At 54.3% G+C, this 114,663-nt stretch carries 117 protein-coding genes, 2 tRNA genes and 1 other RNA gene (2 of these 120 running past the window's edge); 72 read left to right on the forward strand and 48 right to left on the reverse strand.

The window, feature by feature from the left end; translation table 11 throughout:
- The 5 genes from V6940_RS15970 to V6940_RS15990 all read right to left on the reverse strand — a co-directional run.
- On the reverse strand, positions 1-66 hold the beginning of the coding sequence (locus tag V6940_RS15970; RefSeq protein WP_040232075.1) for a hypothetical protein. It extends 1,419 nt beyond the left edge of the window; 66 of the gene's 1,485 nt are visible here — the first part of the coding sequence; it begins with the start codon at positions 64-66; its stop codon lies beyond the left edge, outside the window.
- Positions 38-1,099: a nucleoid-associated protein gene (locus tag V6940_RS15975; protein ID WP_040232076.1), complete on the reverse strand. Its 1,062-nt coding sequence runs from the start codon at positions 1,097-1,099 to the stop codon at positions 38-40. The genes V6940_RS15970 and V6940_RS15975 overlap by 29 nt, the downstream gene beginning before the upstream one ends.
- A gap of 206 nt (positions 1,100-1,305) precedes the next feature.
- A complete protein-coding gene (locus V6940_RS15980; RefSeq protein ID WP_040232077.1) occupies positions 1,306-2,559 on the reverse strand; it encodes a tyrosine-type recombinase/integrase in 1,254 nt (417 codons plus the stop codon).
- Between the two features lie 195 nt (positions 2,560-2,754).
- A tRNA-Phe gene (locus tag V6940_RS15985) sits at positions 2,755-2,830 on the reverse strand.
- A gap of 105 nt (positions 2,831-2,935) precedes the next feature.
- On the reverse strand, positions 2,936-3,643 hold the full coding sequence (locus V6940_RS15990) for a DUF554 domain-containing protein (protein ID WP_333496507.1): 708 nt from the start codon (positions 3,641-3,643) through the stop codon (positions 2,936-2,938).
- Between the two features lie 418 nt (positions 3,644-4,061).
- Here V6940_RS15990 and V6940_RS15995 point away from each other — a divergent pair, with 418 nt between their 5' ends.
- Positions 4,062-6,197, forward strand: a complete 2,136-nt coding sequence (locus V6940_RS15995) for an ornithine decarboxylase (protein ID WP_333496508.1) — start codon at positions 4,062-4,064, stop codon at positions 6,195-6,197.
- Positions 6,198-6,230: 33 nt separating this feature from the next.
- Here the strand turns inward: V6940_RS15995 and V6940_RS16000 are convergent, their stop codons facing one another.
- Together V6940_RS16000 and V6940_RS16005 are read right to left on the reverse strand one after the other, a co-directional pair.
- On the reverse strand, positions 6,231-6,923 hold the full coding sequence (locus tag V6940_RS16000) for a response regulator (RefSeq protein WP_333496509.1): 693 nt from the start codon (positions 6,921-6,923) through the stop codon (positions 6,231-6,233).
- Positions 6,913-8,550, reverse strand: coding sequence for a sensor histidine kinase (locus V6940_RS16005; protein ID WP_333496510.1), 1,638 nt, complete (start codon positions 8,548-8,550; stop codon positions 6,913-6,915). Before V6940_RS16005 ends, V6940_RS16000 begins: the two co-directional genes overlap by 11 nt.
- A 348-nt stretch (positions 8,551-8,898) precedes the next feature.
- Between V6940_RS16005 and V6940_RS16010 the strand changes: the two genes are divergently transcribed.
- Genes V6940_RS16010 through citG form a run of 8 tightly spaced genes read left to right on the forward strand, consistent with a single transcriptional unit; the run spans position 8,899 to position 16,202 of the window.
- Entirely contained in the window at positions 8,899-10,260 is a 1,362-nt protein-coding gene (locus V6940_RS16010) for a 2-hydroxycarboxylate transporter family protein (RefSeq protein ID WP_035892049.1), read from the forward strand.
- 13 nt (positions 10,261-10,273) lie between these two features.
- Positions 10,274-11,137 (forward strand): fumarylacetoacetate hydrolase family protein, encoded by an 864-nt coding sequence (locus tag V6940_RS16015; RefSeq protein WP_333496511.1) that lies wholly within the window; start codon positions 10,274-10,276, stop codon positions 11,135-11,137.
- Positions 11,138-11,150: 13 nt separating this feature from the next.
- Positions 11,151-12,170, forward strand: a complete 1,020-nt coding sequence (gene citC / locus V6940_RS16020) for a [citrate (pro-3S)-lyase] ligase (protein ID WP_333496512.1) — start codon at positions 11,151-11,153, stop codon at positions 12,168-12,170.
- A gap of 16 nt (positions 12,171-12,186) precedes the next feature.
- Complete coding sequence (gene citD / locus V6940_RS16025) at positions 12,187-12,477, forward strand: citrate lyase acyl carrier protein (RefSeq protein WP_333496513.1); 291 nt, start codon at positions 12,187-12,189, stop codon at positions 12,475-12,477.
- Positions 12,477-13,352, forward strand: coding sequence for a citrate (pro-3S)-lyase subunit beta (gene citE, locus V6940_RS16030; protein WP_035892044.1), 876 nt, complete (start codon positions 12,477-12,479; stop codon positions 13,350-13,352). Before citD ends, citE begins: the two co-directional genes overlap by 1 nt.
- A 10-nt stretch (positions 13,353-13,362) precedes the next feature.
- Entirely contained in the window at positions 13,363-14,880 is a 1,518-nt protein-coding gene (gene citF, locus V6940_RS16035; RefSeq protein ID WP_333496514.1) for a citrate lyase subunit alpha, read from the forward strand.
- A 4-nt stretch (positions 14,881-14,884) separates the two neighbouring features.
- Positions 14,885-15,424 (forward strand): citrate lyase holo-[acyl-carrier protein] synthase, encoded by a 540-nt coding sequence (gene citX, locus V6940_RS16040; RefSeq protein ID WP_333496515.1) that lies wholly within the window; start codon positions 14,885-14,887, stop codon positions 15,422-15,424.
- Entirely contained in the window at positions 15,402-16,202 is an 801-nt protein-coding gene (citG, locus tag V6940_RS16045) for a triphosphoribosyl-dephospho-CoA synthase CitG (protein WP_333496516.1), read from the forward strand. The genes citX and citG overlap by 23 nt, the downstream gene beginning before the upstream one ends.
- 172 nt (positions 16,203-16,374) lie before the next feature.
- On the opposite strand, the gene V6940_RS16050 is transcribed toward citG, so the two are convergent.
- From V6940_RS16050 to mutY, 4 genes are all read right to left on the reverse strand, one after another.
- Entirely contained in the window at positions 16,375-17,631 is a 1,257-nt protein-coding gene (locus V6940_RS16050; RefSeq protein ID WP_333496517.1) for a nucleoside permease, read from the reverse strand.
- 241 nt (positions 17,632-17,872) lie between these two features.
- The gene (gene mltC, locus V6940_RS16055; protein WP_333011298.1) at positions 17,873-18,952 is read right to left on the reverse strand and encodes a membrane-bound lytic murein transglycosylase MltC; all 1,080 of its coding nucleotides are present in this window, start codon (positions 18,950-18,952) and stop codon (positions 17,873-17,875) included.
- Positions 18,953-18,999: 47 nt separating this feature from the next.
- Positions 19,000-19,275 (reverse strand): oxidative damage protection protein, encoded by a 276-nt coding sequence (locus V6940_RS16060; RefSeq protein WP_185668334.1) that lies wholly within the window; start codon positions 19,273-19,275, stop codon positions 19,000-19,002.
- Between the two features lie 26 nt (positions 19,276-19,301).
- Positions 19,302-20,354, reverse strand: a complete 1,053-nt coding sequence (mutY, locus tag V6940_RS16065) for an A/G-specific adenine glycosylase (RefSeq protein ID WP_333496518.1) — start codon at positions 20,352-20,354, stop codon at positions 19,302-19,304.
- 156 nt (positions 20,355-20,510) lie between these two features.
- Here mutY and trmB point away from each other — a divergent pair, with 156 nt between their 5' ends.
- The 4 genes from trmB (at position 20,511) to V6940_RS16085 (ending at position 23,451) form a co-directional block, all read left to right on the forward strand.
- A complete protein-coding gene (trmB, locus tag V6940_RS16070) occupies positions 20,511-21,230 on the forward strand; it encodes a tRNA (guanosine(46)-N7)-methyltransferase TrmB (protein WP_185668332.1) in 720 nt (239 codons plus the stop codon).
- A gap of 1 nt (position 21,231) precedes the next feature.
- On the forward strand, positions 21,232-21,558 hold the full coding sequence (locus V6940_RS16075) for a YggL family protein (protein WP_333496519.1): 327 nt from the start codon (positions 21,232-21,234) through the stop codon (positions 21,556-21,558).
- 52 nt (positions 21,559-21,610) lie between these two features.
- On the forward strand, positions 21,611-22,330 hold the full coding sequence (locus tag V6940_RS16080) for a DUF2884 domain-containing protein (protein WP_333496520.1): 720 nt from the start codon (positions 21,611-21,613) through the stop codon (positions 22,328-22,330).
- A 116-nt stretch (positions 22,331-22,446) separates the two neighbouring features.
- Entirely contained in the window at positions 22,447-23,451 is a 1,005-nt protein-coding gene (locus V6940_RS16085) for a DUF1202 family protein (RefSeq protein WP_333496521.1), read from the forward strand.
- Between the two features lie 46 nt (positions 23,452-23,497).
- Here V6940_RS16085 and V6940_RS16090 read toward each other — a convergent pair whose 3' ends face one another.
- The 8 genes from V6940_RS16090 to V6940_RS16125 all read right to left on the reverse strand — a co-directional run bounded on the left by V6940_RS16090 (position 23,498) and on the right by V6940_RS16125 (position 29,947).
- Positions 23,498-24,799 carry a TRAP transporter large permease gene (locus V6940_RS16090; RefSeq protein ID WP_333496522.1) on the reverse strand — a complete coding sequence of 434 codons (1,302 nt, stop codon included), beginning with the start codon at positions 24,797-24,799 and terminating at the stop codon, positions 23,498-23,500.
- The gene (locus V6940_RS16095) at positions 24,799-25,302 is read right to left on the reverse strand and encodes a TRAP transporter small permease (protein WP_185668327.1); all 504 of its coding nucleotides are present in this window, start codon (positions 25,300-25,302) and stop codon (positions 24,799-24,801) included. Before V6940_RS16095 ends, V6940_RS16090 begins: the two co-directional genes overlap by 1 nt.
- A 48-nt stretch (positions 25,303-25,350) precedes the next feature.
- The gene (locus tag V6940_RS16100) at positions 25,351-26,337 is read right to left on the reverse strand and encodes a TRAP transporter substrate-binding protein (protein ID WP_333496523.1); all 987 of its coding nucleotides are present in this window, start codon (positions 26,335-26,337) and stop codon (positions 25,351-25,353) included.
- A 302-nt stretch (positions 26,338-26,639) separates the two neighbouring features.
- Entirely contained in the window at positions 26,640-27,776 is a 1,137-nt protein-coding gene (hemW, locus tag V6940_RS16105; protein ID WP_185668325.1) for a radical SAM family heme chaperone HemW, read from the reverse strand.
- Entirely contained in the window at positions 27,769-28,362 is a 594-nt protein-coding gene (locus tag V6940_RS16110; protein WP_185668324.1) for an XTP/dITP diphosphatase, read from the reverse strand. The genes hemW and V6940_RS16110 overlap by 8 nt, the downstream gene beginning before the upstream one ends.
- Before the next feature lie 8 nt (positions 28,363-28,370).
- Positions 28,371-28,661 (reverse strand): DUF167 family protein YggU, encoded by a 291-nt coding sequence (gene yggU, locus V6940_RS16115; protein ID WP_185668323.1) that lies wholly within the window; start codon positions 28,659-28,661, stop codon positions 28,371-28,373.
- A complete protein-coding gene (locus V6940_RS16120; protein WP_220439532.1) occupies positions 28,658-29,224 on the reverse strand; it encodes a YggT family protein in 567 nt (188 codons plus the stop codon). Before V6940_RS16120 ends, yggU begins: the two co-directional genes overlap by 4 nt.
- Before the next feature lie 18 nt (positions 29,225-29,242).
- Positions 29,243-29,947 (reverse strand): YggS family pyridoxal phosphate-dependent enzyme, encoded by a 705-nt coding sequence (locus V6940_RS16125; RefSeq protein ID WP_333496524.1) that lies wholly within the window; start codon positions 29,945-29,947, stop codon positions 29,243-29,245.
- 16 nt (positions 29,948-29,963) lie between these two features.
- Here V6940_RS16125 and V6940_RS16130 point away from each other — a divergent pair, with 16 nt between their 5' ends.
- Positions 29,964-30,944 carry a type IV pilus twitching motility protein PilT gene (locus V6940_RS16130; protein ID WP_333496525.1) on the forward strand — a complete coding sequence of 327 codons (981 nt, stop codon included), beginning with the start codon at positions 29,964-29,966 and terminating at the stop codon, positions 30,942-30,944.
- Between the two features lie 522 nt (positions 30,945-31,466).
- Entirely contained in the window at positions 31,467-32,120 is a 654-nt protein-coding gene (locus V6940_RS16135) for a LuxR C-terminal-related transcriptional regulator (protein ID WP_185668417.1), read from the forward strand.
- 99 nt (positions 32,121-32,219) lie between these two features.
- Here V6940_RS16135 and ruvX read toward each other — a convergent pair whose 3' ends face one another.
- The 8 genes from ruvX to metK all read right to left on the reverse strand — a co-directional run bounded on the left by ruvX (position 32,220) and on the right by metK (position 39,456).
- The gene (gene ruvX, locus V6940_RS16140; protein WP_035892025.1) at positions 32,220-32,639 is read right to left on the reverse strand and encodes a Holliday junction resolvase RuvX; all 420 of its coding nucleotides are present in this window, start codon (positions 32,637-32,639) and stop codon (positions 32,220-32,222) included.
- Positions 32,639-33,202, reverse strand: coding sequence for a YqgE/AlgH family protein (locus tag V6940_RS16145; RefSeq protein ID WP_333496526.1), 564 nt, complete (start codon positions 33,200-33,202; stop codon positions 32,639-32,641). The genes ruvX and V6940_RS16145 overlap by 1 nt, the downstream gene beginning before the upstream one ends.
- A gap of 146 nt (positions 33,203-33,348) precedes the next feature.
- Positions 33,349-34,296 (reverse strand): glutathione synthase, encoded by a 948-nt coding sequence (gshB, locus tag V6940_RS16150; RefSeq protein WP_035892023.1) that lies wholly within the window; start codon positions 34,294-34,296, stop codon positions 33,349-33,351.
- Between the two features lie 12 nt (positions 34,297-34,308).
- On the reverse strand, positions 34,309-35,040 hold the full coding sequence (gene rsmE, locus V6940_RS16155) for a 16S rRNA (uracil(1498)-N(3))-methyltransferase (RefSeq protein ID WP_185668318.1): 732 nt from the start codon (positions 35,038-35,040) through the stop codon (positions 34,309-34,311).
- Between the two features lie 78 nt (positions 35,041-35,118).
- A complete protein-coding gene (endA, locus tag V6940_RS16160) occupies positions 35,119-35,826 on the reverse strand; it encodes a deoxyribonuclease I (RefSeq protein WP_333496527.1) in 708 nt (235 codons plus the stop codon).
- Between the two features lie 94 nt (positions 35,827-35,920).
- On the reverse strand, positions 35,921-36,421 hold the full coding sequence (locus tag V6940_RS16165) for a SprT family zinc-dependent metalloprotease (RefSeq protein WP_333496528.1): 501 nt from the start codon (positions 36,419-36,421) through the stop codon (positions 35,921-35,923).
- 77 nt (positions 36,422-36,498) lie between these two features.
- A complete protein-coding gene (locus tag V6940_RS16170; RefSeq protein WP_185668316.1) occupies positions 36,499-37,893 on the reverse strand; it encodes a sugar porter family MFS transporter in 1,395 nt (464 codons plus the stop codon).
- Between the two features lie 408 nt (positions 37,894-38,301).
- Positions 38,302-39,456, reverse strand: a complete 1,155-nt coding sequence (metK, locus tag V6940_RS16175; RefSeq protein ID WP_333496529.1) for a methionine adenosyltransferase — start codon at positions 39,454-39,456, stop codon at positions 38,302-38,304.
- A 415-nt stretch (positions 39,457-39,871) separates the two neighbouring features.
- On the opposite strand from metK, the gene V6940_RS22780 reads away from it, so the two are divergent.
- From V6940_RS22780 to speB, 4 genes are all read left to right on the forward strand, one after another.
- Entirely contained in the window at positions 39,872-40,009 is a 138-nt protein-coding gene (locus V6940_RS22780) for a hypothetical protein (protein ID WP_438268713.1), read from the forward strand.
- 96 nt (positions 40,010-40,105) lie between these two features.
- Positions 40,106-40,237, forward strand: coding sequence for an acid stress response protein YqgB (gene yqgB / locus V6940_RS16180; RefSeq protein ID WP_333496530.1), 132 nt, complete (start codon positions 40,106-40,108; stop codon positions 40,235-40,237).
- A gap of 8 nt (positions 40,238-40,245) precedes the next feature.
- Complete coding sequence (gene speA / locus V6940_RS16185) at positions 40,246-42,222, forward strand: biosynthetic arginine decarboxylase (RefSeq protein WP_185668312.1); 1,977 nt, start codon at positions 40,246-40,248, stop codon at positions 42,220-42,222.
- A gap of 259 nt (positions 42,223-42,481) precedes the next feature.
- Positions 42,482-43,402 (forward strand): agmatinase, encoded by a 921-nt coding sequence (gene speB / locus V6940_RS16190; protein WP_123652553.1) that lies wholly within the window; start codon positions 42,482-42,484, stop codon positions 43,400-43,402.
- 3 nt (positions 43,403-43,405) lie between these two features.
- On the opposite strand, the gene V6940_RS16195 is transcribed toward speB, so the two are convergent.
- Positions 43,406-44,617: an MFS transporter gene (locus V6940_RS16195; protein WP_333496531.1), complete on the reverse strand. Its 1,212-nt coding sequence runs from the start codon at positions 44,615-44,617 to the stop codon at positions 43,406-43,408.
- A 417-nt stretch (positions 44,618-45,034) separates the two neighbouring features.
- Between V6940_RS16195 and V6940_RS16200 the strand changes: the two genes are divergently transcribed.
- The 14 genes from V6940_RS16200 to V6940_RS16265 all read left to right on the forward strand — a co-directional run bounded on the left by V6940_RS16200 (position 45,035) and on the right by V6940_RS16265 (position 57,742).
- On the forward strand, positions 45,035-45,358 hold the full coding sequence (locus tag V6940_RS16200) for a Rieske (2Fe-2S) protein (protein WP_035892012.1): 324 nt from the start codon (positions 45,035-45,037) through the stop codon (positions 45,356-45,358).
- On the forward strand, positions 45,355-45,663 hold the full coding sequence (locus tag V6940_RS16205) for a recombinase-like helix-turn-helix domain-containing protein (protein WP_270503472.1): 309 nt from the start codon (positions 45,355-45,357) through the stop codon (positions 45,661-45,663). The genes V6940_RS16200 and V6940_RS16205 overlap by 4 nt, the downstream gene beginning before the upstream one ends.
- Before the next feature lie 10 nt (positions 45,664-45,673).
- Positions 45,674-46,696 (forward strand): aromatic ring-hydroxylating oxygenase subunit alpha, encoded by a 1,023-nt coding sequence (locus tag V6940_RS16210; RefSeq protein ID WP_035892010.1) that lies wholly within the window; start codon positions 45,674-45,676, stop codon positions 46,694-46,696.
- Entirely contained in the window at positions 46,696-47,445 is a 750-nt protein-coding gene (locus V6940_RS16215) for an SDR family oxidoreductase (protein ID WP_333496532.1), read from the forward strand. The genes V6940_RS16210 and V6940_RS16215 overlap by 1 nt, the downstream gene beginning before the upstream one ends.
- 14 nt (positions 47,446-47,459) lie before the next feature.
- Entirely contained in the window at positions 47,460-48,248 is a 789-nt protein-coding gene (locus V6940_RS16220; protein ID WP_333496533.1) for an IclR family transcriptional regulator, read from the forward strand.
- A gap of 88 nt (positions 48,249-48,336) precedes the next feature.
- On the forward strand, positions 48,337-49,263 hold the full coding sequence (locus V6940_RS16225; protein WP_333496534.1) for a VOC family protein: 927 nt from the start codon (positions 48,337-48,339) through the stop codon (positions 49,261-49,263).
- On the forward strand, positions 49,260-50,447 hold the full coding sequence (locus V6940_RS16230) for an NAD(P)/FAD-dependent oxidoreductase (protein ID WP_333496535.1): 1,188 nt from the start codon (positions 49,260-49,262) through the stop codon (positions 50,445-50,447). Before V6940_RS16225 ends, V6940_RS16230 begins: the two co-directional genes overlap by 4 nt.
- Before the next feature lie 26 nt (positions 50,448-50,473).
- Positions 50,474-51,730 carry an MFS transporter gene (locus V6940_RS16235; RefSeq protein WP_333496536.1) on the forward strand — a complete coding sequence of 419 codons (1,257 nt, stop codon included), beginning with the start codon at positions 50,474-50,476 and terminating at the stop codon, positions 51,728-51,730.
- A gap of 10 nt (positions 51,731-51,740) precedes the next feature.
- Complete coding sequence (locus V6940_RS16240; RefSeq protein ID WP_333496537.1) at positions 51,741-52,271, forward strand: cupin domain-containing protein; 531 nt, start codon at positions 51,741-51,743, stop codon at positions 52,269-52,271.
- A 9-nt stretch (positions 52,272-52,280) separates the two neighbouring features.
- Entirely contained in the window at positions 52,281-53,051 is a 771-nt protein-coding gene (locus V6940_RS16245; RefSeq protein ID WP_333496538.1) for an alpha/beta fold hydrolase, read from the forward strand.
- Complete coding sequence (locus V6940_RS16250) at positions 53,035-53,829, forward strand: SDR family oxidoreductase (RefSeq protein ID WP_333496539.1); 795 nt, start codon at positions 53,035-53,037, stop codon at positions 53,827-53,829. The genes V6940_RS16245 and V6940_RS16250 overlap by 17 nt, the downstream gene beginning before the upstream one ends.
- 9 nt (positions 53,830-53,838) lie before the next feature.
- The gene (locus tag V6940_RS16255; RefSeq protein ID WP_333496540.1) at positions 53,839-54,609 is read left to right on the forward strand and encodes an aspartate dehydrogenase; all 771 of its coding nucleotides are present in this window, start codon (positions 53,839-53,841) and stop codon (positions 54,607-54,609) included.
- Between the two features lie 9 nt (positions 54,610-54,618).
- Positions 54,619-56,088 carry an aldehyde dehydrogenase gene (locus tag V6940_RS16260; RefSeq protein ID WP_333496541.1) on the forward strand — a complete coding sequence of 490 codons (1,470 nt, stop codon included), beginning with the start codon at positions 54,619-54,621 and terminating at the stop codon, positions 56,086-56,088.
- A gap of 13 nt (positions 56,089-56,101) precedes the next feature.
- Positions 56,102-57,742, forward strand: coding sequence for a thiamine pyrophosphate-binding protein (locus V6940_RS16265; protein WP_333496542.1), 1,641 nt, complete (start codon positions 56,102-56,104; stop codon positions 57,740-57,742).
- 103 nt (positions 57,743-57,845) lie between these two features.
- Here V6940_RS16265 and V6940_RS16270 read toward each other — a convergent pair whose 3' ends face one another.
- Positions 57,846-59,114, reverse strand: a complete 1,269-nt coding sequence (locus V6940_RS16270; RefSeq protein WP_333496543.1) for an OprD family porin — start codon at positions 59,112-59,114, stop codon at positions 57,846-57,848.
- A gap of 386 nt (positions 59,115-59,500) precedes the next feature.
- Entirely contained in the window at positions 59,501-60,259 is a 759-nt protein-coding gene (locus V6940_RS16275; protein WP_220439522.1) for a M48 family metallopeptidase, read from the reverse strand.
- Between the two features lie 267 nt (positions 60,260-60,526).
- Between V6940_RS16275 and tkt the strand changes: the two genes are divergently transcribed.
- A complete protein-coding gene (gene tkt / locus V6940_RS16280; protein ID WP_333496544.1) occupies positions 60,527-62,518 on the forward strand; it encodes a transketolase in 1,992 nt (663 codons plus the stop codon).
- Between the two features lie 73 nt (positions 62,519-62,591).
- Here the strand turns inward: tkt and V6940_RS16285 are convergent, their stop codons facing one another.
- Complete coding sequence (locus V6940_RS16285; protein ID WP_442910827.1) at positions 62,592-63,446, reverse strand: prohibitin family protein; 855 nt, start codon at positions 63,444-63,446, stop codon at positions 62,592-62,594.
- 401 nt (positions 63,447-63,847) lie between these two features.
- Between V6940_RS16285 and epd the strand changes: the two genes are divergently transcribed.
- The 6 genes from epd (at position 63,848) to V6940_RS16315 (ending at position 69,977) form a co-directional block, all read left to right on the forward strand.
- On the forward strand, positions 63,848-64,876 hold the full coding sequence (gene epd, locus V6940_RS16290; protein ID WP_333496546.1) for an erythrose-4-phosphate dehydrogenase: 1,029 nt from the start codon (positions 63,848-63,850) through the stop codon (positions 64,874-64,876).
- A gap of 39 nt (positions 64,877-64,915) precedes the next feature.
- A complete protein-coding gene (gene pgk, locus V6940_RS16295; RefSeq protein ID WP_333496547.1) occupies positions 64,916-66,079 on the forward strand; it encodes a phosphoglycerate kinase in 1,164 nt (387 codons plus the stop codon).
- A 92-nt stretch (positions 66,080-66,171) separates the two neighbouring features.
- A complete protein-coding gene (gene fbaA, locus V6940_RS16300; protein ID WP_185669879.1) occupies positions 66,172-67,251 on the forward strand; it encodes a class II fructose-bisphosphate aldolase in 1,080 nt (359 codons plus the stop codon).
- 189 nt (positions 67,252-67,440) lie between these two features.
- Entirely contained in the window at positions 67,441-68,298 is an 858-nt protein-coding gene (locus V6940_RS16305) for a small-conductance mechanosensitive channel MscS (protein WP_333496548.1), read from the forward strand.
- A gap of 199 nt (positions 68,299-68,497) precedes the next feature.
- Complete coding sequence (gene argO / locus V6940_RS16310) at positions 68,498-69,133, forward strand: arginine exporter ArgO (RefSeq protein ID WP_220439517.1); 636 nt, start codon at positions 68,498-68,500, stop codon at positions 69,131-69,133.
- 85 nt (positions 69,134-69,218) lie between these two features.
- Positions 69,219-69,977, forward strand: coding sequence for an oxidative stress defense protein (locus V6940_RS16315; RefSeq protein WP_333496549.1), 759 nt, complete (start codon positions 69,219-69,221; stop codon positions 69,975-69,977).
- Between the two features lie 62 nt (positions 69,978-70,039).
- Here V6940_RS16315 and argP read toward each other — a convergent pair whose 3' ends face one another.
- Entirely contained in the window at positions 70,040-70,933 is an 894-nt protein-coding gene (gene argP, locus V6940_RS16320; RefSeq protein WP_035896251.1) for a DNA-binding transcriptional regulator ArgP, read from the reverse strand.
- 213 nt (positions 70,934-71,146) lie between these two features.
- Between argP and rpiA the strand changes: the two genes are divergently transcribed.
- From rpiA to V6940_RS22785, 3 genes are all read left to right on the forward strand, one after another.
- Positions 71,147-71,806, forward strand: a complete 660-nt coding sequence (rpiA, locus tag V6940_RS16325; RefSeq protein ID WP_047347933.1) for a ribose-5-phosphate isomerase RpiA — start codon at positions 71,147-71,149, stop codon at positions 71,804-71,806.
- Positions 71,807-72,071: 265 nt separating this feature from the next.
- Positions 72,072-73,304, forward strand: a complete 1,233-nt coding sequence (serA, locus tag V6940_RS16330; RefSeq protein WP_185669875.1) for a phosphoglycerate dehydrogenase — start codon at positions 72,072-72,074, stop codon at positions 73,302-73,304.
- Between the two features lie 224 nt (positions 73,305-73,528).
- A complete protein-coding gene (locus tag V6940_RS22785; RefSeq protein ID WP_442910734.1) occupies positions 73,529-73,588 on the forward strand; it encodes a type I toxin-antitoxin system Ibs family toxin in 60 nt (19 codons plus the stop codon).
- Between the two features lie 91 nt (positions 73,589-73,679).
- Here the strand turns inward: V6940_RS22785 and V6940_RS16335 are convergent, their stop codons facing one another.
- The 3 genes from V6940_RS16335 to zapA form a co-directional block, all read right to left on the reverse strand.
- The gene (locus V6940_RS16335; RefSeq protein WP_333496550.1) at positions 73,680-74,276 is read right to left on the reverse strand and encodes a 5-formyltetrahydrofolate cyclo-ligase; all 597 of its coding nucleotides are present in this window, start codon (positions 74,274-74,276) and stop codon (positions 73,680-73,682) included.
- 19 nt (positions 74,277-74,295) lie between these two features.
- A non-coding RNA gene (ssrS, locus tag V6940_RS16340) (6S RNA) lies at positions 74,296-74,479 on the reverse strand.
- A 41-nt stretch (positions 74,480-74,520) separates the two neighbouring features.
- Entirely contained in the window at positions 74,521-74,850 is a 330-nt protein-coding gene (gene zapA, locus V6940_RS16345) for a cell division protein ZapA (RefSeq protein ID WP_185669873.1), read from the reverse strand.
- 158 nt (positions 74,851-75,008) lie between these two features.
- On the opposite strand from zapA, the gene V6940_RS16350 reads away from it, so the two are divergent.
- The 8 genes from V6940_RS16350 (at position 75,009) to V6940_RS16385 (ending at position 85,074) form a co-directional block, all read left to right on the forward strand.
- Positions 75,009-75,587, forward strand: a complete 579-nt coding sequence (locus V6940_RS16350; protein ID WP_185669872.1) for a YecA/YgfB family protein — start codon at positions 75,009-75,011, stop codon at positions 75,585-75,587.
- 69 nt (positions 75,588-75,656) lie between these two features.
- Positions 75,657-76,973 carry a Xaa-Pro aminopeptidase gene (pepP, locus tag V6940_RS16355; protein WP_333496551.1) on the forward strand — a complete coding sequence of 439 codons (1,317 nt, stop codon included), beginning with the start codon at positions 75,657-75,659 and terminating at the stop codon, positions 76,971-76,973.
- Positions 76,970-78,148, forward strand: a complete 1,179-nt coding sequence (gene ubiH / locus V6940_RS16360) for a 2-octaprenyl-6-methoxyphenyl hydroxylase (protein WP_333496552.1) — start codon at positions 76,970-76,972, stop codon at positions 78,146-78,148. Before pepP ends, ubiH begins: the two co-directional genes overlap by 4 nt.
- Before the next feature lie 21 nt (positions 78,149-78,169).
- Complete coding sequence (gene ubiI, locus V6940_RS16365) at positions 78,170-79,372, forward strand: FAD-dependent 2-octaprenylphenol hydroxylase (protein ID WP_333496553.1); 1,203 nt, start codon at positions 78,170-78,172, stop codon at positions 79,370-79,372.
- A gap of 392 nt (positions 79,373-79,764) precedes the next feature.
- Complete coding sequence (gene gcvT / locus V6940_RS16370; RefSeq protein ID WP_333496554.1) at positions 79,765-80,859, forward strand: glycine cleavage system aminomethyltransferase GcvT; 1,095 nt, start codon at positions 79,765-79,767, stop codon at positions 80,857-80,859.
- Positions 80,860-80,885: 26 nt separating this feature from the next.
- On the forward strand, positions 80,886-81,275 hold the full coding sequence (gene gcvH, locus V6940_RS16375) for a glycine cleavage system protein GcvH (RefSeq protein WP_052281990.1): 390 nt from the start codon (positions 80,886-80,888) through the stop codon (positions 81,273-81,275).
- 121 nt (positions 81,276-81,396) lie between these two features.
- Positions 81,397-84,270: an aminomethyl-transferring glycine dehydrogenase gene (gene gcvP, locus V6940_RS16380; RefSeq protein ID WP_333496555.1), complete on the forward strand. Its 2,874-nt coding sequence runs from the start codon at positions 81,397-81,399 to the stop codon at positions 84,268-84,270.
- A 60-nt stretch (positions 84,271-84,330) separates the two neighbouring features.
- A complete protein-coding gene (locus tag V6940_RS16385; RefSeq protein ID WP_333496556.1) occupies positions 84,331-85,074 on the forward strand; it encodes an SDR family oxidoreductase in 744 nt (247 codons plus the stop codon).
- A 107-nt stretch (positions 85,075-85,181) separates the two neighbouring features.
- Here V6940_RS16385 and bglA read toward each other — a convergent pair whose 3' ends face one another.
- Together bglA and V6940_RS16395 are read right to left on the reverse strand one after the other, a co-directional pair.
- A complete protein-coding gene (gene bglA, locus V6940_RS16390) occupies positions 85,182-86,615 on the reverse strand; it encodes a 6-phospho-beta-glucosidase BglA (RefSeq protein WP_333496557.1) in 1,434 nt (477 codons plus the stop codon).
- Positions 86,616-86,735: 120 nt separating this feature from the next.
- A complete protein-coding gene (locus V6940_RS16395; protein ID WP_185669882.1) occupies positions 86,736-87,464 on the reverse strand; it encodes a MurR/RpiR family transcriptional regulator in 729 nt (242 codons plus the stop codon).
- A 51-nt stretch (positions 87,465-87,515) separates the two neighbouring features.
- On the opposite strand from V6940_RS16395, the gene yqfB reads away from it, so the two are divergent.
- Together yqfB and trhA are read left to right on the forward strand one after the other, a co-directional pair.
- Complete coding sequence (yqfB, locus tag V6940_RS16400; protein WP_185669865.1) at positions 87,516-87,830, forward strand: N(4)-acetylcytidine aminohydrolase; 315 nt, start codon at positions 87,516-87,518, stop codon at positions 87,828-87,830.
- A 158-nt stretch (positions 87,831-87,988) separates the two neighbouring features.
- Entirely contained in the window at positions 87,989-88,651 is a 663-nt protein-coding gene (gene trhA, locus V6940_RS16405; RefSeq protein ID WP_333496558.1) for a PAQR family membrane homeostasis protein TrhA, read from the forward strand.
- 131 nt (positions 88,652-88,782) lie between these two features.
- Here trhA and ygfZ read toward each other — a convergent pair whose 3' ends face one another.
- On the reverse strand, positions 88,783-89,766 hold the full coding sequence (ygfZ, locus tag V6940_RS16410) for a tRNA-modifying protein YgfZ (RefSeq protein WP_333496559.1): 984 nt from the start codon (positions 89,764-89,766) through the stop codon (positions 88,783-88,785).
- A gap of 247 nt (positions 89,767-90,013) precedes the next feature.
- On the opposite strand from ygfZ, the gene sdhE reads away from it, so the two are divergent.
- Both sdhE and V6940_RS16420 read left to right on the forward strand, forming a co-directional pair.
- Positions 90,014-90,280, forward strand: coding sequence for an FAD assembly factor SdhE (sdhE, locus tag V6940_RS16415; RefSeq protein ID WP_185669862.1), 267 nt, complete (start codon positions 90,014-90,016; stop codon positions 90,278-90,280).
- A complete protein-coding gene (locus V6940_RS16420) occupies positions 90,261-90,677 on the forward strand; it encodes a protein YgfX (RefSeq protein WP_185669861.1) in 417 nt (138 codons plus the stop codon). Before sdhE ends, V6940_RS16420 begins: the two co-directional genes overlap by 20 nt.
- On the opposite strand, the gene fldB is transcribed toward V6940_RS16420, so the two are convergent.
- Positions 90,674-91,195, reverse strand: a complete 522-nt coding sequence (gene fldB / locus V6940_RS16425) for a flavodoxin FldB (protein ID WP_166515919.1) — start codon at positions 91,193-91,195, stop codon at positions 90,674-90,676. The genes V6940_RS16420 and fldB overlap by 4 nt on opposite strands.
- A gap of 102 nt (positions 91,196-91,297) precedes the next feature.
- On the opposite strand from fldB, the gene xerD reads away from it, so the two are divergent.
- From xerD to lysS, 5 genes are all read left to right on the forward strand, one after another.
- On the forward strand, positions 91,298-92,194 hold the full coding sequence (gene xerD, locus V6940_RS16430; RefSeq protein WP_185669859.1) for a site-specific tyrosine recombinase XerD: 897 nt from the start codon (positions 91,298-91,300) through the stop codon (positions 92,192-92,194).
- Between the two features lie 22 nt (positions 92,195-92,216).
- A complete protein-coding gene (gene dsbC, locus V6940_RS16435; protein ID WP_333496560.1) occupies positions 92,217-92,930 on the forward strand; it encodes a bifunctional protein-disulfide isomerase/oxidoreductase DsbC in 714 nt (237 codons plus the stop codon).
- A gap of 5 nt (positions 92,931-92,935) precedes the next feature.
- Positions 92,936-94,669 carry a single-stranded-DNA-specific exonuclease RecJ gene (gene recJ, locus V6940_RS16440; protein ID WP_333496561.1) on the forward strand — a complete coding sequence of 578 codons (1,734 nt, stop codon included), beginning with the start codon at positions 92,936-92,938 and terminating at the stop codon, positions 94,667-94,669.
- A gap of 89 nt (positions 94,670-94,758) precedes the next feature.
- A protein-coding gene (gene prfB / locus V6940_RS16445; RefSeq protein ID WP_333496562.1) for a peptide chain release factor 2 occupies positions 94,759-95,857 on the forward strand; the annotation gives its coding sequence in 2 pieces (ribosomal slippage) (positions 94,759-94,833 and positions 94,835-95,857; 1,098 coding nt in all).
- Positions 95,858-95,866: 9 nt separating this feature from the next.
- A complete protein-coding gene (gene lysS / locus V6940_RS16450; protein ID WP_333496563.1) occupies positions 95,867-97,384 on the forward strand; it encodes a lysine--tRNA ligase in 1,518 nt (505 codons plus the stop codon).
- Between the two features lie 93 nt (positions 97,385-97,477).
- Here the strand turns inward: lysS and idi are convergent, their stop codons facing one another.
- Genes idi through V6940_RS16470 form a run of 4 tightly spaced genes read right to left on the reverse strand, consistent with a single transcriptional unit; the run spans position 97,478 to position 100,888 of the window.
- The gene (gene idi, locus V6940_RS16455) at positions 97,478-98,023 is read right to left on the reverse strand and encodes an isopentenyl-diphosphate Delta-isomerase (RefSeq protein WP_333496564.1); all 546 of its coding nucleotides are present in this window, start codon (positions 98,021-98,023) and stop codon (positions 97,478-97,480) included.
- A 53-nt stretch (positions 98,024-98,076) separates the two neighbouring features.
- Positions 98,077-98,793: a DUF554 domain-containing protein gene (locus V6940_RS16460; protein ID WP_333496565.1), complete on the reverse strand. Its 717-nt coding sequence runs from the start codon at positions 98,791-98,793 to the stop codon at positions 98,077-98,079.
- A gap of 22 nt (positions 98,794-98,815) precedes the next feature.
- Complete coding sequence (locus V6940_RS16465) at positions 98,816-99,397, reverse strand: UbiX family flavin prenyltransferase (RefSeq protein ID WP_185670154.1); 582 nt, start codon at positions 99,395-99,397, stop codon at positions 98,816-98,818.
- Between the two features lie 12 nt (positions 99,398-99,409).
- Entirely contained in the window at positions 99,410-100,888 is a 1,479-nt protein-coding gene (locus V6940_RS16470) for a UbiD family decarboxylase (protein WP_333496566.1), read from the reverse strand.
- 167 nt (positions 100,889-101,055) lie between these two features.
- Here V6940_RS16470 and V6940_RS16475 point away from each other — a divergent pair, with 167 nt between their 5' ends.
- From V6940_RS16475 to V6940_RS16485, 3 genes are all read left to right on the forward strand, one after another.
- A complete protein-coding gene (locus V6940_RS16475) occupies positions 101,056-101,958 on the forward strand; it encodes a LysR family transcriptional regulator (protein ID WP_333496567.1) in 903 nt (300 codons plus the stop codon).
- A 67-nt stretch (positions 101,959-102,025) separates the two neighbouring features.
- On the forward strand, positions 102,026-102,772 hold the full coding sequence (gene actS, locus V6940_RS16480) for an amidase activator ActS (RefSeq protein WP_442910826.1): 747 nt from the start codon (positions 102,026-102,028) through the stop codon (positions 102,770-102,772).
- 80 nt (positions 102,773-102,852) lie between these two features.
- A tRNA-Gly gene (locus V6940_RS16485) sits at positions 102,853-102,926 on the forward strand.
- Between the two features lie 756 nt (positions 102,927-103,682).
- Here the strand turns inward: V6940_RS16485 and V6940_RS16490 are convergent.
- From V6940_RS16490 to V6940_RS16510, 5 genes are all read right to left on the reverse strand, one after another.
- Entirely contained in the window at positions 103,683-103,982 is a 300-nt protein-coding gene (locus tag V6940_RS16490; protein WP_062773082.1) for a hypothetical protein, read from the reverse strand.
- A gap of 95 nt (positions 103,983-104,077) precedes the next feature.
- On the reverse strand, positions 104,078-104,350 hold the full coding sequence (locus V6940_RS16495) for a hypothetical protein (protein ID WP_333496568.1): 273 nt from the start codon (positions 104,348-104,350) through the stop codon (positions 104,078-104,080).
- Positions 104,347-104,556, reverse strand: coding sequence for a hypothetical protein (locus tag V6940_RS16500; RefSeq protein ID WP_049085679.1), 210 nt, complete (start codon positions 104,554-104,556; stop codon positions 104,347-104,349). The genes V6940_RS16495 and V6940_RS16500 overlap by 4 nt, the downstream gene beginning before the upstream one ends.
- Positions 104,557-104,561: 5 nt before the next feature.
- On the reverse strand, positions 104,562-105,122 hold the full coding sequence (locus V6940_RS16505; protein ID WP_333496569.1) for a tyrosine-type recombinase/integrase: 561 nt from the start codon (positions 105,120-105,122) through the stop codon (positions 104,562-104,564).
- A gap of 1,604 nt (positions 105,123-106,726) precedes the next feature.
- Complete coding sequence (locus tag V6940_RS16510; RefSeq protein WP_069601752.1) at positions 106,727-107,188, reverse strand: hypothetical protein; 462 nt, start codon at positions 107,186-107,188, stop codon at positions 106,727-106,729.
- A 571-nt stretch (positions 107,189-107,759) separates the two neighbouring features.
- Here V6940_RS16510 and V6940_RS16515 point away from each other — a divergent pair.
- The 9 genes from V6940_RS16515 to V6940_RS16555 form a co-directional block, all read left to right on the forward strand.
- Positions 107,760-107,927 carry a hypothetical protein gene (locus V6940_RS16515; protein ID WP_164530024.1) on the forward strand — a complete coding sequence of 56 codons (168 nt, stop codon included), beginning with the start codon at positions 107,760-107,762 and terminating at the stop codon, positions 107,925-107,927.
- Positions 107,928-108,029: 102 nt separating this feature from the next.
- Positions 108,030-108,722, forward strand: coding sequence for a helix-turn-helix domain-containing protein (locus tag V6940_RS16520; RefSeq protein WP_333496570.1), 693 nt, complete (start codon positions 108,030-108,032; stop codon positions 108,720-108,722).
- A 403-nt stretch (positions 108,723-109,125) separates the two neighbouring features.
- The gene (locus V6940_RS16525) at positions 109,126-109,521 is read left to right on the forward strand and encodes a hypothetical protein (protein WP_072093812.1); all 396 of its coding nucleotides are present in this window, start codon (positions 109,126-109,128) and stop codon (positions 109,519-109,521) included.
- Positions 109,511-109,849, forward strand: coding sequence for a hypothetical protein (locus V6940_RS16530; RefSeq protein ID WP_050863221.1), 339 nt, complete (start codon positions 109,511-109,513; stop codon positions 109,847-109,849). The genes V6940_RS16525 and V6940_RS16530 overlap by 11 nt, the downstream gene beginning before the upstream one ends.
- Positions 109,850-110,539: 690 nt before the next feature.
- Complete coding sequence (locus V6940_RS16535) at positions 110,540-110,764, forward strand: hypothetical protein (protein ID WP_333496571.1); 225 nt, start codon at positions 110,540-110,542, stop codon at positions 110,762-110,764.
- Positions 110,761-111,123 (forward strand): hypothetical protein, encoded by a 363-nt coding sequence (locus V6940_RS16540; RefSeq protein ID WP_032255273.1) that lies wholly within the window; start codon positions 110,761-110,763, stop codon positions 111,121-111,123. The genes V6940_RS16535 and V6940_RS16540 overlap by 4 nt, the downstream gene beginning before the upstream one ends.
- 16 nt (positions 111,124-111,139) lie before the next feature.
- A complete protein-coding gene (locus V6940_RS16545; RefSeq protein WP_049085667.1) occupies positions 111,140-112,171 on the forward strand; it encodes a major capsid protein in 1,032 nt (343 codons plus the stop codon).
- 329 nt (positions 112,172-112,500) lie between these two features.
- Positions 112,501-114,381 (forward strand): hypothetical protein, encoded by a 1,881-nt coding sequence (locus V6940_RS16550; RefSeq protein WP_333496572.1) that lies wholly within the window; start codon positions 112,501-112,503, stop codon positions 114,379-114,381.
- 29 nt (positions 114,382-114,410) lie between these two features.
- Positions 114,411-114,663 carry the start of a phage baseplate protein gene (locus V6940_RS16555; protein ID WP_333496573.1) on the forward strand. Its footprint extends 422 nt past the window's final position, so the window shows 253 of its 675 coding nt (coding positions 1-253); the start codon lies at positions 114,411-114,413; its stop codon lies off the right edge, out of view.

Here is a 114,663-nt window from a genome sequence, read left to right on the forward strand (position 1 = left end):
CACCAGATCAGATGTGCGGCGTGAGCAGTCAATTGCCTTACCGATTTTTTCCAGTATCGATGTCATCTGTCACCAGCCCTGCAGTCACTATCACTATACGTTTTCGCCCGTCTTCCATCGTTTGGATATCCGGTGCATTATCCTCATCGTAGATAACAATAACATCTTCCAGAGTTACCAGTTTTCTTTTCCGTGGCTTAGGAATGTTCTCAGGGGTGATCCGGAAAGATTCACCTGAAATTCCCAGGTCTTTTATTTTACGGGTAAAGGATTTGACCAGCGGATGATCTTCTTCCATTGGTCCAAAAATCTGGTTAAGCAGGGAAAGGGGTTCATCGGTGTTAAAATCCTGCGCCCCGTGATGTAACGTTTCATAAATCTTGTTAACACCGCTGCGTCTGATGTCGTCCGGTAACAGGTCTCGATGCTTTTTGAAGACATCCTTGAGTGCGGCAACCAGTTTGTCGCTGAGATCGGTTGTACTGTTGACGCGCTGTACCTGTAAAAAACGCTCAAAATAAACGGAGATATTGGTTCGTTTGCTGCGATCCCGAACGACAACCCGCCCACCCTGAGCATCTGCCGTCAGGCGGACCAGAGCAATTTTCTGCATGGCTTCAGCTTTCTTGACGAAGCTTTCGCGGAAACGTTCGAGTCTGGGAACCTGAAACTCGTCTCCCTCCGCATCCAGCACGTAACGTACCACGTCCTCGTTATCATATTTAATGAGGGCAAACAGTTTTTCATCATTGAGGGTGTGAAGCTCAAAAAGAAAAAATACCCCCATGCTGGCATTTTTTGTGTGGTGATGAGACTGAAAATCGTTTGCCAGAAAGGTGGACTGTTCGGTGAAGCAACTAGCGTCGGTATCGGCATTGTTCCTTATGAGCCGCAGAATACGCTCGGTATTGGACAATTCCGTAAACCGGAACATGTTACCGCTTAATGCAGACTTAATCCGTTCCAGAAAAAAATCGACGTGTTCAGGTGGTGATATTTCGCTGAGCAGCACTGGGATCTCCAGTTCCCCACCAACGACATGAAAAATCATTCGTTTTATTGTCAGTGCATTAATTTCTTCATCCGTTAAAAAACTCATAGTGACACCCCGTTATTTCGTGTCTTATTTTATCGTTAATTGCTGTGACATGCTTTAAAGCGGGTAGTATAGGTAATCACCTGTACCTACGTAAAATAGTTCATCACAAGGACAGGCGGCAGCTTGCCATCAACCCCTCTGTGAATAAATGTATACAGGGAAAGAATAAGTAAACATTCTCCCGGCATTTCTGCCGGGAGAATAGATTATAATTGTTGTCTGGCGTAATCGAAAGGTGAGACCGGATTTTCACTATTCGCATCGAGAAAATCTGCCCACCATTGCAGCATCAATTTGCGTTCATCTAAGAACTCAGCTTTATGAATGTAGGCCGCACGTACGCCATTACGTTCCTGATGGCTCATCTGGCGCTCCACAGCATCTCTCGACCATAATCCTGACTCAATCAACGAACTACAGGCCATTGCCCGGAAGCCGTGACCACAGACATCGACCTTTGTATCGTAGCCCATAAGACGTAGTGCGTTATTCACTGTATTTTCACTCATGGGTTTCCATGGATTGTGATCGCCAGTGAAAATCAGTTCATATTCCCCGCTGATGGCTTGGATTTGTTTGAGAATATCCAGTGCCTGAGTTGATAGCGGGACCAGATGCTCTGTACGCATTTTAGAGCCTCGATGCGAGTACTTGACCCCTTCAATAGGTTTCCGCTCGGGAGGAATGGTCCACATGGCTTTCTTGAAGTCGATCTCAGACCACCTAGCAAAGCGTAGTTCACTGGAACGTATGAAAATAAGCAGGGTAAGTTTGGTTGCCAGCCGGGTGAGAGGTTGTCCTCTGTAGTTGTCCAGTCGTTCAAGCAGCTCTGAAATGCGATTTAAGGCGAGGGCAGGGCGATGCTGACGCTTCACCGTCGTTAAAGCACCAGCCATATCCACGGCAGGGTTATAGCTGATAATGCCGGACTGGGCAGCATAGCGCATGATGGCAGTGATACGCTGCTGAAGGCGGGCTGCAATCTCATATATCTCTTTGGATTCGGCTGTTTTAACGGGGACAAGTAAATCGGGAGTTCTGAGGGTGGTAATATCACGTGAGCCGATAAGAGGAAATACGTGACTCTCAAGACTTTTGAGCACCTTCTCGCTGTGAGCTTCGGACCATTTTTTGTTGCTCTTGTGCCACTGACGTGCAACAAGCTCGAACGTATTGCTGGCCTCCTGTACTGCTTTCTTTACTCGTTTCTGTTCGCACGGATCAATTCCCTCCGTTATCTGTTTCCTTGCCGCATCGCGCTTTTCCCTTGCTTCTGATAATGAGACTTCAGGATAGACGCCCAGAGCGAGCGTTTTCTCTTTGCCCAGAAACCGATAGCGGAGTCGCCAGTAACGCGAGCCGTTAGGGTGAACGAGCAAAAACATGTTGCCGCTGTCAGCAAGTTTATAAGGTTTTTCATCCGGTTTAGCTGCCCGGATTTTAGCGTCAGTGAGCGCCATTGGTGGGGTCTCCTGATAGTAAAAGGGGTATAAATTTTATCGAATCAGACTATACCCTCAGTTGTACCCTCGCAAGGGACTTGAAGCGGGTTGAATTTGATTGAGTTGGGTGGAGTTAACGTATTGTGGATGTGTTGATTTTCGCGGGTTCAGAATGCAAAAACGGACCTCCGTGGAGGTCCGTTGATATGAATTTGGTGCCCGGACTCGGAATCGAACCAAGGACACGGGGATTTTCAATCCCCTGCTCTACCGACTGAGCTATCCGGGCAACGGGGCGCATTAAACCGTAATCGCCTCGACTCGTCAACGAAATTTATAAAATTTGCGGCGAGTTGCACAATCTATCACCACTTTGCCCGTTTTGCACGTGGGGTCAGACAAAAAACGCCGTCCACGCCGCCGAAATCGGCATCGCCAGCAGCAGTGCGGGCAGCATATTCACCACCGCAAACATCTTAATCCCGCAGATGCGCAGCCCGGTTGCCAACAGCAGCAGGCCGCCGACGGCGGTGAAGTCGGCCATCATGGCGGGAGTGGTCAGCGGCAGGATAAGGAACGCGCAGAACGCCAGCGAGAGCTGGATGATAAGCATCGGCACGCTGATGGCGCAGACCGCAAAACCGAGCGAGCAGGCAAAGATCATCGCGGTGAAGAAATCGAGAAACGACTTGGCGATAAGAATGGTCGGGTCGCCGGTCATACCTTCATGCATCGACCCGAAAATTCCCGTCCCGCTGGCGCAGAACAGCACGATAATCGCCACGAAGCTTTGAATAAAGTTCTCGTGCTGGCTGCTTTTTCCCGGCTTGAGCATTCGCTTTTGTACGCTGGAAACGGCTTTATTGATGCCTTTTTCCAGAAAGCAAAACTCGCCAATCAGCGCGCCGACCAGCGTTGCCAGCACCATCACCGGCATATTGGCGCATTTAATCACCAGCAGCAGGCCAATCCCCAGCGAGGCAAGGCCAAAAATCGAGGTCATTGAAATGCGAATACGCTCGGGTAAGCGCTGGCTGAGCAGCGCACCGATCAAGCCTCCGACCAGCACCGCGCCGGCATTAATAAATGGGCCTATTACCACGTTAACTCCTGTTACTTATCGATAAGTCCTGCATTATTATGGACTGATTAATCGGTTCAGTGCTTGTTTCTCCGTGGTATTAGTGCATAAAAATTTCGTCTTGCACCCCCTGGTGAATGGTGCCATGATTGCGCGAATTTTCTCCTTTCCTGAATCGGGGCCGCCTGCAATGACATCTTTGCCATTACATCGCCAGTGCCACTTCGCCTGCATGCGAAGGTCTGCCCCTTTCTCATTGCTCACCATGCGGTGAAGCCAACGCACGCTCACTGCAGGACAACAGTAAGATTAGACCATGTCTGCTTTTACTGATGTCTGGCGGTCGGAGCTGTAACCCAGTTGCACCCAGACGCTTTATGGGACAAAGCCAGCGGCTTTGTCCGGGGCTTTTATTCTCCCTGAGTGGGTCGTTGCGCTTATGAAATCAATGCACATTGCTGCCAGTCGTGAACTGGTCTCCCGCCTCTCCACCCATCGTAGCGTGGTGGCGCTGGACGGCACCGACTTTACCGATGTCGCAGCAGTCGTCATTACGGTGGCGGACAGCCACAGCGGCATTCTGGCATTACTCAAACGTACCGGCTTTAACCTGCCGGTCTTCGTGCTGACGACGGACGCGATTAGCGCGCCGGAAGGCGTGAATGCGGTCATTAGCGGAAAAGAGCAGGAGTGGCTGGAGCTGGAAACGGCGGCCTGCCGCTACGAAGAAGACCTTCTGCCGCCGTTCTTCGACACCCTGACCCAGTACGTCGAGATGGGCAATAGCACCTTTGCCTGTCCAGGCCATCAGCACGGCGCGTTCTTTAAAAAGCACCCGGCGGGCCGTCAGTTCTATGACTTCTTTGGTGAGAACGTGTTTCGTGCCGACATGTGCAATGCCGACGTAAAGCTCGGCGATCTGCTTATCCACGAAGGTTCCGCCAAGCACGCGCAGAAGTTCGCGGCGAAGGTCTTTAACGCCGACAAAACCTACTTTGTGCTGAACGGCACTTCGGCGGCCAACAAGGTGGTGACCAACGCGCTGCTCACCCGTGGCGATCTGGTGCTGTTCGACCGTAACAACCACAAATCCAACCACCACGGCGCGCTGATTCAGGCCGGGGCAACGCCGGTATACCTGGAAGCGGCGCGCAACCCGTTCGGTTTTATCGGCGGCATTGACGACCACTGTTTTGACGACAGCTACCTGCGTGAGCAGATCCGCGAGGTGGCGCCAGAGAAAGCCGATGATGCGCGCCCGTTCCGCCTGGCGATCATTCAGCTTGGTACTTATGACGGCACTATCTACAACGCCCGTCAGGTGGTGGATAAAATCGGCCACCTCTGCGACTACATCCTGTTCGACTCTGCTTGGGTGGGCTACGAGCAGTTTATCGACATGATGGCGGATACCTCGCCGCTGCTGCTGGATCTTAACGAAAACGATCCCGGGATTTTTGTCACCCAGTCGGTGCACAAACAGCAGGCCGGGTTCTCGCAGACCTCGCAGATCCACAAGAAAGATAACCACATTCGCGGCCAGGCACGTTTCTGCCCGCATAAGCGGCTGAACAACGCCTTTATGCTGCACGCCTCAACCAGTCCGTTCTACCCGCTGTTTGCGGCGCTGGACGTGAACGCCAAAATCCATGAAGGGGAGAGCGGCCGCCGCCTGTGGGCGGAGTGCGTTGAGCTGGGCATTGAAGCGCGTAAAGCGATTGTGGCGAACTGCAAGATGATCCAGCCGTTTATCCCGCCGATCGTCGACGGCCGCCCGTGGCAGGATCACCCAACTAAAACCATCGCTAGCGAACGTCGTTTCTTCAGCTTTGCGCCGGGCGCGCGCTGGCACGGCTTTGCAGGCTATGCGCAGGATCAGTACTTCGTCGATCCGTGCAAGCTGCTGCTGACCACGCCGGGCATTGATGCACAAACTGGGGAATACACCGAGTTCGGCATCCCGGCGACGATCCTCGCGCACTACCTGCGTGAGAACGGTATTGTGCCGGAGAAGTGCGATCTCAATTCGATCCTCTTCCTGCTGACGCCAGCGGAATCCGCCGAGAAAATGGCGCAGCTGGTGGCGATGTTTGGTCAGTTTGAGCAGCACATCGAAGATGACACGCCGCTGGCGGACGTGCTGCCGACCATCTACAACAAATACCCGGTGCGCTATCGCGATTACACTCTGCGTGAACTGTGTCAGGAGATGCACGACCTGTACGTCAGCTTTGACGTCAAGGATCTGCAAAAAGCGATGTTCCGCAAAGCCAGCCTGCCTGCTGTGGTGATGAACCCGCAGGATGCCAACAGCGAGTTTATTCGCGGCAACGTGGAGCTGGTGCGTATCAGCGAAGCGGAAGGGCGCATTGCCGCCGAAGGGGCACTGCCGTACCCGCCGGGCGTGCTATGCGTGGTGCCAGGGGAAGTGTGGGGCGGCGCGGTGCAGCGCTACTTCCTGGCGCTGGAAGAGGGTGTGAACCTGCTGCCGGGCTTCTCGCCGGAGCTTCAGGGGGTTTATAGCGAGAAGGATGCCGACGGTATCAGCCGGCTGTTCGGGTATGTGCTGAAATAAAGCCAGGCCCCCTCATCCTGCGGGTGAGGGGGGTTACACGGCGCTGCGGCGGTACATGCGACGCGGATGACCAATCTTGCCATACAGCATTTCTACACTTAAAAAGCCCGCTTCTACACAGTGTTCCAGATAGCGGCGGGTGGTGGTTTTGCTCAACCCCGTTTCGCTTACCACCTCATCCACCGAGAAGCAGTGCGCGGCCTGGTCGTTAAACAGCTTTTGCACCAGCGCCAGCGTTTTTTCCTCAATGCCTTTACTGCCGCTGTCCTGGCGATAATTTTTGGCCTGTAGCTGATAAAGTGAATCAACGTTCTGCTGGTCGACGATTTTCCATACCCGCTGCTGCTCGGCGAACTGAACGAAACGTTCCAGAGACTGACTCAGACGTTTCCACGATACCGGTTTTAGGATGTAGTCGAACGCCCCGTTGCGAATCGCCAGGCTACAGGTGTCCATATCGCTGGCAGCGGTGATGAAAATCACCGAGCAGTTGGCCTGCACCAGCATGGGGTTGCTGATGAGCGTAATGCCTTTGCCATCGGGCAGGTAGTTATCCAGCAGCAATAGCTGCGGCTGCTTGCTCTTGAGCTGTGCCTGAGCGTCCGCCAGTGAAGAGGCGATGCCGACGAGCCGCAGGTGTGGGTGCTTGCTGATAAGCTCCGCGTGGAGTTGCGCCAGTTCATTTTCATCTTCAACGATGAGTACATCGATAAGTTCATGTTGCATAGTCGGTATCTTCCAGTTCCTGTGAGGTACACCGGGCCGTTCCCGTCGCCGGGATAAACAGTGAGAAAATCGTGCCGCGTGGCGTGTTATCGGCAACTTCGATTAAACCGCCAGCCTGGGTGACATAGCTTTCGATCAGATACAGCCCAATACCGTGATCGCCCCGCGTTTTGGTGGTGATCCCGCGTTCAAATATCCGCTCGCGGATCTCCGGTTTAATGCCGATTCCCTGATCGGCAACCTCGATGATTAACTCTCGATCGTTCAGCTTAATCATCACTTCTACGGGTTCATGAGGAAGCGGGGCGCGCTGCGTCGCTTCGATGGCGTTATCCAGTAGATTGCCAATAATAGAGATGACCTCGGACTCGGCCAGCGGCACAAACGGCCTGTCCATCAGGCAGCCCGGATCAAAACGCAGCGCGACACCTTTTTCACGGGCGCGAGCGGCTTTCCCCAGCAGCAGGCCGCACAGTGTCGGCGAGCTAAAGCGTGAGGAGATAAAGTCGAGCAGTTCCTGTGCGTGCTCCGACTGGGCCTGAATAAAGCGAATGGCTTCGTCGTAGCGCTCCATATGCAGTAGCCCGGAGAGAGTGGTCATCCGATTAAGCTGCTCGTGGCGCATAATGCGCAGGTTATCAACGTAGCGTTTTACCTGGCTCAGCTGGGCGCTGAGCGTATCGATCTCGTTGCGATCGCGGAAGGTTACCACCCAACCCTGAAGCGTGTTTTCCATCATGATCCGCACGCGACTGGCAATTACCGTCAGATCGTTAAAATGGCAGATCTCATCGTGGGTATCCTGCTTGAGCATGGTGTCGCGGTTGAAGAACGGCATAGGGGCAATGACGTCGCTAATCAGCTGTCCCCGCAGTCGGCGCGCCGGAAGGCTGAGGCCGAGCAGCTTTCTGGCCGCCTGGTTAATCACCTCGATGCGCAGGTTGTCGTCAATGGCGATAACGCCTTCGTAGATAGACTCCATCATGGCTTTCTGCTGACGCACCAGTAGCCCTATCTCTCGCGGTTCGAGGGAGAAAATCTGTTTTTTAATACTGCGGGTGAAAAACCAGGAGAAGATAAACAGCGCCAGCAGAAGCAGGATGGCGGCAATCAGGATATTCACCACCTTGTTGACGGTGATGCTGTCGAGATAGCTGGTGAGGTAGCCGACGGAGACAATCCCAACCACCTGGCCCTTGTCATCAAAAATTGGCGCTTTACTGCGCAATGAGATGCCTAGCCCGCCCTGGCGAATGGTAGTGGTGCTCTTACCCTGCAACACGGCCTCGTTATCGCCGCCGACAAGCGTAGTGCCTACGCGATCGTTAAATACGGAATGAAATAGATGCCGACCTTCATTATCACCAATAACAATAAAACTGGCGTCGCTTCGTGCGACTAACTTTTGCATAAAATCATGGATTGCCGGGATGTTTTTATCGGCAACCTGTTTGCGCAAGCTTGGGATGATAGCAATTTCCTCCGCCTGTATTTTGGCGCGGCCACTCATCTCCTGATAGAGCTGCTTGCCCATGTCGATATAATAATAGCTACCCAATAGCACAAACAGCACCGAGAAAAAGGCAACCAGCGAAATAAAAAGTTTAATCTGAAATGATACTTTCATTACTCTCACGCAGGGCAGCAAGGGAAGTTGCCAATATATCATCTTTTTTCATGATGCCAGCGTGTTTGCCGGAAACTTGTGATCCCTTGCACAGCCGCGCCATGACAGGGAATTTTCTGAAAAGTGGGTTTAATTAAGGTTAAATTAATAAATGTTATTTATTTGTTCAATTTAGAATAGAAACCATAAAAACCACGCTTATAAATAAGGCGTTAATCACATTAAATAAAAGAAACCATTAAAACCATAGGCGCCATTAAAACTTCGGTTTTAATATGCTTTCACTCACATAAAGTAAGCCTTTAAGCCCTTAGGCTAAAAATACAAAATAACCAAAAGGGCTTCATTATGAGCACAACTGATGATTCATTCTCTGTAACCCACGACCCGATAGAAATTCAGCGTCCGGCGCTTAAAGAACGCTGGTGGCATATTATGGATACCTGGAAAGTTGGCATTATTCCACTGCCGCTGTTTTTGCTGGCCGGGGTACTCATCGCGATTGATTGTCTGGGCGGCAAGCTGCCGAGCGATATCGTGGTGATGGTGGCAACGCTGGCGTTTTTTGGTTTTGCCTGCGGCGAGTTTGGTAAGCGCCTGCCGATTGTTGGCAAGCTGGGTGCGGCGGCGATTTGCGCCACCTTCATTCCTTCGGCAATGGTGTACTACGGCCTGCTGCCGGACGTGGTGGTGGAGTCGACCACTAAATTCTATAAATCGACCAACATTCTTTATCTCTACATCTGCTGCATTATCGTCGGCAGCATCATGAGCATGAATCGTACGGTGCTGATTCAGGGCTTCCTGCGCATCTTCTTCCCGATGCTGTGCGGCGAAATCGTCGGCATGATTGTCGGCATGGGCGTGGGGATGGCGCTGGGTCTTGAACCGTTCCAGATCTTCTTCTTTATCATTCTGCCGATTATGGCGGGCGGCGTAGGTGAAGGGGCAATTCCGTTGTCTATTGGTTACGCCACCTTGCTGCATATGGATCAGGGCGTGGCGCTCGGTCGCGTACTGCCGATGGTCATGCTTGGCGGCCTGACTGCCATCATCATCTCCGGCTGCCTTAACCAACTGGGTAAACGCTACCCGCACCTGACCGGCGAAGGCCAACTGATGCCAAACCGCGCTAACGCGGATACGCAATCTTCGCAGCCAACGGTATCCGGTAAAACCGACGTTACCACCATCGCTTCCGGTGCGCTGCTGGCAGTACTGCTTTATATGCTGGGGATGCTGGGCCACAAACTGATTGGCCTGCCGGCACCGGTTGGCATGCTGTTTATGGCGGTACTGGTGAAACTGTGCAACGCGGCTTCTCCGCGTCTGCTGGAAGGTTCTCAGGTGGTTTACAAATTCTTCCAGACCTCCGTGACCTACCCGATTCTGTTTGCCGTCGGTGTGGCTATCACGCCGTGGCAGGAGCTGGTTAACGCTTTCACCATCAGCAACCTGCTGGTCATCGTCAGCACCGTGTCGGCGCTGGTCGCCACCGGCTTCTTCGTCGGTAAAAAAATCGGCATGCACCCGATTGATGTCGCCATCGTCTCCTGCTGCCAGAGCGGACAGGGCGGTACCGGTGATGTGGCCATTCTGACCGCCGGTAACCGTATGAGCCTGATGCCGTTCGCACAGATTGCAACTCGTATCGGTGGGGCGATTAACGTCTCTATCTCGCTGCTGGTACTGGGTAACTTCCTCGTTTAATCAGGACTGAATAATGAAACTCGCAAGCTTTATCTATCAGGGCGTACGCAGCTACGGCATCGTAAAGACCCAGGGGATGATTGATTTAGGCCGCCGCCTGGGCGACCGCTACGCTGACCTGAAGGCGCTGCTGGAGGGCAACGGGCTGGCGGACGCCACGCGCTATCTCAACGATGCGGTGGATGTACCGATGGACGCCGCGACCTTTTTACCGGTGATTGAGCACCCGGAAAAGATCCTCTGCGTGGGCATGAACTACGCCGAAAAACGTAAAGAGTTTGACCAGCATAACCCGGCGCCGACGTTGTTCGTCCGCTTCCCGGATTCCCAGACGGCGCATAACGCACCGGTATTGAAACCGCGTCATTCGCGTGAGTTTGACTATGAAGGCGAGCTGGCGGTGATTATCGGTAAGGGGGGCGAGAACATCAGTCGTGAAGACGCGCTGCGCCATGTAGCAGGCTACAGCTGCTACATGGACGGCTCCGCCCGCGACTGGCAGCACACGTGGTTTACCGCCGGGAAAAACTGGCGTCAGACCGGGGCATTCGGCCCATGGATGACCACGGCGGATGAAATTCCTGACCCGCACCAGCTTACCATCCGCACCTGGCTGAACGGCCGCATGGTGCAGGACGACAACACCAGCAGCATGATCCACAAGGTGGCGGAACTGATTGAATACATCAGCACCTTCACCCGCCTGAGCCCTGGCGATGTGATCATCACCGGCTCCCCTGGCGGCGTCGGCAAAAAGCGTAACCCGCCGCTGTTTATGCAGGAAGGCGACCGTATTGAGGTGGAAATTGAGCACATCGGCCACCTCAGCAACATCATCATGGAAGCGCCAGCGAACACGCTGACGGCAGCGCACTAAGTAAGGCGGCACGATGCACACGCAACCCACTTTCGATTTCCGGGTCACCCTGGTAGCGGAACATCCGGAACGTTTAGATTCGATTCGTTCGTTGCTGGTCGACAGCGGTCTCGGCATGGACAGCGACATCTCGCTGTTTGTTGAAGCCTGGTCCGGGGAAACGCTGGTGGGCTGTGCGGGTCTGGCGGCGAACGTTATCAAATGCGTGGCGGTTGATGAACGCCAGCGCGGCGCCAACCTGAGCGCCCGTCTGCTGGCCGAAGTGGAGAACGTGGCGCTGGCCTTGGGCCATTTCCACCTTTTCCTCTGCACGCGTCCGTGCAACAAAGAGCGCTTTGCCCGTAGTGGTTTCTGGCCCATTGCCCAAAGCGGTAACAACGCGGTGCTGATGGAAAACACCCCGCAGGGGATTCAGCGTTACTGCCGCGCGCTCAGCCAGAAACGCAGGCCGGGGGAAAAGGTGGGCGCTATCGTGATGAATGCGAACCCGTTCACTCTCGGCCACCGTCATCTGGTGGAAACGGCGGCGGCGCAGTGCGACTGGCTGCACCTGTTTGTGGTGCGCGAGGATGCGTCGTTCTTCCCGTTCCAGGCTCGTCTGGAAATGGTGCGGGCGGGCGTGGCGCATCTGCCCAACGTCACGGTGCATGAGGGCTCGCAGTACATCATCTCCCGCGCCACCTTCCCGGCCTATTTCCTCAAAGAAACCGGCAAAGTGCAGCAGGCGTGGAGTGAAATCGACGTGCTGTTATTTCGCAATAACATCGCGCCGGCGCTGGGCATTACCCATCGTTTCATCGGCTCTGAGCCATTTTGCGATGTCACCCGACAGTACAACCAGACGCTGCACGCGTTGCTTGAGGGCGACATCACGGTGGTGGAGATCCCGCGCATTAAGGTCACGGGTAACGCCATTTCGGCATCGGAAGTGCGCCGCTTACTGAAAACACAGCAATTTTCTCGAATCCGGGACATTGTCCCGGCATCCACTTTCGCGCATTTAGAAGTGCATTACAGTGCGGAAGTCGCATAACTATCAGGACTAAATCATGAAAATCGTAAGGGAGGCGCTGGCCGGAACGCAGGAGTCCAGCGACCTGATGGTGAAAATCGCCCCCGCCAACGGCGAGCTGGAGATTGTCATCCACAGTGAAGTGATGAAGCAGTTTGGCGAGCAGATTCGCCTGGTCGTAGCCGAGACCCTGCGCACGATGGGCGTGCAGCAAGGGCTGGTTATCGTAGAAGACAAAGGTGCGCTGGACTGTGTTATCCGCGCCCGTCTGCAAAGCGCGGTGCTGCGCGCAACGGACGCGCAGCAGATTGCCTGGGAGAAACTGTGATGAGTAAACTTCGCCGCAGTATGTTGTTCCTGCCGGGTGCAAACGCCGCCATGCTCTCCACCGCGTTTATCTATCGCCCCGACTCTATCATGTTCGACCTCGAAGACGCGGTGGCGCTGCGTGAGAAAGACACCGCGCGCCTGCTGGTTTTCCATGCCTTGCAGCACCCGATGTATCAGGACATTGAAACCGTCGTGCGTATTAACCCGCTCAGCACACCGTTTGGCCTGCTGGATCTGGAAGCGGCGGTTCGTGGCGGCGTTGACGTGATTCGCCTGCCGAAAACCGATACCCCGGACGATATTTTCGAGCTGGAAGGCCACCTTGAGCGCATTGAACGTGAGTGCGGGCGCGAAGTGGGCTCTACCCGGGTAATGGCGGCCATTGAATCGGCGATTGGCGTGATTAACGCCGTGGCGATTGCCCGCAGCTCCCCGCGGCTTATCGGCATTGCGCTGGCGGCGTTTGACTACGTGATGGACATGCAGACCGAACGCGGCGACGGTACCGAACTGTTCTATGCCCGCTGCGCCGTGCTGCACGCCGCGCGCGCCGCGCATATTGATGCCTTCGACGTGGTGTGGTCAGACGTTAACGATGAAGCCGGGTTCCTGCGGGAAGTGGAGCTGATTCGCAAGATGGGCTTTAACGGCAAATCACTGATTAACCCACGACAGATTGACCTCTTACACAACGCCTACGCGCCAACGCAGCAGGAAGTTGACCATGCGCAGCGGGTGATTGAAGCCGCGGAAGAGGGCGAGCGCAACGGGCTGGGCGTCGTGTCGCTCAACGGCAAAATGGTGGATGCGCCGATTATTGACCACGCGCAGCGGGTGCTGGAACGCGCGGCGGCTTCCGGCGTGCGTCGTTAAGGATAAAACAATGAATCAGACAGAACTTCTTCACGAAAATTTCCCCCATCTGCGGGCGCTTCAACCTTTTGATACGGCACACAGTACTACGCCGTGGCTGGGCGATATCGAGGCCAAACATCACCGCAAGCTGTGCGACTCGGTAGAGCAGGCAGCGGTGCGCTGTGGCCTCAAAGACGGCATGACTATTTCGTTCCATCACGCGTTTCGCGAAGGCGACCGGGTGATTAATAGCGTGGTGGCGAAGCTTGCGCAGATGGGCTTTAAGAACCTGACGCTGGCCTCAAGCTCGCTGATGACCTGCAACGATGCGCTGATTGAGCATATCGAAAGCGGCGTGATTACGCGCATCTACACCTCCGGTATGCGCGGCAAGCTGGCGGATGCTATCTCCCACGGGTTGATGGACGAGCCGGTACAAATCTACTCACACGGCGGCCGCGTGAAGCTGCTACAGGACGGTGAATTGCAGATAGACGTCGCGTTTCTCGGCGTACCGTGCAGCGACGAGTTTGGCAACGCCAACGGCACGCACGGCAAGTCCTGCTGCGGTTCGCTGGGCTACGCCATGGTCGATGCGCACTTTGCCCGCAAGGTGGTGGTGCTGACCGAAGAACTGGCGCCGTTCCCCAATATGCCCGCCAGCCTGGTGCAGGATCAGGTTGATTACATTGTGCAGGTTGAGAGCGTCGGCGACCCGGCGAAAATCAGCGTTGGCGCGGCGCGCGTCACCAGTAACCCGCGTGAGCTGAAAATTGCCCGCGATGCGGCGGAGGTGATTGAACACTCCGGCTACTTCAAGCCGGGCTTCTCCATGCAGACCGGCTCTGGCGCGGCGGCAACCGCCTGTACCCGCTTTATGGAAGAGAAAATGGAGCGCAGCGGCGTCACCGCCCGCTTTGCGCTCGGCGGGATTACCGGCAGCCTGGTGGATCTGCATGAAAAAGGGTTGATCGAAAAGCTGCTCGATACCCAATGCTTTGATGGTCAGGCGGCGGCGTCGTTGGCGCGTAACCCGAACCACGTGGAGATCTCGACTAACGTTTACGCCAACCCCGGCAGCAAAGCGGCCTGCTGTGACCAGCTTGATGTGGTTATCCTCAGCGCGCTGGAGATTGACGTCGACTTTAACGTGAATGTGATCACCGGTTCTGATGGCGTGATGCGCGGCGCGTCCGGCGGACACTGTGATGTTGCCGCGGCGGCGAATCTGACCATCGTGGTGGCCCCGCTGCTGCGTAGCCGCATTCCGACGGTGGTGAAGCGGGTGACCACACGCCTGACGCCTGGGGAGAGCATTGACGTGCTGGTCACTGACCACGGCATTGCGGTGAATCCGGCGCGTCCGGAGATCCGTGAGCGGCTGGTAGCGGCTGGGCTGAAGGTGGTGGATATCGAAACTCTCTACGACCGGGCGGTCTCACTGACCGGCCTGCCGAAGCCGATTGAGTTTACCGATAAAATTGTCGGCGTGATCCGCTATCGTGACGGCAGCGTGATTGACACCGTCCGTCAGGTGAAGGAGTAACATCATGACCACCGCGACACCCGTGCAGACGGGTGTCAGCCTGGAGGTGCTGCTGGCGGCGAAAGAGAGCCGCGCGGCGCGTCAGGCTGACTGGCTAACGCATTATCAACAGCCGATTATTTCCCTGACCCTGGTGACGCCGGGGTCAGTTAAAAACAGCCTGCGCTATCGCAATACCATGGGCGTGGCGCTGCAGATGTGCGATCAGCTGCTGTGGCAAAATGGCTGGCAGGTACTGGATCGTCAGGTCCTCTGGCTGCCTACCGGTCCGGAAGCCATGTGGTGCGTGGCGCATCAGGCACCGGAAATCAAAGCCCACTGTGCGGCGCTGGAACTGAGCCATCCGCTGGGGCGACTGTGGGATCTCGACGTTATCTGCCCGCGGGCTGGACACGTGGGACGCTTATCGCTGGGCAGCCATATGCGACGCTGCCTGATTTGCGATGAACCAGCGCACGCCTGTTCCCGTTCTCGTAGGCATCCGCTCGAACAGGTGGTTGGCTGTGTGGAGAAGATGATTGATGACTGGTTTATTCGCGACTAAATCCAACGCCACAAGTATTGCTTCGCTGGCGGAAGAGGCGCTGTGGCAGGAGCTTGAGCTGACGCCAAAGCCGGGGCTGGTGGATAAATACAACAACGGCGCGCACCGGGATATGGACCACGCGCTGTTTGTTCGCAGCATTGCCGCCATTGTTCCGTGGTTCTCCCGGTTTACCGAGCTGGGCGATAAGCACGCGCATCGTCCCGCAAGCGAGCAGTTGCGAATGATTCGCCCAATGGGCATCGCCTGCGAGCAGGCGATGTATGCGGCAACCGGCGGCGTGAATACCCATAAAGGCGGTATTTTTGCGCTAGGGTTGCTCTGCTTTGCTGCGGGAAGGTTGGGGGAGATAACCCCGCAGCGGCTTTGTTGCGAAGTGAGCGATATCTGCCGCGGTTTGGTTGAGCGAGAGCTGGCTGCGCGCTCAGCACAGGCAACCGCAGGCGAACGTCAGTTCCATCAGTTTGGCCTGACCGGTGCGCGCGGGGAAGCAGAGAGCGGATTCGCCACGGTACGCAAGGCGCTGGCGGGCTGGAATCACCGCCATCTGCACGCGCTGCTGCTGCGTTTAATGGCGGTGAACCCGGACAGTAATCTGGTCTCGCGCGGCGGGATGAACGGCCTGCGCTACGTGCAGGATTATGCCCAGAATTTACTGGAGAACGGTTGGGATGAAAGCGCGCTGTTAGCAATGGATAACGCGCTGATAACGCGGAATTTAAGCCCCGGCGGCAGTGCAGATTTGCTGTCAGTAGGATGGGTGCTATCAAGGATATAGTAGCCCGGCCGAGCAAAAGCGACGCCGGGTTCAGGCAACGAGCAGTCCCGGCGTCGCTTTGCTCGGCCGGGCTACCGCTGGTGTAAGCCTGATAAGCGCAGCGCCATCAGGCAGAATGGAGCAGATTGCCTGATGGCGGCGTGGCCTTATCCGGCCTGCGTTGGTGGAGAACTTAGTGGGCAACCGTCTGTACACCGGCAGGAGTACGTTCATGTTTATATTTAAACAGCCCAACAAACGCCACCGCCAGAACCAGAGAGTAGCCGGCGAAAATCAGCCATACGCTCTGCCAGTCGGTGATGCCGTCCACGGTGTACATCTCAACCACCTTACCGCTCGCCATACCGCCGAGGATACAGCCGAAGCCGTTGGTCATCATCAGGAACATACCCTGCGCACTGGCGCGGATTTCCGGACGAACCTCTTTCTCAACGAACACCGAACCGGAGATGTTGAAGAAGTCGAAGGCGCAGCCGTAAACAATCATCGACAGGACCAGCAGCACGGTGCCGAACGGCGTTGGGTCGCCGTAGGCGAACAGACCGAAGCGCAGCATCCACGCGAAGATACTAATCAGCATCACGTTCTTGATGCCGTAACGGCTTAAGAAGAACGGAATGGTGAGGATGAACAGGGTTTCGGAAATCTGCGAAATCGACATCATCACCGAGGCGTGCTGCACGATAAAGCTGGTAGCAAACAGCGGATCTTTATCGAAGCTGTGCAGGAAGGTGTTGCCGAACATGTTGGTGATTTGCAGTTCTGCGCCCAGCATCATGGAGAAGATAAAGAAAATCGCCATGCGCTTGTTTTTAAACAGCGCGAACGCATCGAGCCCCAGCATGCTGGTCCAGCTCTGTTTCTGCTGTTGGTTAGAGACCGGAATATGCGGCAGGGTCAGGGTAAACAGCACCAGCACGACCGACAGCGCGGCACCGATATACAGCTGCATATGGCTCAGTTCGAAGCCGGAGAAGCTCACTGCCCACATCGCCAGAATAAAGCCGATGGTGCCCCAGATACGAATCGGTGGGAAATCGTTAACGATATCCATACCGGCAGACTTCAGGCGGTAGTAAGAGATGGTGTTAATCAGGCCCAGCGTTGGCATATAGGCCAGCGAGTTGAGCAGGATAACGAAGAACATCGCGCCCGGCGTGGTGACCTCGGCCGCCATAAACAGCGTACCGGCCCCAACCAGGTGACAGAAGGCGTAAACCCATTTGGCGCTGATCCACTTATCCGCCACGATACCGAGCAGCGTTGGCATAAAGACGGCAGCGATACCGAGGGAACTATAAACCGCGCCGATAGATGCGCCGTCGAATTTAAGCGTAACAAACATGTATGAGCCGAGCGTGGTGAGCCAGCTCCCCCAAAGACAGAACTGCAGGAACGACAGTATCTTAAGCTGCAGCTTTAAATTCATGTTACTTTCCTCACAAAATTTGGCGGGATGTGTTGCTTGGATAACATTCAGAGGCGTTATTTGCGCTGATTCTATCAACGTGAATAGCGAGACATTGTTAAGCACCGCAAAATTTTGCAATTATTCTTACTTTGCAAAACGATTTAGTGACAAAAGTAACATTTTTATAGAGAAGGTCGGTGGGAAGGCAGCTCTCACCCCAATGAGTTCGGGATGAGAGTGCCTGATAGTGTGAGAATTATTACTTGCGACGGTAGCTCTTCTGCGCGGTATTCACCTTGTACAGATAGCGACGTGACTCCGCAGACGGGTGGCGAGTGGTCAGGGTCTGGTAAACGTCGCCCGGGGCCATGCTGTTGATAATATTCGCCGCCTGAACTTTATCGTTGGAGAAGACGCGCAGCACGCTGCCCGCGCCGCCGTTATAGGCGGTGATCACCGCATAGCGACGCGACGTTGGGTTATCGATACCACCCAGATAGACGTTGCTTAGCATCGCCAGATAGGCGGTACCGGTGTCGATGTTACTGGCCGGGTCGAACAGGTAGCTACGGCTTGGCGTGCCGGATTTGCCCTGCGAACGGAACACGTCTTTCCCGGCGGTATGCTGCACCACCTGCATCAGCCCCATCGCGTCGGAACGACTGACCGCATACGGGTTGAAGGAGGATTCGGTCTGCATAATCGCCAGAATCAATGACTCGTCGACACCGTATTTACGGGACGCCTGACGCACCATGCCCAGATATTTATGCGCACGCTTATCCAGGTGATTTGGCACCAGATTAATGGTCACGCTGTAGATAATATGCAGGCCGCTGGTGCGTTTTTTCATCCGCGTTTGCAGCAGGTAGTCGGCAAAGCGCTCGGCGCGCCACTGCCAGCGAATGGCTTCGCCGGTGTTATCAACCACCTGGCCGTAGAGGAACGGCTCTTTGGAAATCTGGATATCATCGGCGTCGGAGTAAAGGTCAACCGAGCCGGGGTCATCGCCCATTAACAGCGTGGTGACGATGGCCTGGCGCAGACGCGCGGCGGGATCGGTGCCAGCGATGGTTTCTACGGTGATGGTACCGTCGTCGAAGTTGATGTGGCTACGGGTCTGGTAGCCGTCGGAATACTTAACGTAGTCTTTTGGACCCGCTATCAGAACTTCGTTAAAGCCCCAGATGTTTTCAATGTTATGGGCGAACTGCCCCATCAGAATGTCAAAACCGTTGGTGTCTTTGACCCACGCCTCGTTATAGGTATCGCCTTTATTTTTTGAGGAACAGGAGACCAGCAGCGGCGCAATGAGTGCCAGAGCGAGTAATTTTTTCATTATTCCGGGAGCGCGTGTTGTTGATGTCTTAAAGGCCCGTCGGGCCCTTACTGTTTTTCAGGCGGCGTGTAGCCTTCAATGTGCACATCTTTGCCTTCAAACAGGAAATTGATCATTTCCTCTTCCAGCAGCTTACGGTGCTCCAGGTTCATCATGTTCAGTTTCTTTTCATTGATGAGCATGGTCTGCTTCTGCTGCCACTGCTTCCAGGCCTCTTTCGAGATCTCGTTATAGATACGCTTCCCCAGATCGCCTGGATAGAGCTGGAAATCCTGTCCTTCGGCTTCGCGCTGCAGGAAAGTACAAAAAATAGTTCTGCTCATAATCAATCCTCTTATGTCGCCGCTCGCTAAACGAGTGAATCGGCGCGTAACTGCTGCAACAGGCGCTCAACCGGTGCGGCCAGCCCCACGGAGGGCGGCTGCGCTAAGTTATACCAGAGAGCGCTGTCTTCATCCATGCATGACGTGAATGAGGACACAGTAAGCCACATTGGCACAATGTCCAGATGGAAATGGCTGAAAGTGTGGCGGAACGCGGTTAGCTGGGTCAGCGTGTCGGCAGGAATATGCCGTGCCTCCAGCCAGCCTCGCAGCGCCTCTTCGGTTTCAAACTGCGGGAAACAGTATAGACCGCCCCACAGCCCGCTAGGCGGACGCTGTTGTAGAAAGACATCGCGGTCATTCTGCATCATCAGGAAATAGCCGGTGCGTTCCGGGATCGTCTGTTTTGGCTTTTTGCCCGGATACTGCGCCCAGCTGCTATTCGCTGTGGCGATGCAGCCGCTCTCCAGCGGGCACAGTGAGCACTTTGGCTTAGAGCGGGTGCAGACCATCGCGCCGAGATCCATCATCGCCTGGTTAAAGCGTGAGACGCCAACCGCAGGGGTAACCTGCTCGCTGATATCCCACAGTTTTTTCTCAACGTCCTTTTTACCCGGCCAGCCGCCCACGGCGTAGCAGCGTGCCAGCACGCGTTTGACGTTACCGTCGAGAATCGGGAAATGTTTGCCGAGCGACAGCGACAAAATCGCCCCAGCGGTGGAGCGCCCTACGCCCGGCAGCGCGGCCACTTCATCGAAGGTTTCCGGGAAGCGTCCCTGGTGAAGCGTGGCGACCTGCTGCGCGGCCTTGTGCAGGTTACGCGCGCGGGCGTAGTAGCCGAGCCCGGTCCACAGGTGCAGCACGTCATCGAGCGGCGCGTTGGCGAGATCGGTCACGGTCGGAAAACGTGCCATAAACCGTTCAAAGTAAGGGATGACGGTGGTAACCTGCGTTTGTTGCAGCATTACCTCGGACAGCCATACTTTGTAAGGCGTCTTTTCAATTTGCCAGGGCAGGGTTTTACGCCCGTATTTGTCGTACCACTCCAGCACCTGGGCTGAAAATTGAGACGCTTGCATGGTCAAAGCTGTGCTTCCAGTATCGTACAATTCAGGGGCCAGATTGCAGCACAGCGGTACTATGCTGTAAACAGGAACTTTCCGGTGCTTGCATCCGGCAACTAACTTTGGATAATGCCCGTTTCCCGAACACTCTCACAAGCAGACTTAATTTTTATGAAGAACGACGTCATTTCACCGGAATTTGATGAAAACGGTCGCCCACTGCGCCGCATTCGTAGTTTTGTTCGTCGCCAGGGGCGACTGACAAAAGGGCAGGAACACGCGCTGGAAAACTACTGGCCGGTGATGGGCGTTGAATTCAGCGAAGAGCCTGTCGACCTCGCCGCCCTGTTTGGCCGTGAAGCCCCGGTCACGCTGGAGATTGGTTTTGGGATGGGCGCTTCGCTGGTGGCCATGGCCAAAGCGCGCCCGGAGCAGAACTTCCTCGGTATCGAAGTGCACTCACCGGGCGTGGGCGCTTGCCTGGCATCCGCACACGAAGAAGGTGTCGATAACCTGCGCGTGATGTGCCACGATGCGGTCGAAGTGCTGCACAAGATGATCCCGGACAACTCCCTGAACATGGTGCAGCTCTTTTTCCCTGACCCATGGCACAAAGCGCGTCATAATAAACGCCGTATCGTTCAGGTCCCGTTTGCCGAGCTGGTAAAAAGCAAACTGAAGCTGGGCGGTGTGTTCCACATGGCGACCGACTGGGAAGCCTATGCCGAACACATGCTGGAAGTGATGTCCTCCATTGACGGATATCAGAACCTGTCTGAAAGTAAAGACTATGTACCGCGCCCACAATCGCGCCCGGTAACCAAATTTGAACAGCGTGGCCATCGTCTTGGCCACGGCGTATGGGACTTAATGTTCGAGAGGGTGAAATAAAATGGCAAAGAATCGTAGCCGTCGTTTGCGTAAAAAGATGCACATCGATGAGTTTCAGGAAATTGGCTTCTCCGTTGCCTGGCGCTTCCCGGAAGGCACCAGTGCAGAGCAGATCGATCAGCAAGTTGACCAGTTTATCGATGAAGTGATCGAGCCGAACAAACTGGCCTTTGATGGCAGCGGCTATCTGGCCTGGGAAGGTCTGATTTGCACCCAGGAAATCGGTAAGTGCACCGAAGAACACCAGACTCTGGTCCGTAAGTGGCTGGAAGACCGCAAGTACGAAGAGGTCCGCACCAGCGAACTTTTCGACGTTTGGTGGGACTAATTAAGCATACGGGGCCGGCATTCGCTGGCCCGATTTGTTTTGAGGGAAAGTGATGATGCGCAAAACGCTGCTGACGGCAGTTTTAACCTTCATGGCGATGTCCGCCCATGCTGACTACCAGTGCAGCGTAACCCCCCGCGATGATGTTGTGCTTAGCCCGAAAACCGTGCAGGTGAAAGGTGAAAATGGCAATCTGGTGATTACCCCAACCGGCGATGTGACCTACAACGGTAAGGTCTATACGCTGAGTGCCGCCCAGCGCGAGCAGGCGAAAGATTACCAGACCGAACTGCGCAGCGCGCTGCCGTGGATTGACGACGGAGCTCGTAGTCGCGTAGAAAAAGGTCGCGTAGCGCTGGATAAAATCATCGCCAAAGAAGTGGGCGAGAACAGTAATATGCGCGGGCGTTTGACCAAGCTCGACGCGCAGCTCAAAGCACAAATGAACCGTATTATTGAACACCGCACCGACGGTCTGACTTTCCACTATAAAGCTATCGATGAAGTTCGTGCCGATGGCCAACAGCTGGTGAATCAGGCGATGGGGGGTATTCTCCAGGACAGCATCAACGAAATGGGCGCCAAGGCCGTGCTGAAAGGCGGCGGTAACCCGCTTCAGGGCGTGCTGGGGAGTTTAGGCGGTCTGCAAACGGCCATTCAGAACGAATGGAAAAACCAGGAGGCTGATTTCCAGGCTTTCGGTAAAGACGTTTGTGGGCGCGTGGTGTCGCTGGAAGAGAGCCGTAAAGCGCTGGTTGGCACCCTGAAGTAATCTTTTCTTCACTGGCTGCCTGCTTTTCGCGGGTAGCCAGAATCAGATTTCGTTTATCCTTCTTCCCTTCGCAGATTCCGTATGATGCACCCTCACTCATAAAAAGGAATTTGCCGATGACACTCGCCTGGAAATGCGGGCTGCTCCTGCTAAGCAGTATCTCCCTTCATGCCTTCGCTGATGACAACACGCCTACTGATGAGGTCATTAAGCAGCAGTTTGCCGCGCAGTCCGGTGGTGAAATGCGCCTGGACGCGTTGACGCTTCGCCCGCTGGAATCGGTAGGCAATCGCGCTACCTATATGGTGGAGGGCGATATGACAGCAACCGATAACCTCTATAGCATGGTTGGCATGGCGGGGGATTACCTCTTCTACGAACGAACCTGGACCAAAGGCCTGCCGGTCAAGTTCTCGGCGATGATGACAGCAGTGGGAACCAAAGCGTCCGGTTGGAAAACTGAGTTTTTCTCCATGCAGATGGCGGCCAAAAACGCGGGCAGGCCATTTAAAGAGAAAGAGGATCTCTCAACGGTGCTGGTGGTTAACGACAGCGGCTATATGGCGCAGTTTGCCAAAATAGATGCGCAGTTTGCGGCCAGTAAGACAATCGTTCAGAAACAGCGTAAAGAATACGAGGCGCTACAGCAAAAGCTCGCTGCGCAAGATGAGAGAATCAAACGTGCATGGGGAACGGATGCAAACGGTAAGCCGCTCGATCGTGGAGCGGTTCAACGAGCGCAATTCCAACAGTTGGATGAACTTAACCGTAAAAACAACTTTGCCAAATTTGAGTCTCAGTATTATCTCAACGTTTATGAGCCTGCGCTGGCGGCCTGCCAGAAAAAACCAGGTTGTGATGCCGCTCCTATTCACGCAGCCCGCGAGGTTGCGCTAGAGAAAACAAAAGCAGAGTACTACCGCCAGCAGAACGAGATGCGGGACAAGCTGAATGCCGTCATAGCGGAAAAAGATAAACAACTGGCACCGCTGCAGAAAGAGCGTCAGGCGCTGTATGAACAGATGATGGGGGTGTCATTCAGTATTGATGACCTTGAGCGTAACTATACGATCTGGCAAGAAGGGACGGCGAAGTTGCGTAAAGAGGGCGTGATTCCGTAATACAAGATACAAGGGAGGCGAGCCTCCCTTTTACGAGCGTGAAACCTTACATCAGCCCCAGAATCTGCGGAATAAACAGGGAAATCTGCGGGATATAGGTAATCATCATCAGTGCAACCAGCAGAGCGAAGTAGAAGGGAAGCAGCGGCTTGATGAGCTGCTGAATTTTCACCCCTGAGATTGAGCAGCCGACAAACAGAGCGCTGCCTACCGGCGGCGTCAGCAAACCGATGCACAGGTTTGCCACCATCATGATCCCGAAATGTACCGGGTCCATCCCCAGATCCTGGGCGATCGGCAGGAAGATTGGCGTGAAGATCAGCACCGCAGGCGTCATGTCCATAAAGATACCGACGATCAGCAGCACGATGTTGATCAGCAGCAGAATGACCAGCGGGTTGTCTGAGATCCCCATCAACGTGTCACTGATCATATAAGGAATATCGGCGTTGGTCATTGCCCATGACATGCCGACGGAAAAGCCGATCAGCAGCAGAACGATGGAAGTGGTGACCACCGACTCAAGGATAAGCTTAGGCAGGTCGCGCCATTTCACCTCGCGGTAGATAAGCACTGACAGGATAAAGGTATAAACCACCGCAATGGCAGACGCTTCGGTGGCGGTGAAAATCCCGCCGAGAATACCACCCATCACGATAAAGACCAGCAGCAGGCTTGGCAGCGCGTCGAGGAAGGCTTTTGCCGCTTGCGCACAGGTTGGGCGCTCGGACACCGGATAGCCGCGGCGTTTGGCGATAATCGCGCAGACAATCATGATTGCCAGGCCCATCAAAATGCCGGGCAGGTAACCCGCCATAAACAACGAAGCGACGGAAACGCCGCCAGCGGTAAGGGAGAAAACAATGAGCACGTTCGACGGCGGGATCAGCAAGCCGGTGATGCAGGAAGAGACGTTAACCGCCGTAGAGAATGCCGGATCGTAGCCTTTTTTACTCTGGATCGGATGCAGTGTTCCGCCGACTGCCGCTGCCGCCGCAACTGCTGAACCCGAAATGGATCCAAACATCATATTGGCGAGTACGTTGACATGGCCCAGCGAGCCGGGTACGCGGCCAACCATCACCTGCGCGAGGTTGATTAACCGTATCGCAATGCCGCCGCTGTTCATCAGCGTACCGGCAAAAATAAAGAATGGGATCGCTAGCAGGGCGAAGTTATCGAGCCCGTTTGCCAGGCGTTGGGAAACGGTAATCACCGCGATATCCCATGGGAACATCAATAGCATGGAGGCGACGGTGGCAATACCGATGGAAAACGAAATCGGCACGCCGATAAACACCAGCACAAAGAAAGCGCCAAACAACGTTAAGGCAATATACCCGTCCATTAGCACGCTCCTTGCGCGGAATTTTTCAGGCTCAGTAAGCCGTTAACGATGAACCATAAGGCGTAAAACATCATGATGAGACCGGTTAATGGCAGGATCAGGTAGACGTAGCCCATCGGGATCTGCATCGCGGCAGATACTTGCGAGGTGGCGAGCGTTTTATCGATAAGCTTCAGGCCGCCGGTGACAATCACCGAACCGGCAAAGAGAAAAATCAGCAGATTAATGACGATACTGAGTAGCTTCTGTTTCTGCGGTTTCAGCGTCATCGCCAGTAAATCAATCGCCAGATGGCGCTGCGCGCCGACGGTATAGGCGGCCCCGAGCAGACCAACCCAGATCATCAGAAAGCGTGCCAGTTCGTCGGTGAGCGTGCTGGGCTGGCTTAACACATAGCGGCTAAAAACCTGCCAGACGACGCATATAACCAGCGCGATCATGACCGCGACGGAGAACGCGGCGATCGTGCGGTCCACCGCCTGTTTAGTGCGGGTAAAAATCATCGTTTATTATCCTGGTGAAGGCGGGCCAGGGGCTGGCCCGCGAAGGGATTATTCTGCGGCGGCTTCAAATTTGGCCAGCAGAGCGGCCTGTTTTGGGTCTTTGCTGAAATAATCAAACAGCGGCTGAACGGCGGCACGGAACGGCGCTTTGTCGACTTTGACGATCTCCCCGCCCATCGCTTTAGCCTGTGCGCGGGTGTCGGCATCGACCTGATCCCACAATTTCTGCTGATAGGCTTCTGAGGCTTTGGCTGCTTTAGCGAGAATCTGCTGCTGCTCCGGCGTCAGTTTGTCCCAGGTTTTTGTTGAAATCACCAGGAAGTCTGGAATGGAGGCATGCTCATCTTCAGAGAAGACTTTCGCAATTTCGATATGGCGCGTTTGTACCCACGACGGCACGTTATTTTCCGCACCATCGACGACACCTTGCTGCATGGCGGTATACACTTCGCCGAACGAAATAGGCGTTGGTGAACCACCCATTAACTCCACCATTTTAATCGTCGTTGGGCTGGCCTGAACGCGAATTTTCAGCCCTTTTAAATCTTCAGGTTTGGTAATAGGCTGTTTTGCGTAAAAACTACGGGTACCAGCAACATAAGCCGAAAGTGCAAAGAATCCTTTTTCCTTTGTGGACTCCATAATTTCTTTACCGACTTCGCCAAAGACAACCTTATTAAAGTGGGATTGGTCTTTAAACAGGAATGGCAGATTATAAATGGCGTATACGTTATCAAATGATTCCAGATCGCTGGCAGAGCCTTTAGTTAAATCCAGCGCCCCATTTTGCAACAGCTCCATGGTTTCACGCGCGCTGCCCATCTGGCTGCTTGGGTAGATGCGGAGCGTCATTTTGCCGTCAGACAGCTGCTTAACTTCTTTCGCCATTTCCTCGAAAGCCTGGTGAACAACGTGGCTGCGCTCGAGATTATGCGCGAGCTTAAGCGTCACTTTTTCTGCGGCGGTTGCCCCAGTGGAAAGTAACGCGAGCAGAGAAGCGCACATCAGCGTTTTGCTAAAAGAGAGAGGTTTCATTAATAGGCTCCATGCACATTAATTATCGTGGTTTATATCTGTAGGGATAGTCTGTATTTCTGTATGACATATTATCCTGGTTGTCAGACAACTTCACGATAACGCTCTCACATTTTTAACCTGGCTATACATTAAATGCGATTTTTGTGTGCTGGATTATATTTATTTAATATCCATTGCTGGTTATTAATATTTTATTGAAATATTTACGTGAAAATTATTCGTTAATATTAGTTTAGATAACTCGGAATAAGCGAGGAATATATTTGCCGTTATTAATAACGGCAAATATATAAGTTGCATTATTCGCTGAGGAATAATTCCAGCAGTGAATTCAAGAACAGCTTGCCGTGCTCGGTGATCTGCCAGTACGCCTCGCACTCGGTCAGGTAGTTCTGCGCCAGTGCTTCATCAAGCTGCGGGCGGATCACGCTTTCATCGAGGCCGGTGTAGGCGCTGAATTCCGCACGTGGTGCTGGCTCCAGCAGGCGAAAACGGTTCATAAAGAACTCGAACGGTTTGTCCGCGTTTTCGACGTCATGCTGACGTTCCAGATAGCGCCCTTCCATATAACCGCGCGGGTGGCGGGTCTTCGCCGTACGCAGAATGCGCCCATCCGGGAAGGTCACCTTACCGTGCGCGCCGCAGCCGATACCGAGATAGTCGCCAAAGCGCCAGTAGTTGAGGTTGTGCTGGCACTGGTAGCCCGGTTTGGCGTAAGCCGAGGTTTCATACTGCTGATAGCCTGCGGCGGTCAGAAGCTGGTGGCCCTGTTCGAAGATATCCCACAGCGAATCATCGTCCGGCAGCACCGGTGGGCGAGAACCGAACAGCGTATTAGGCTCAATGGTCAGCTGATACCAGGAGAGATGCGGCGGTGAAAGCTCAATCGCCTGACGCAGGTCGCTCAGCGCCTCTTCCAGCGATTGATCCGGCAACCCGTGCATCAGGTCGAGGTTGAAGCTGCGTAGCCCCAGCCCGCTCGCCAGACGCGCAGCGCGCTTCGCCTCTTCTGGCCCGTGAATACGTCCCAGCCGCTGCAGCTTGCTGTCGCTAAAGCTCTGCACGCCGATGGAGATGCGGTTCACCCCCGCACGCTGATACTCCACAAAGCGGTCTGCTTCTACGGTGCCGGGGTTGGCTTCCATCGTGATTTCCGCGTCGCTTGCCAGCTTCAGTCGCGCACGCACGCCGTCGAGCAAGGTTTGCATCGCCGGGCCTGAAAGCAGGCTCGGCGTACCGCCGCCGATAAAGATGGTCTTTACTTCACGTCCCTGCGCCCAGGCGACATCAGCATCCAAATCGCTCAGCAGATGCTGTACGTAGTCGTCGTGCGGCACTTCGCCCTTAAGCGCGTGCGAGTTAAAGTCGCAGTACGGGCATTTCTGCACGCACCACGGGATATGAATGTAGAGACTCAGCGGAGGCAGATTAACCATTGCGCATCGCTTCCAGTAACTGCTTCAGCGCCTGACCGCGGTGGGAGATGGCAATCTTCTCTTCGCGCGTGAGTTCGGCGGCGGTTTTGCCTTCCGACGGGACGAAGAAGATAGGATCGTAGCCAAAACCGCCTTCACCCGCTGGGGCGCGGGTAATGACGCCAGGCCAACGGCCGTGGCAGACCAGCGGCGTGGGATCTTCGGCGTGACGCAGGTACACCAGTACGCAGTGGAACTGTGCCTGACGCTGGTCGTCCGGAACGTCCTTCAGCGTCACCAGCAGCTTTTCGAGGTTCTGCTGGTCGGTCGCGTCCACGCCGGAATAGCGGGCGGAGTAGATACCTGGGGCGCCACCTAATACATCGACAGCCAGGCCGGAGTCGTCGGCAATTGCCGGTAAGCCGGTTACCTGAGCGGCATGGCGCGCTTTGAGGATCGCATTCTCAATAAAGGTCAGCCCGGTCTCCTCAGCGGATTCCACGCCAAGCTCGGTCTGGGCGACGATATCAAGACCAAAATCAGCGAGCAGCGAGGCGAGCTCGCGCACTTTACCGGCGTTACCGGTAGCGAGGACAACTTTTTGCATGGGATATCCTAATTTGTCAGGGCTGCAATGCCCGCAGGAATATGTTGCGGATGAATAATTTTAACCTGTTTATGCCGCCCCAGTTCGCCTTTCTCAACGATGACCTGGCTTTTGGCGACCTTAAACTGTTTGGCGAGATACTTAACCAGATGGGCATTAGCCTGCCCATCAACGGGTGGGGCGGTGATGGCGACTTTTAATTCGTCGCCATGCTCCCCGACAATCGCGTCACGGCTGGCCTTTGGCTGAATGTACAGCCGCAGAACCAGCCCGTCATCGCAGGGCGTGACGGCACTCATAGCGCCATCCACAGTCCTGGCAGCAGCATATTGCCGGTGGCCTGCAGGACTTCTGCGATGCCCATATTAATCACGTACAGCAGCAGAACCAGCACCATTGGAGAGAAGTCGATCCCCCCCATGGACGGCAGCAGGCGGCGGATTGGGCGCAGCAGCGGCTCAGCAAGCTGCATCAGCACGAATTCAACCGGGCTGCGACCCTGGCTGACCCAGCTCATGATAGCCATTAGCAGCAGTACCCAGAAGATCAGCAGGCCAATGGTCTTGAGCAGAATCAGTACCGCTGAGATCCAGATAATCGGCTGGAAGGTCACTACCATAAACAGCACGATAGCCTTGATAAAGCACAGGATAAACGCCAGCAGCAACGAAGAGCTGTCCAGCGGCCCCATTGGCGGAATAATACGGCGCAACGGCCCAACGATAGGCTGGGTTATCTTCACTACGAACTGAGAGAACGGGTTGTAGAAATCACAGCGCGCCCACTGCATCCAGACGCGCAGCAGTAGCACCATTGTGTACAGTTCGAGAACTGTAGCGAGCAGGAAGGTCAACGTCTTCATGGCGTTCCTTGAGGTTCCTTATTTTTTTGTGTAATCACGCGCACCGAAAATCGCGGTGCCAATGCGTACCATTGTACTACCCGCCGCGATGGCGGCTTCCATATCGTCAGACATGCCCAAAGATAATGTGTCGACGGTAGGGTAGTCTGCTTTCAACCGCGCAAAGGCGGCTGCCATCTGGTGAGCGACGGCAAACTGCCGATCGTACTCGGTTTCCGGGGCCGGAATAGCCATCAGGCCGCGCAGGCGGACATTTGGCAGCGCGGCAATGTCGGCGGCCAGGGCATCCAGCGCGTCCAGCGGAATGCCGGATTTACTCTGTTCATCGCTGATGTTGATTTGAATCAGCACGTTAAGCGGCGGCATCTCTGCCGGGCGCTGTTCGCTCAGCCTGGTGGCGATCTTCAGGCGATCGACGGTATGACACCAATCGAAATGCTCGGCAACCAGACGACTTTTGTTGGACTGCAACGGGCCGATAAAGTGCCATTGCAGTGAAGTAACGCCTTTTTCCCGAAAGTGGAGGATCTTTTCCACCCCTTCCTGAACATAGTTTTCGCCAAATGCCCGCTGCCCGGCAGCGACCGCTTCTTCGACGGCGCTCGCAGGTTTGGTTTTACTGACTGCAAGCAGCGTAACTTCTTCTGAATCACGGCCGCAACGTACTGCTGCCGCTGAGATTTTCTCCCTGACCTGTGCCAGGTTATGCGCAATATCGTTCATATGTGCTGGTGGGTCTATGGATATACAAGAAATGGTGTCGCTTAGTGTAAAGCATAACGTATCGGATCTACACCTATGTAGCAGCAGGACGGCACGCTGGCGCCAGGCCGGAAAGCTTTTGATCGCGCCGTTTTCCTCGCCGGACCCGCAAATGCTGCTGGCGAGCTGGCTCAATGAAGCGCAAACGCGCGAATGGCAGCAGCGGCATCAGCTGGATTTTGCGCTCTCGCTGACGGGTTGCCCGCGCCTGCGTGCCAGCGCCTTTACGCACAGCCAGGGCATCTCTCTGGTGCTGAGACTGCTTCCTGTCGCGTGTCCAACGCTTGCGGCGCTGCATACGCCGGTGGCGTTAGCGGAGCTGCTACGGGAAGAGAGCGGGCTTATCCTGGTGACGGGAGCGACGGGCAGCGGCAAATCGACTACCCTTGCGGCGATGGTTGATCACCTCAACCATCAACTTGAGGGGCATATTGTGACACTCGAAGACCCGGTGGAGTTTGTACACGAAAGCGCTAGCTGCTTAATTCATCAGCGCGAAGTCGGGGCTCACACGGCTTCATTTTCCGGGGCGCTACGGGCAGCGCTGCGTCAGGATCCTGACGTTATCCTGTTGGGTGAGCTGCGCGATAGCGACACTATTCGCCTTGCGCTGACGGCGGCAGAAACCGGGCACCTGGTGCTGGCAACCCTGCATACGCGGGGGGCGGCGCAGGCCATTGAACGCCTTATTGACGTTTTCCCCGCGCAGGAAAAAGATCCGGTGCGTCACCAACTGGCTAGCAGCTTGTGTGCGGTGCTGTCGCAAAAGCTACAGCCGGATAATCATGGCGGGCGGGTGGCCTTGTTTGAAATGCTGATCAACACCCCTGCCGTGAGTAACCTGATCCGCGAAGGGAAGACACACCAGCTGGCAGGGGTGATGCAGACCGGTCTCCAGAATGGGATGCAGACCTTCAGCCAGAGCTATCAGCAACGCGTGAAAGCCGGGATGCTATAACGTTGTGAAGGGAGTATACTTTTCACGCTGGCAATCGGCAGATAAATCGGCCTCGGCGCTGAAACATTTTCCCTACCACAATGTATACATTAATAATGTGATGTAATTCCTGTTTTTTAATAAGCGCATCTTAAGTGATTATATTTTAAATAGCATTTGTAAATATAATTATTTATCCTGTTGCGCTAATGTATTATTTTGTGGTTTCTACGTGATAATGCGCAAAACATTTTTATAACTTACTACGATTTTTATTCTAATAGAGTAATAATCTCTAAGCCATTAGGATGAGTTATTTGTAATGGTTCAATTACATTATGTTGCGTAGACTTACAAAAAAAGGTTGATATTCTTTTGACACTTCTTAGCTCTTCGTTCTATTCTATTTATGTAATTAGGACTAATCTTATGAAATATTATTTCACTTCGTGAGTAATCCTTATTATTAATGGTATTAGGTTTACCTTTGCTTTGACTTATAAAACACCATGATGGTGGAAATAGACTATGGAGAGTTTCAAAATGTTTGAAGTAACAGAGAGTGCATCTAATTCCCGCAAGATTATTCTTATCACCCATCCGTCAGTACAAGCCAACGCATTTGCCAACTACCTTGCTGAATTACTGTCAGTTTCTGTCGATGTACATAACATCAACAAACCGCTGATGCAGCGCCTGAGCAAAGGCACCGTGGTGTTGTTCGACATCGCTGTTTCTAACAAGAAGTTGAACGGTATCTGGCGCGATATTATTCGTACCCAGTTCGACTCTCCGCGCCTGCTTATTATTAACAGCGCACAGAAGTACGAATTATACGAAATGGCACAATGGCCAGCTTTGTACGGCGTTTTCCGTCACGACGACGAGGAATCGCGCTTAATTGAGGGCGTCAAAGCGGTCTTAAACGGCGAGCAGACGGCTGAATTGAGCGTGATGCACCCGGCAATGTATGCTGTTGAACATACAGAAGAAACTCATGATAGTGTTCCACTGACTGAACGTGAATGCGAAATTCTGAATGAATTACGCCACGGTGCGACCAATATGGATATTGCTCGCGCATTGTTCATCAGTGAAAATACCGTGCGTACGCACCTGTATAATGTTTTCCGCAAACTCAGCGTGAAAAACAGAACTCAGGCGGTAAGCTGGGCAAACGAAAATCTGCGTCACTAATATCCTGACATCAGATGGCCAATGCGTGGGCTGTGCGATGAGCCTCAGCCGCGTATCACAGGTCTGTTCCCGGGAATTGATTTCCCGGGGGCGGCCGCGCTAGAAACCCTGGTCGAAATAACTTTCCAGAATCACCACCGCAGACGCTGAGTCGACGCTACCTTTGTCCAGCGCGCGAAATCCCCCGTGTTCAAACAGCCCTGCACGAGCCTCAACGGTGCTTAATCTTTCATCATGCAGCGTAATCGCAACGCCAAAGCGGCCGTGGATTTTGTTGGCAAAATTACGCGCGCGGGCGGTCAGCGGCTGCTCGGTGCCGTCCATATTGAGCGGTAAACCAACGATTACCGTTTCCGGCTGCCACTCTTTCAGCAGGCGAGCAATCAGATTCCAGTCCGGCGTGCCGTCCTGCGCTTTCAGCGCGGCCAGAGGGCGCGCCGTTCCGGTAATGCGTTGACCAATGGCCACGCCGATGCTGCGCGTACCGAAATCAAAAGCCAGCAGTGTTCCACTACTCATTATGCGTGCCCCGCAGCGCCAGACATGGTCAGAATATTGATACCAATAAGCTTAGCCGCTTCTTTCCAGCGCTCGCCAATCGGCGTTTTAAACAGAATATTGAGATCCGCAGGCGCGGTCAGCCAGGCGTTATCGAGGATCTCTTGCTCTAGCTGTCCTTTCTCCCAGGAGGCATAGCCCAGCGCAACCAATACGTCATTCGGCTGACGGGCGGTACCTAGCGTTTCCAGTACGTCGCGAGAGGTGGTGACGATGGTGTTGTCGGAGATACGGATGCTTGAGGAGAACGACGCTGGCGGCGTGTGCAGAATAAAGCCGCGATCTTCGGCCAGCGGACCGCCCAGCATAACGGGCTTATCCAGCCGAATGGCGGGATCGCGCGGCTCAGCGGTGATCTTCAGCTTCTCGAGGATGCCGTCGATCTGCAAATTTTCCAGTGGTTTATTAATGATGATGCCCATCGCGCCATCGTCGTTGTATTCGCAGATGTAAACCACGGAACGGCGGAAGATAGGATCCTGAAGGGATGGCATAGCAATAAGGAAATGATGCTGTAAATTCATTATCAGAGGTTCTTGTCCTGTTTCAATACGCAGCAATGCCCAGTATGCGGGGAAAGTACACGGCTGTCACCAGGCTTGCCCGTTTACGGTGGGGGCGAAAAGCCTGATTGGCGGCGGGTTCCCTCCCGCCGTTTAAGGGCAATAGCTTATTTTTGCAGGCGTTTTTCAATCGCGTCCATCAGCATTCCGGTGATAGAAATCGGATATTCCGCTTCGATTTCGCGCACGCAGGTAGGGCTGGTGACGTTAATTTCCGTCAGACGATCGCCGATGATGTCGAGGCCAACGAAGATAAGCCCCTTGGCTTTCAGCGTCGGGCCAACTTTACGGGCGATGGCCCAGTCGCTTTCGCTCAGCGGACGTGGTTCACCACGACCACCGGCGGCCAGGTTGCCACGGGTTTCGCCGCCCTGTGGGATACGTGCCAGGCAGTAAGGCACCGGCTCGCCATCGATGACCAGCACGCGCTTATCGCCGTCTTTGATGGCTGGCAGATAGTTCTGCGCCATGCAGTAACGACTGCCCAGTTCGGTCAGGGTCTCGGCGATAACGCCAATGTTCGGATCCCCTTCCTTCACGCGGAAGATAGAGGCGCCGCCCATGCCGTCCAGCGGCTTCATGATGATGTCGCCGTGCTTTTCCCAGAACGCTTTCAACTGGGCTTTGTTACGGGTGACCAGCGTTTCTGGCGTCAGATCGGAGAACCAGGCGGTAAACAGCTTCTCGTTACAGTCGCGCAGGCTTTGCGGCTTGTTGACGATCAGCGTTCCTTTCTCTTCCGCACGCTCCAGAATGTAGGTGGCGTAGATAAATTCGGTGTCAAACGGCGGATCTTTACGCATCAGGATAACGTCGAGGTCGGCGAGTTTAATATCCTGCTCGCTGCCGAACTCGTACCATTTATCGTAGTTCTGCTCAACGCTCAGAAGACGCGTACGGGCGTGGGATTCGCCATTGATCAGATAAAGATCGTTCATCTCCATATAGTGGAGTTCATAGCCGCGACGCTGTGCTTCCAGCAGCATAGCGAAGCTGGTGTCTTTCTTGATGTTGATGCTTGCGATGGGATCCATCACGATGCCGAGCTTGATCATTATTGTTCTCCTTTAACCCAAGTCACCAAAGCGCACCTGCAGTGCGGTGATGGCGGTGAGTGCGGTAGTCTCTGTGCGCAAAACGCGAGGCCCCAACAGAATATCAGTAAACTGGTAGCGTGCGGTCATGGCAATTTCATCCGCCGACAGGCCGCCTTCCGGGCCAATCAGCAGGCGTACGCGCTCCACCGGCAACGGCAGCGTGTTGATGCTGGCGCTGGCGCGCGGATGCAGGTTGAGCTTCAGCGCATCATCCTGCTCGGCGCACCATGCCTCAACGTCCATCGCCGGGCGAATCTCCGGAACCTGGTTGCGACCACACTGCTCACAGGCGGCAATCGCGATTTTTTGCCACTGCTGAATCTTCTTATTCAGACGCTCGGCATCCAGTTTAACGCCGCAGCGCTCGGAAAAAAGTGGCGTAATGAGGCTTACACCCAGTTCAATCGATTTCTGGATGGTGAATTCCATTTTATCGCCGCGCGACATCACCTGGCCTAAGTGAATATGGATAGGGGATTCGCGATCGTCGAGGGTGCTGCTCTGGATTTCAACCGTCACATTCTTTTTACCGGCATCGGTGATAACGGCCTCAAAGACGTGATTGCTGCCGTCAAACAGCTGAATGGCCTGGCCTTTGCCCATACGCAAAACGCGCCCGACGTGGTTCGCCGCATCTTCGCAAAGGGCAACCTGCGTGCCGACGGTGAGTGATTCTGGGTGATAGATGCGAGGGATGCGCATAGTCTGAATTCCATCTGTGGCTACGCCCTCTCCGCCTGGGAGAGGGCAGGGCAAAATAACAATTGCCGCTAGTGTAGGTTAGCTCTTTTGCGCCTGGCAAGCCTGCAGCACATATGGATTATGGTTGCCCTGAATTTTGGCGATGCGCTGGTCGCGTTCGCACTCCCATTGGCTAACGGGATACATTTTGTCCCAGGCGTTGAAAAGCTGGGTTTGCTGGCGGGAGAGATTCAGCTGATAACGGTCGCGCATATAGAAGTAGATGCGGGCGATGGCGCCGCGTGAACGCTCCGGTGGTTCAGCGACTTTCTCTTTAAAGTCGACCTTCATCGCGCACTGGCCGTACTGACCTTCGCCGCCGTTCCACTGCCCGTACATAAAGTTGCCGCGATCGCCGTTCACCTCGCCGACGGCGGGCTGCAGGTTATGCATATCGCTTTCCATCTTACGGTATTCCGGATCTTTGGCGCAGTTCTTCCGGCCGCCATCCTGCCAGCACTGGCGCTGATGGCCAAACTGCCACGCTGGCACAACGTGCTCCCATTCGACGCGGCTGGCGCGATTCTCATTTTTACGCACTTTATAGCCGCAGGATTCCAGATCGATAACGCCTTTCTTACCCTGCCAGTTAATTTTACAGCCGCAGTAGAAATCGCCGGGAACGTCGCTATTCACTTTTACGCCCGCGCTTTTCGCCTGGGAAAAACTGTTAATACCTTCAGCGAGCGCCTGCCCAGAGAGAGCCGCCGCGACAAACGCCACGGCAAAAGACAAATTACGGTACATCACGAACTCCATCTCAAAACGAGCCCGCAACGTAACGAATGTGGTTGTCAGATGCAATCAGCCAGGTCAGAAAACTTCCAGATATTTCCGTTAGTTACATTTCGGCAACTAATGGTTCGCCACAGTAGACGCAGCGGTAGGTGGCTTCACCGCGCACCACGCGGTTATGGCGGCGAACGGTAAGCTGGTGCTGCTGGCAGCGGCAGCGATAGGGGAAGGTATTTTTGCGTACGGACTCCAGCTCGAACTGATGAGTACGCCGCGCCGGAACGCCGAGCACGTTCTCCATCATCCACTTCCACTCTTTGCCGTGCGGCGCGACGCGGCCAAAGTGTTTCCAGACCAGCAGGTGCGCCAGCTCGTGCGGCACCACTTCATCAATAAACGCCTGCTGATTTTCCTGTAACAACACGGGATTGAGGCGAATTTCATACTGCTGAAGCCAGGCGGTACCGGCAGAGGTGCCGCGCTGCTGATAGACCAGCTTTGGTTCAGGGTAGTTACGCCCCAGCGCCAGGTTGGCCTGAGCGAGTTTTTCCCGCAGGCTGCGCATGACGTTTTGCTGGACGGCGATAGGAATTCGAGGGGTTTTCATAACGGCTGAGGATAGAGCGTGAAGCGGGGTGGTGCAAGAGGAAGCTTCCTCCCAGGCGGGAGGAAGCGGGATGACGGTTAGTCGCGAGCGCCAATTTCACGCAGCGGACGGCCCTGCATCAGGTTACGTTCAATGTGTTCCAGAGAGACGTTTTTGGTTTCCGGAATCAGCCACAGGGTCAGGAAGATGAACAGTACGTTCAGACCACCGTATACCCAGAAGGTATTGGCGCTGCCGAGTGAGTTCAGCATGGTCAGGAAGGTTGCCCCGACGATCATGTTCGCAATCCAGTTGGTGGCGGTAGAGCAGGTGATACCGAAATCACGGCCTTTCAGCGGCTGGATTTCAGAGCACAGTACCCAAATCAGCGGACCGGCGCTCATGGCGAAGCCAACGATAAACATCAGCAGCATCAGCACGGCGAAGTACTGGGCAACGGCGGAGTGGATACCGATGTGCATCATGGAACCCAGCACGCCCATACCAACGGCCATGACGATAAAGCCGAGGATAAGGGTAGGTTTACGGCCCCAGCGGTCAACCAGACCAATTGCGATAAAGGTCGCCAGTACGTTGGTCAGGCCAACGATAACGGTCCCCCACATCTGTTCGGTAGTGTTGGTGTAGCCCGCCAGTTCGAAGATTTTTGGTGCGTAATACATGATGACGTTCATGCCGGTGAACTGTTGCATGACCTGCAGCAGCACGCCGAGGAACACCGCGCGACGGAAGTTGCTGTTCTCTTTGAACAGTGCCCAGCCGCTCTGTTTCACCTTCAGGCTTTCACGGATTTCATCCAGCTCGCGTTTGGCTTCTGCGCTGGTATCACGCAGACGCATCAGCACGCGCTCGGCATCGTTAAAGCGACGCTTAGCGGCAAACCAGCGCGGGCTGTCCGGCAGGAAGAATACGCCAATCAGCAGCAGGACCGCTGGAATGATGATAACGCCCAGCATCCAGCGCCATGCGCCGCTATAGCTAAAGGCGGTATCGGACAGGTACGCACCGAGAATACCGATGGTAATCATCAACTGGTACATGGAAATCATACTGCCGCGGATTTTCTCCGGCGCGATTTCAGACAGGTACAGCGGGGCGGTGTAGGAGGCCACACCGACAGCCAGACCCAGCAACACGCGGGAAAGTAGCAGTATTTCTACGTTTGGCGCGGCGGCGGAGAACAGGGAACCGGCGACGAACAGGATCGCACCAATCATCAGGCTTTTCTTACGGCCCAGCTTGAAGGAGAGCCAGCCGCTGCCGACTGCCCCGACTGCTGCGCCGAACATCATGGAACTGACCACCCACTCCTGCGTATGCGGGCTGAGCTGGAAATCGGTGGTAATAAAGGGCAGTGCACCGGCAATAACGCCGATATCAAGGCCAAACAGCAGTCCGGCCAGCGCCGCTAAGAAGCAGACAAAGAAGGTCATTGTCTTGTTCGAGCGACCCTGTTTTTTATTGTTAGGCATGATGCTCTCCAATTGAGTCATTGATTCTATCGATGCTTAGGGTAGGAGAGTATGTCGTAAAAAAATGTGATTACAATCACGACTGTGTAATCGGTTACACTGGTTGGTAAGTTACTACCTGGTTAAATGTCAATTTAATCATGACGTTAATTGCGTTTCAGATAAATTAAAAAGATCGATTATGAGACTTTACTGAAACATGAAGCATTATTATGAAAAGCTGTTTCATGGTGCTAATGCAGGCCTTGTATAGCAAGGTGGTATTAATGTAATCGCTTTCACTAAATTGTGTGGAACTGTAAATTGTTACGTAAAAGAGATGAATACTGTAGTACCGGTATTTCCCCGGCTTACAACGGGCATAAAAAAAGCCAGCACAAGGCTGGCTTTCATCAAAACGGCTAAACCTTATTTCAGGCCAGCGGCTTCGCGCAGCTGAGCTGCTTTGTCGGTTTTTTCCCATGGGAAGGTTTCGCGACCGAAGTGACCGTAAGCTGCCGTCTCTTTGTAGATCGGGTGCAGCAGGTCCAGCATCTGGATCAGGCCGTATGGACGCAGGTCGAAGAACTCGCGAACCAGACCAATCAGCTGTTCAGCAGGCACTTTCTCGGTACCGAAGGTTTCCACCATGATGGAAGTCGGTTCAGCCACGCCGATAGCGTAGGAAACCTGAATTTCACAGCGGTCAGCCAGGCCTGCGGCAACGATGTTTTTCGCCACATAGCGCGCTGCGTAGGCTGCAGAACGGTCAACTTTAGAAGGATCTTTACCGGAGAATGCACCGCCACCGTGACGAGCCATGCCGCCGTAGGTATCCACGATGATTTTACGACCGGTCAGGCCACAGTCACCCATTGGGCCGCCGATAACGAAACGACCGGTTGGGTTGATAAAGAATTTGGTTGATGTGTTCAGCCACTCGGTAGGCAGAACCGGCTTGATGATCTCTTCCATCACGGCTTCCTGCAGTGATTTCTGATCGATGCTGTCGGCGTGCTGAGTAGACAGAACGACCGCATCGATACCCACAACTTTACCGTCGTCGTACTGGAAGGTGACCTGGCTTTTTGCATCCGGACGCAGCCAAGGCAGGGTGCCATTTTTACGCACTTCAGCCTGACGCTGCACCAGACGGTGTGCGTAGGTGATTGGCGCTGGCATCAGCACGTCAGTTTCGTTGGTGGCGTAACCAAACATCAGACCCTGGTCGCCCGCGCCCTGTTCCAGCGGATCGGCACGGTCAACGCCCTGGTTGATGTCCGGAGACTGCTTACCGATAGCGCTCAGTACGGCACAAGAATTGGCATCAAAGCCCATATCAGAATGCACATAGCCAATTTCGCGAACGGTATTACGGGTGATCTCTTCGATATCAACCCATGCGCTGGTGGTGATTTCACCACCGACCAGCACCATACCGGTTTTGACGTAGGTTTCACACGCTACGCGCGCTTTCGGATCCTGTTCAAGGATGGCGTCCAGCACGGCGTCGGAAATTTGGTCAGCGATTTTGTCAGGATGCCCTTCAGATACAGACTCGGACGTAAAAAGGTGTTTTGCCATATTTAATATCACCCAATGAGAATTTGGTTAGCTCAAACTGTTGTTTTGAATAATCACGATGGAAGATTATACCACGGACTTAATGGTTGCCGTCACTGGCAGTCTGAGTGTTAATCGGTATAGATGGATTAACATCTGGACGGCTATTTTAGGTCAGTTCTTCACCTCATTGCCAGTTTTTTTTGAGATAGCTCGCATTCTGCTGCAACTGAGATTGGAAATTTTTCCTGACACCGGCGGCAAGCTGCACATTTATATTTTGCATTTTAGGTGGGTTATCGGTATAAAACGCCGCGCGCGGCTCATACAAAAAAGCACACGTCATTTTTCGTGTTGCCACTTCCAGCCGGGCTAAGACTTTTTGCTTTGGCTTGAGGTTCGTCTTTCGGGGCGGCCGTGGAGGTGATACGAGATAATGAACCGTTGTATTCTGCTGATTCTACCGTGCCGTCCTGGCGCGACTATGTTCCCCGCAACCCCCCATTCTGCTTTGCATACCAGCCGATGTTATACCCATTTCGGCGCTACTCAGGACTCCCGAGCCGGTAGGTAACGGAACACTGAACAAGGGCGCTCTTGTCACAACAAGAGTTTTCTCGTGGTTTCTCTGAACCGTCATAATGTGTTCAGGTGCTTGTTTTATAATGATATGAATAAGAAACCGGTCGCACAGTCGGAGCGTCAGCATGTTCTGCTGCCTATTCAGGCTGTATATGGGTTGTTATCGCAACGTCACGCTGCGATAGTAGTTAACTGTTTTACACTTGTTATAAATAATTGAGGTTCGCTATGTCTGACGACATTTCATTCGATTCGCATTCGTCAGCAGGCGAACGCGGTGTACTACGTTCCATGCAGGAGGTTGCGATGAGCTCCCAGGAAGCCAGCAAAATGCTACGCACATACAACATTGCCTGGTGGGGCAATAACTACTACGACGTCAACGAGCTTGGCCACATCAGCGTCTGCCCAGACCCGGATGTACCGGAAGCACGCGTTGACCTCGCCGAGTTGGTAAAAGCCCGTGAAGCACAGGGGCAACGTCTGCCTGCGCTGTTCTGCTTCCCGCAGATCCTGCAGCATCGTCTGCGTTCGATTAACGCGGCGTTCAAACGCGCGCGTGAATCTTACGGCTACAACGGCGACTACTTCCTGGTTTACCCCATCAAAGTAAACCAGCATCGCCGCGTGATTGAGTCGTTGATCCACTCCGGCGAACCGCTGGGGCTGGAAGCCGGTTCCAAAGCTGAACTGATGGCCGTGCTGGCGCACGCGGGCATGACCCGTAGCGTGATCGTCTGCAACGGCTATAAAGATCGCGAATACATTCGTCTGGCGCTGGTCGGTGAGAAGATGGGCCACAAGGTCTATCTGGTTATCGAAAAGATGTCCGAAATTGCCATCGTGCTGGAAGAAGCCGAGCGCCTGAACGTGGTGCCACGCCTTGGCGTGCGTGCGCGTCTGGCCTCTCAGGGCTCCGGTAAATGGCAGTCTTCTGGCGGTGAAAAATCCAAATTCGGCCTGGCGGCAAACCAGGTTCTGCAACTGGTGGAAATCCTGCGTGAGCGCGGTCGTCTGGACAGCATCCAGCTGCTGCACTTCCACCTCGGTTCGCAGATGGCGAACATTCGCGATATCGCTACCGGCGTGCGTGAATCCGCCCGTTTCTACGTTGAGCTGCACAAGCTTGGCGTGAACATTCAGTGCTTCGACGTGGGCGGTGGCCTGGGCGTGGACTACGAAGGTACCCGCTCGCAGTCTGACTGCTCCGTGAACTACGGTCTGAACGAATACGCCAACAACATCATCTGGGCGATTGGCGATGCGTGTGAAGAGCACGGCCTGCCGCACCCGACGGTGATTACCGAGTCCGGTCGTGCGGTGACCGCGCACCATACGGTGCTGGTATCTAACATTATCGGCGTTGAGCGTAGCGAACATACCGAAGCGACCCCGCCTGCTGACGATGCGCCACGCGCGCTGCAAAGCATGTGGGAAACCTGGCAAGAGATGCACGAGCCGGGCAACCGCCGCTCGCTGCGCGAATGGCTGCACGACAGCCAGATGGACCTGCATGATATTCACGTCGGCTACTCTTCAGGCTCCTTTAGCCTGCACGAGCGCGCGTGGGCCGAGCAGCTCTACCTGAACATGTGTCACGAAGTGCAGAAACAGCTCGACCCGAGCAACCGCGCGCACCGTCCGATTATCGACGAGCTGCAGGAGCGTATGGCGGATAAGATTTACGTCAACTTCTCGCTGTTCCAGTCGATGCCGGACGCGTGGGGTATCGATCAGCTGTTCCCGGTGATGCCACTGGAAGGGCTGAACCAGGTGCCAGAGCGCCGCGCGGTGCTGCTGGATATCACCTGCGACTCCGATGGTGCTATCGACCACTACGTCGACGGTGACGGGATCGCGACCACTATGCCGATGCCGGAATACGACCCGGAGAACCCGCCGATGCTGGGCTTCTTTATGGTAGGGGCGTATCAGGAGATCCTTGGCAACATGCACAACCTGTTCGGTGATACCGAAGCGGTTGACGTGTTTGTCTTCCCTGACGGCAGCGTGGAAGTTGAGCTGTCCGATGAAGGCGATACGGTGGCGGACATGCTGCAATACGTGCAGCTGGATCCAAACACTCTGCTGACGCAGTTCCGTGACCAGGTGAAAAACACCGATCTCGACGCCGAGCTGCAGCAGCAGTTCCTGGAAGAGTTTGAAGCCGGTCTGTACGGCTATACTTATCTGGAAGACGAGTAAATTTACGGGGCCCCCTTACCCTAACCCTCTCCCCAAAGGGGCGAGGGAACCGAGCGGTGCGGTCTGCCGTTCCCCCTCTCCCTCTGGGAGAGGGCCGTGGTGAGGGGACAAGCCGCACGATAGTCGACAGGCTTGAATCCGTACAAATTAACGGCGATAATTTGCCGCAAATATGCAGTTACCAAATCAATCCCTTCCTCGTCGGGCCTAACGACGCGGAGGGGATTTTTTTTACAGTGATTTTAAAAGAGGTCAGCACATGAGCACCTTAGGTCATCAATACGATAACTCCCTGGTTTCCAACGCGTTTGGTTTCCTTCGTCTGCCGATGAACTTCATGCCGTACGACAGCGACGCGGATTGGGTCATTACTGGCGTACCGTTTGATATGGCGACCTCAGGTCGCGCCGGTGGTCGCCACGGCCCGGCGGCCATTCGTCAGGTTTCTACCAACCTGGCCTGGGAACACAACCGCTTCCCGTGGAACTTCGACATGCGCGAACGCCTGAACGTCGTGGACTGCGGTGACCTGGTTTACGCTTTCGGCGATGCCCGTGAGATGAGTGAAAAGCTGCAGGCGCACGCGGAAAAACTGCTGGCGGCCGGTAAACGCATGCTCTCCTTCGGCGGCGACCACTTCGTCACGCTGCCGTTGCTGCGCGCGCACGCGAAGCATTTTGGCAAAATGGCGCTGGTGCACTTCGATGCCCACACCGATACCTACGCCAACGGCTGTGAGTTTGACCACGGCACCATGTTCTTCACCGCGCCGAACGAAGGTCTGATCGACCCGAACCATTCCGTACAGATTGGTATCCGTACCGAGTTCGACAAAGACAACGGCTTCACCGTGCTGGACGCCGGTCAGGTGAACGATCGTACCGTGGACGACATCATCGCGCAGGTTAAGCAGATCGTTGGCGATATGCCGGTCTACCTGACCTTTGACATCGACTGCCTGGATCCGGCATTTGCACCGGGTACCGGTACGCCAGTTATCGGCGGTCTGACTTCCGATCGCGCCATTAAACTGGTGCGCGGCCTGAAGGATCTGAACATCGTCGGGATGGACGTGGTTGAAGTGGCTCCGGCCTATGACCAGTCCGAGATCACCGCACTGGCGGCGGCGACCCTGGCGCTGGAAATGCTGTACATCCAGGCGGCGAAAAAAGGCGAATAAGCGTTAAACGCCCACTGCTGCTGCGCGACGCATGCGCAGCAGCAGCACTCCTCCGGCAAGTAGCGTCACCATCTGCGATGCCACCAGAACGGAAAACCCCGAGCTAACCGATCCCACCGACTTCATCACGATACCCATCAGCAGCGGAATAAACGCCGCACAGATATTACCAATACCGTTAATGATCCCATAGGCGCTCCCTACCGCCTCACGCGCGGCGTAATGCTGCACGACGGCAGGAATTGCCGCCCCCTGTAATCCCCAGAAGACGTTTGCCGATAGCATAAACAGCGCCAGCCAGGCTGGCTGGTGGCTGAGCATCAGTGCCAGCACGGAGAGTGCGGTCAACAGTCCGCCGATGACAAACAGCACCGGCGCTTGTTCCGGGCGCATTTTGTCGAGCAGCACGCCGCCGAGGAATTTGGAGCCGAGGCTCAGTAAGAACGGAATGGCGGCCAGAAAACCGGTGGCATGCAGTGAAAAATGGTGCTCATCGCGTAGCCAGGCGGGAAGCCAGGCGCTGCTGCCCCACAGATAACTGAGGGTGGCAATCTCGACCAGCAGGATCCAGCCAAGCAGGGGCGTTCTTAAAGCCAGAGTAAATGTCTCTTTGATACCCGGCTTTGTTCGCGTTGTCACGGCACGTGGTGCCGGAAGAAAACGCCAGATGAGCCCGCCGCCCAGCACCAGATTGAGTATCGCCAGCGCGTAAAAAGAGCCCATCCAGCCTAGAGTTGCCATCAGCCAGGTGACCAGCGGAAAGCCCACCGCCAGCCCTAGCGAAACCCCCAATGCGGTAACGGCATTGGGTTTGCCAATTTCATCAGCGTTAAAGTTATCGCTGATGAAACGAGTCTTGAGCGAGAACAGCGGCCCTTCGGCAATGCCCAGAATTACCCTCGCAATCAACATGCCCATCAATGAGCCGAGCAGCGGTGACACGGCGCACACCACCGCCCAAACGGCGATGCTGCCCAGCAGCCCCTGCCGGTAATGCCAACGGCTTTCAATAACTGGAGTTAATAGTAAGGCGGATAATCCATAACCCAGAAGAAAGAATGTCATTAACATTCCTTGCAACATTCTGTTTTCATTTAACTGAAAATGAGCGGCAAAATCAGGGTTAAGAATCATCACCGAGATATTTACGCGATCAACGTAAGAAATAATTATTAACAACAGTATTGCGATTGTTCCTTGCCATCTTGCCGTCATCACTTCCGCCTTAATAGATTTTTAAGTTTATATTTTTATCCGTGAAACTATCACGTAGCTAAAATGGTTCATATATGAAACACATTGTATTTTAAGGATAAAATAACAATGTGTTTCACTGGTGAAACAATAAGATTGTCTCGGCATATAATTTTTTAGAGGGCAGTTACATCAAAAGTCAATATCTTTTATTAAAAATAACAGGCCATCAATAAAATGTATTTATCACTTGCCTGATGATGAAGATTTCATATAGCTGCATTTTTTCGTGATCGTTTGCACACTTAGCTAATTAAATACCTATTGATTAACAAATTCGTCACATTGACGCTTGACGAAACATTCATCGCTTTTATATTGACCGTATTAAATAAGAAACAGAGTTTCATATATGAAACAAAAGCCTGGAGGATCGCGATGAGCTGGATAGGCGTGTGTGATGCAGAGCAAGTGCAGGAAGATTTCCCTTTTAGCGGCAACGTCGAAGGTAAAGAGATCGGCGTTTATTTGATTGACGGTGAGTACTACGCACTGGAAGACGTATGCCCGCATGCCTATGCGCTGTTGAGCCAGGGTTTTGTCGAGGACGGCAAAGTGGAGTGCCCGCTGCACGAGGCGGTTTTTGATGTCAAAACCGGGCAATGCCTGCATGGCCCTGGCGGCCGTAACCTCAATCGCTACCCGGTTCGGGTATTTGAAAACCAAATCCAGATTACGTTTATCGAGGAGACCGTGGCATGAGTGACACCCTGGACTTTAACCCCGCGCTGCCGGAAAGCCGTCAGTTTGCCCCACCGGCAGAAGGGGGAAACGGCGCCATCCATAAACCGGGCGACTACAGCAATCTGATTTGGCAGACCCGCAGCCGTATTCCAGAAAACTGGGAGTTGAAGCTTATCGCCACGCTGGAAGAACTGTTCGAGCAAGGGGCTGAAACGCTGACTGAGCTGGTGAACGGGCTTAACGCCATCAAAATGCACGACCAGCAGGGCGAGCCGTGGAGCGACGCCAGCTTTGAAGCATTCTTACAGGTTAACGGCTACTGAGGGCCAGATGATGACGACAACCGTACAACATTATCTCGACAAAGGCCTGCGCGGCCTTTGGTATCCGGTACTGTCCAGTTGGGAAGTGCAGTCCGCTCCGGTGGGGATCACCCGCCTTGGCGAGCAGATTGTGGTCTGGCGTAACAAGGACGGTCAGGTCCAGGCGCTGGAAGACCGTTGTCCGCACCGCGGTGCGCGTCTGTCGATGGGCTGGAACCTCGGCGACCGCATTGCCTGTTGGTATCACGGCGTGGAAGTCGCTGGCAACGGCGAAGTGAAAGATGTCCCTGCCGTCGATAAATGCCCGCTGGTCGGTCAGCAGTGCGTGCGCAGTTACAACGTGCAGGAAGCACACGGCGCCATTTTCCTGTGGTTCGGCGTCACCGCCGACCAGCAGCCGGATGAATTAAGCTTCCCGGCTGAGCTGGCCGATACCGAAAACTATAGCAACTTCCTGTGCACCGCCGCGTGGAAGTGCAACTACCAGTACGCGCTGGAAAACGTCATGGACCCGATGCATGGCACCTACCTTCACTCGTCATCGCACTCGATGGCAGAAGGCGACCGCAAGGCGGACATGGTGCTGCAGCCGACCAAAACGGGCTTTGTTTTTGAGAAAAAAGGCCAGACCGGCGTCAACTTCGACTGGGTTGAGCTTGGCAACAGCGGCGCGCTGTGGATGCGTCTTTCTATTCCTTATAAGAAGCGTTTTGGGCCGGGTGGTCACTTCTTTATCGTCGGCATGGTCGTGCCGGAAGACAACGATAACTGCCGCGTCTTCTTCTGGCGTATCCGTCGTGTGCAAGGCTGGCAGCGTGATATGTGGCGCTTCATGTACCGCAATCGTCTGGAAAAACTGCACTGGGAAGTGCTCGAGCAGGACCGGGTGGTACTGGAGTGCATGGCGCCGGATGCACGCGATCATGAGTATCTTTACCAGCATGACGTTGGCCTTTCCCGTTTGCGTCGCATGATGCAAAAAGCGGCGAAAGAGCAGTTGGCCGTTCGCGAGCAGCAGCAGGGAGCGGCCTGATGAATGGCCTGCTGAACGGTAAGCGTATTGTCGTTACCGGTGCTGCGCGTGGGCTGGGTTATCACTTCGCTCAGGCCTGCGCCGAGCAAGGTGCGGCGGTGGTCATGTGCGACATCCTTGAAGGCGAACTGGCCGAAAGCGCCCACCGCCTGAGCGAACAGGGCTACGCGATCGAATCACACGTTATTGATCTGGCGAATGCCGAGTCAATCGACACGGTATTCAGCGCCGTTGGCGCGGCGGGGCCAATCGATGGTCTGGTGAACAACGCGGCGATGGCCACCGGCGTCGGCGGGAAAAACATGATCGACTACGATCCGGATCTTTGGGATCGCGTCATGACCGTTAACGTGAAGGGCACCTGGCTTGTGACCCGTGCGGCGGTGCCGCTGCTGCGTGAAGGGGCGGGGATCGTCAACGTCGCGTCCGATACGGCGCTGTGGGGCGCGCCGCGGCTGATGGCTTACGTCGCCAGCAAAGGCGCGGTGATTGCGATGACCCGCTCTATGGCCCGTGAACTGGGTGAAAAACGGATTCGTATTAATGCGATTGCACCGGGACTGACGCGCGTCGAGGCGACGGAATACGTTCCAGCGGAGCGCCATCAGCTGTATGAAAACGGTCGTGCGCTGACCGGCGCACAGCAGCCGGAAGATGTCACCGGCAGCGTGGTATGGCTGCTCAGCGATCTGTCGCGGTTTATTACCGGACAACTGGTGCCGGTCAACGGCGGCTTTGTCTTTAACTGAATGTCGGAGTCGAGATGGCAGACGGTCAGGAAGTGAAATATCTGGTACCGGGGCTCGAGCGTGGATTGCAGTTGCTGCTGGCCTTCGGCGAGCAGCATCGCGAAATGACGTTTGCCGAGCTACACCGGCTGGTGGATATGCCAAAGGCAACCGCCTATCGGGTGGTGCAGACGCTTGAATACATGGGGTTTCTGGAGCGCAATACTCGCACCAATACCTTCTCGCTGGGCATGAACGTGTTGCGTCTGGGCTTTGAATATATCGCGTCGCTGGATGTGGCGCAGGTGGGGCAGCCGGTGATTGAGCAACTGCGTGATACCAGCCAGTGCAGCAGTCATCTGGCGATCCGCGACGGGCGCGACATTATCTATATTGCCCGCGTCAGCGCCGCCGGTTCGCGTATCAACCAGGTGAGCATCGGTACCCGTTTGCCAGTCCACTGTACCTCACTGGGCCGTATGCTGTTGACCGACCTGAGCCGCGCTGATTTTGAACAGTTGTTCCCGAACGAGCGTTTGCCGGGCAATACGCCGGGCCAGCTGCAGGAGCGGGAAGCGTTATGGCAGATGGTGCAGCAGGATAAAGCGCGTGGCTACGTTATCGGTGAGTCGTTCTTCCGCCACGGTATCTCTTCCATCGTCTATCCGGTGTACGACCGCAGCGGCAAAGTGGCTGCGGTGGTGAGTATCCTGGTGCCATCGGAAGAGATCCCACAAAGCGATCGCGAGCGGCTGCAAAGCGAGGTAAGCCTGGCGGCGGATAAAATTTCCGGCTTCTTGGGGTATCTCTCTAAAGCGAGCTAAATCAAGTAATTAACTCCAGGCGCTTGACGGCGTCGGGCATGTTTTACGCCCAAATTCGGGTGATGAACGGTAAATGAGGCAACGAACGATGAGCGTAATCGGAATTGAAAAGCTGGAATTTGGCGTCGACGACCTGACGCACTGCGCCAAATTTATGCGCGACTTTGGCCTGAAGGGCGATGCCAACGGCCAGCATTTTACTACCCTGAGCGGCGCTCGCGTCGAGCTGAACCCGACGGAAAGCCCGGATCTTCCTCCGGCGTTTGAAGCGGGTAATACCTTACGCCGCATGACCTGGGCGGTCGCCAGCGCGCAGGAGCTGGAAGCATTAAGGCCAAAACTCGCCCAGCAGCCGGGCTTTCGCGAAGTGGACGGTGCCCTGGAGTGCCGTGACCCGAACGGGATGACTTTACGGGTGCAGGTGACCCAGCAAGTGCCGGTTGAGCTGAACGTTGAGCCGATTAACCAGTGGGGCGATGCTCGCCGCATTGATACACCAAGTCCGGTCTACAGCAGCGCTGAGCCTATCAACGTAGGCCACGTGGTGTTTTTCGTTGAGGAACTGGCGGCGGTAGAAGCGTTCTATCGCGATGTGCTGGGGTTCCAGGTGTCCGACCGCTATATCAACCGCGCGGTGTTCCTGCGCTGCGGCCCACGCGGCGGCCACCATAATCTCTTCTTACTGCAATTGCCGAATCGCAAACGTGGCCTCAACCACGTGGCCTTTACCGTGCGCGATATCCACGAAGTGATCGGTGGCGGTATCGCCATGAACAAAAACGCCTGGAGCACCTTTATCGGGCCGGGCCGCCATCCGGTATCGTCGGCCTACTTCTGGTACGTCAACAGCCCAACCGGCGGTGCGTTTGAGTACTACACCAACGACGACTACCTGACGGAAAACTGGCAACCGCGTGAGCTGGAGCATTCGCTGGTCTCCTTTACCGAGTGGGCGGTGGAAGGTGGCATCGATCACGACACGCGCCGTCAGCAGAAGAAGACGGAGGTCGTATGACGTCGCGCATTGTGATTATCGGTGGTGGCCAGGCGGGCGGCTGGGCGGCGAAAACCCTGCGTGACGAAGGCTTTGACGGTGAGATTTGTGTGGTAGCGGAAGAAGCCTGGGATTTCTACGAGCGTCCGCCGCTCTCTAAAGCCACGCTGCTGGAGCCGGATGCCACGCTACCGCGTTTGTTTAGTGATGACGTGCAGCAGGCGCTGAATCTGAACTGGTATCGCCCGCTACGGGCCGAGGCCATTCATCGTGAAACGAAAACGGTCGCCTTAAGCAACGGTGATTCGCTTCATTATGACCAGCTGTTGATTGCCACCGGCGGCCGGGCGCGCGTGCCGGGTAGCGCGTGGGCAGCACATCCGCAGGTGTACACTCTGCGCCACTGGCAGGATGCGCAGCAGCTGAAGGGGCGCCTGACTGCTTGCAAAACGCTGGCGATAGTCGGTGGCGGCTGGATTGGGCTTGAGATTGCGGCTTCTGCGCGTAAAAGCGGCGTGGCGGTCACGCTGTTTGAGCAGCAGCCTGCGCTCTGTATGCGTTCGGTGAGTGCCGAAGTCTCTGCGCGTCTGGCGGATATGCATCGCGAACAGGGTGTGGATATTCGTACCGGCTGTGGGGCGCTGGAGCTTGAAGATAACCACGGTCTGCCGACAATCCACTGTGATGGACAGCGTGAAACCTTTGATGCGGTGGTGGTGGGGATTGGTGTCAGTCTCAACCTCGAGCTGGCTGCTGGCGCCGGTCTGAATATCAACCGCGGGATCGTCGTTGATGCGCAGGGACGAACATCGGACCCGGCTATTTTTGCCGCGGGCGACGTGGCCGAACATCACCAGTATGGTCTGTGCATTCAGTCGTGGGCCTTTGCGCAGAATCAGGCAGTGGTGACGGCAAAAGCGATGCTCAATGCCGACGCCGCCGGGTATGACGAAGCGCCCTGGCTGTGGTCGGATCAATACCAGCACAACATCCAGATCCTTGGGATACCGCAGTCGGGCAGCAAAACGGTCGTCCGTGAAAACGCGCTCTTTTTCTCGCTGGATGACAACGGGCGGCTAACACAGCTGGTGGCGTTTAACGATGCGCGCACCGTGAAGCTGGCGAAACGCTGGATGGCCGCAGGACGGGATCTGTCAGACGTTCCGCTCGCTGACCCAACCTTTTCACTGATGTCATTGCGATAACCAACGCGCACCCTCAGGGGGGATAAATGGCCACATTCGAGACAAACACCGCGCCTGTACCGGCGAGCGGTGAGGGGACCTGTACGCCTGAAAAAGCCGTTCGCTGGGCGATTCCTCTATCGCTGCTGTCCTGCGTGCTGCTGGCATTTTTCGACAAAATCAGCATTGCTGCGCTCTTTTCTGACGGACATTTTCAACAGGCGATGGGCATTGATTTTGATACCACCCGCCTCGGCATTCTGATGAGCGCCTTTTTGCTGAGCTACGGTTTTTCTTCGGTATTTCTCAGCGGGCTGGGCGACAAAATTGCCCCGCTGCGACTGCTCACCGGGATGATGGCGGTGTGGTGTGTGCTGATGGTGGCGATGGGCTTTACCCATAACTACACCCTGATGATCGTGCTGCGCATCCTGCTTGGTGTTGCCGAGGGGCCACTGTTCCCACTGGCCTTTGCCATTGTGCGCCACAACTTCCCTCAGCATCTGCAGGCGCGTGCCACCATGTTGTGGCTGCTCGGCACGCCGGTTGGCGCAGCGATTGGCTTCCCGCTGTCCATATGGCTACTGAATACGTTTGGCTGGCAGAGCACGTTCTTCGTGATGGCGCTGCTGACCGTACCGGTGTTGATTTTTGTGCGTATTGGTCTGCGGGGGATTCGGCTGGACGTCAAGCCAGCGACCGCACAGGCGACACAGGAAGAGCGGCGCGAGGCGCGGCGCGAGCTGTTTGTCAGCCTGCATTTCTGGATTATCTGCATCTTCAATATCGCCTTTCTGACCTACTTGTGGGGTATTAACGGCTGGCTGCCGGGCTACCTGATTAAGGGAAAAGGTATTCACCTGGAACACGCTGGCTGGCTGTCGTCGATGCCGTTCATCGCCATGCTGGCTGGGGAAGTGATTGGCGCCTGGTTGTCGGACCGCGTCGATAAACGCGCGGCGGCCTGCTTTATCTCAATGGCGGGGGCGGGCGTGGGTCTGGCGGTGGTGATGCACTTGGACACCCCGCTGGCGATTATCGCAGCGATGAGCTTTAGCACCTTTATGTGGGGGACCGGCGCCCCGAATATTTTCGCGCTGCTGGCGAAGGCGACCCATCCACGGGTGAGTGCGACTGCCGGCGGCATCTTCAACGGGCTGGGAAACTTTGCCGGGGCGCTGTCGCCTGCGGTGATGGGGGCGCTCATTGCCTTTACCCACAGCATGGATTCCGGGCTGATTTTTCTGGCGGTGATGGCGGCGGTGGGCTGCGTCCTGTTACTGCCGCTGCTGAGACGTTACTGAGGAGAGTGTCATGACAGATTCAACCGTAACCGCAAAACCGGGCATTAAACCTGACAACCTGACGATGGGAGAGTGGGGCGAATCACGCATCGCCCGTTTTGAAGGCCGTAAGTACGACTGGAACGCGCTGAAATTCCAGGCCGACTATGACCCGAAATACCGCCGGGCGCAGATGCGCTATATCGGCACCGGGGCGACCGGCGTGGTGAGCGACACCAACACCGTGGCGGCCGAGCACTTCACCTTCTCCACCATGGTGCTGCCGTCAAAATGCGAAGGGCCACTGCACCTGCACGATGACGTGGAAGAAGTGTTCTTCATGCTGAAAGGCCAGATCACGCTGATGATTCAGGACGGTGATAGCTATATCGAAACGATCCTGCGAGAACGTGACCTGATTTCCGTTCCCGCAGGTATTTACCGCGGGCTGTTTAACCACGGCGAAGAAGAGGCGCTGATGTGCGTCATGCTGGGAACGAAGAAGCCGGAAACCCCGACCTACCCGGCCGATCATCCGCTGGCAAAAGTGAAGCGGAACTAAGGAGACGCTATGACGGATTTTCGTGAACAGGGTAGCGGTATTCCACTGATGCTGCTGCACGGCATCAGCTCCAGCGCGGCCTCATGGCATAAGCAGATGGCGCTGAAGGGCTTCCGCGTACTGGCCTGGGATATGCCCGGTTATGGCGAAAGTCCGATGCTTGATGTCGCGCGCGCCAACGCGGGCGATTACGCCGATGCACTGGCTGCTTTGCTCGATAGTGCGGGCGTCGAGCAGGCGGTGCTGGTGGGGCATTCGCTTGGTGCGCTGGTGGCCAGCGCCTTTGCGGCGAAATACCCCAACCGCGTGCTGCACCTGGTGCTGGCCGATGCCGCACAGGGCTACGGCCAGAGCACGTCCGAACAGCGTGAACAGGTCTGGCGCAGCCGCGAACAGCAAATTGCGCTGGGCGGGAACGTGCTGGCGCAAACCCGGGCGGCGAAGCTGCTGCATCCCGCCGCGCGTGAAGCGGATATCGCGAGCGTCGCCGCGGGCATGCGCCGACTGCGCGTTGAGGGCTATCTCGCCGCCGCCTGGATGCTGGCGCACGACGATATTCACGGCTGGCTTGAGCGCTACGGTGGTCAGTTCGAGGTCTGGTGTGGCGAGCAGGATGCTATCACTCAGCCCGAGTTAGTGCGCGGCCTGGCGATGCGTTACGGCATGCCGTTCACCGCGATTCCACTGGCCGGGCACGCAAGCTATCTCGATAACGAAGCGTTTTTTAATCAACTGCTTTTACGAATTGAACAAGAGGTGCGCGATGAATGCACAAATTGAAGGGCGCGTTGCGGTGGTCACCGGCGGGTCTTCAGGTATCGGTTTTGAAACGCTGCGCCTGTTGATGGGGGAAGGGGCGAAAGTGGCTTTCTGCGGGCGCGACCCCGACCGTCTCGCCAGCGCTCACGCGGCGCTGCAAAACGAATATCCCGAAGGTGAGGTGTTTTCATGGCGCTGCGACGTGCTGAAAGCCGAAGAGGTGCAGGCGTTTGCGAATGCGGTGAAAGACCATTTTGGCCCGGCAGACATGTTGATTAATAACGCAGGTCAGGGCTACGTGGCGCACTTTGCCGATACCCCGCGCGAGGCGTGGCTGCATGAAGCGGAACTCAAGCTGTTCGGCGTGATCAATCCGGTGCAAGCGTTTTTACCGCAGCTTGAACAGTCCGATATCGCGTCGATTACCTGCGTGAACTCGCTGCTGGCGCTTCAGCCGGAAGAACACATGATTGCCACCTCGGCGGCGCGTGCGGCGCTGCTCAACATGACCCTGACGCTGTCGAAAGATCTGGTGGAAAAAGGCATTCGGGTGAACTCCATTCTGCTCGGCATGGTGGAATCCGGGCAGTGGCAGCGTCGGTTTGCCAACCGCAGCGATAAGAACCAGAGCTGGCCTGAATGGACGGCGGATATCGCTCGCAAACGCGGTATTCCGATGGCCCGCCTTGGCAAGCCGCAGGAGCCCGCACAGGCGCTGTTATTCCTGGCATCACCGCTGGCCTCCTTTACCACCGGCGCGGCGCTGGATGTCTCCGGCGGCTTTTGCCGTCATCTGTAAGGAAGCCTCATGAAAAAGATCATGTTAATTGGCTACGGCGCGATGGCGCAGGCGGTGATTGAGCGTCTTCCGTCGCAGGTTGCCATTGGTTGGATTGTGGCGCGTGAGCCCCATCACGCAGCTATTCGTGAGCAGTTTGGCGATGTGGTAACGGCGCTGACGTCCCCGGTCGACTGTACTGATACGCCGGATCTGGTGCTGGAGTGTGCAAGCCAGCAGGCCGTTGTGCAGTTTGGCGAAGCGGTACTGGCGCGTGGCTGGCATTTGGCGGTGATCTCCACCGGTGCGCTGGCAGATAGCGCGCTTGAACAGCGCCTGAAAAATGCGGGCGGCACGCTAACGCTGCTTTCCGGCGCGGTGGCCGGAATAGACGGACTGGCGGCAGCGAAAGAGGGTGGGCTTGAGCGCGTTACCTACCGCTCGCGCAAAAGCCCTGCCAGCTGGCGTGGCAGCTATGCCGAGCAGCTTATCGATCTCAGTGCGGTCTCGGAAGCACAGGTGTTCTTTGAAGGCAGTGCGCGTGAAGCAGCACGGCTATTCCCGGCCAATGCCAACGTGGCCGCCACCGTTGCGCTCGGCGGTGTGGGGATGGACGAGACCCGCGTTCAACTGATGGTCGACCCGGCCACGAAACGTAACACCCATACCCTGCACGTTGAAGGGATGTTTGGTGAGTTTCATCTGGAGCTGAGCGGACTGCCGCTGGCCAGCAACCCAAAAACGTCCACCCTGGCAGCGTTAAGCGCAGTGCGCGCCTGCCGAGAGCTGGCACAACGCTGAGAGGCTCAAATGGATGAATTAACGATATTTGTCGGTGGCCACTGGCGCCACGGCGGCGGCGAGGTGATGCAGAGCACTTTCCCCGCAGATGGCTCTCTCAATGCCACGCTACACGCGGCGAGCCTTGAGGATCTGAATGACGCTATCGAATACGCAGACAAAGCATGGCGTGAACCGACCTGGCGCAACATGCTGCCGCATCAGCGCGCGAAGATCCTGCACAAAGTGGCCGATGACATTGAAAGCCGCCTCGATGACCTGGCGCGCATGCAGAGTTGTGACAACGGCAAACCGCTGGCGGAAGCACGCGGCCTGGTGATGAGCGCAGCGGCAACCGCCCGCTACTTTGCCGCTGCTTGCGAACTGCTTGAAGGCGAACTGCCGACACCAAGGCAGCCAGAACTGCTGACGCTCAGTCGCTATGAAGCTATCGGCGTGGTGGCGGCGATTACGCCGTGGAACTCGCCGATTGCCAGCGAAATGCAGAAAGTGGCACCGGCGATTGCCGCGGGAAACGCGGTGATCCTCAAACCTGCCGAAGCCACACCGTTGATGGCGCTGGAACTGGCGAGGATCTTCGAGCGAGCGGGTTTACCCGCTGGCCTGCTGAGCGTGCTGCCGGGCAAAGGTTCGGTCATTGGTGACGCGCTGGCGCGCCATCCGAAGGTGCGCAAAATTTCGTTTACCGGTGGGACTACCACCGGTCGCCATCTGGCCCACGTGGCGGCAGAAAAGCTTATCCCGACCTCGCTGGAGCTGGGGGGAAAATCACCGACCATCGTGCTGGAAGATGCCGACATTGAGCAGGCGGCGCGCGGTATCTGCTACGGCATTTTTAGCTCGGCAGGGCAGGCGTGTATTGCGGGCTCGCGGTTGTTTATTCATGAGCAGGTTTATGCCCCGCTGATGGCGCGTCTGCTGGAGCTGACGCGTGGTCTGCGAGTCGGGCATCCCTTTAGCCGCGATACGCACGTCGGGCCGCTGATTAATGATGCGCATCGTCAGCACGTACTGGAGTACGTCGAACTGGCGAAGCGAGAGGGTGGGCGTGTGCTGTGCGGTGGCGAGATCCCAGCGGATCCTGCGCTGTCGGCGGGCAGTTTCGTTTTGCCGACGATCATCGAAGGGCTGAAGAACAGCGATCGCGCCTGCCAGGAGGAGATCTTCGGACCGGTGCTGGTGGCGATGGCCTTCCGAGATGAAGAGACGCTGATTCGTGACGCTAACGATTCGGTGTACGGGCTGGCGGCGGGTATCTGGACGCGGGATACCGGGCGCGCGCTGCGCCTGAGCGAGCAGCTTGAAGCCGGTACGGTGTGGATTAACACCTACAAAGTTTTCTCCATTTCAACCCCGTTTGGCGGTTTTAAAGAGAGCGGTCTGGGCCGCGAAAAGGGTATTCAGGGGCTGAAAGCCTGGATGCAACAAAAGAGCATTTATCTGGCGACGGGTAATAGCGTCAACCACTGGTGCGACTAAGAAAGGGTGTGCAATGAGCGAAATGATAACCGTCGGCGACGCCATCGCCAGAACGCTGGAGCAGTATCACGTTGAGGCCATTTACGGCGTCATCTCTATTCATAACCTGCCGATTGCCGATGCAGTGGGGCAGCGCGGAAATATCCGCTTTGTACCGGCGCGCGGCGAAGCAGGTTCAGTCACCATGGCTGATGCTCATGGTCGTTTTTCCGGGCTTGGCGTCGCGTTGACCAGCACCGGTGCGGGCGCGGGTAACGCGGTTGGTGCGCTGGTAGAAGCGATGAACGCCTGTACGCCGATGCTGCATTTAACCGGCCAGGTCGAAAAGGCGTGGCTGGATGCGGATACCGGATTTATCCACGAGACCCGCGATCAGTTGACGTTCCTGAAGGCGAGTTCAAAGCGGGCTTATCGCATCAGCAACGCCAACCAGGCGATAGCGATTCTACATAAAGCGATTCAGGAGGCCCAGACGCCGCCGTGCGGGCCAGTATCGGTTGAAATTCCGATTGATATTCAAAGCGCTAAAATTCCGGCCTCGCTGGTGACTTCGCCGGTTAACGTGCAGTCGACGGCAAGCGTGGATAGCCGGACGGTAGAGGCGCTGTGGGCGCAGCTTAAGCAGGCGAAGCTGCCGCTGCTGTGGCTGGGCGGCGGGGCGTTGGCCAGCGCAGGCGCGGTGAGAAAACTTGCTGATGCTGGGGTGACGGTTATCTCCAGTACCCACGCGCGCGGTGTGCTGCCGGATAGCCATCGTGCGAGCCTGCGTGCTTTCCATAACTCGCCATCTATTGAAGCGGTGATCTCGGCCTGCGACTTTACGCTGGTAGCGGGGTCGCGTCTGCGTAGCAATGAAACGCGTTCCTGGACGCTGGAGCTGCCGCACCCTCGGGTACAGATTGACATTGACCCGGCGGCAGCTAGTCGTAATTACTTGATGGACAACACTATTATTGCCGACTGTTCTGCGCTGCTCTCTGCGTTGGCTGAAAAAGTACAGGGGCGTGAATGGGGGAATGCACAGTGGGATGCGCTGGTAAGTAGTGCCGTTGCCAAGGCAGAACAGGATTTGCGCGCACAGTGCGGTGAATATGCGAAGCTGAACGATGCTATCGCCAATGCGCTGCCGGAAGATGGCCTGCTGGTGCGTGACATTACCGTTTCAGGCAGTCTGTGGGGAAGCCGACTGTTTCGCGCAAACGGCCCGCTGATGAACATTCACTCCCTGGCGGGGGCGATTGGTATGGGGTTGCCGATGGCTATCGGTACGGCGATTGCTAATCCGCAGCGCAAAGTGGTGGGGCTGGTCGGTGACGGTGGCCTGAGCCTGAGTTTGGGGGAGCTGGCGACGCTGGCGCAGGAGAAAGCCAACGTGACGCTGCTTATCATGAACGACGGTGGCTACGGGGTGATGCGCGGGATTCAGGATAAATATTTTGGCGGTCGGCAGTATTACAACGAGCTGCATACGCCGGACTTTACGCTGCTGGCGCAAGCGATAGGTTTACAGGCCTGGAGCGTGGATCGCGCAGAGGATTTTAACGCTGTGATGACTGAAGCGCTGGCGATGCCGGGTCCGTCAGTTATCGAAGTCAAAATGGGACAGATTGGCGCGCTGAAATTTGCGGGCCCGCCGCAGAAGACGCTGTACTGAGGTGATATCCCCTCACCCCGGCCCTCTGCCCATGAGGGAGAAAATAGGGCGCTGGACGGTTCCCTCTCCCCTTTGGGGAGAGGGTTAGGGTGAGGGGAAAGCATTAAAACGCGTTAAACGGGTACTCGACGTAAACGCGTACTTCATTACCGCTGACGTTATAGTCGCTGGCGTTGCTGGAAACGCGCAGCACCGAATAGCGAACCTTAAACTTCAGATCTTTCGCCGGGCCGTTCTGGACCTGGTACTGCACCTGGTTAAACCACTCGTGCTCTTTACCGTTGTTGGTTTCCGCCGTTTTGATGTTATCGCCGCGAACGTACGCCGTGGTCCAGCTCAGCCCCGGTAAACCCAGCCCGCCAAAGTCCAGCGCGTAGGACGCCTGCCATGAACGCTCATCTTCACCGTTGAAATCAGACCAGTAAGAGTTCGCCAGCCAGATGGTATTGCCGCCGTCACCAACGCCGCCCTGGTTCTGGTAACCGCCGTAGTTGTATCCGGTACTGCCGCTGCTCTGCTGATAGGCAATTTTGAAGGTGTGAATATCCCAGATGTAGCTGGTGGCCAGGCTCCAGATGCTGTTGCTGCGACCGGTATCCAGCGAGTCGGCATATTCCTGCTCCAGGCGAGAGTTATAGCCGTTGAAGTCGAAGACCAGCTTCTGGTCTGCCGCCAGCGGCTGAGCATAGTTCAGGCCGAGGTACTGCTTGTTCAGCACGTCTTCGACATGGGAGGCGTACAGCGCGCCGCTCAGTTGGTCGTTAAACTGGTAGCTCGCGCCGCCGAAGGTGATGCTCTTCAGACCGCTGTTGTGGCTATCGTCGCTTTTACGCTGCTCGTCGGTGAAGTAACCGGCGTTCACTTCCAGACCGGCGATCTCTTTAGAGGTCAGCATGGTCCCGGTGAAGGTTTCATACAGCAGGCGAGAATCGTCGGCGTAGAGAATTGGCAGCGTTGGGCGCTGGTTACCGTAGCTCAGCACGGTATTGGAGAAGCGCATTTTGGCGGTGGCGCCGAATTTGGCTAAGTCAGATTTCGCACGGCCGTCGTTATCCTGGGCGAAAAAGTCGATGCCGCCAGCGCCGCTGTTACCGCGCCCGCCGTCCAGACGCACGCCGTACTGGGCGATACCGTCTACGCCGAAGCCGATAGGGCCCTGGGTGAAGCCGGATTCAAAGGTCGCGATAAAGCCCTGGCCCCATTCGCTCTTATCATGCAGCCCATCGCGATAGTCGCGTTTGATATAGGCGTTACGCAAAAAGAGATCCAGATGGCTGTCATCAATAAAACCCTGGCTGTCGGATTGTTGGCTCGCAAAAGCCGGCGCAGAGGCAATAATACTTAAAGCAATTAACGTTAATTTATTTTTCACGGAGGGAACTTCTCTGTTTATCTGACGGTCGAATTGTGTTTTTACAATTCGGATAGTCGCCTGAAAAAGTGTCGAAAGCAATCATTGTATGAATGGATGTGTCGCGGGGAGGTGCTCTGCAGGGTGCGTAGTGACTGGGTTTGATGAATGGCTATGGACTATTTAAAAATAAGGTAAAAGAACTTACTTAAAGGTAAATAGTATATTTTTTGTTTAATACCCAGGATAAATGTTCGAGCGTTACGGAGTTAGCTTATATATTTGACCAGGTCGACATCTACGTATATTTAACGGTTTGTGCGCTTAAATTATCAATTAATGCCGTTTAGCCATTATTAATATTTTTTGCTTATCAAAGCAAGGGGGCAATATTGCCCCCGAAATAATTATTTAATGCCGTCTGCCTGCAGGCGATCGCGAATATGCTGGGCGCGCTCCTGCGAAGCCGGGTGATCGTCAAACATGGAGCTTTGACGGCCATCCTCAAGTTTAGAGAGTTTCTCAAAGCTGGTGGCAAGCCCTGTCGGGTTGATCCCGCGTTTGCGCAGCAGGTCATAAGAGTAGTCGTCCGCCTCTGACTCCTGACGCTGGGAGAACTGCGAGTTCACCAGCTTCTCGCCAAGATCGCCAAGCTGCGACTGCGACAGGCTGCCGACGATGCCGCCAGCGGAAGCCGCCGCTGCGCGCAGGGCGTTAGTGCCAATCGCCACCTGCATCCCTTTCTTCACGTGACCGAGCGCAACGTGGCCCATTTCGTGGCCGACAACCGCTTCGACTTCATTATCATTCATCAGATCCATCAGGCCGCTATACACGCGAATGCAGCCGTTGGCCATGGCGAAGGCGTTGACATCTTTCGCCACGTAGACTTTGTAGTTCACCGGCTGGCCGTTAATGTTATCGCCGAGCGCCGCCGCAATCTTATTGAGCCGCTGTACATAAGCGCTGTTTGCCGGCGCAATGGTAGCCTTACTGTCCATATCCTTACAGGCCTGGTCGCTCAGCGCCTGAACCTGCTGATCGCTCAATGAAAATGCCTGCAAGGCACCGGTACTTGAGCTTAATAAACCATTTGAATCCATATTCTGGCAGCCGCTCAGCAGTAAAGTTGCGCCAAACGCCAGAACCATCGCCCGTTTTTTCATGAGATTGCTTCCAAAGTCGTTTATCTGAAAATGCCCTGGAACTGCGACGCCAGAGTTAGGCTAAGTATAAAGAATATCGCGGCTTACGGGCGAGGGGATTACATCTTGTTAACCTCTGTTCCAGAGATTTCTGAAGTAGCAAAAGGATGCTCCATGTACATGCTTTGTCGCATAGGTTACATTGTTGACACTTTTTTCTGGCAAAGCCCGTAACGTGCGCCTCTCGTGACGTTAGGGTTGCCTTCAACAGTCCGAACTGGAGTCAAAATGTCCTCACGTAAAGAGCTTGCTAATGCTATTCGTGCGCTGAGCATGGACGCAGTACAGAAAGCCAATTCCGGTCACCCGGGTGCCCCAATGGGTATGGCTGACATTGCCGAAGTCCTGTGGCGTGATTTTCTGAACCATAACCCGCAGAATCCGTCCTGGGCTGACCGTGACCGCTTTGTGCTGTCTAACGGCCACGGCTCCATGCTGATTTACAGCCTGCTGCACCTCACCGGTTACGATCTGCCGATCGAAGAACTGAAAAACTTCCGTCAGCTGCACTCCAAAACCCCAGGCCACCCGGAAGTGGGTTACACCGCTGGTGTTGAAACCACTACCGGCCCACTGGGCCAGGGCATTGCGAACGCCGTAGGTATGGCGATTGCTGAAAAAACGCTGGCGGCGCAGTTCAACCGCCCTGGTCACGACATCGTTGACCACTTCACCTATGCGTTCATGGGCGATGGCTGCATGATGGAAGGCATTTCTCACGAAGTGTGCTCCCTGGCCGGTACCCTGAAGCTGGGCAAACTGATCGCGTTCTATGATGACAACGGCATCTCCATCGACGGCCACGTTGAAGGCTGGTTCACCGATGACACTGCAAAACGTTTCGAAGCCTACCACTGGCACGTGATCCGTGGCATCGATGGTCACGATCCAGAAGCGATTAAACGTGCAGTAGAAGAAGCGCGTAAAGTCACCGACAAGCCATCCCTGCTGATGTGCAAAACCGTTATCGGTTTCGGTTCGCCAAACAAAGCTGGCACCCACGACTCCCACGGTGCGCCGCTGGGCGAAGCCGAAGTGGCGCTGACCCGCGAAAAACTGGGCTGGAAATACGGTCCGTTTGAAATCCCGGCTGACATCTACGCGCAGTGGGATGCGAAAGCCGCAGGCCAGGCGAAAGAAGCCGCATGGAACGACAAGTTCGCCGCTTACGCTAAAGCTTTCCCGCAGGAAGCTGCAGAATTCACCCGTCGTATGAAAGGTGACATGCCGTCTGACTTCGACGCGAAAGCAAACGAATTCATCGCTAAGCTGCAGGCTAACCCGGCGAAAATCGCCAGCCGTAAAGCTTCCCAGAACGCTATCGAAGCCTTCGGTCCTCTGCTGCCAGAATTCCTCGGCGGCTCCGCTGACCTGGCGCCTTCGAACCTGACTATCTGGTCCGGCTCAAAAGCGATTAACGAAGACACCGCGGGTAACTATATCCATTACGGCGTGCGTGAATTCGGTATGACCGCGATTGCCAACGGTATCTCGCTGCACGGTGGTTTCCTGCCGTACACCTCTACCTTCCTGATGTTCGTTGAATATGCCCGTAACGCGGTGCGTATGGCTGCGCTGATGAAGAAACGCCAGGTGATGGTCTACACCCACGACTCCATCGGTCTGGGCGAAGATGGCCCAACTCACCAGCCGGTAGAGCAGATCGCTTCCCTGCGCGTGACCCCGAACATGAGCACCTGGCGCCCATGTGACCAGGTTGAATCCGCGATTGCGTGGAAATATGGCGTAGAGCGTCACGACGGCCCAACCGCGCTGATCCTCTCCCGTCAGAACCTGGCACAGCAGGAACGTACTGAAGCGCAGCTGGCGAACGTGGCTCGTGGTGGTTACGTACTGAAAGACAGCGACGGTCAGCCGCAAATCATCCTGATTGCGACCGGTTCCGAAGTTGAGCTGGCTGTTGCTGCTTACGAAAAACTGACCGCAGAAGGCGTGAAAGCGCGCGTGGTTTCCATGCCGTCCACCGACGCATTCGACAAGCAGGACGCGGCTTACCGTGAATCCGTACTGCCGAAAGCGGTCTCTGCACGCGTCGCTATCGAAGCGGGTATCGCGGACTACTGGTTCAAATACGTAGGCCTGAACGGCGCCATCGTCGGCATGACCACCTTCGGTGAGTCTGCGCCAGCGGATCTGCTGTTCAAAGAGTTCGGCTTCACCGTTGAGAACGTTCTCGCGAAAGCGAAATCACTGCTGTAATCCGTAGTGAAAGATGAAAAGGGCCGCGAAGCGGCCCTTTTTTTATGCTTCAAACGCTCTTTGGCGCGATGAATTATTTGGTCGCGATAAAGGGGACGGTGCCGTTGGGGAGCATCGTGGTAGGTAATTGTCCATCCCAGCGCTCTGCAGTGGTAAGCGCAACAAGGCCCGGGTTATCCCGCAGTGCTTGACCGCGCAGGCGAATAGCTTCCGCTTCTGCCGCACCCTTCAGGCGAATCTTCTCCGCTTCGGCTTTGGCTGCTGCCAGGCTACTTTCTGCCGCCGCTTGTGCTTGCGTAATGGCAATTTGCGCCTGAATTTTTTCGGTTTCCAGATTCTGTTTACGCGTGGCGATAGCCACCTCGGCTTTCATCCTGTCTTCGATGGATTTCTCATAGGCATCGGAGAAATCGATGCTTTCAATCTGCACGCTGTCGATCACGACAGGGCCGACGATGGCTTTTTTCATCGCGTTTTGCATATCGGCAACCAGCTTCGTGCGATCCTGTACCGCACTGATTGCAGTGTATTGACCAAAGACGTTTTCCAGTTGCGTAGGAAGTTGGCGGACAATAAGGCGCTCTTTTAACGCATCCAGGGTGTTGTAGGTGGCATACACCTTTCCGGCTTCAGATGGTGGGATGTGAAAACTGACCGAAACGGTCATTTGCGCGGGTTGCTGGTCGCGACTGTAGGCCTGAAGCCCCTTATAAACGACGGCCTGGTTACGCGTGGAGATCTTCTCGACGGTCTCAATAAAAGGGAGCTTAAACCCTAAACCAGGGTCGGCCACTTTCACAATCTTACCGTAGCGGAGCAGAATGCCGCGCTCACCTTCGTTAATGGTGTAATAAGAGAGAAACAACAGGAATAAAATCACCACCCCGCCAATAGTCAGTGCGGCTAACTGGCGGGGATTTTGCGCCATTTTTAGTTCAGGTTTTTTCATGGGTATCATCCTTGAGCAAACCAGAACAATGACATAGTGGAAACAGAACCTGCCAGTGCGGAGCGTTAAATTCGGAATTTATTGGGGGGACGTAGGAATAATGTCATGAATAAATTCGCTGGAGCATCCCCTTAGCAGACTAAGATCCCGGAATGATTATTCCAGTGAAAATGTGACGAACATCAGATAAATGGTCAATCCATCTGGACAATCATTCCTTTTATTCCTTGTTTCGCTTATTCTAGCTGAAGCGTTTCAGTCGATAAATTGTTCGACATTTAACCAATCAGTCACTGTTTGTGGCGGGTGAGGTTTCCCAAAGCGTTTGGCTGCATTACTCTGTTTGCCACTTTGCATCGGGACAACCTTGCAGGAGACCTATGACCGTACGCGTAGCGATTAATGGCTTCGGTCGCATTGGACGTAACGTGGTTCGTGCTTTGTATGAATCCGGACGCCGTGCGGAAATCACCGTGGTGGCAATCAACGAACTGGCAGATGCTGCGGGCATCGCGCACTTGTTGAAATATGACACCAGCCACGGGCGCTTTGCCTGGGATGTTCGCCAGGAGCGTGAACAGCTTTTCGTCGGCGATGACGCCATCCGTCTTCTGCATGAGCGCACTATTGAAGCGCTGCCCTGGAAAGAGCTATCGGTTGATGTCGTGCTAGACTGTACCGGCGTATATGGCAGCCGCCATGACGGCGAAGCCCATATTGCCGCCGGCGCGAAGAAGGTGCTCTTTTCACATCCTGGCAGCAACGATCTCGACGCCACCGTCGTGTTTGGCGTTAACGAACATGAGCTGTGCGCCGAACACCGTATCGTGTCCAACGCCTCCTGTACTACGAATTGTATAATCCCCGTCATCAAATTGTTGGATGATGCCTATGGCATTGAATCGGGTACGGTCACGACCATCCACTCCGCGATGCATGACCAGCAGGTGATTGACGCCTACCATCCCGATTTACGCCGTACGCGTGCGGCTAGCCAGTCGATTATTCCGGTAGATACTAAACTTGCCGCGGGCATTGCCCGTATATTCCCGCAGTTTGGTGACCGCTTCGAGGCGATTGCGGTGCGAGTACCGACCATTAACGTGACGGCAATTGACCTGAGCGTGACGGTGAAAAAGCCAGTAAAAGCAAATGAAGTCAACCAGTTGCTGCAAAAAGCAGCACAGGGTGCATTTCATGGTATAGTTGACTATACGGAATTACCGTTGGTCTCAACTGATTTTAACCACGATCCGCACAGCGCCATTGTCGATGGCACGCAGACGCGGGTGAGTGGGGCGCATCTGATCAAAACGCTGGTCTGGTGTGATAACGAATGGGGCTTTGCTAACCGAATGCTCGACACCACGTTAGCAATGGCCGCTATTGGTTTCAGGCTCGACGCTTAAGCGTCGACAAAACTTTAAGTATCAACGAGAGGATTCACCATGTCTGTAATTAAGATGACCGATCTGGATCTGGCTGGTAAACGCGTTTTCATCCGTGCGGACCTGAACGTACCAGTTAAAGAAGGGAAAGTAACCAGCGACGCACGTATCCGTGCTTCACTGCCAACTATCGAGCTGGCGCTGAAACAGGGTGCGAAAGTGATGGTGACTTCTCACCTGGGTCGTCCGACCGAAGGCGAGTACAATGAAGAATTCTCTCTGCTGCCGGTTGTTAATTACCTGAAAGACAAACTGTCTGCTCCGGTTCGTCTGGTTAAAGATTACCTGGACGGCGTTGAAGTTGCTGCCGGTGAGCTGGTTGTTCTGGAAAACGTTCGCTTCAACAAAGGCGAGAAGAAAGACGACGAAGCACTGTCCAAAAAATACGCTGCACTGTGCGACGTATTCGTGATGGACGCATTCGGTACTGCACACCGTGCACAGGCTTCCACCCACGGTATCGGCAAATTTGCTGACGTTGCGTGCGCAGGCCCGCTGCTGGCCGCTGAACTGGACGCGCTGGGTAAAGCACTGAAAGAACCAGCTCGCCCAATGGTGGCTATCGTTGGTGGTTCTAAAGTTTCTACCAAACTGACCGTTCTGGACTCCCTGTCTAAAATCGCTGACCAGCTGATCGTTGGCGGTGGTATCGCGAACACCTTCGTTGCTGCTCAAGGCCACAACGTGGGTAAATCCCTGTACGAAGCTGACCTGGTTGAAGAAGCTAAACGTCTGCTGACGACCTGCGATATCCCAGTCCCAACTGACGTTCGCGTAGCGACCGAGTTCTCTGAAACTGCGGCTGCAACCCTGAAATCTGTAAACGACATCAAAGATGAAGAGCAGATTCTGGACCTGGGTGACGCGTCTGCAGAGAAACTGGCAGAGATCCTGAAAAACGCAAAAACCATCCTGTGGAACGGCCCAGTTGGCGTGTTCGAATTCCCGAACTTCCGCAAAGGTACTGAAATCGTTGCTAACGCTATCGCAGACAGCGATGCGTTCTCCATCGCAGGCGGCGGCGACACCCTGGCAGCTATCGACCTGTTCGGTATCGCTGACAAAATTTCCTACATCTCCACTGGTGGCGGTGCATTCCTCGAATTCGTGGAAGGCAAAGTACTGCCAGCAGTAGCAATGCTCGAAGAGCGCGCTAAGAAGTAAGCCATTCAAGGGCAGGGAAACCTGCCCCATTTTCAGCGCGCTTTATAGAGCTCGCACCTTTTCTAACGGCCGAAGATACAGGACTACGTAACATGTCTAAAATTTTTGATTTCGTAAAACCAGGTGTTATCACCGGTGATGACGTACAGAAAGTTTTCCAGGTAGCAAAAGAAAACAACTTCGCTCTGCCAGCAGTTAACTGCGTTGGTACTGACTCCATCAACGCCGTTCTGGAAACCGCTGCAAAAGTTAAAGCACCGGTTATCGTTCAGTTCTCCAACGGTGGCGCTGCGTTCATCGCAGGTAAAGGCGTGAAAACTGACGTTCCTCAGGGCGCTGCAATCCTGGGTGCTATCTCCGGTGCGCACCACGTACACCAGATGGCTGAACACTACGGTGTTCCAGTAATCCTGCACACTGACCACTGCGCTAAGAAACTGCTGCCGTGGATCGACGGTCTGCTGGACGCGGGTGAAAAACACTTCGCGGCTACCGGTAAGCCACTGTTCTCTTCCCACATGATCGACCTGTCCGAAGAGTCCCTGCACGAAAACATCGAAATCTGCTCCAAATACCTGGCGCGCATGTCCAAAATGGGCATGACTCTGGAAATCGAACTGGGTTGCACCGGCGGTGAAGAAGACGGCGTGGACAACAGCCACATGGACGCTTCTGCACTGTACACTCAGCCAGAAGACGTTGATTACGCTTATACCGAACTGAGCAAAATCAGCCCACGTTTCACCATCGCAGCTTCCTTCGGTAACGTACACGGCGTGTACAAACCAGGTAACGTGGTTCTGACCCCAACTATCCTGCGTGATTCTCAGGAATACGTTTCTAAGAAACACAACCTGCCGCACAACAGCCTGAACTTCGTCTTCCACGGCGGTTCCGGTTCTTCTGCTCAGGAAATCAAAGACTCCGTAAGCTACGGCGTAGTGAAAATGAACATCGATACCGACACCCAATGGGCAACCTGGGACGGTATCCTGCAGTACTACAAAACCAACGAAGCTTACCTGCAGGGCCAGCTGGGCAACCCGAAAGGCGAAGACCAGCCGAACAAGAAATACTACGATCCACGTGTATGGCTGCGTGCAGCTCAGGCGTCCATGATCGCTCGTCTGGAACAGGCTTTCACCGAACTGAACGCGAAAGACGTTCTGTAAGATAAACCTGATTCTTGACCAAAAGCCCGCTGCATAGCGGGCTTTTTTATTGCCTTTTCAATATGATGGGCTGGTATAAAAATGTGATCGGCTTGGCAAAATACTGATTTTTTGTTTACCCTTTATACCTGCCTGTACTTTTACGGGTCGTTTTTAGTTTCCCATCCGGGTATCCATAAGGAATATTGAATGGAAGATTTAAACGTTGTCGATAGCATAAATGACGCTGGCTCCTGGCTGGTGCGCAACCAGGAACTCCTGCTGAGCTACGCCGTCAATATCGTCGCGGCGATTGCCATCCTTATCGTCGGTATGATTGTGGCGAGGGTTGTCTCTGGCACCGTCAACCGGCTGATGCTGGCGCGTAAAATTGATGCCACCGTAGCGGATTTCCTCTCCGCGCTGGTACGCTATGCGATTATCGCCTTCACGCTGATTGCCGCACTGGGTCGTGTCGGCGTGCAGACCGCCTCAGTGATTGCCGTACTGGGTGCAGCCGGTTTAGCCGTTGGTCTGGCGCTGCAGGGCTCGCTCTCCAACCTGGCTGCTGGCGTATTGCTGGTGATGTTCCGTCCGTTCCGCGCGGGTGAATACGTTGATCTCGGCGGCGTTGCTGGTACCGTGCTCAACGTGCAGATCTTCTCGACCACCATGCGTACCGTGGACGGTAAAATTATCGTGATTCCGAACGGTAAAATTATTGCCGGCAATATTATCAACTTCTCTCGTGAGCCTGCGCGCCGTAATGAGTTCATTATTGGCGTCTCTTACGATGCGGATATTGATAAGGTTAAGCAGATCCTGACCCGTATTCTTGAAGCGGATAACCGCATTCTCAAAGACCGCGATATTACCGTGCGCTTAAATGAACTGGCGCCGTCTTCAGTGAATTTTGTTGTGCGCGCCTGGAGCCTGAGCGGCGACCTGCAAAATGTCTACTGGGACGTGCTGGAGCAAATTAAGCGTGAGTTCGATGCCAACGGCATTAGCTTTCCTTACCCGCAGCTAGACGTGCATATGAAGCCGGGTAACGCTGCTCAGCAGTAACCGCTTCTAAGCAGTAATAAGGCCGGGCTGATGCCCGGCTTTTTTATGGGCGACGTAAACGTCTTATCTGGCCTATATTGGTCCGCGTACGTTAAAAATAATTAGATAAACTTATTACTGATTAAAAATATCAATTTCCGCTAATGATCTTATCGCGTTATAGTCAGCGCCATTCCTGAACTATCTGAAGAAAACTATCGTGATATCTTACTATTTTCAAGGGCTTATGCTCGGTGCTGCGATGATCCTACCGTTGGGGCCGCAAAATGCTTTCGTCATGAACCAGGGGATCCGTCGTCAATATCACCTGATGATCGCCTTACTTTGCGCCGTTAGCGATCTGCTGTTGATCTGCGCCGGGATCTTTGGCGGTAGCGCGCTGCTGACGGCTTCGCCATGGCTGCTGGCGCTGGTGACCTGGGGCGGCGTCGCGTTCCTGCTGTGGTATGGATTTGGGGCGCTGAAAACCGCGATGGGCAGCAATATTGAGCTAGCGACTGCTGAAGTGATGAAGCAGGGGCGCTGGAAAATTATCGCCACCATGCTGGCGGTGACCTGGCTTAACCCGCACGTCTATCTGGATACCTTTGTGGTACTGGGCAGCCTCGGCGGCCAACTGGCGGAGGAGCCAAAACGCTGGTTTGCGCTGGGCACGGTTAGCGCCTCTTTCCTGTGGTTCTTCGCGTTAGCACTGCTGGCAGCCTGGCTTGCTCCACGTTTACGTACCGCTAAAGCACAGCGTATTATTAACCTGGTTGTCGGCGTCGTGATGTGGTTTATTGCATTTCAGCTGGCAAAAGAAGGTGTCGGACATCTGCATGCGTTGCTGAACTAGGTCTCATCTGATGGACTTTCCCCTGGCAACGGCTAAGCTTGCAGGCAAGACCCCGTTGTCGGGTGATAACCAAGGAGATACAACAGTGAAGTTTAAAGTGATGGCTCTGGCTGCAGTAGTTGGGTTTAGCGCAATGGCGGTACAGGCAAATGAATTGCCAGACAGCCCACATATTGTGACATCGGGTACGGCGAGTGTGGATGCGGTTCCGGATATCGCGACGCTTGCCATCGAAGTCAATATTGCTGCCAAAGATGCCGCGAGCGCGAAAAAACAGGCCGACCAGCGTGTCGCGCAATATCTCTCCTTCCTCGAGCAGAACGGCGTAGCGAAAAAAGATATCAGCTCCGCGAACCTGCGTACCCAGCCGGATTATGACTATCAGAACGGTAAAAGCGTGCTGAAAGGCTATCGTGCGGTGCGCACCGTGGAGGTGACGCTGCGTCAGTTGGATAAACTGAACTCATTGCTGGATGGCGCACTGAAGGCCGGGCTGAACGAAATCCGTTCCGTGTCGCTGGGCGTGGCTCAGCCTGATGCCTATAAAGATAAAGCGCGTAAAGCGGCTATTGAAGATGCGATTCATCAGGCGCAGTCGCTGGCAGCAGGCTTCCATAGCAAACTGGGGCCGGTATATAGCGTGCGTTACCACGTCTCTAACTATCAGCCGAGCCCGATGGTGCGGATGATGAAGGCGGATGCAGCGCCAGTTTCGGCGCAGGAAACTTACGAGCAGGCGACGATCCAGTTTGATGACCAGGTGGATGTGGTGTTCCAACTCCAGCCTGAGCAAGCTGCTGCTCCTGCGGCTCCAGCCGCAACTCCAGCGCCTGCTGCAAAATAACAGGTAGGGTGCAGGGGGCTGTGCTTGGTCGCTCCCTGTGCCCGCTTAGTTAAGGAAAAAATTTAATCCTGACGCAGTACCTTATGGCCATAAGCCAGCAACGCATCCGTCACCTTCCGCATCATCCGACTCTCCGGCGCAAACCGGTGCCAGTACAGCATCCGACGCTGGAACAGTCCAGGCGTCAAGTCAATCAGCTCCCCGCTTGCCAGCTCTTTCTCGATCTGTAAATGCGGGATCATACAGCAGGTCGTCCCCTGACGAGCCAACTGTACAAACGCTTCTGACGAGTTCACGATATGGCACGGCACGCTGCCCGGCGGCAGATCGAAGTTTTGCTGTAAAAAAGCCTGATGCATATCGTCCAGATGATCGAAGGCCACGGCGGGGGCCTTTAGCAGCGCAGAGCGGGTCACCCCGTTAGGGAAATAGCGTTCAGCGAACGCTTTTGACCCCACAAACAGATAGTCGAGCGCCCCGAGCTGATCGACCAGACAGCTTGGCAGCGCTTGTGGCTGAATACTCACCGCACCAACCACTTCACCGCGACGCAGGCGCTCCTGGGTACGGGTTTCATCTTCTACTTGCAAATTCAAACGGATAGGGGAGTTGGCCAACACGTCGGCTAGCGCCGGCAGCAGCCAGGTTGCCAGACTGTCGGCGTTGACCGCCAGCGACAGCAGCAGCGGCGTGGAGCCGGTTTGCTCATCGCCAAGCCACTCCTCTTCCAGCAGCTCAACCTGACGCAGCAGCGCCAGCAGCTTCTGCCCCTGTTCCGTTGGGCGCGGCGGCACGGTTCGCACCAGCAGCGGCTGACCGAACATGTTCTCCAGCTGCTTAATGCGTTGGGAAACGGCGGACTGAGTGATGCACAGTTTCTGCGCGGCGCGTTCAAACCCACGTTCCCTGATAACGGCATCCAGCGCCTGTAGTGTTCTGTAGTCCGGACGTTTCATTGCTTTGAGGTACTCCCCTATAGGTGTTATCTGCACTATGACATAAATTTACCCGATATACAGACGAAAATGGTTTGCAGTTTACTGTGATGAACATCACGTGTTGGGCACCTGCTTCATCGCACTCGGCCTGAGGTTTCCCGGTTGCTCGAATTGTTCCAGGGTTATGTTCTATAATGCGCGGCAGTTGATGACACCACAGGCGAAACGATCATGACGCAGGATGAACTGAAAAAAGCAGTAGGCTGGGCAGCACTTCAATACGTACAGCCGGGTACGATTGTCGGTGTGGGCACGGGGTCTACCGCGGCGCACTTTATTGACGCGCTGGGCACGATGAAAGGACAAATCGAAGGGGCGGTATCAAGCTCAGATGCCTCTACCGAGAAGCTGAAAAGCCTCGGCATTACCGTTTTCGATCTGAATGAAGTCGACCGTTTAGGCATCTACGTTGACGGTGCAGATGAGATCAACGGCCACATGCAGATGATCAAAGGCGGCGGTGCAGCGCTGACGCGCGAAAAAATCATTGCCTCCGTCGCGGACAAATTTATCTGTATCGCTGATGCTTCCAAGCAGGTTGATATCCTGGGTAACTTCCCGCTGCCGGTTGAAGTGATCCCTATGGCTCGTAGCGCCGTGGCGCGTGAGCTGGTGAAACTGGGCGGTCGTCCTGAGTATCGTCAGGGCGTTGTGACCGATAACGGCAACGTGATCCTTGACGTGCACGGCCTGGAAATCCTCGATGCCATCGCGCTGGAAAACGCGATTAACGGCATTCCTGGTGTGGTCACCGTGGGGCTGTTCGCGAACCGTGGCGCGGACGTCGCGCTGATTGGTACCGCCGACGGCGTGAAAACCATCGTGAAATGATCTGGCCGGGGGGAAAATACAATTTCCCCCATTTTTTTTATGTGGGCTAAATTCGGTGACTTGTGTCACATTTTTGCGTCACACATTATTAACATCCCACGTTTATCTTTTCACTTAGCATTTTATGCTGGCATTTCCCGCTGCATGACATTTCCTCATCACCCCGACGCAAACGTTCATATTGCCGCAATAATTTTTTTTGATATGTTGCTTAGGTGAACTTTCGTTCACCACAACATCAGTAAAACAAAGACAGGACGGGGAAATGGCTAAGGTATCACTGGAAAAAGAGAAAATTAAATTTCTGCTGGTTGAAGGCGTGCACCAGAAGGCGGTGGATAGTCTGCGTGCGGCAGGCTACACCAACATCGAGTTTCACAAGGGTGCGCTGGATAGCGAACAGCTGAAAGAGTCGATCCGTGATGCCCATTTCATCGGCCTGCGTTCCCGTACTCATCTGACGGAAGAGGTTTTTGCTGCCGCTGAGAAGCTGGTGGCGGTAGGGTGCTTCTGTATCGGCACTAACCAGGTTGACCTGGTGGCGGCGGCCAAGCGCGGCGTACCGGTATTTAACGCGCCGTTCTCTAATACTCGCTCCGTGGCGGAACTGGTGATCGGTGAACTGCTGCTGCTGCTTCGTGGTATCCCGGAAGCGAACGCCAAAGCGCACCGTGGCGTATGGAACAAACTGGCGGCGGGCTCTTATGAAGCACGCGGCAAAAAGCTGGGCATCATTGGCTACGGCCACATCGGTACCCAGCTCGGCATTCTGGCGGAATCGCTGGGGATGCATGTCTTCTTCTACGATATTGAAAACAAGCTCCCACTAGGTAACGCGACTCAGGTGCAGCATCTTTCTGACCTGCTGAACATGAGCGATGTGGTCAGCCTGCACGTGCCGGAAAATGCGTCAACCAAGAACATGATGGGCGCAGAAGAACTGGCGCTGATGAAACCAGGCGCGCTGTTGATTAACGCCTCACGCGGCACGGTTGTTGAAATCCCTGCGTTGTGTGATGCACTGGCGCGTAAGCACCTGGCCGGGGCGGCTATCGACGTCTTCCCAACCGAACCTGCTACCAACAGCGAGCCGTTCACCTCGCCGCTGTGTGAGTTCGACAACGTTATCCTGACGCCGCACATCGGCGGCTCTACCCAGGAAGCGCAGGAGAATATCGGCCTGGAAGTGGCGGGCAAACTGATTAAGTACTCTGACAACGGCTCTACGCTCTCTGCGGTCAACTTCCCGGAAGTGTCGCTGCCGCTGCACGGCGGTCGTCGTCTGCTGCACATCCACGAAAACCGTCCTGGCGTGCTGACTGCGCTCAACCAGATCTTTGCTGAACAGGGTGTCAACATTGCCGCGCAGTACCTGCAAACGACGCCACAGATGGGCTATGTGGTTATCGATATTGAAGCGGAAGAGGATGTAGCGGAGAAAGCGCTGCTGAGCATGAAGGCGATTCCGGGCACCGTCCGCGCACGTCTGCTGTACTAATCTTTATCTTTTCTATCCAAACGGGCAGGCCATTGGTCTGCCCGTTTGTTTTTCTGTTTCCGTATTGCAACCCATACATGGCATTGACGAGCCTCGCCGCAAACGGTGATTAAAGGTTCTGCCGCGCATTGTGTGTGGGGATAAGGATTTTACGATAGGGGTTCAGCATAGGGCTGAAACGGAAAAGCCCCTACCGAAGCAGGGGCTCTAAAAGGAAAGGGATAATGATGAGACTCGTCATCATACTGCTGATTTTGTTAATCATCGCTACGCCAGCATATTAACAAGATTTACGCAGGAGGGAGGTTCGCCTCCCTCACCCTTTACCGAGGAATTTAGGTCAAAAAAGAATCGATGTCAATCGACAGAAAATGCCTACCACTGCCACACTTTCGACGGCGTGACCACGGCGGGGAGGGGAATATCCCACTCTTCAACCGGTAAGACGTCGACCAACTGACAGTCGTGCGCATAGCCGACGGGCTGAATGCCGTGCTGCTGCCAGTTCTGCAACGTGCGGTCGTAAAAGCCACCGCCCATGCCCAGCCGTTGGCCCTGTTCATCAAAGGCAACCAGCGGTGTTATCAGCACGTCGAGATTTGCCAGCGGCAGCACGTCGCGGACATCAAGCTTCGGCTCGCGGATTTTCAGGCGGTTCATCACCAGTTCGCTGTGCGGATGGTAATGCAGAAACAGCAGATTCCCAGGACTAAACGGGTGCAGTACGGGTAGGTAGACGCGCTTACCGGCTCGCCAGAGCTGTTCAATCAGGGGTTGGGTATCAAGCTCACCGTCAAAGGATAAGAACAGCGCGACGGTTTTTGCCATCACCACGGGAGGCCAGGCCATCATCCGTTCTGCGGCGTGTTCACCGTAAAGCGTTTGCTGTTGGGGCGTGAGCGCACGACGACGTTGCCGGATTAACTGGCGAATGTGCTGTCGGGGGTTTTGTTGCTCAGATGGATGCGTCATAAGACCGGTAGGTAGAAGGGGAATCTCCGAGATGCCGCCGCAGGCTGTAACCCTTGAACCCTTGGTTCAAGGTGAATGCGTCGTCACAGTTTTAAGGCTTCTCGGACGAACCGAGCATGCTCACCAACCGTGGAGCGCCACATTCTTGTGGTATGAAATATCGGCTCAGGGGACTGGCCCGCTTGCGAACATCTCAGAGAAATTTTGTCTTCACAGTCACTCTACCATAGTAAACTGCAAAGTGTTATTCAAACTTTGGGGCTGACTTATCGGATATGCGACCCTGGTCAAGCAATGCTTGTTCAATGGTCTGTTGCAGCATCCGAATGCGCTGTTCCATGCTGGAAGCATAGTCGCGCGTCTTTGCCCTTTCCTGAGTTAACTCATAGCTGATGTTCAACGCGGCGATGAAAACCAGCTGCTCAGTATTTGTGACTCTAGTGCGTTCTTTCAGATCTTGCAACCGCTGATTCAGATCGTCCGCTGCCTGATTCAAAGCATCTCTTTGTTCAGGCGGGCAATTCACTCGCAGTGAACGGCCAAAAATTTGGATATCGACGGGTTGTGCAGACATGCCACCTTCCTGCTGATTGACTGCGCGTCCTTCACTCTCAGGATGTGAAGGGGCGACACTATAGCTACCCTGGTATGAAGATACAAGCCCTTTTCTGGTATCTCCAGGGTCCAAAGTGGTAGCATATCATGAATTCCACCCAACAATGACGAATGCGCATGTCTATACAGAACGAAATGCCGGGTTACACCGTGATGAACCAGCTGTTGAACCAACAAGGGGTAGGCCTGACGCCTGCAGAAATGCACGGTCTGCTGAGTGGATTGCTCTGCGGCGGAAACAAGGACAGCTCCTGGCAGCCGCTGGTTCACGACCTGACCAACGAAGGTCTGGCGTTCGGTCACGAGCTTGCCGAGTCGCTGCGCTCCATGCATGCGGCAACCAGCGATGCACTGGAAGACGACGGCTTCCTTTTTCAGCTTTATCTGCCTGAAGGCGACGACGTCAGCGTGTTCGACCGCGCCGATGCGCTCTCTGGTTGGGTAAACCATTTCCTGCTGGGTCTGGGCATGGTACAGCCAAAACTCGATAAAGTGAGAGATGAAACTGGCGAAGCCATTGACGATCTTCGAAATATTGCGCAACTTGGCTATGAAGAAGATGAAGATCAGGAAGAGCTGGAGATGTCGCTGGAAGAAATTATCGAATACGTTCGCGTAGCGGCGCTGCTGTGCCACGATACGTTCACCCATCCGCAGCCGACCGCGCCTGAAGTGCAAAAGCCAACATTACACTAATCACAACGCCCGCTCCGCTTGCTGCGCAAGGCCGGTAAACGGAGCGCTAAGGGATTGAAAGGAGATGTCATGACACAGCAAGCGTTTCTCCGCCGCCGCCAGGCATTACTGGCGCAAATGAAACCAGGCAGCGCGGCGCTGATTTTTGCCGCGCCAGAGGTGACTCGCAGCGCGGATTCTGAGTATCCCTATCGCCAGAATAGCGATTTCTGGTACTTCACCGGCTTTAACGAGCCTGAAGCCTTGCTGGTGCTGATTAAAAGCGATGACACTCATAACCACAGCGTGCTGTTCAACCGCGTTCGCGACCTGACGGCTGAAATTTGGTTTGGCCGTCGTCTGGGCCAGGACGCCGCCCCGGAAAAACTGGGCGTTGACCGCGCGCTGGCGTTCAGCGAAATCAATCAGCAGCTGTTCCAGTTGCTGAACGGCCTGGACGTTATCTACCACGCGCAGGGCGAATACGCTTTTGCCGATGACATCGTCTTCACCGCGCTGGACAAGCTGCGCAAAGGTTCGCGCCAGAATCTTACTGCGCCGGATGCGATGATCGACTGGCGTCCAATGGTGCATGAAATGCGTCTGTTCAAAGACAGTGAAGAGATTGAAATCCTGCGCCGCGCGGGCGAAATTTCTGCGCTGGCCCATACTCGCGCGATGGAAAAATGCCGTCCGGGGATGTTTGAATATCAGCTGGAAGGGGAGATTCTTCACGAATTCTCTCGCCACGGCGCGCGCTACCCGTCGTACAACACCATTGTGGGTGGCGGCGAAAACGGCTGCATTCTGCACTACACCGAGAACGAATCTGAGCTGCGCGATGGCGAACTGGTACTGATTGACGCAGGCTGTGAATACAAAGGCTACGCGGGCGATATCACCCGAACTTTCCCGGTGAATGGCAAATTTACCCCGGCACAGCGCGCTATCTACGATATCGTGCTCGCCTCGCTGTACAAATCCCTTGAGCTGTATCGTCCAGGCACCTCCATTCAGGAAGTGACCGGTGAAGTGGTACGCATCATGGTGACCGGCCTGCATGGTCTGGGGATCCTTAAAGGGGAAGTTGATCAACTGATTACCGACAACGCCCACCGTCCGTACTTTATGCATGGCCTGAGCCACTGGCTGGGGCTGGATGTGCATGACGTTGGCGTTTACGGCGCAGACCGCTCCCGCGTACTTGAGCCGGGGATGGTACTGACCGTTGAACCGGGCCTGTACATCGCGCCAGACGCGGATGTGCCGGCGGAATATCGCGGTATCGGTATTCGTATCGAAGACGATATTCTTATTACCGAAGACGGTAACGAGAACCTTACCGCGAGCGTCGTGAAGGATGCTGATGCCATTGAAGCATTGATGGCAGCGGCACGTCAGCTATGAGCGTGATTATTGTCGGCGGCGGCATGACCGGCGCCACGCTGGCGCTGGCTATTTCGCAGCTGACGGCGGGCCGTCTTCCGGTGCACCTGATAGAGGCGGCGGATATTCACGCCGCCGAACATCCGGGTTTTGATGGCCGGGCAATTGCGCTGGCGGCAGGTACCTGCCAACAGCTGGCGAAGATCAAGCTGTGGCAGGCGATTGCCGACTGTGCGACGCCAATTACCACCGTTCACGTCAGCGACCGCGGCCACGCAGGTTTTGTCACCCTGGATGCACAAGATTATCGGCTATCTGCGCTTGGCAATGTGGTCGAGCTGCACGACGTGGGCCAGCGGCTGTTCGGCCTGCTGCGCCATGCGCGCGGCGTCACGTTGCATTGTCCTTCGCGGGTGTCGCTGGTTGAGCGCCAGGCCGATGGCGTGAGCGTGACGCTGGATAACGGCGAAACGCTGCACGGCAAATTGCTGGTTGCCGCCGACGGCTCGCGCTCCACGCTCGGCGAGCAGTGCGGCATTGCCTGGCAGCAGGAGCCGTATCATCAGGTGGCGGTGATTGCCAACGTCTCCACCGCCGTGCCGCATCAGGGGCGGGCGTTCGAACGCTTTACCGAGCATGGCCCTATCGCCATGTTGCCAATGTCGCAGAACCGCTGTTCGCTGGTGTGGTGTCACCCTCTGGCGCGCCATGACGATGTGCTCAATTGGTCAGACGCGGAGTTTTGCCGTGAGCTACAGCAAGCATTCGGCTGGCGTCTGGGACGTATTACTCAGGCAGGAACGCGCAGCGTCTATCCGTTATCGCTGACCACCGCAACCCGGACGGTATCGCACCGCCTGGCGCTGGTGGGCAACGCGGCGCAGACGCTGCACCCGATTGCCGGACAAGGTTTTAACCTCGGCATGCGAGACGTCATGACGTTGGCGGAACATCTGGCAGACGCGCATGAGGCCAATCAGGATATCGGCGACTATTCGCTGCTGTGTCATTACCAGCGCCAGCGTGCACAAGATAAAGCCGCCACGATTGGCGTCACCGACGGGCTGGTGCATCTGTTCGCCAACCGCTGGGCGCCGCTGGTGGCCGGGCGTAACGCGGGCCTGATGACGATGGAATTATTTACCCCTGCACGCGATGTGCTGGCGCAGCGGACGCTGGGCTGGGTCGCCCGCTAATCAGCAGTTTAAGGAGTTAATGTGCAAAGTGTTGATGTTGCCATCGTAGGCGGTGGAATGGTTGGGCTGGCGGTAGCCTGCGGTTTACAGGGCAGCGGCCTGCGGGTTGCTGTGCTGGAGCAGTCGCTGCCGCAGGCGCTTGCCGCCGATGCGCCACCTGCGCTACGCGTCTCCGCCATCAATGCGGGCAGCGAAAAGCTGCTCACCAAGCTGGATGTCTGGTCGGCAATCACTGCCCAGCGCGCCAGCTGTTATCACGGCATGGAAGTGTGGGATAAAGACAGCTTCGGTCGCATTACGTTTGATGATCGCAGCATGGGTTACAGCCATCTCGGCCATATTGTTGAAAACGCGGTGATCCACCACGCGCTGTGGCAGAAAGCGGAGCGCAGTTCCGATATCACACTGATGGCGCCCGCTGAACTGCAGCAGGTGGTCTGGGGTGAAAACGAGGCGTTTCTGACGCTGAAAGACGGCAATATGCTGACAGCGCGTCTGGTCGTGGGCGCGGACGGCGCGAACTCCTGGCTGCGCAGTAAAGCGGATATTCCGCTGACCTTTTGGGACTATCGTCACCACGCGCTGGTGGCGACCGTACGCACCGAAGAGCCGCATGACGCGGTGGCGCGCCAGAGCTTCCACGGTGAAGGTATTCTGGCCTTCCTGCCGCTCTCCGACCCGCATCTTTGTTCGATTGTCTGGTCGCTGTCGCCACAGGAAGCCGAACGGATGCAGCAGGCCGATGACGCTGAATTTAACCAGAAACTGAATATCGCCTTTGATAATCGCCTGGGGTTGTGCAAGGTCGAAAGCGAGCGTCAGGTGTACCCGTTGACCGGGCGCTATGCGCGTCAGTTTGCCGCCCATCGTCTGGCGCTGGTCGGCGATGCGGCGCACACTATCCATCCTTTGGCCGGGCAGGGTGTTAACCTGGGCTTTATGGATGCCGCCGAACTGATTGAAGAATTGCGTCGTTTGCATACGCAGGGCAAAGACATTGGTCAGCATTTCTATCTGCGTCGCTACGAGCGCAGCCGTAAACACAGCGCCGCGCTGATGCTGGCGGGGATGCAGGGCTTCCGCGAGCTGTTTGCTGGCGAAAACCCGGCGAAAAAACTGCTGCGCGATCTCGGCCTGGCGCTGGCCGATACGCTACCCGGTGTGAAGCCGCAGCTGATTCGTCAGGCAATGGGCCTGAATGACCTGCCTGAGTGGCTTCGTTAAGTCGCTCACACTTTTACTCCCGGTGGTACTACCGGGAGTCTCCCTCCTCATTTGAAAAATTCTAATTTCACGCCATTTTTCGCATTAGTTTTATTAATCCATGCGTTTTCATGTTACGGAAAAACAGCCCTGTTTTACGCATAAAATATTATCTTATGCTGAATTGTTAACCGTTGTTGTTAATAAAATGGGGTGTGTTTCGCTTTTTTCCAGTCGATCCTTCTGTATGCTTTTTCGCGGCTTTTGGTCATAAGCTAATGTGATGCCCCCTTTTTCAGGATGGTTTACCACGATGTTCGGTGGTAAGTTCAGGGAAAAGAGAACGTTTGCGTCGGTGCCCGAATGGGCGTCGGCGTTTGGTTTTGTGGTGCGATATATTCAACGAGGACATGATGGCTCAACAAACGCCTTTGTATGACCAGCACGTGTTATGTGGCGCGCGTATGGTGGATTTCCACGGCTGGATGATGCCGCTGCACTATGGTTCGCAGATTGATGAGCACCACGCGGTGCGTACCGATGCCGGGATGTTCGATGTGTCGCATATGACCATCGTCGATCTCCACGGGCCGCGGACCCGAGAGTTTCTACGCTATCTGCTGGCAAACGACGTTGCCAAGCTCACCAAGCCCGGCAAAGCGCTTTACAGCGGTATGCTAAATGCGTCGGGCGGCGTGATTGATGACCTGATCGTTTACTACCTTACCGAAGATTATTTCCGCCTCGTCGTTAACTCCGCCACCCGCGAAAAAGACCTCTCCTGGATTACCCAACACGCTGAACCTTATGCCATCGACATCACCGTCCGTGATGACCTGTCGCTGATTGCCGTACAGGGGCCGAACGCGCAGGCAAAAGCCAACACCCTGTTCACCGACGAGCAGCGTCACGCCGTTGAAGGTATGAAGCCGTTCTTTGGCGTGCAGGCGGGTGACTTCTTTATCGCGACCACCGGTTATACCGGCGAAGCGGGTTATGAAATTGCCCTGCCAAAAGAGCAGGCCGCCGATTTCTGGCAGAAACTGGTTCAGGCAGGTGTGAAGCCTTGCGGTCTGGGCGCGCGCGATACGCTGCGTCTGGAAGCAGGGATGAATCTCTACGGCCAGGAGATGGACGAAAGCATCTCCCCGCTGGCGGCCAATATGGGCTGGACCATCGCCTGGGAACCGGCCGATCGCAACTTTATCGGTCGCGACGTGCTGGAACTGGAGCGTGAGAAAGGTACCGAGCAGCTGGTCGGCCTGGTGATGACCGAAAAAGGCGTCCTGCGCGGTGAACTGCCGGTACGCTTTACCGATGCCCGCGGCAACGCGTGCGAAGGTGTGATCACCAGCGGGACTTTCTCGCCAACCTTAGGCCATAGTATTGCGCTGGCTCGCGTCCCGGCTGGGATTGGCGAGACGGCGATCGTGCAGATCCGCAACCGTGAAATGCCGGTCAAAGTCACAAAACCTATTTTTGTGCGTAACGGCAAGGCCGTCGCGTAAGCCCTTTTTATTCTGGAGATTTTTTGATGAGCAACGTACCAGCAGAACTGAAATACAGCAAAGAACACGAATGGCTGCGCAAAGAAGCTGACGGTAGCTACACCGTTGGTATCACCGAGCACGCGCAGGAATTACTGGGTGACATGGTCTTCGTTGACCTGCCGGAAGTCGGCGCGACCGTTAGCGCGGGCGACGACTGTGCCGTGGCGGAGTCCGTTAAAGCGGCATCCGACATCTATGCCCCGATCAGCGGCGAAATCGTTGCTGTGAACGACGAACTGGGCGACTCGCCGGAGCTGGTGAACAGCGAACCGTACGCGGGCGGCTGGATCTTTAAGATCAAAGCCAGTGACGAAGCGGAAGTTGCCGCGCTGCTGGATGCGACCGCATACGAAGCCCTGCTAGAAGACGAATAAGGATTTGCTCCCTCTCCCTGTGGGAGAGGGCCGGGGTGAGGGCGAGTTTACGCCGTCGCCCCAAACCTCTTCTTCGAAGAGGAAATCTTAAAATCACCGCACGTTTCAGGAACCATCGCTCATGACACAGACTTTAAGCCAGCTTGAAAACCGTGGCGCGTTTATTGAACGTCACATCGGGCCGGATGCCCAGCAGCAGCAAGAGATGCTCAAAACAGTTGGCGCGGATTCATTAAACGCACTGATTGCGCAGATCGTGCCGAAAGATATCCAGCTTGCTACGCCTCCGCAGGTAGGCGAGGCTACCACCGAGTTCGCCGCTCTGGCGGAGCTGAAGGTGATTGCCGGTCGCAACAAGCGCTTTAAGTCGTACATTGGCATGGGTTACACCCCGGTACAGCTGCCGCCGGTTATCCAGCGCAACATGCTGGAAAACCCTGGCTGGTACACCGCGTACACCCCGTATCAGCCAGAAGTGTCTCAGGGTCGTCTGGAAGCGCTGCTCAACTTCCAGCAGGTTACGCTGGATCTGACCGGTCTCGATATGGCCTCCGCTTCTCTGCTGGATGAAGCTACTGCTGCCGCTGAAGCAATGGCAATGGCGAAGCGCGTCAGTAAGCTGAAGAATGCTAACCGCTTCTTCGTGGCGGCCGACGTGCATCCGCAAACCCTGGATGTGGTCCGTACCCGAGCGGAAACCTTCGGCTTTGACGTGATTGTTGACGACGCTGACAAAGCGCTGGAGCATCAGGACGTCTTCGGCGTGCTGCTCCAGCAGGTTGGGACCACCGGTGAAGTTCACGACTACAGCCAGCTGATTGCTGAGCTGAAATCCCGTAAAGTCGTCGTCAGCGTTGCCGGCGATTTCATGGCGCTGGTGCTGTTAACCGCACCGGGCAAGCAGGGCGCGGACATTGTCTTCGGCTCTGCCCAGCGTTTCGGCGTCCCGATGGGCTACGGCGGCCCGCACGCGGCCTTCTTTGCCGCCAAAGATGAATTCAAACGCGCCATGCCGGGCCGTATTATCGGCGTATCGAAAGATGCCGCTGGCAATACCGCGCTGCGCATGGCGATGCAGACCCGCGAGCAGCACATTCGCCGCGAGAAAGCGAACTCCAACATCTGTACCTCGCAGGTACTGCTGGCCAACATCGCCAGCTTGTACGCCGTCTTCCATGGCCCGGCTGGCCTGAAGCGTATTGCGAACCGCATTCACCGCCTGACCGATATTCTGGCAGCGGGTTTGCAGCAGAAAGGCCAAAAGCTGCGTCATGCGCACTACTTTGACACCCTGTGTGTGGAAGTGGCAGACAAAGCAACCGTACTGGCGCGCGCTCAGACAGCGGAAATCAACCTGCGCAGCGATATCCTTAACGCTGTCGGTATCACCCTGAACGAAACCACCACCCGTGAAGATGTGCTGGCGCTGTTTAGCGTGATTCTCGGCGACAATCACGGTCTGGACATCGACGCGCTGGATAAAGACGTGGCGCTCGATAGCCGCTCTATCCCGCAGGCGATGCTGCGTGACGACGCGATCCTGAGTCATCCGGTGTTTAACCGCTATCACAGCGAAACCGAAATGATGCGCTACATGCACTCGCTGGAGCGTAAAGATCTGGCGCTGAACCAGGCGATGATCCCGCTGGGGTCCTGCACCATGAAGCTCAACGCTGCGGCGGAGATGATCCCTATCACCTGGCCGGAATTTGCTGAACTGCACCCGTTCTGCCCGGTTGACCAGGCGGAAGGCTACCATCAGATGATCGGTCAGCTCTCCGAGTGGCTGGTGAAACTGACTGGCTATGACGCGCTCTGCATGCAGCCGAACTCCGGCGCGCAGGGTGAATATGCGGGCCTGCTGGCGATTCGTCACTACCACGAAAGCCGCAACGACGGTCATCGTGATATCTGTCTGATCCCAAGCTCAGCGCACGGTACCAACCCAGCTTCCGCGCAGATGGCGGGGATGCAGGTGGTGGTTGTGGCCTGCGATAAGAACGGCAACATCGATCTGGCGGATCTGCGCGCGAAAGCGGAGCAGCATGCTGACAACCTTTCCTGCATCATGGTGACCTATCCGTCCACCCACGGCGTGTACGAAGAGACTATCCGTGAAGTGTGCGAAATCGTTCACCAGTTCGGCGGACAGGTTTACCTCGACGGCGCGAACATGAACGCCCAGGTTGGTATTACTTCCCCTGGTTTCATCGGTGCGGACGTTTCGCACCTCAACCTGCATAAAACCTTCTGCATTCCACACGGCGGCGGCGGCCCAGGTATGGGTCCTATCGGTGTGAAATCGCACCTGGCACCGTTTGTTCCGGGCCACAGCGTGGTGCACATTGAAGGTATGCTGACTCGTCAGGGTGCGGTTTCCGCGGCACCGTTCGGCAGCGCCTCCATTCTGCCAATCAGCTGGATGTACATCCGCATGATGGGCGCAGAAGGCCTGAAGCAGGCAAGTCAGGTGGCGATCCTCAACGCTAACTACATTGCGACTCGCCTGAAAGAGGCTTACCCGGTGCTCTACACCGGGCGTGATGGCCACGTGGCGCACGAATGTATTCTGGATATTCGTCCGCTGAAAGAAGAGACCGGCATCAGCGAGCTGGATATTGCTAAGCGCCTGATTGACTACGGTTTCCACGCGCCAACTATGTCCTTCCCGGTAGCAGGTACCCTGATGGTCGAGCCAACGGAATCAGAAGGTAAAGCCGAGCTGGACCGCTTTATTGACGCGATGCTGGCGATCCGCAGCGAAATCGATCGCGTGAAAGCGGGCGAATGGACGCTTGAAGATAACCCGCTGGTTAACTCCCCGCACACCCAGAATGAACTGGTGGCGGAGTGGAACCACGGCTATAGCCGCGAAATCGCCGTCTTCCCGGCAGGTATGGCGAACAAGTACTGGCCGACGGTGAAACGTCTCGACGACGTTTACGGCGACCGTAACCTGTTCTGTTCCTGCGTACCGATGAGCGAATATCAGTAATCATCTGATCAGGCTATCTTTTAAAGGCGCTTCGGCGCCTTTATTTTTTGGGAGACGCGAATGGCAATAGCATTAGTAACCGGCGCAAGCCGAGGAATTGGTCGGGCGACGGCGCTACAGCTGGCGCAGGAAGGCTATACGGTGGCGGTGAACTATCACCGTAACGAAGCCGCCGCCAGCGACGTGGTAAACACGATTATTGCTCATGGCGGTAAGGCCTTTGCCGTTCAGGCGGATATTGGCGATGAAGCGCAGGTGGAAGCGATGTTTGCCCGTCTCGACCAGCAGGGCGAACCGCTAGCGGCGCTGGTCAACAACGCGGGCGTGCTGTTCACCCAAAGCCGCGTGGAGGCGTTAACCGCCGAGCGTATCAACCGGGTGTTGACTACCAACGTGACCGGCTACTTTCTCTGCTGCCGGGAAGCGGTAAAACGGATGGCGATACCGCACGGTGGGAAGGGTGGCGCGATTGTCAACGTCTCCTCGGCGGCGGCTCGCCTGGGCTCGCCGGGTGAATACGTGGATTATGCCGCCTCGAAAGGGGCGATTGATACGCTGACCACCGGGCTGTCGCTGGAAGTGGCGGCGCAGGGTATTCGGGTGAACGGCGTCAGGCCGGGATTTATCTATACCGAGATGCATGCTGATGGCGGTGAGCCGGGGCGCGTTGACCGAGTGAAGGCCGTGCTGCCAATGCAGCGCGGTGGCCAGCCGGAAGAGGTGGCGCAGGCGATTGTCTGGCTGCTGAGCGAGAAGGCGTCGTATGTGACCGGGAGTTTTATTGAGTTGGCGGGTGGGAAGTAGTACGGCGTTGCCCCCTCACCCTAACCCTCTCCCCGTGGGGGAGAGGGGACAGACCGGTTTTCTCCCTCGCCCCTTTGGGGAGAGGGCCGGGGTGAGGGGAAACGAACTTACAAACTCTCGCCGTTGCTGGCAATCACCGCTTTATACCACTCAAAACTCTTCTTACGTGAACGCGACATATCGCCCGTGCCGTCGTCGTGCTTGTTCACATAGATAAAGCCATAGCGCTTGCTGTACTGCCCGGTGGTGAACGACACGCAGTCGATGCAGCCCCACGGCGTATAGCCCATCAGATCCACGCCATCGTAGGTGACCGCTTTCATCATCTCTTCGACGTGTGCACGCAGATAATCAATGCGGTAGTCGTCGTTGATGCTGCCGTCGGCTTCGACTTTGTCGTACGCGCCAAAGCCATTTTCCACGATAAACAGCGGCTTCTGGTAGCGCTCGTACAGCTCGCACAGCGAGTAGCGCAGGCCAACCGGGTCAATCTGCCAGCCCCAGTCTGACGCTTTCACGTGCGGGTTCGGTACGCTGCCTTCAAAGCCGGAGATCGCGTCACCGCTGCCGCCTTCCGCCTTCACGGCGTTGGTCATGTAGTAGCTGAAGCCGAGGTAGTCACAGGTGCCTTCACGCAGAATTGCATCGTCACCTGCTTCCATCTTGATATTGAAACCACGGCGCTCCCACTCGTTCAGCACGTAGCTTGGGTAGTAGCCGCGCAGCTGCACGTCGGTAAAGACGTAGCGTTCACGCATCGACTCCTGGGCGAACATGACGTCTTCCGGTTTGCAGGAGAACGGATAGAGCGCCACCATCGCCAGCATGCAGCCGACTTTCATCTCTGGGTTGATACGACGAGCGGCTTTCACCGCCAGGGCGCTGGCCACGAACTGGTGGTGCAGCACCTGGTACATGGTTTCTTCAGGGTTTTCATGCTCGGTGTAAACCACGCCAGAGCAGCAGTAGCCGAACAGCGGTGCGCGCCAGTTTCGCTGGTTGTTGATTTCGTTGAAGGTCATCCAGTATTTGACCTTATGCTTGTAGCGCTCAAAGACCACTTCCGAGAAACGAACAAAGAAATCAACGACTTTGCGGTTGGTCCAGCCACCGTACTCCTGCACCAGATGCAGCGGCATTTCGAAGTGGGAGAGGGTAATCACCGGCTCGATGTTGTACTTCAGCAGTTCATCGAACATGTCATCGTAGAATTTCAGCCCTTCTTCATTTGGCTGAGTTTCGTCACCTTTCGGGAAAATGCGGGTCCAGGCGATAGAGGTACGGAAGCACTTAAAGCCCATTTCGGCGAACAGCTTGATGTCTTCTTTGTAGTGGCCGTGGAAGTCGATAGCTTCATGGTTCGGGTAGTATTTGCCCGGCTCGACCTGCTGGGTAATTTCACGTGGTACGCCGTGGGCACCGCCGGTTAGCACGTCACAGATGCTGGGGCCTTTGCCGCCTTTATTCCAGCCACCTTCAACCTGGTGGGCAGCAACCGCGCCACCCCATAAAAAGTCTTTCGGTAAGGTCAGTTTTTTCATCTTTGCTATGCTCAGTTATTGGGCTTAATAAATATGAGTCTAACAAAGAGGCAATAAATGTCACGATATAACAAATCCCACTCCAGGGAATATGTTACATCGAAAAAACACCCTGTATTTTTATGCTAATTTCTTCGCCAGTTTACGGCCTAACGATTCCAGAATATAGATAACCGGGATCTGCGTTGTAATATCGTAAACGCCGGCAATACGGGTTTGCGGCACATGCCAGGAGAGGTTGAAGTCAGCAAGCTTTGCCAGCCGTGAGTGTTCGTGGCTGGTGATGGACATGACCTTGCAGCGATGCAGGCTGAACTGCCCGGCAAAGCGTAGGATCTCTTCAGTTTCACCCGACACCGAAAGCACGATCGCTAACGCGTTTTTCGCCATGTCATTGGTGACCGGGAAATAAGGGTCATCAATATGGTTACTGAATTTACCAATATTTGAGAAGAATCGTGCGCCATATTTTGCCAGCGAGCCGGAGGTTCCTGCACCGACAAAAATAATACGTTCGGAAGAGAGAATAATATCTACCGCATCATCCAGCAGTTTATCAAACTCATCATTATTAACGCTTTTGAAAAAGCTGATAATTTCGCTGGCGCCAAAATTGGCCTGCTGCGGTTCATCCTGCTCTAAATATAATTTGAAGCGTACGCGGAACTCCGAGTAACCTTCGCAGTTGAGCTTTTTACAAAAGCGCATCACCGTGGTGGTGGAGACACCCGCCGCGTCGGCCAGTTCACGGATGGTCATGTACATCACCGTGTCGCGATTTTTAATGACGTAGTGATAGACCATCATCTCAAGATTATTGAGGCTAGCAACGGCGGCGTGGGAGAACATGCTCACGGTGATGGATACTCGTAAAAATAATGACCTGATGGGAATGATAACATGCAGCCAAACGACATTACCTTTTTTCAACGCTTTCAGGACGACATTCTCGCCGGACGCAAAACGATCACCCTGCGCGATGCCGCAGAGTCACACTTTAAGGTTGGGGACGTGCTGCGCGTGGGCCGCTATGAAGATGATGGCTACTTCTGCACCATCCGCGTGGTGGCAACCTCTACCGTCACGATGGATACGTTGACCGAGCGTCATGCGGAGCAGGAAAACATGGGTCTGCCGGAGCTGAAAAAGGTGATTGCGGATATCTATCCGGGCGAGAACCTGTTTTATGTTATTGAATTTAAATGTGTTGAATGAAAACGTGTACACCTGTTAGCTGAATGAATTTGTTAACTCACTGATTATTTTGAGTTTATAAAAATTCATTTTTTTATTTTAGCTTACATGTGTTCACTGGAACCATTCTCAGTTACGCTAGGGTGTTTGCTTAATTTGTCGTTCGCCCGGAGCGCGTAATGGATAAGAAACCACTCATCAAGCAGGGATATTCTCTGGCAGAGGAAATTGCCAATAGCATCAGCCACGGCGTTGGCTTTGTCCTGGGGATTGTCGGGCTGGTTTTACTGCTGGTTCAGGCCGTTGACGCTAACGCCAACGCCACAGCGATCACCAGCTACAGCCTGTACGGCGGCAGCATGATCCTGCTGTTTCTGGCCTCCACGCTGTATCACGCCATTCCGTCACAGCGGGCCAAGGTGTGGCTGAAAAAATTCGACCACTGCGCTATCTACCTGCTGATTGCCGGCACCTATACGCCATTCCTGCTGGTGGGGCTGGACTCGCCGCTGGCGAAAGGGCTGATGATTGTTATCTGGAGCCTGGCGCTGCTGGGGATCCTGTTTAAGCTGACCATTGCGCACCGCTTTAAAATTTTGTCGCTGGTGACCTATCTTACGATGGGCTGGCTGTCGCTGATTGTGGTCTATCAACTGGCGGTGAAGCTGGCGATTGGCGGCGTGACGCTGCTGGCTGTCGGCGGGGTGGTTTATTCGCTGGGGGTGATTTTCTACGTCTGTAAGCGCATACCCTACAACCATGCTATCTGGCATGCGTTTGTGCTGGGCGGCAGTGCCTGTCATTTTCTGGCTATTTATCTGTACGTGGGGCAACACGCATAGATTTGGTGCAACCCCGGGGTCTGCGTAAACGCCTCGCCCGGGCTGCGTTTTGTAGGGCGGATAAGGCAACGCCGCCATCCGGCAGCCTGCGCCGAACGGCCTGATGGCGCTACGCTTATCAGGCCTACAAATTACTCTTCGTCTAACGAATACGGCAGCGGCTTAATGCTCAACGTATTGGCATCGTCGCGCACGCGGAACACGCTGTCGGCTTCCATATCGTTGTTCATCACGACCTGCACCAGTATCTGACCATCTTCCAGCTGTACGGCGGCCAGCACGGTGCCGGTACGTCGCCAGTTGTCACCCATCTTGAGTTCAAGGTCTTCACCGGCTTCCGGTACGCGAGCGGCTTTGCCTGCCAGCGTCCATAGCGCACGCTTGTTGGCCCCGCGGAATTTGGCGCGAGCGACCATCTCCTGCCCGGTATAGCACCCTTTTTTGAAGCTGATGCCGCCCAGCGCCTGCAGGTTCGTCGCCTGCGGAATAAACTGCGCGCTGTTCACTTCATCAATCACCGGCAGACCGGCTTCGATATCCAGCGCCAGCCACTGCTGGCTGTTGTTAAGCTGGGCTTCGCCGCGCAGGGCTTCGGTGATGCGTTCAGCGGTTGCGGCATCGGTCACCAGTAGGAAGCGTTCTTCCGGGTGGGCAAACCACAGCAGAGAGGTCTCACCGTCCTGCAGGCACGGTTTCTCTGCATTGGGCAGTGCCGCGAACAGGTTAGCCAGCGCGGCGCGAGCCTGGAAACCGGCTACGCCCAGCAGCACGGCGTCATCGTTTGGCGCAATCACTACCTTCGAGAAGACGGCGTATTTTTTCAGCTGGATCAGCTGCGCTTCACGTACGCTGCGGCGCTCAATAAACGCAAAACCGTCCTGACGATGGAACAAGCGCAGGTTGCTCCACATTTTGCCTTTCGCATCACAGTGGGCGACCAGCAGATGCTGATGCTCAGTCAATTGCGCCACGTCTGCCGTTACCTGACCCTGCAGGTATTTTTCACTGTCGGCACCGGTCACGGTCGCCAGCGCCCAATCATCGAGCGTCATCAGCGTCAGCGGTAAGCGGGCAGAGACGCCAGGCTGACGTGGAGGAAACGGAGTAAAAGCCATATTGATGTCCTGAATAGAGTTGCGAACGCACTTATTCACTCATGGTAAAAGAGATGCCTGCCATTGCAAGCGCTTTTGCAGGGCGTTTTGTGCCCTCTGTGCGTTCTGCGAAGCGGCTCGAAAGAAAAATAATCCCTTTCATATTTCAGGGGTTTTTTCGGAATATGACGCGTGAAACGTGATATTCCAGTAAGGTAACGGCAAAAAACACGTTAAACTAGTCACAACGTAATGCTGGAAGGAAATTATGGACATCAATAATAAAGCCCGTATCCACTGGGCATGCCGCCGCGGTATGCGCGAACTCGATATCTCCATCATGCCGTTCTTTGAGCACGAGTACGACACGCTCAGCGATGAAGACAAAGCGGTCTTCATTCGTCTTCTCGAATGCGACGATCCTGATCTCTTCAACTGGTTGATGAACCACGGCAAGCCTGATGACGCTAACCTTGAGCGCATGGTCCAACTCATTCAAACACGGAATCGGGAACGTGGTCCTGTGGCAATCTGATTTACGCGTCTCCTGGCGCTCACAGTGGCTCTCTTTGTTGCTCCACGGCCTGGTGGCGGCTTTCGTGCTGCTGATGCCGTGGCCGTTGAGCTACACGCCGCTCTGGCTGCTTTTGCTGTCGCTGGTGGTGTTTGACTGCGTACGTAGCCAACGACGCATTCACTCGCATCAGGGGGAGATTAAGCTGTTGATGGACGCAAGGCTGCGCTGGCGCAATCAGGATTACGAGCTGCTTGGTACGCCGTGGATGCTGAATTCGGGGATGATGCTACGGATTCGTCGCCTGAATGGCGGCCGTCGTCAGCATCTGTGGCTGGCGGCTGACAGTATGAATCCTGAAGAGTGGCGCGACCTGCGGAGAATTCTTCTGCAGCAGCCCGCGCCCACGAAGCACTAAGAGAACTGCTCGGCCATCTCGCCGAGAATCTGTTCGCACCAGCTCTGAATGCGTTCATCGCTAAGATCGTACTGGTTGGTTTCATCCAGCGCGAGACCGACGAAAAGCTGCCCGTCAGCAATCACCGGTTTCGGGCTGGTGAACTCGTAGCCTTCGGTTGGCCAGTAGCCGACAAATTTCACCCCTTTGGTCGCCAGCTTATCGTGCAGCATACCCAGCGCATCGAGGAACCATTCGCCGTAGCCGAGCTGGTCGCCCATGCCGTACAGCGCGATGATTTTACCTTCCAGATTTAGCGTATCGAGCTGTTCCCAGACCGCTTCCCAATCTTCCTGAATTTCACCGAAATCCCAGGTCGGAATGCCGAGAATGAGCACATCATATTGCTCCATCAGGGCGGGGGAATCATCTTTCAGGTTATGTAATGTGACCAGTTCCGGACCGATAATGTCGCGAATTTTTTCCGCTGCCATCTCGGTGTAGCAGGTGCTGGAACCGTAAAAAAGGCCGATATTCATGACGTACTGCTCTCGATTCTTGCGATGATGATGCGCCCAGTGTACCAGAAAGGGGGCTAATTCAGGCATAATGGTGCTGATTTAACACGCAGAGGGGCCGAGGTGGATAAGGATCTTGCACGAATCGAACAGTTTCTCGATGCGCTGTGGCTGGAGCGCAATCTGGCTGAAAATACCCTCAGCGCCTACCGCCGTGACTTGACCATGGTGGTAGAGTGGCTGGCGCACCGCGAGCTCTCGCTGGAAACGGCGCAAAGCGACGACCTGCAAAATTTGCTCGCCGAACGTCAGCAGGGGGGCTATAAAGCCACCAGCACCGCACGACTGCTGAGCGCCATGCGCCGCTTCTTTCAGCATCTGTATCGTGAAAAATTCCGCCCGGACGATCCCAGCGCCCAGTTGGCGTCACCGAAACTCCCCCAGCGGCTACCGAAAGATCTCAGCGAAGCGCAGGTAGAGCGTTTGCTGCAGGCACCGCTGGTCGATCAGCCGCTAGAGCTTCGCGATAAAGCTATGCTTGAAGTGCTGTATGCTACTGGCCTGCGCGTTTCCGAGCTGGTGGGGCTGACGATGAGTGATATCAGCCTGCGTCAGGGCGTGGTTCGGGTGATCGGTAAAGGAAATAAAGAGCGGCTGGTGCCGCTCGGCGAAGAGGCTGTTTACTGGGTTGAGAACTGGCTGGAGCACGGCCGTCCCTGGATGCTTAACGGCGTGGCGATTGACGTCCTGTTCCCCAGCCAGCGTGCCCAGCAGATGACGCGTCAGACATTCTGGCACCGCATTAAGCACTATGCCCAGTTGGCAGGCATCGACAGCGAGAAGCTGTCACCGCACGTGTTACGCCACGCTTTTGCTACGCATTTGCTGAACCACGGCGCGGATCTGCGTGTCGTACAAATGCTGTTGGGGCATAGCGATTTGTCGACCACTCAAATTTATACGCACGTCGCGACAGAGCGGCTGCGACAACTTCATCAACAGCACCATCCACGAGCATGATGCTGATTTAAAAGGACAGTTTATGAAACAAGGTTTAATGATGTTCACCCTGCTGGCGGCGGCATTTTCCGGCCTGGCGCACGCTGACGATGCCGCTATCAAGCAGTCGCTGGCGAAACTGGGCGTGCAGAGCACCGATATTCAGCCGGCGCCGGTGGCCGGGATGAAAACCGTCCTGACCAACAGCGGCGTGCTGTACGTCACCGATGACGGCAAGCACATTATTCAGGGGCCAATGTATGACGTCAGCGGCGCGCAGCCGGTGAACGTCACCAACGCACTGCTGATGACCCATCTGAACGCGCTGGAAAAAGAGATGATTGTCTACAAAGCGCCGCAGGAAAAACATGTGATTACCGTCTTTACCGACATCACCTGTGGTTACTGCCACAAGCTGCATGAAGAGATGAAAGACTACAACGCGCTGGGGATCACCGTGCGCTATCTGGCCTTCCCGCGTCAGGGTGTCCAGAGCCAGGCTGAGCAGGATATGAAATCCATCTGGTGTGCCAAAGATCGCAACAAAGCGTTTGACGATGCGATGAACGGCAAAGGCGTTCAGGCAGCCACCTGCGATATCGACATTGCCAACCACTACGCGCTCGGCGTGCAGTTCGGCGTGAACGGTACTCCGGCGATCGTGCTCAACGACGGCTACGTCGTTCCGGGCTATCAGGGGCCGAAAGAGATGAAAGCCTTCCTCGACGAACACCAGAAACAGACCAGCGGTAAATAATTCGCGTGAAACCACAGACTCAACTTCGCCGCCGTGAGGTGGATGATTCAATCGTGCTGCCAGGCGAACTGTCGCCGCTGCTGCGCCGTCTGTATGCTAGCCGCGGGGTGAAAACCCCGGAGGATCTGGAGCGCGGCCTGAAAGGCATGCTGCACTGGCGCTCGCTGACGGGTGTGGAAAAAGCCGTCGAGATGCTGCATGACGCGTTTGAAAAAGATCTGCGCATCATGGTGGTGGGCGATTTCGATGCCGATGGCGCGACCAGTACCGCACTGAGCGTGCTCGCCCTGCGGGCGATGGGTTGCCATAACGTCGAATACCTGGTGCCGAACCGTTTTGAGGACGGCTACGGGTTAAGCCCGGAAGTGGTCGATCAGGCGCACGCCCGCGGCGCGCAGATGATCATGACGGTAGACAACGGGATCTCTTCCCATTCCGGGGTCGATCATGCGCATGACCTTGGGATCAGCGTGTTGGTGACGGATCACCACCTGCCGGGCGAAACGCTGCCCAATGCGGATGCGATGGTTAACCCGAATCTCGTCGACTGCCCGTTCCCGTCAAAATCTCTGGCGGGTGTAGGCGTGGCCTTTTATCTGATGCTGGTGCTGTGTAACCACCTGAAAGAGAAAGGCTGGTTCGAAAAACGCGGCATTCCCGCGCCGAAGATCGTCGAGTTTCTCGATCTGGTGGCGCTGGGCACGGTTGCGGATGTGGTTCCACTGGATGCCAATAACCGCATCCTGACCTGGCAAGGGTTGAGCCGCATTCGTGCCGGTTACTGCCGCCCGGGGATTAAAGCGCTACTGGAGATTGCCAACCGCGAGGCGGCGAAGCTGGTGGCAAGCGATCTTGGCTTTGCGCTGGGTCCGCGCCTGAACGCGGCCGGTCGTCTGGACGATATGTCGGTCGGCGTGGCGCTGCTGCTGTGCGATAACCTCGGCGAAGCTCGCGTGCTGGCAAACGAGCTGGATGCGCTGAACCAGACTCGCAAAGAGATAGAGCAGGGGATGCAGGCAGAAGCGCTGACTCTGTGCGAACAGCTCGAGCGCAGCCGCGCCGAACTGCCGGGCGGGCTGGCGATGTATCACCCCGAGTGGCATCAGGGCGTGGTTGGCATTCTGGCCTCCCGTATCAAAGAGCGTTTCCATCGCCCGGTGATCGCCTTTGCCCCGGCGGGTAACGGTCAGTTGAAGGGCTCCGGTCGATCCATTCAGGGGCTGCACATGCGCGATGCGCTGGAGCGTCTGGATACGCTGCATCCTGGTTTGATGCTCAAGTTCGGCGGCCACGCGATGGCGGCGGGACTCTCCCTGGAAGAAGAACGCTTCGAAGAGTTCCAGCGCTGCTTTGGCGAACTGGTCACCGAGTGGCTGGACCCGGCGTTGTTGCAGGGGGAGATTCTCTCTGACGGCGAGCTTAGCCCGCAGGAGATGACGCTGGAGATGGCGCAGATGCTGCGTGAAGCCGGGCCGTGGGGGCAGATGTTCCCGGAACCGTTGTTTGACGGGCGTTTTCGCCTGCTGCAACAGCGCCTGGTTGGCGAACGTCATCTCAAGGTGATGGTTGAACCGGTCGGCGGCGGCCCGCTGCTGGATGGCATCGCGTTTAACGTTGATACCGCCGTCTGGCCGGATAACGGTGTGCGTGAAGTGACGTTAGCGTACCGTCTGGATATCAACGAATACCGCGGCAACCGAACCTTGCAGCTTATCATCGATCATCTCTGGCCGATTTAGCATCGCTTATACTGTAATTAAGAGCGGGAATCCGCTAAGATTCCGCTCTTATAACCGCATTTTTCTCGTCCATTAAAAGAAAATAGACCATGTTTGAAATAAACCCGGTAAATAATCGCATTCAGGACCTCACGGAGCGCTCCGACGTTCTTAGGGGGTATCTTTGACTATGATGCTAAGAAAGAGCGTCTGGAAGAAGTAAACGCCGAGCTGGAACAGCCGGATGTCTGGAACGAACCCGAACGCGCACAGGCGCTGGGCAAAGAGCGTTCCTCACTTGAAGCGATTGTCGACACCCTCGATCAAATGTCTCAGGGTCTGGAAGATGTTTCCGGCCTGCTGGAACTGGCTGTAGAAGCCGACGACGAAGAGACCTTCAACGAAGCCGTTGCAGAACTTGATACGCTGGAAGAGAAGCTGGCACAGCTGGAATTCCGTCGCATGTTCTCCGGTGAGTATGACAGCGCCGATTGCTATCTCGATATCCAGGCAGGTTCTGGCGGTACTGAAGCGCAGGACTGGGCAAGCATGCTCGAGCGTATGTATCTGCGTTGGGCAGAAGCGCGTGGCTTTAAAACCGAAATTATTGAAGAGTCCGAAGGGGACGTGGCCGGGATTAAATCCGTGACCATTAAAATCTCCGGCGACTACGCGTACGGCTGGCTGCGTACGGAAACCGGCGTTCACCGTCTGGTCCGTAAGAGCCCGTTTGACTCCGGCGGCCGTCGCCATACCTCCTTTAGCTCCGCGTTTGTTTACCCGGAAGTTGACGACGATATCGATATCGAAATCAACCCGGCGGATCTGCGTATCGACGTGTATCGCGCATCCGGCGCGGGCGGTCAGCACGTTAACCGTACGGAATCCGCGGTGCGTATCACCCATATCCCAACCGGGATCGTGACGCAGTGCCAGAACGACCGTTCGCAGCACAAGAACAAAGACCAGGCCATGAAGCAGATGAAAGCGAAGCTTTATGAACTGGAAATGCAGAAAAAGAATGCAGAAAAACAGGCGATGGAAGACACCAAGTCCGACATCGGCTGGGGTAGCCAGATTCGTTCATATGTCCTGGACGATTCCCGTATTAAAGACCTGCGCACCGGGGTTGAAACCCGCAATACGCAGGCGGTACTAGACGGAAGTCTGGATCAATTTATCGAAGCAAGTCTGAAAGCAGGGTTATGAGGAACCAACATGTCTGAACAAAACGCACAAGGCGCTGACGAGGTAGTCGATCTTAATAACGAAATGAAGGCACGCCGCGAGAAGCTGGCTGCACTGCGTGAGCAGGGCATCCCGTTCCCGAACGATTTCCGTCGTGACCGTACCTCTGATCAACTGCACGCTGAATTCGATAGCAAGGACAGCGAAGAGCTGGAAGCGCTGAATATCGAAGTTTCCGTTGCCGGTCGTATGATGACTCGCCGTATTATGGGTAAAGCTTCTTTCGTGACTTTACAGGACGTTGGCGGCCGTATTCAGCTGTACGTAGCGCGTGACGATCTGCCGGAAGGCGTTTACAACGAGCAGTTCAAGAAATGGGACCTCGGCGACATCCTGGGCGCGAAGGGTAAACTGTTCAAAACCAAAACCGGTGAACTGTCTATCCATTGCACCGAGCTGCGCCTGCTGACCAAAGCACTGCGCCCGCTGCCGGACAAATTCCACGGCCTGCAGGATCAGGAAGCGCGCTATCGTCAGCGTTATCTGGATCTGATCTCCAACGATACTTCCCGTAACACCTTCAAAGTGCGTTCCCAGATCCTGGCGGGTATTCGTCAGTTCATGGTTGGCCGCAACTTTATGGAAGTGGAAACCCCAATGATGCAGGTGATCCCTGGCGGCGCGTCTGCCCGTCCGTTCATCACCCATCATAATGCGCTGGATATGGACATGTACCTGCGTATCGCGCCGGAACTGTACCTGAAGCGTCTGGTGGTGGGCGGCTTCGAACGCGTGTTCGAAATCAACCGTAACTTCCGTAACGAAGGTATCTCCGTTCGCCACAACCCAGAGTTCACCATGATGGAACTCTATATGGCGTACGCGGACTATAAAGATCTGATCGAACTGACCGAATCCCTGTTCCGCACGCTGGCGCAGGATATTCTGGGCCACACCGAAGTGCCTTACGGCGACCAGACTTTCGATTTCGGCAAGCCGTTCGAAAAACTGACCATGCGTGAAGCTATCAAGAAATATCGCCCAGAAACTAACATGGCGGATCTGGATAACTTCGATTCTGCAAAAGCCATTGCTGAAAGCATCGGCGTTCACGTTGAGAAGAGCTGGGGTCTGGGCCGTATCGTGACTGAGATCTTCGAAGAAGTTGCTGAAGCGCACCTGATTCAGCCAACCTTCATCACCGAATATCCAGCCGAAGTTTCTCCGCTGGCTCGTCGTAACGACGTGAACCCGGAAATCACTGACCGCTTTGAATTCTTCATCGGCGGCCGCGAAATCGGTAACGGTTTCAGCGAGCTGAACGACGCAGAAGACCAGGCGCAGCGCTTCCAGGATCAGGTTAACGCCAAAGAAGCGGGTGATGACGAAGCGATGTTCTACGACGAAGACTACGTCACCGCGCTGGAACACGGCCTGCCACCGACCGCTGGTCTGGGTATCGGCATCGACCGTATGGTTATGCTGTTCACCAACAGCCACACCATCCGCGACGTGATTCTGTTCCCGGCGATGCGCCCGGTGAAATAATCGCGACAGCGAGATGCAAAAAACCCGGCGATGCCGGGTTTTTTTATGCCTGATGGCCTGTAGCCCGGCCGAGCGAAGCGACGCCGGGAAGCTTCAGCGACGCGCGAAGGCAATAAACGCCTGACGAGCCTCTTCGTCAGCCGCTTCCATCACCATCCACGGACTAAACGCCCACGGCGTCAGCGTCAGCGCCTGCAGAATATCGTCCAGCTCACACCACTGATACTCCATCACTTCATCGTGGTTGGCATTTACCTCGCTGGTCACGCGAGCGGCATAGACCGGACAGACTTCGTTTTCCACGATGCCGTTTGGCGCCACCGCGCGATAGCGGAATTCGGTGGCGACGGGGGTGATATCGGCAATTTCAACGCCAAGTTCAAAACGGCAGCGACGGATAATGGCCTGTTCAAAGGTTTCGCCCTGCTGCGGATGTCCGCACACCGAGTTGGTCCATACGCCGGGCCAGGCGACCTTGCTTAAGGAGCGGCGCGTTGCCAGAAACTGGCCACGTTGGTTGAATAACCAGCAAGAAAAAGCGAGATGCAGGGGAGTGGAGAGGGTATGAGCGGCGTACTTCTCCAGAATACCTGAAGGTTTATCGTGCTCATCGAGCAAAATGACGTGTTCGCCTGTCATGACAACTCCTGAAAATGAATGATGACCCGGCATAAACCCGCCGGGCCATATACTCAGGCGACCAGCGTAGCCCATAAATGGGAAAAAGGCATTACCAAAACAAGCCCTGGCAACATGTTCGCAACCGGGAAAAGCTTAATGTTACAGATACGCAACCCGGTAGCGACCATCAGCAGCCCACCGGCGCAAGAGAAGTCGGCCATCATGGATGGGGTGATCATTGGCATCAGGAACACCGCCAGCATTGCCAGCGCCAGTTGAATCACCAGCTGTGGGATGGCAATCGTCATCACCGCAAAGCCAAGCAGAGTGGCGAAAATCCCGGCGGTAAACAGATCCAGAATGGTTTTGATATACAGAATCGACGGATCGCCGCTCATCCCTTCAGTCATCGCCCCAAATACGCCCGTTCCGCTGGCGCAAAATAGCACCAGAATCGCCACAAACTTCTCGGTGAACTCTTCGTGGCTTAACCCCTGCACCGGTGGAAAGACTTTGTTGATAAGGCCACGGGTCGACCCTGCCGCTTTACCAATACCGCGCTCCAGATGCAGCAGTTCGCCAATCAGCGCGCCGACGATCATCGCCAGCACCACCGCAGGCATATATTTCACCTTCAGCACTAGCGTAATCCCCAGGCCTACCGAGCAAAGCCCGAAGGTCATTGGCAGCGCCGTTTTCACGCGGTCCGGGAGTTTACTCCCGGCAAGCGCGCCGACCAGTCCGCCAATAATCACGGCGGACCCATTTACATAAGGACCGATTAACATGAGAGCATTTTCCTTCGTCGCACTAGCCGTCGTGGCGCAGTGACCCTTCGCCCCAGCGCGGAATGTTATCCACGTCGATATCGAACAGATCCAGCGCGCGATTCACGCTGTGCGTAATAATATCGTCCGCCGTTTGCGGACGCTGATAGAGAGCCGGAACCGGCGGGAAGATAATCCCGCCCATTTCGGTTACGGCGGCCATATTGCGAATATGGCCGAGGTTGAGCGGTGTTTCACGCGCCAGCAGCACCAGCCGCCGGCGCTCTTTGAGCACTACGTCCGCTGCCCGAGTCAGTAGATTATCGGTAAGACAATGTGCAATGGCGCCCAGCGTTCTCATCGAACAGGGGGCGACCAGCATCCCCAGCGTTTTAAATGAACCACTGGAGATAGCAGCACCGAGATTACCGATGGGATGGACAACGTCAGCCATCGCCATCACCTCATCCAGACGGAAATCCGTTTCCAGTTCACAGGTTTTTTCAGCGCCTTTGGAGACGACCAGATGAACCTCCAGCGGAAGAGGCTGAAGGAGTTCCAGCGCCTTAACGCCATATTGAAAACCGGATGCACCGCTGATGCCGATGATGATGCGTGGTGTCATTGTCTATTCCTTTTACTCGAAGTCCGGCAGAAAGCGTTTTACGTCCACTTCTTTGAATTTAGAACGCTCAAAGTGATGTTTCAGGTGGAACGGTACGGTGCAGTCGAAAATCGTTTTGCACGACATCCCCTGCTGGAGAATGCTTGGGCTGTACTCAGGTACCTGAGACGGATCCAGCGGATGGCAGCGTACGCCCGGAATGGTGATGGTATCGACATCGCCCTGATAGCGGGTTTGCATCGCCCACAGCACGTCGTCACTGTCGAAGATATCCACGTCCTCATCGACCAGAATCACATGTTTCAGTTCCGGGAACGCCGAAAATGCCAGTAGCGCCGCCTGGCGCTGACGACCTTCGTCCGCCGGAGAGAATTTCTTGAACTGCATGACCGCCAGCAGCTTGCCGCCGCCTGCTGAGTGGGCGAAGACGTTCAGCAGTTTGCCCGGCATCGCGCGGCCAACCATATCCAGAATGCTCGCTTCGGTTGGGATGCCCGCCATGTTGACGTGTTCCTCGCCGGGGCCAACGGTGGTGCGCCAGATGGGGTTATGGCGATGGGTCACGGCTTTCACTTTAATCACCGGCAGCGCGTCTTTCGATTCACCGGTATAGCCTGGGAATTCTGGCATCGCGCGGCCGGTGTTGGTGTTCTGGTCTTCACGAACGCGCACGTTTGGCAGCAGCTCGCCTTCGATAATGATTTCCGCATGGGCGATCGCTTTTTCATTGATGGTCAGGCATTTCACCATCTCGACGGCCTGGCCGCGTAGCGAGCCTGCAATGCTCAGTTCATCAAAGCCGAGCGGGGTGGTTGGTGGTTCAAAGCAGGCGGCAATTTCAATCGCCGGGTCAACGCCGATGCTGATAGAAATCGGCAGCGGCTGGCCCATCTCTTCCGCCTTCATGCGGAAAGCATCGATATGACGGCCTGGCGTCAGCCACATAGAGAGCTCATCGCGGCTCTGGACGCACAGACGGTGAATGGTGATATCCGATTCGTGGGTTTCCGGATCCGAGGCGTAGCACAGACCCATGGTGATGTACGGGCCCGCGTCCTCTTCGGTATTGGTTGGCGCAGGCAGCAGTTTACGCAGGTCGAAATCGGCATCGGTTGCCAGATGAACGACTTCCTGAGCCACGGCTTTTTCATTGGTCAGAACCGGTGGAATCGGGCTTTGTACGGAATCTTTCAGCAGATGGCCCAGTCTTTCGGGCGGGCAGTCCAGGAAGTGGCTAACGCGTTTACGGGAGCCGTTGATGCCGATCGCCACGCTAATATCGTTAAAGCCTTTGATCTTGTTGAACACCATCACCGGGCCGTTTTTGCGGGTTGGGCGCTGGCAGGTGCCGCCGGCCCCAACGTAGCGGTATACGCCGGATAGCTCCGCATGCGGATCCACTTCAGTATCGGTTTCAACGTATTCGCCCGGCAGTGTTTTCAGCAACGCTAGCGCGGAGCGCAGGTCGCGAACGGTTGTTGTATTTTTCACGGTTTGTTCCTGTTGATAATCGGAAATAATGTCTGCGCTAACCCTATTCCTTACGGAAATAAGGGGCAAATACCGTTTCGCTTGGTCAGGCAAGATCAAAAAGATGTGGCTACAACAACAGGCTTCGTGCGTAAACTATAGCAAAACGGATATACAGCGAGGGCGGCATGGATTTAAAGCGATTACGGTATTTCTGCCGGGTGGTGGAGCAGGGGTCGATAAGCCAGGCGGCGAAGGTATTGAATATGGCACAGCCGCCGCTGAGCAAGCGTATCCAGGAGTTGGAAGACGAACTGCAAACGCCGCTGTTTTTACGTCGCGGTAACCGCATCGAGCCGACCGAAGCGGGCTTTTTTCTCTATCGAAAAGCCTGTGAGATTCTGCGCCAGGTGGAAGATACCGCCAGAGAAACGATGGAGATCGCGCAGAAAGACCGGCTTCAGCTGCGTTTCGGGATGAGCCATCTGTTCCAGTCCTATTTCAAACCGCTGCTGCTGGCGCTTTATCAACGCCACCCGGAAATCGAAATTAATATCTCGGTAACCGACTCCAGCCATCTGGAGATGCTGCTCAATGAAGGGGCTATCGATCTGGCGTTTATTCAGCGCCCCTACCGTAGCGAAGGGTTCGACTACGTGTCGTTCGACCCGGTGAAGCTGGTGGCGGTTATCAATAAAACATGTCTGCCAGAGCCGCCTGACAATCCATTTGATTACACCGCGTTGGGGGCGTTGCCGCTGGTGCTGCTGCATCGGGCGAAAGACTCCGGCACCTACGAGATGTTGATCGACTTGTTCCGTAAAGCGGGCGTGAACCCCAAGGTGATTATGCATATCACCCAACCGGGGGTGATCATCGACTGGCTGGAGTCGGGGCTTGCCGCCGCGACGCTGCTGCCGTCGTCTGAGGTCTGCGTGGAAAAGCTTAAGAACTGTTATGTCGTGGATGTGTTCCCTTCACCGCAGATTTTCTACCCGGCAATGGTGAAAATCCCGGCGGTAAACTGGTGCTCACAGGTGATGGAGCTGGTGGCGGAAGGCTACCCGTTTCCCCTTAACCCCCAGGGTTGATGGTTTGGCATCCAGCGTTAGCCTGCTATTATAGGCCACCCGAACGTTTATGACCTGAGGATTCGTTTTGCGAGCAGGACGCCAACTCTCTTCCCCAATACGTCTATTAATGTGCCTGATTATCGGGCTTGCGCTGTCTGGCTGTGCTGGAAAATCATCCAATTCGGAAGGCAGCTACAGTGGCTCGGTTTACACCGTCAAGCGAGGCGACACGCTGTCGCGTATCTCGCGGATGACGGGTACCAGCGTCGGGGAACTGGCTCGCCTTAACGGCATCTCGCCGCCGTATAACATCAATGTCGGCCAGAAGCTGAGGGTGAACGGCTCGGCGAAATCCTCCGGCAGCAAAAAATCCAGCGCGACACAAACGGCGAAGGTCACGCCATCTTCCGCCGTTCCGCAATCTTCATGGCCAGCCGTAGGTCAACGCTGCTGGCGCTGGCCTGCGACTGGTAAGGTGGTGATGCGCTACTCCACCTCGGAAGGCGGTAATAAGGGAATTGATATCGCAGGTAGTCGTGGTCAGCCGGTCTACGCGGCGGCGGCGGGGAAAGTGGTTTATGTGGGCAACCAGCTGCGCGGTTACGGCAACCTGGTGATGATTAAGCATGATGAAGATTACATTACCGCCTATGCGCATAACGATAAGCTGATGGTAAACAACGGTCAAAACGTGAAGATTGGCCAGCAGATAGCGACCATGGGCAATTCGGATGCTGACTCGGTGAGGTTGCACTTCCAGATTCGCTATCGCGCCACGGCGATTGACCCGCTGCGCTATTTACCGCCGCAGGGCAGCAAACCGAAGTGCTAAGCGGTTATTTTATCATCACTTAGCTGCCTTAATGCTTGCCAGGCGAGGAGTAACGTTTATAATGCTCCTCGCACACCTTTGCGGGCGTAGTTCAATGGTAGAACGAGAGCTTCCCAAGCTCTATACGAGGGTTCGATTCCCTTCGCCCGCTCCAGAATCTCCCCTTGTGGAGCAAGCATTCTAAAATGCTGCTCTGCCAGCATGTTACGCAGTAGTGCTTACTAACATGCTGAGGCGTTCTACCATAGTTCACTACTTTGACACTTGTCACGAATGGTTACTCGGTGAGATGAGAGTGTAGCCAATCGTCGGCGGTGGTTTCAAGTTCTTACCGCGATAGCCCAACAATGAACGCAAAGCCTACACCAGGCAGCGACGGATCGCACTTCTCATAACCTTACAGTGAAGCGCATTTTTTGCCGATGCTCCCACATGCCACACGTCGAGATGACGTTGCAGGGAATAAACAGGTTTTATGGTGGTGATGCTCCGGTAGCTACAGATCCGGCTCTGCCAGCGGTTCGGCCTCGCTCCTTCGGGTACATGGTCATCCTGATAAACTTCACTGTCTGACATAACCCTGATGAAGTCGCCTAACGGCTCCGCACGTTGTCTTACCACCAACGGGCATTATGGTTTCTATTCTCTAAAATCTGTGAGTTGCGCATTTTCTGCACCCTGGTTAACCTAAGATTAATCTGAATAAATCAAGGGTGAGTATGGCTATCGGGAAGAGACAGAATCAAGAGGAATCACCCAAAGACGAGTTAGATCGCTTGCTGGATGAGCTTGAACTCACACAGGCGCAACGGGAGTTTATCGAATCTATGCGGCAAGAGGACGGGGATAAAACCAACGGGGAGTAATACCCTAAAGAAAAAGGGGCATTGCGCCCCCGGCAAGAAATTGGTTAGGCTTCTTGAGCACATTCGCTTTGATACTGTCGCCAGTACATTTGCGCAAAGTCCATAAACTTCGAGAAATCAGCCTTACTTAGTTCTTTGTTGGCTCGGATAATGTTGCATACAGCAATGTGCTCTTTCGCTGCTTCGTCCTTGTCGGCAATGTCTTTAAAACGTAGCGCTATTGCACTTTTCACCTCAAGGATCGCATCTAACCGTTTCTCAGATAGCCGTGGGTGTTTTTCCTGCAACTCTTCTTGATAGAGTTCAATGTCTTGCTTGATTGAATAAGAATTGTATGTCGCCATTTTATCTCCTCGTTCGTTATGGTTATTTCAAAGCCCGTAGCCACATCATAAGCAAATGAAGCTGGCTTCCTGTCATGGCAGGGATTCGGACGGTTTTACCGTTGCTTACGTTGCACAGCGCGAGCGCTAACGCCATAATGTGCTGATTCGGCATCTCTAACTCTCCGTTGGGATTGTTGAATACGGCGGGGGCTGTCTTCCGGCAAGTTGCCAGCCTTCGCCACTTCTTCATTTACAGCTTTTCTAAGATTGGTTGGTAACAGGTGACGCTGTATTGTCGTCCCTGCAAACTTCACTACCTGCGTATAAACGCGCACCGTAGCACCACACCAGATAAAACTGGTGATTGGCTCTTCTTCCTTTTTCACTCTTCTGAATCCTCAGTGTGGAAAGTTTTGGTATAGGGGCAGCGCTGAGCGCTGGTTACGTAGGTGAACAGGTAATTGCTGTTCTGATACGTGCATAGCGTTTTTCCGTTCTCCGTCTGTTCCTCCTCTGGGTGAGTCATCGTAATTTGTCCTGCATTCGCCAGGGCTGGCAATAGCGCCAGCGTCAGCACCAGTAAGCGTTTCATGTTGATCACTCCCAAATGTTTGCAAGGGCAGCGCCCACGCTCTTAACGTCGATTTTCAAGTAGTTCATTGTTACCTTTGGATCTGAATGGTTCAGCGCTTTCATGGCTAAGGCCAGATTTCCGTTGGATTGCTCAAAAATTTGTGTAGATGCAAATTTTCTAAACGAGTGACACCCTACCGTTCCTTTAATCCCGACATTCTCCGCAGCCTGTTTGATCTCACGGTTCACCTGCTCACGGCTTACAGGCGTTTTTCCTGATGCACGGTTGCTGTGTGACGTGAAAACGTATTCGTCTTTCGGGAATGCCTGGCGGCGACGTTCTACGATCTCCCACACCTTTGCAGGGACGATGATTTCCTTCTTCTTGCCCGTCTTGCTCTCCAACACTTCCAGCGTGTTTCCCTCCTTGAACTGGCTGAACTTCAAATTCACCGTATCCCCGACACGTAAGCATAAAGAGGCCATAGTGATCGCTACATCTGCGAATAGCTGTTTGTTATGACTCTCAAGCCAGCTTATCAGCTTAAACGCCTCAGCCTGGGTGATTATCTTCGTGGTCGCCATCTACTTATCTCCATTAATCTTGAACTGTGAAATAAGATTATGATCATTTTCAGTAAGTTACAACTATTCAATCTCACATTTTTTGAAGGAGTGGTGGACGGTTGCGCCATTTCCAGCACTATTTAACGCGAACAAGCACGGACTGCTGTTTAAAATTCGCACAATTTAGGAATATCTTGAACGAAATCATGATGTTGGCAAGTCTAAATAGATGTTTGAACGTTGCCAAATGCTGGCGAGGCTATGCACGGTTTATGCAGATTCATTGCATACCAGAGAGGCGAAGGGCGAAGATAAAGCGTAGCGTATCAAATAAATCAATAGGTTAGGTATTCTATCTCACATTTCTACAGAACCTTGAGGTAGAGATATCGCACGTCAGATGATAATAATTCTCATCTGAATTGATCGCATCAAGAAATGATTAGAATGCTAACTAAATGGCGGGTTTCGGCATGAAAAAAGAAACATCGTTTCAATTCATAAGACTCGTTCAGTACATTGCACCTATCATGAAAGTGCTCTTAGTGGACAATGATTGCTGTGAGCCGCACGGTGCAAGGCTTTACAAAAATTGAGGTAATGTACATCGATAGTTAGAAAGTGATTTACAGAGCGTGAGAGGTGGATTATTTAGATTGGCTTAATCCTGGATTAAGTAGGGCTTTACTGTCCATTTTGATTGGAATTACTGCGGGTTGTTGCATGGACGATTCGGAGTGAGCAGGGTGATGATTAATCGTTGGGGAGTGACGTTTTGTCACTTTCAGCGTGAGAACATACGGGAAAAACCCTGCTATGTGACGGAGTGTCACACATACGAATCATCCTGTCTGTGACGTAATGTCACATCAACAAGCTACTTCTGTGACGTAACGTCACACATGAGGCACGTTATCTGTGACGTAACGTCACTCTATAAGACTAACTAACTATAATACTAAGATCTATAAGACTATGTTTGTGGATTTGACCTTTTGCGCTGGTCGCAAAGATCATTTGCCTGGCGTCAATCGCCGTCACTCAAGGGGAAATGTCCTGGTACGCCGTTTGGTGGCTTCCCGGACACCCCCCGTTCCTGCTCACGACGCAGCAAAGCGTTACTCTGTACCTTCTGGACTCGTGCAAACTTCGTTTCTGACGAGAGTCAGGCACGAACGATTATTTGCCATCGGCAAGAGATCGCTTTCGCCGTGGGCGAATCTCTCTGCGCTGTGCGCGGTATGTAACCATCTACTACCCATCTAACGATGCTTACCAGATGCCAACTCTACCTACCTCCTATTATCTACCCTACATCCTTTCGTCTGTAGTGGTGCTAATTCTCGAAGGTAGAGCAGCAGGGCTAAGGCTTCACTGGTCGCTGATAGCTCCAGTTCATCCAGCCTCAATCCAATACCATCACCTACTATCATGATAACTACCGTTATCCCTCTGTAGTTGTGCTATTGGTTTCGGGAGTAAGTGCCAGAGGGCGGCATAAGTGCAAACAGAACGCCTCAGAGGTGCTGTAATCGATTTAAAGAGGGTAAGAAATGCAAGATGACTACCTATGCAATAAAAGCTCTTAGAATGCTTTACAGAGCGTTTTAGGACTATTGTAGTTAATGAACCAGGCGTGAGCCTCTCAGCACATCCATCGTTAGTATAGTTGGCTGGGCATACGTGATGGTGCTACATAATGAAACGATGGTTTCAATGTCCTGGATGGTGATCTGATAGGTTCCAGCACCGGGCGAGCCAATGTCTCGGCAGAGTATCCAGCCAGCATTATCCAGATCGCCAATGACGGTCATCACTCGTTTCTGAGTCATGCCGAGATCACGGGCTGTACAACTCAGATCGAACATCACACATCCGGCTGTATCGTCCTCACACTCTCTGAGATAAGCCCACACTCGTTTATGATCGGTGGTAAAAGTCAGTACTTTGGGGAGTCTGCTGCGTTTCTGTGGATGCGTTACCTCGGTGAAATACGGCACCAGGCTGTCAAACATCTGTTCGGTGGTGAGTTCAATTGTATGTGGCGTGTGAGTAGTGCTGAGGTGTGGCTGAGAATGATTCATTAAGTCCTCCTGTCTGTTTTTTAGTCAATAAGTCCTCTTGGTTGAGTTGTTATCGTTCATTTTTTAATCACTTGTTAATGGGGTGTCTGGGGTTTTCCCAAGCATTCCGTTCTGGTTGGCAAAACTACCACAAAAACAGATTGATTTCCATCGTTGATTTTGTGTATAAAGAGCACTAATCGCAAAACAAAAATGCAACGCGTTGAAAAAGATCAAAATTATTTTGAGAAATCACCATTGAGGGGTTGACAGATAGGTAAGAAAAATGTTATAGTACCCATGTAGCATAAAACTTTATCCACATAATCTCTTAATGCACTTTGAGCCGTCAGGCTGCAAGGTGTCTTTTTATTTACGCCAACCATAGGAGGCCACACTGAGATATTTTGACGTTGAAGACACACTTCAACAATTGAAAGACGGAACCACCAACCGTTACCGCATCCGAGCACTACGCAACGCTTGCCGCGCTCGTGGATACCACGAAAGGGAAGCCTTTCTCACAGAAGTATTGAAGCGCTGGGATGAAATCCGCACTTCGACCACTAAATAACCCAGAAGGAGAACAAGAATGATCGAGAAGAAAACCAAACTACCACCGTCCACATCGTTAATGATACCGGATGAGACATTTCAGATTCTGTTCAGAGAAGCGAAGCGCCGAAAAATGAGCGTAAGCGCACTCCTTCTTGAAGAATGCCAAAGTCTGGCGGTCAAATACTCGAAAGCTGGCGCGTAATAACCACGTTTCAGCGTCAAAACCCACCCCACGAATGAGAAGCGGAGAAAACCAAATGAGGAGCATTCGTAATTTACTGAGCATACATAGGAGCATAGAACAATGGCAAAAACCCTCGCCGAGATTAAGGCAGATCCAAAATACCAATACACCGATAAAGATGGAAAAGTAAGAGATCGTACAATCAACATCCCGCATTACTTCCGAGAGATTCCACGTATTTATTCTCCCAATCTCGAAAATGGTTTCATGGATTTTTGCCCGAAGGCGCAAAAGTTGTACTGTTATTTTCAGGGATGGGAAAATTCAGGGAATTTCTGTTACGAAAGCCAGACAGAACTTGGAAAGGTGATCGATTTATCCAGGGAGCACACCTGCAAACTCATTCAGAAGCTGCAAGATGCAGGGCTAATCACGAAAGAGAAAAACCCTGGTTATCGTTCCAAAGTTTACCGCACGTTTCCGATCACTGATGCGCACATTACTCCACCAGAAGCACTGACAGTGCAGCCTGTAGCAGCGTCTGACGAAGTGCCAGCCCCTGAGCCAGTGAATACAGTAGAAACCCACGAAGACACACCAGCGATAACGCCTCAAAGAATCCGTACTTCTGACGCAGTGAAACACCTGCTTGAAAATCTCTCACAACGACGAGAGGACGAGAGCTTTTATTCCTGGTCATCAAGAGTGCTTCAACGAATCGGAATAGATCATTCAATGGGAATCGAGCAACTATTTCAGGAAACACACCCGTATGAATACACCCAGATTGAACAATCAACGATACCATTTTAACGGAGACCTAATTGATACAATACATAAAACTGAATAACACGAAACAGATTCAAATCAACGATAGCGGGAAGGGCGTTTATCATGCGCTTATCTGGTTCTGGAAAGGCAGGAAGACCAAAATTTCCTACGGCGAGCTATCTGATAAATCCGGTGTAAGTGATCACGGGATCAGATTCTGGCTTCGTGCGCTGCGCAACATTGGTGTGATTGAGATAGATGATGAAAGTAGCTATTTATCATTCACGCTGAAACACATCGAACGAGACAATGTAGAATTTATCTACTCTAATTTCTAAAACACACAATCGGGAAACTTTTATGATAACTGCTTTATGGTGGTGGGCTTTGCTGTACGGATTATACGTTATGACAAGACAAGGAGTTTCCCCTCTACGAGGAATGAATGGGAAAAAGAAAACGTAACGTAGTTACAAAGCTTGAACGAAACGCACAATCATTATTACGAACATCTGATTTTCAAAATCTCTCTCGCCTTTCGAAGGAACAGAATTGTCTTCCTGGTGAATGGCAAACTGAAACAATCGAAGAGAATAGCCCTGCAATGTCTCCAGATGAGATGGACGCATTACAGGACATTCTTAATAGCTGCTCTTCTGCATTCTGGAAACCCAGGAAGATGAAAATCTTTAATGTGGATTCTTCAAATCTCCACAAATGGCAAATTCTTAATTTCTCCTCATACGAACATTATTGCGGCTGGCTTTCGGTAAATCACCTTAACAATTTAACCCGCGACTTTGACACCCTATTTGATACTAAGGAACATTATGACTCTTAACACTATGGACACCATAAACACCCTACTTAATTCTTTCCACGAGAATTGGCACCTTCCTATTCTTGAATTGGTTAATGCAGCGTGGCGTGACAGAACGCCAGAAGCGATGTTATGCGCGTCTAAACAAACAGAGCAGGGGATAGACGCACTGGAGCAGTTAGAACGCGCCATAGCGCTTCTGATGCGCTCTCAGAACAGTACGGTTACAGAACATGAGGTTTGGAAAGTGATCGATGAGTGGACGGAACTTGCATGTTCTCTAAAGTATGTCTCACAGGAACTTTCCGAGCTTGCCATAGAGATCGCTGAAGAATACGCCATAACATAAAAGTTACGAAATGTCTTGACAGATTGTGCTATTTGTGTCATAATGAGTTATAGGGTGAGTATTCGAATCACTTCTCCCTCCTGAATGCCGTTTCCCATAGCGGCACTCTCTTTTGAATGCTTTTTTTGAAAGTGTTGGTTCTTTCTTCTTCTTTTTTGTTTAGTTCCGAAGGAATGCGTGGGATGTAATGTCTCGTTGTGTTGGCTTTACATGCAATCACCCGCGCATCTCCGACCTTTTCAAAAAGAGCATTCGCTCTTTATCCCTCATTCATTCCGTTAGGATGAATGTAGTCAGACTTAACTACCCTTGAATTGTGAGAGGTTCAGGAATTACGTTAAGCTGGCAATCTTCTATTAATAACACTCCCGAAAGTGTCAGCTAATAGATAATGAAAGCCTCATTTATTCCAGGGTGTCACCTATTGTTATAGGTGTGCACTTTTAAATGAGGAGCAATGACGGGCGATCCTACTTTGTGTTTACATCTGTATTCACATTGCGCCCTCATTTATTTAAGAAATCACTCTTTAACTTCATGGCCTCCTCTATGACGTTAAACAATGCTTTCTTTAGCAAGGGGCATTCTCTCCAGGGGCTTAACCGCCCCTTTTTAACAATCTGTGTGTAACGCTTTCGTTATTAATGCTTTCGTAATTAATGCACAGACCAACGCGAAGGAACAACAACAATGTTCTTATTAAATAATCGCGACCGAATCCTAAAATACAAAGATGAAGTGATTTTGTGTAACCCTGAATTAATAGCTAAAGTGGCTGAAATGGCAGGATGCACTGTAGAAGAAATTGAAAAAGCTGTTGAACAGTATTTCCCTTCTGAGGACACACATCAAAATAAATTAAGTATTCAGGAACGGATCGCCAATAAAGTAAAAAAGGAATCAACCAAACAATGATTATCACCCTATCAGACGTTTTTCCGGTACGTAAGAGCTACACAGACATTGTGAGTGCTGCGACCGACAATTTTGCAGCAGTAGACAGTAAAGTGTTCGCTTCTCTTCCTGCTGATGTGCAGTGCGGCGATGTTTTAGACGCCTCCGGCGCTCTCTATACATCTGGGAACGTGGCTTATGTCTGCGTGTCCGACTTCGTTACAGCAGGTAGTAATAAGCCTGTGAACGTCCTACGCGCTCCCAACGTTGGATCATACGTTGCCCTCAAGAGCGACAATCTCAACGCAGCTAACCACGCAGCAGCGATCAGCGCATTACAGGCGCAAGGCTTCGCCACTCGTGAATTTTTCACCTCTTAAGCAAGGAAGATAAATAATGATTATTGGAAACGAGCGTATCGACCTTTCCCCATTATTCCAGCTAACCAGCACCCGCAATTTTTTACTGTCGTCACTAAACATTTTTGATGGCGACGGAGTTACATCTCATAAGGTGAGCGTGTCCCGTCTGCTGGAAGATAACACCAGCCTGTATAATCAGCCTACTGCAAGGTTCTCCAACGAACATAACACTACGCAACGTCAGAGCGGTAAAGAGTGGCTTATTGAGCTTCCGTATTTCCTGCGTGAAGACGTGATCACTCCGTCAGACATTCAGGGCAAGCGTAAGCCTGGAAGCGACATTCAAGAAACAGTGACAGACATTTACAGCGATTACATGAATAAACACGCTGTAGCGTTTATGCGCACTCGCGAAAGCTATCTTGCTCGCTCTCTGTTCTCTGGTCAGGTGTATACGCCTAAGACAGACGATCTGTTAATCGACTTTGGCGATCTGTTCGGCGTAGCCCCGATGAATGCCACTCTTGATCTGTCAGCTACAGATAGCAGCACTCTACGTGCCATTGACGACATGGTGAGTCAAATCACCGAAGCGGCACAAAGCCAGGCGTCGGCAGTGGAGCGAATTATTGTTTTTGCTAAAGGCTCATTCTATAGCGATCTGCGTTTCAGCCCTGCAATGGAAGCGGCTTTCCGCTATGTCAGCCCACTGGACGAAGGGAACGTAGTATTCCAGCGTCGTGACCTCCTGCCAGGCGTGAGCACTTTTAGCATTCCAGGCACAAATTGCGATGTTGTGAAAGTAACTGATCCGCTGCTATTAGCACAAATGGGTGATGCTGATGCTATCGCTATCCCGCAATTCGCTAAGGGAAGCGGTATTTACCAGAACATCTACGGCGCAGCTTCTTCAACATTTGAACTTCTTAATGCAGCACCTGCGGAAGTTTATAGCTGGAGCTTCGAAAGCGAGCGCGGTAACGCAATCAATGTGATTTCCGAGAACTCGGCGTTGCCTGTTAACCACGGGTTGGGCTTCTCCGTTCACATTAAAGCCTCAGAATAATGAGCAAGCGGGAGCCTGACCCGCTGGAAACAATCAGGCTTTGAATAGGGCGTGTGAACGTTGGGAACTAAGAGAGCGCAAATCTCCCCAGTGTTCCCGCCCTTTTTTATTTCCAGAATAGGAGGAAAGATAAAATTGGAAATTATCCTAAAGAGTCGAGGCTTGCATTTACAACTAAATGATACAAGTGCAGAGCAAATACTCAATTTAGCAGCTGTATCGAGAGCACTTGATGTGAGTCATTCACATTTAAGACAACTTATTTTCAGAGGAATGAGTGTATCAGATGCACTTAATTACCTTGTGAACGAAAAGAAAGGATGTGAATAATGTCAGGTGGACTATCGATCAACATCGCAGAAATAAAATCGACCGTTTCCTTTGTGGTGGACAGAAACAGCATGAAGACAGCCCTTGATGCTTTTGACCAGATTCAGAAGAAAGCGAAAGGGATAAAAGATCCCACAATAAACATGAAGAGATTTAGCCAGGGGCTAAAATCTGCTGAAAGAGAATTAGATAAGCTGAATAAAAAAGCCTCTAAGCCTCGTAGCAACGATGAACGAGAAAAGGCAAGGGCAGCTAAGGCGCAAGCCCGTGTAGAGGCTCAGGCAGCGAAAGAGGCCGCAAGAAACGCACAGCGCCGTGAACGGGCTGAATTGAAGCTCTTGGACACTGCCAGCAGCTTTAAGAGTATGCAGCACCTTACCAACGTCGAATTAACCCAGGCGGCACTGGCAGCGTCACGGATCACTAAGGCTTATGCAGCAGGTACAATTTCGCTCCAACGTCAGACCAGCGAGCTTAAGCGCTTACAGCAGAGCTACAGACGCATTAACGCAGAGCGTAGGGCAGCGGCAAAGGCGGGAGGAGCTAACGCTCTTGCTGGCGGTGGTAAAGCTACAGGGGCGATCTCTGGCTCTCTGATGGGATTAGGCACTGGTGCGCTTGCTGGCGCTGGTATCGGTGCGGCGGCTTACGGTGCTTATTCATGGGGAAAAGATGCTGTAACAGCCCAGGAAGAGCGTAGCGAGATTGTACAGCGTGCCAGATTAGGAAATGTAGATTACAACGCGCTACAAGCCCAAAGCCAATACGCTACCGCTAACGGCATTGATTCGGGAATGGGTATTCAAGGTCAGCGTAAAATCCTTGATAACTATAAGGATATTCAAGACCGCATCGGTCAAACTCTCAATGAGGCTAAATACGATAAGAAGTCGGGACAATACAAAGGTGGTGATCAGGGGATTCTGTCAGCAGTGAACACTGCCGGATTCACTTTGAAAGATTTGCAGTCCTACCAAAAGAACCCGATGGGCTTCGTCTCTGCCTATACCAATACGTTAGAGAAGCAGGGCAAATCACCAGAGCAAATCCTCGCATCGTTGGAACAGTTAGGTGATGACCTGGGCCTATACCATAAAGCGTTTATGAATGGTGGTAAGGCACTCACTGATCAGGTGGACGTGCTCAAGCGTAACGGGCAATGGTTGAACCAGGAACAGCAAGATCAGCTTGTGGCCTACCGCAAATTCAATCAGGAAATGGACATTCTCAACGATAGCCAGAAGTTGGCATTCTTCGAAGGTTTCATGGAGTCTCTCGACCCTGCGACGGTTAAAGAGTGGAAGGAAGCGATGCAGGAAGCGTTACCCTTCTTCAAAGGCTTAGGCAAGGCGGCGGGAGATGTTGTAAATGGCTTAATGAAGATGACCAACTGGATCACTGGTAAGCTCAATCTCCTGAACGGGGATAACACCTCTAAAGAAACTGTTAGCCAGCATTACGGCACAACGTCAGCACCTGCACAACCTGGGAGTAATCCAGTGGCTAACGCCTACGGAGCCAGCCAGCCTAAAGCAGACGGCACACACCAACATAATGTGTTTGATACGGTGCGCGAGTGGTGGAATGGCACAGGCGATGCTAAAGACGTGAGCAGTTACGCACAGGGCGCTAACGGTGATTATTCTCCTGTCTCGATGTTGAAACAATCCGCAGCGGCTACAGTAACACCGCCAGCTAATAATACAGTGGTTCAGCCAGTGGTATTACAAAATAACCTACCGGAAGGAATGATCTCTCTCACTATTGCCCCTGATCCGACATTCGGAAACATGCTAAATGCGAGCGTAGATCAGCGTATTAATCAGAACAATCAGCGTATGGTGCTGGCTGTTTCATCTGGACAAGGGACTGGGGGCTAATTGCCCCTCTTCATAAGGAATAAAATAAAATGGCAACACCAGGAAGTTTAACAATCGGGGGAGATTCTTCCCGAATCAATTCAACTCAGAACAGTAATAACAGCAGCGCTACCCGTAATAAGGGTGAAAACGGATTCACTATCCTTGCATCTGTTTATAATCCAGCTTCTGATAGCTACATTCAGAATTATCAGGCTATTGTGTTTGATGCCGTGACAGATACGGGAATACGTAGACAGGCAGGCATTACAAGCTATCCCGTTGAGAGCGGCTCAGAAGTGA

The sequence above is a fragment of the Kluyvera sp. CHPC 1.251 genome (assembly GCF_036759945.1).
Taxonomy (GTDB): Bacteria; Pseudomonadota; Gammaproteobacteria; order Enterobacterales; family Enterobacteriaceae; genus Kluyvera; species Kluyvera sichuanensis.

Coding starts and splice junctions, on each gene's coding strand:
- V6940_RS16350 (WP_185669872.1), top strand. CDS start 75,009: ATGTCTATACAGAACGAAATGCCGGGTTACACCGTGATGAACCAGCTG.
- V6940_RS16170 (WP_185668316.1), bottom strand. CDS start 37,893: ATGCCTAACAATAAAAAACAGGGTCGCTCGAACAAGACAATGACCTTC.
- V6940_RS16535 (WP_333496571.1), top strand. CDS start 110,540: ATGTTCTTATTAAATAATCGCGACCGAATCCTAAAATACAAAGATGAA.
- rpiA (WP_047347933.1), top strand. CDS start 71,147: ATGACGCAGGATGAACTGAAAAAAGCAGTAGGCTGGGCAGCACTTCAA.
- V6940_RS16385 (WP_333496556.1), top strand. CDS start 84,331: ATGGCAATAGCATTAGTAACCGGCGCAAGCCGAGGAATTGGTCGGGCG.
- citG (WP_333496516.1), top strand. CDS start 15,402: ATGACTGGTTTATTCGCGACTAAATCCAACGCCACAAGTATTGCTTCG.
- gcvP (WP_333496555.1), top strand. CDS start 81,397: ATGACACAGACTTTAAGCCAGCTTGAAAACCGTGGCGCGTTTATTGAA.
- V6940_RS16145 (WP_333496526.1), bottom strand. CDS start 33,202: ATGAATTTACAGCATCATTTCCTTATTGCTATGCCATCCCTTCAGGAT.
- V6940_RS16225 (WP_333496534.1), top strand. CDS start 48,337: ATGAGCGTAATCGGAATTGAAAAGCTGGAATTTGGCGTCGACGACCTG.
- V6940_RS16135 (WP_185668417.1), top strand. CDS start 31,467: ATGTTTGAAGTAACAGAGAGTGCATCTAATTCCCGCAAGATTATTCTT.
- V6940_RS16165 (WP_333496528.1), bottom strand. CDS start 36,421: ATGAAAACCCCTCGAATTCCTATCGCCGTCCAGCAAAACGTCATGCGC.
- fbaA (WP_185669879.1), top strand. CDS start 66,172: ATGTCTAAAATTTTTGATTTCGTAAAACCAGGTGTTATCACCGGTGAT.
- metK (WP_333496529.1), bottom strand. CDS start 39,456: ATGGCAAAACACCTTTTTACGTCCGAGTCTGTATCTGAAGGGCATCCT.
- V6940_RS16510 (WP_069601752.1), bottom strand. CDS start 107,188: ATGAATCATTCTCAGCCACACCTCAGCACTACTCACACGCCACATACA.
- V6940_RS16305 (WP_333496548.1), top strand. CDS start 67,441: ATGGAAGATTTAAACGTTGTCGATAGCATAAATGACGCTGGCTCCTGG.
- yqgB (WP_333496530.1), top strand. CDS start 40,106: ATGAATAAGAAACCGGTCGCACAGTCGGAGCGTCAGCATGTTCTGCTG.
- hemW (WP_185668325.1), bottom strand. CDS start 27,776: ATGGTTAATCTGCCTCCGCTGAGTCTCTACATTCATATCCCGTGGTGC.
- V6940_RS15975 (WP_040232076.1), bottom strand. CDS start 1,099: ATGAGTTTTTTAACGGATGAAGAAATTAATGCACTGACAATAAAACGA.
- V6940_RS16235 (WP_333496536.1), top strand. CDS start 50,474: ATGGCCACATTCGAGACAAACACCGCGCCTGTACCGGCGAGCGGTGAG.
- V6940_RS16525 (WP_072093812.1), top strand. CDS start 109,126: ATGGGAAAAAGAAAACGTAACGTAGTTACAAAGCTTGAACGAAACGCA.
- V6940_RS16500 (WP_049085679.1), bottom strand. CDS start 104,556: ATGAAACGCTTACTGGTGCTGACGCTGGCGCTATTGCCAGCCCTGGCG.
- V6940_RS16515 (WP_164530024.1), top strand. CDS start 107,760: ATGATCGAGAAGAAAACCAAACTACCACCGTCCACATCGTTAATGATA.
- V6940_RS15995 (WP_333496508.1), top strand. CDS start 4,062: ATGAAATCAATGCACATTGCTGCCAGTCGTGAACTGGTCTCCCGCCTC.
- sdhE (WP_185669862.1), top strand. CDS start 90,014: ATGGACATCAATAATAAAGCCCGTATCCACTGGGCATGCCGCCGCGGT.
- V6940_RS16050 (WP_333496517.1), bottom strand. CDS start 17,631: ATGAATTTAAAGCTGCAGCTTAAGATACTGTCGTTCCTGCAGTTCTGT.
- lysS (WP_333496563.1), top strand. CDS start 95,867: ATGTCTGAACAAAACGCACAAGGCGCTGACGAGGTAGTCGATCTTAAT.
- dsbC (WP_333496560.1), top strand. CDS start 92,217: ATGAAACAAGGTTTAATGATGTTCACCCTGCTGGCGGCGGCATTTTCC.
- gcvH (WP_052281990.1), top strand. CDS start 80,886: ATGAGCAACGTACCAGCAGAACTGAAATACAGCAAAGAACACGAATGG.
- idi (WP_333496564.1), bottom strand. CDS start 98,023: ATGACAGGCGAACACGTCATTTTGCTCGATGAGCACGATAAACCTTCA.
- V6940_RS16080 (WP_333496520.1), top strand. CDS start 21,611: ATGATGCGCAAAACGCTGCTGACGGCAGTTTTAACCTTCATGGCGATG.
- V6940_RS16110 (WP_185668324.1), bottom strand. CDS start 28,362: ATGCAAAAAGTTGTCCTCGCTACCGGTAACGCCGGTAAAGTGCGCGAG.
- ruvX (WP_035892025.1), bottom strand. CDS start 32,639: ATGAGTAGTGGAACACTGCTGGCTTTTGATTTCGGTACGCGCAGCATC.
- V6940_RS16005 (WP_333496510.1), bottom strand. CDS start 8,550: ATGAAAGTATCATTTCAGATTAAACTTTTTATTTCGCTGGTTGCCTTT.
- V6940_RS16550 (WP_333496572.1), top strand. CDS start 112,501: ATGTCAGGTGGACTATCGATCAACATCGCAGAAATAAAATCGACCGTT.
- V6940_RS16275 (WP_220439522.1), bottom strand. CDS start 60,259: ATGAAAAAACGGGCGATGGTTCTGGCGTTTGGCGCAACTTTACTGCTG.
- citX (WP_333496515.1), top strand. CDS start 14,885: ATGACCACCGCGACACCCGTGCAGACGGGTGTCAGCCTGGAGGTGCTG.
- V6940_RS16250 (WP_333496539.1), top strand. CDS start 53,035: ATGAATGCACAAATTGAAGGGCGCGTTGCGGTGGTCACCGGCGGGTCT.
- V6940_RS16395 (WP_185669882.1), bottom strand. CDS start 87,464: ATGTTCTCCCACGCCGCCGTTGCTAGCCTCAATAATCTTGAGATGATG.
- V6940_RS16285 (WP_442910827.1), bottom strand. CDS start 63,446: ATGGCGCAAAATCCCCGCCAGTTAGCCGCACTGACTATTGGCGGGGTG.
- mltC (WP_333011298.1), bottom strand. CDS start 18,952: ATGAAAAAATTACTCGCTCTGGCACTCATTGCGCCGCTGCTGGTCTCC.
- V6940_RS16095 (WP_185668327.1), bottom strand. CDS start 25,302: ATGATTTTTACCCGCACTAAACAGGCGGTGGACCGCACGATCGCCGCG.
- V6940_RS16505 (WP_333496569.1), bottom strand. CDS start 105,122: ATGGCGACCACGAAGATAATCACCCAGGCTGAGGCGTTTAAGCTGATA.
- V6940_RS16060 (WP_185668334.1), bottom strand. CDS start 19,275: ATGAGCAGAACTATTTTTTGTACTTTCCTGCAGCGCGAAGCCGAAGGA.
- V6940_RS16215 (WP_333496532.1), top strand. CDS start 46,696: ATGAATGGCCTGCTGAACGGTAAGCGTATTGTCGTTACCGGTGCTGCG.
- fldB (WP_166515919.1), bottom strand. CDS start 91,195: ATGAATATCGGCCTTTTTTACGGTTCCAGCACCTGCTACACCGAGATG.
- tkt (WP_333496544.1), top strand. CDS start 60,527: ATGTCCTCACGTAAAGAGCTTGCTAATGCTATTCGTGCGCTGAGCATG.
- endA (WP_333496527.1), bottom strand. CDS start 35,826: ATGTACCGTAATTTGTCTTTTGCCGTGGCGTTTGTCGCGGCGGCTCTC.
- speB (WP_123652553.1), top strand. CDS start 42,482: ATGAGCACCTTAGGTCATCAATACGATAACTCCCTGGTTTCCAACGCG.
- V6940_RS16010 (WP_035892049.1), top strand. CDS start 8,899: ATGAGCACAACTGATGATTCATTCTCTGTAACCCACGACCCGATAGAA.
- V6940_RS16200 (WP_035892012.1), top strand. CDS start 45,035: ATGAGCTGGATAGGCGTGTGTGATGCAGAGCAAGTGCAGGAAGATTTC.
- bglA (WP_333496557.1), bottom strand. CDS start 86,615: ATGAAAAAACTGACCTTACCGAAAGACTTTTTATGGGGTGGCGCGGTT.
- V6940_RS16255 (WP_333496540.1), top strand. CDS start 53,839: ATGAAAAAGATCATGTTAATTGGCTACGGCGCGATGGCGCAGGCGGTG.
- V6940_RS16100 (WP_333496523.1), bottom strand. CDS start 26,337: ATGAAACCTCTCTCTTTTAGCAAAACGCTGATGTGCGCTTCTCTGCTC.
- V6940_RS16075 (WP_333496519.1), top strand. CDS start 21,232: ATGGCAAAGAATCGTAGCCGTCGTTTGCGTAAAAAGATGCACATCGAT.
- mutY (WP_333496518.1), bottom strand. CDS start 20,354: ATGCAAGCGTCTCAATTTTCAGCCCAGGTGCTGGAGTGGTACGACAAA.
- V6940_RS16220 (WP_333496533.1), top strand. CDS start 47,460: ATGGCAGACGGTCAGGAAGTGAAATATCTGGTACCGGGGCTCGAGCGT.
- serA (WP_185669875.1), top strand. CDS start 72,072: ATGGCTAAGGTATCACTGGAAAAAGAGAAAATTAAATTTCTGCTGGTT.
- citF (WP_333496514.1), top strand. CDS start 13,363: ATGAATCAGACAGAACTTCTTCACGAAAATTTCCCCCATCTGCGGGCG.
- V6940_RS16490 (WP_062773082.1), bottom strand. CDS start 103,982: ATGGCGACATACAATTCTTATTCAATCAAGCAAGACATTGAACTCTAT.
- V6940_RS16240 (WP_333496537.1), top strand. CDS start 51,741: ATGACAGATTCAACCGTAACCGCAAAACCGGGCATTAAACCTGACAAC.
- V6940_RS16475 (WP_333496567.1), top strand. CDS start 101,056: ATGGATTTAAAGCGATTACGGTATTTCTGCCGGGTGGTGGAGCAGGGG.
- V6940_RS16130 (WP_333496525.1), top strand. CDS start 29,964: ATGGATATACAAGAAATGGTGTCGCTTAGTGTAAAGCATAACGTATCG.
- V6940_RS22780 (WP_438268713.1), top strand. CDS start 39,872: ATGAACCGTTGTATTCTGCTGATTCTACCGTGCCGTCCTGGCGCGACT.
- V6940_RS16120 (WP_220439532.1), bottom strand. CDS start 29,224: ATGAAGACGTTGACCTTCCTGCTCGCTACAGTTCTCGAACTGTACACA.
- V6940_RS16205 (WP_270503472.1), top strand. CDS start 45,355: ATGAGTGACACCCTGGACTTTAACCCCGCGCTGCCGGAAAGCCGTCAG.
- V6940_RS16085 (WP_333496521.1), top strand. CDS start 22,447: ATGACACTCGCCTGGAAATGCGGGCTGCTCCTGCTAAGCAGTATCTCC.
- V6940_RS16125 (WP_333496524.1), bottom strand. CDS start 29,947: ATGAACGATATTGCGCATAACCTGGCACAGGTCAGGGAGAAAATCTCA.
- citD (WP_333496513.1), top strand. CDS start 12,187: ATGAAAATCGTAAGGGAGGCGCTGGCCGGAACGCAGGAGTCCAGCGAC.
- V6940_RS16540 (WP_032255273.1), top strand. CDS start 110,761: ATGATTATCACCCTATCAGACGTTTTTCCGGTACGTAAGAGCTACACA.
- speA (WP_185668312.1), top strand. CDS start 40,246: ATGTCTGACGACATTTCATTCGATTCGCATTCGTCAGCAGGCGAACGC.
- ygfZ (WP_333496559.1), bottom strand. CDS start 89,766: ATGGCTTTTACTCCGTTTCCTCCACGTCAGCCTGGCGTCTCTGCCCGC.
- rsmE (WP_185668318.1), bottom strand. CDS start 35,040: ATGCGCATCCCTCGCATCTATCACCCAGAATCACTCACCGTCGGCACG.
- V6940_RS16195 (WP_333496531.1), bottom strand. CDS start 44,617: ATGACGGCAAGATGGCAAGGAACAATCGCAATACTGTTGTTAATAATT.
- V6940_RS16520 (WP_333496570.1), top strand. CDS start 108,030: ATGGCAAAAACCCTCGCCGAGATTAAGGCAGATCCAAAATACCAATAC.
- V6940_RS16335 (WP_333496550.1), bottom strand. CDS start 74,276: ATGACGCATCCATCTGAGCAACAAAACCCCCGACAGCACATTCGCCAG.
- pepP (WP_333496551.1), top strand. CDS start 75,657: ATGACACAGCAAGCGTTTCTCCGCCGCCGCCAGGCATTACTGGCGCAA.
- V6940_RS16230 (WP_333496535.1), top strand. CDS start 49,260: ATGACGTCGCGCATTGTGATTATCGGTGGTGGCCAGGCGGGCGGCTGG.
- V6940_RS16460 (WP_333496565.1), bottom strand. CDS start 98,793: ATGTTAATCGGTCCTTATGTAAATGGGTCCGCCGTGATTATTGGCGGA.
- V6940_RS16545 (WP_049085667.1), top strand. CDS start 111,140: ATGATTATTGGAAACGAGCGTATCGACCTTTCCCCATTATTCCAGCTA.
- zapA (WP_185669873.1), bottom strand. CDS start 74,850: ATGTCTGCACAACCCGTCGATATCCAAATTTTTGGCCGTTCACTGCGA.
- argP (WP_035896251.1), bottom strand. CDS start 70,933: ATGAAACGTCCGGACTACAGAACACTACAGGCGCTGGATGCCGTTATC.
- trhA (WP_333496558.1), top strand. CDS start 87,989: ATGGATAAGAAACCACTCATCAAGCAGGGATATTCTCTGGCAGAGGAA.
- V6940_RS16015 (WP_333496511.1), top strand. CDS start 10,274: ATGAAACTCGCAAGCTTTATCTATCAGGGCGTACGCAGCTACGGCATC.
- gcvT (WP_333496554.1), top strand. CDS start 79,765: ATGGCTCAACAAACGCCTTTGTATGACCAGCACGTGTTATGTGGCGCG.
- V6940_RS16465 (WP_185670154.1), bottom strand. CDS start 99,397: ATGACACCACGCATCATCATCGGCATCAGCGGTGCATCCGGTTTTCAA.
- V6940_RS16090 (WP_333496522.1), bottom strand. CDS start 24,799: ATGGACGGGTATATTGCCTTAACGTTGTTTGGCGCTTTCTTTGTGCTG.
- citC (WP_333496512.1), top strand. CDS start 11,151: ATGCACACGCAACCCACTTTCGATTTCCGGGTCACCCTGGTAGCGGAA.
- V6940_RS16260 (WP_333496541.1), top strand. CDS start 54,619: ATGGATGAATTAACGATATTTGTCGGTGGCCACTGGCGCCACGGCGGC.
- V6940_RS16245 (WP_333496538.1), top strand. CDS start 52,281: ATGACGGATTTTCGTGAACAGGGTAGCGGTATTCCACTGATGCTGCTG.
- V6940_RS16530 (WP_050863221.1), top strand. CDS start 109,511: ATGACTCTTAACACTATGGACACCATAAACACCCTACTTAATTCTTTC.
- citE (WP_035892044.1), top strand. CDS start 12,477: ATGAGTAAACTTCGCCGCAGTATGTTGTTCCTGCCGGGTGCAAACGCC.
- gshB (WP_035892023.1), bottom strand. CDS start 34,296: ATGATCAAGCTCGGCATCGTGATGGATCCCATCGCAAGCATCAACATC.
- V6940_RS16265 (WP_333496542.1), top strand. CDS start 56,102: ATGAGCGAAATGATAACCGTCGGCGACGCCATCGCCAGAACGCTGGAG.
- V6940_RS15980 (WP_040232077.1), bottom strand. CDS start 2,559: ATGGCGCTCACTGACGCTAAAATCCGGGCAGCTAAACCGGATGAAAAA.
- ubiH (WP_333496552.1), top strand. CDS start 76,970: ATGAGCGTGATTATTGTCGGCGGCGGCATGACCGGCGCCACGCTGGCG.
- V6940_RS16210 (WP_035892010.1), top strand. CDS start 45,674: ATGACGACAACCGTACAACATTATCTCGACAAAGGCCTGCGCGGCCTT.
- epd (WP_333496546.1), top strand. CDS start 63,848: ATGACCGTACGCGTAGCGATTAATGGCTTCGGTCGCATTGGACGTAAC.
- pgk (WP_333496547.1), top strand. CDS start 64,916: ATGTCTGTAATTAAGATGACCGATCTGGATCTGGCTGGTAAACGCGTT.
- yggU (WP_185668323.1), bottom strand. CDS start 28,661: ATGAGTGCCGTCACGCCCTGCGATGACGGGCTGGTTCTGCGGCTGTAC.
- yqfB (WP_185669865.1), top strand. CDS start 87,516: ATGCAGCCAAACGACATTACCTTTTTTCAACGCTTTCAGGACGACATT.
- trmB (WP_185668332.1), top strand. CDS start 20,511: ATGAAGAACGACGTCATTTCACCGGAATTTGATGAAAACGGTCGCCCA.
- V6940_RS16000 (WP_333496509.1), bottom strand. CDS start 6,923: ATGCAACATGAACTTATCGATGTACTCATCGTTGAAGATGAAAATGAA.